The 91522-nt window shown below is 54.6% G+C and carries 80 protein-coding genes, 1 tRNA gene and 4 riboswitches; of the genes, 15 read left to right on the top strand and 66 right to left on the bottom strand.

Translation table 11 applies throughout. The annotated features are described in order from the left end of the window. The first annotated feature begins 349 nt into the window (after positions 1-349). Together ACK8P7_RS02245 and ACK8P7_RS02240 are read left to right on the top strand one after the other, a co-directional pair. Positions 350-631 (top strand): type II toxin-antitoxin system RelB/DinJ family antitoxin, encoded by a 282-nt coding sequence (locus ACK8P7_RS02245; protein WP_410042593.1) that lies wholly within the window; start codon positions 350-352, stop codon positions 629-631. 11 nt (positions 632-642) lie between these two features. After that, a complete protein-coding gene (locus ACK8P7_RS02240) occupies positions 643-945 on the top strand; it encodes a putative toxin-antitoxin system toxin component, PIN family (protein WP_410042592.1) in 303 nt (100 codons plus the stop codon). A gap of 46 nt (positions 946-991) precedes the next feature. On the opposite strand, the gene istB is transcribed toward ACK8P7_RS02240, so the two are convergent. The 8 genes from istB to ACK8P7_RS02200 all read right to left on the bottom strand — a co-directional run bounded on the left by istB (position 992) and on the right by ACK8P7_RS02200 (position 10228). Next, positions 992-1753, bottom strand: coding sequence for an IS21-like element helper ATPase IstB (gene istB / locus ACK8P7_RS02235; protein WP_410042591.1), 762 nt, complete (start codon positions 1751-1753; stop codon positions 992-994). Beyond that, a complete protein-coding gene (istA, locus tag ACK8P7_RS02230) occupies positions 1746-3029 on the bottom strand; it encodes an IS21 family transposase (protein WP_410042590.1) in 1284 nt (427 codons plus the stop codon). Before istA ends, istB begins: the two co-directional genes overlap by 8 nt. 707 nt (positions 3030-3736) lie before the next feature. Next, positions 3737-4228, bottom strand: coding sequence for a type IV pilin protein (locus tag ACK8P7_RS02225; RefSeq protein ID WP_410042589.1), 492 nt, complete (start codon positions 4226-4228; stop codon positions 3737-3739). A 471-nt stretch (positions 4229-4699) separates the two neighbouring features. Beyond that, positions 4700-5065, bottom strand: coding sequence for a hypothetical protein (locus ACK8P7_RS02220; RefSeq protein WP_410042588.1), 366 nt, complete (start codon positions 5063-5065; stop codon positions 4700-4702). 315 nt (positions 5066-5380) lie between these two features. Next, positions 5381-5872 carry a prepilin-type N-terminal cleavage/methylation domain-containing protein gene (locus tag ACK8P7_RS02215; RefSeq protein ID WP_410042587.1) on the bottom strand — a complete coding sequence of 164 codons (492 nt, stop codon included), beginning with the start codon at positions 5870-5872 and terminating at the stop codon, positions 5381-5383. Positions 5873-7039: 1167 nt separating this feature from the next. Beyond that, entirely contained in the window at positions 7040-7486 is a 447-nt protein-coding gene (locus ACK8P7_RS02210) for a type II secretion system protein (RefSeq protein ID WP_410042586.1), read from the bottom strand. Between the two features lie 173 nt (positions 7487-7659). After that, on the bottom strand, positions 7660-8877 hold the full coding sequence (locus ACK8P7_RS02205) for a type II secretion system F family protein (RefSeq protein WP_410042585.1): 1218 nt from the start codon (positions 8875-8877) through the stop codon (positions 7660-7662). A 295-nt stretch (positions 8878-9172) separates the two neighbouring features. Further along, positions 9173-10228 carry a type IV pilus twitching motility protein PilT gene (locus ACK8P7_RS02200; protein ID WP_410042584.1) on the bottom strand — a complete coding sequence of 352 codons (1056 nt, stop codon included), beginning with the start codon at positions 10226-10228 and terminating at the stop codon, positions 9173-9175. A 318-nt stretch (positions 10229-10546) separates the two neighbouring features. Between ACK8P7_RS02200 and ACK8P7_RS02195 the strand changes: the two genes are divergently transcribed. Next, positions 10547-11344 (top strand): TraX family protein, encoded by a 798-nt coding sequence (locus ACK8P7_RS02195; RefSeq protein ID WP_410042583.1) that lies wholly within the window; start codon positions 10547-10549, stop codon positions 11342-11344. A gap of 214 nt (positions 11345-11558) precedes the next feature. Here ACK8P7_RS02195 and ACK8P7_RS02190 read toward each other — a convergent pair whose 3' ends face one another. The 7 genes from ACK8P7_RS02190 to ACK8P7_RS02160 form a co-directional block, all read right to left on the bottom strand. Further along, the gene (locus tag ACK8P7_RS02190; protein WP_410042582.1) at positions 11559-13250 is read right to left on the bottom strand and encodes a GspE/PulE family protein; all 1692 of its coding nucleotides are present in this window, start codon (positions 13248-13250) and stop codon (positions 11559-11561) included. A gap of 69 nt (positions 13251-13319) precedes the next feature. After that, entirely contained in the window at positions 13320-15500 is a 2181-nt protein-coding gene (locus tag ACK8P7_RS02185; RefSeq protein WP_410042581.1) for an EAL domain-containing protein, read from the bottom strand. A gap of 190 nt (positions 15501-15690) precedes the next feature. Then, the gene (locus tag ACK8P7_RS02180) at positions 15691-16143 is read right to left on the bottom strand and encodes a hypothetical protein (protein WP_410042580.1); all 453 of its coding nucleotides are present in this window, start codon (positions 16141-16143) and stop codon (positions 15691-15693) included. 289 nt (positions 16144-16432) lie between these two features. Beyond that, a complete protein-coding gene (locus tag ACK8P7_RS02175; protein ID WP_410042579.1) occupies positions 16433-16630 on the bottom strand; it encodes a hypothetical protein in 198 nt (65 codons plus the stop codon). Positions 16631-17002: 372 nt separating this feature from the next. Continuing rightward, a complete protein-coding gene (locus ACK8P7_RS02170) occupies positions 17003-17440 on the bottom strand; it encodes a CAP domain-containing protein (protein ID WP_410042578.1) in 438 nt (145 codons plus the stop codon). Positions 17441-17451: 11 nt separating this feature from the next. Further along, a riboswitch (cyclic di-GMP riboswitch) is annotated at positions 17452-17526 on the bottom strand. Between the two features lie 107 nt (positions 17527-17633). Next, positions 17634-17710, bottom strand: a riboswitch (cyclic di-GMP riboswitch). Between the two features lie 384 nt (positions 17711-18094). Beyond that, positions 18095-18958 (bottom strand): class B sortase, encoded by an 864-nt coding sequence (locus tag ACK8P7_RS02165; protein ID WP_410042577.1) that lies wholly within the window; start codon positions 18956-18958, stop codon positions 18095-18097. 160 nt (positions 18959-19118) lie between these two features. Continuing rightward, positions 19119-19979, bottom strand: a complete 861-nt coding sequence (locus tag ACK8P7_RS02160) for a YitT family protein (protein WP_410042576.1) — start codon at positions 19977-19979, stop codon at positions 19119-19121. Between the two features lie 458 nt (positions 19980-20437). On the opposite strand from ACK8P7_RS02160, the gene ACK8P7_RS02155 reads away from it, so the two are divergent. Next, the gene (locus ACK8P7_RS02155; protein WP_410042575.1) at positions 20438-20608 is read left to right on the top strand and encodes a DUF362 domain-containing protein; all 171 of its coding nucleotides are present in this window, start codon (positions 20438-20440) and stop codon (positions 20606-20608) included. Positions 20609-20703: 95 nt separating this feature from the next. Here the strand turns inward: ACK8P7_RS02155 and ACK8P7_RS02150 are convergent, their stop codons facing one another. The 4 genes from ACK8P7_RS02150 to ACK8P7_RS02135 all read right to left on the bottom strand — a co-directional run bounded on the left by ACK8P7_RS02150 (position 20704) and on the right by ACK8P7_RS02135 (position 26325). Beyond that, the gene (locus ACK8P7_RS02150) at positions 20704-21639 is read right to left on the bottom strand and encodes a carbohydrate kinase family protein (RefSeq protein ID WP_410042574.1); all 936 of its coding nucleotides are present in this window, start codon (positions 21637-21639) and stop codon (positions 20704-20706) included. Positions 21640-21790: 151 nt separating this feature from the next. Next, on the bottom strand, positions 21791-23287 hold the full coding sequence (locus tag ACK8P7_RS02145; protein WP_410042573.1) for a class I SAM-dependent RNA methyltransferase: 1497 nt from the start codon (positions 23285-23287) through the stop codon (positions 21791-21793). A gap of 132 nt (positions 23288-23419) precedes the next feature. Further along, a complete protein-coding gene (locus tag ACK8P7_RS02140; protein ID WP_410042572.1) occupies positions 23420-23731 on the bottom strand; it encodes a DUF4366 domain-containing protein in 312 nt (103 codons plus the stop codon). Positions 23732-23799: 68 nt separating this feature from the next. Further along, positions 23800-26325 carry an ATP-dependent helicase gene (locus ACK8P7_RS02135; protein ID WP_410042571.1) on the bottom strand — a complete coding sequence of 842 codons (2526 nt, stop codon included), beginning with the start codon at positions 26323-26325 and terminating at the stop codon, positions 23800-23802. 319 nt (positions 26326-26644) lie between these two features. Between ACK8P7_RS02135 and ACK8P7_RS02130 the strand changes: the two genes are divergently transcribed. Further along, on the top strand, positions 26645-26953 hold the full coding sequence (locus ACK8P7_RS02130) for a YerC/YecD family TrpR-related protein (protein WP_410042570.1): 309 nt from the start codon (positions 26645-26647) through the stop codon (positions 26951-26953). Positions 26954-26996: 43 nt separating this feature from the next. On the opposite strand, the gene ACK8P7_RS02125 is transcribed toward ACK8P7_RS02130, so the two are convergent. After that, on the bottom strand, positions 26997-27617 hold the full coding sequence (locus ACK8P7_RS02125; RefSeq protein ID WP_410042569.1) for a DUF1836 domain-containing protein: 621 nt from the start codon (positions 27615-27617) through the stop codon (positions 26997-26999). Positions 27618-27842: 225 nt separating this feature from the next. Then, positions 27843-28880: an aldo/keto reductase gene (locus tag ACK8P7_RS02120; protein WP_410042568.1), complete on the bottom strand. Its 1038-nt coding sequence runs from the start codon at positions 28878-28880 to the stop codon at positions 27843-27845. 137 nt (positions 28881-29017) lie between these two features. On the opposite strand from ACK8P7_RS02120, the gene ACK8P7_RS02115 reads away from it, so the two are divergent. Beyond that, positions 29018-29965 carry a helix-turn-helix transcriptional regulator gene (locus tag ACK8P7_RS02115; RefSeq protein ID WP_410042567.1) on the top strand — a complete coding sequence of 316 codons (948 nt, stop codon included), beginning with the start codon at positions 29018-29020 and terminating at the stop codon, positions 29963-29965. A gap of 64 nt (positions 29966-30029) precedes the next feature. Here the strand turns inward: ACK8P7_RS02115 and ACK8P7_RS02110 are convergent, their stop codons facing one another. Beyond that, positions 30030-31694, bottom strand: coding sequence for a polysaccharide deacetylase family protein (locus ACK8P7_RS02110; protein ID WP_410042566.1), 1665 nt, complete (start codon positions 31692-31694; stop codon positions 30030-30032). 535 nt (positions 31695-32229) lie between these two features. Here ACK8P7_RS02110 and ACK8P7_RS02105 point away from each other — a divergent pair. Then, positions 32230-33084, top strand: a complete 855-nt coding sequence (locus ACK8P7_RS02105) for a DegV family protein (protein ID WP_410042565.1) — start codon at positions 32230-32232, stop codon at positions 33082-33084. 105 nt (positions 33085-33189) lie between these two features. On the opposite strand, the gene ACK8P7_RS02100 is transcribed toward ACK8P7_RS02105, so the two are convergent. The 14 genes from ACK8P7_RS02100 to ACK8P7_RS02035 form a co-directional block, all read right to left on the bottom strand. After that, entirely contained in the window at positions 33190-34170 is a 981-nt protein-coding gene (locus tag ACK8P7_RS02100) for a peptidylprolyl isomerase (RefSeq protein ID WP_410042564.1), read from the bottom strand. Positions 34171-34186: 16 nt separating this feature from the next. Further along, entirely contained in the window at positions 34187-34645 is a 459-nt protein-coding gene (locus tag ACK8P7_RS02095) for a divergent PAP2 family protein (RefSeq protein WP_410042563.1), read from the bottom strand. Positions 34646-34663: 18 nt separating this feature from the next. Further along, entirely contained in the window at positions 34664-36109 is a 1446-nt protein-coding gene (gene glgA, locus ACK8P7_RS02090; protein WP_410042562.1) for a glycogen synthase GlgA, read from the bottom strand. Between the two features lie 127 nt (positions 36110-36236). Next, positions 36237-37886, bottom strand: a complete 1650-nt coding sequence (recN, locus tag ACK8P7_RS02085; protein WP_410042561.1) for a DNA repair protein RecN — start codon at positions 37884-37886, stop codon at positions 36237-36239. A gap of 116 nt (positions 37887-38002) precedes the next feature. Continuing rightward, positions 38003-38461: an arginine repressor gene (gene argR / locus ACK8P7_RS02080; RefSeq protein WP_410042560.1), complete on the bottom strand. Its 459-nt coding sequence runs from the start codon at positions 38459-38461 to the stop codon at positions 38003-38005. A gap of 116 nt (positions 38462-38577) precedes the next feature. Next, positions 38578-39393 carry an NAD(+)/NADH kinase gene (locus ACK8P7_RS02075; RefSeq protein ID WP_410042559.1) on the bottom strand — a complete coding sequence of 272 codons (816 nt, stop codon included), beginning with the start codon at positions 39391-39393 and terminating at the stop codon, positions 38578-38580. A 49-nt stretch (positions 39394-39442) separates the two neighbouring features. Then, positions 39443-40393 carry a TlyA family RNA methyltransferase gene (locus tag ACK8P7_RS02070; RefSeq protein ID WP_410042558.1) on the bottom strand — a complete coding sequence of 317 codons (951 nt, stop codon included), beginning with the start codon at positions 40391-40393 and terminating at the stop codon, positions 39443-39445. Between the two features lie 100 nt (positions 40394-40493). After that, complete coding sequence (gene dxs / locus ACK8P7_RS02065) at positions 40494-42431, bottom strand: 1-deoxy-D-xylulose-5-phosphate synthase (protein WP_410042557.1); 1938 nt, start codon at positions 42429-42431, stop codon at positions 40494-40496. Between the two features lie 121 nt (positions 42432-42552). Then, positions 42553-43536 carry a polyprenyl synthetase family protein gene (locus ACK8P7_RS02060; RefSeq protein WP_410042556.1) on the bottom strand — a complete coding sequence of 328 codons (984 nt, stop codon included), beginning with the start codon at positions 43534-43536 and terminating at the stop codon, positions 42553-42555. Then, the gene (locus ACK8P7_RS02055) at positions 43514-43750 is read right to left on the bottom strand and encodes an exodeoxyribonuclease VII small subunit (protein WP_410042555.1); all 237 of its coding nucleotides are present in this window, start codon (positions 43748-43750) and stop codon (positions 43514-43516) included. The genes ACK8P7_RS02060 and ACK8P7_RS02055 overlap by 23 nt, the downstream gene beginning before the upstream one ends. A gap of 17 nt (positions 43751-43767) precedes the next feature. Then, entirely contained in the window at positions 43768-45168 is a 1401-nt protein-coding gene (xseA, locus tag ACK8P7_RS02050; protein WP_410042554.1) for an exodeoxyribonuclease VII large subunit, read from the bottom strand. A 15-nt stretch (positions 45169-45183) separates the two neighbouring features. Further along, positions 45184-45726 (bottom strand): transcription antitermination factor NusB, encoded by a 543-nt coding sequence (gene nusB, locus ACK8P7_RS02045; protein WP_410042553.1) that lies wholly within the window; start codon positions 45724-45726, stop codon positions 45184-45186. A 28-nt stretch (positions 45727-45754) separates the two neighbouring features. After that, entirely contained in the window at positions 45755-46141 is a 387-nt protein-coding gene (locus tag ACK8P7_RS02040) for an Asp23/Gls24 family envelope stress response protein (RefSeq protein WP_410042552.1), read from the bottom strand. A 153-nt stretch (positions 46142-46294) separates the two neighbouring features. After that, complete coding sequence (locus ACK8P7_RS02035) at positions 46295-46942, bottom strand: ComEA family DNA-binding protein (RefSeq protein WP_410042551.1); 648 nt, start codon at positions 46940-46942, stop codon at positions 46295-46297. A gap of 212 nt (positions 46943-47154) precedes the next feature. Then, positions 47155-47256, top strand: a riboswitch (TPP riboswitch). Positions 47257-47325: 69 nt separating this feature from the next. Between ACK8P7_RS02035 and thiT the strand changes: the two genes are divergently transcribed. Further along, on the top strand, positions 47326-47859 hold the full coding sequence (thiT, locus tag ACK8P7_RS02030; RefSeq protein ID WP_410042550.1) for an energy-coupled thiamine transporter ThiT: 534 nt from the start codon (positions 47326-47328) through the stop codon (positions 47857-47859). A 480-nt stretch (positions 47860-48339) separates the two neighbouring features. On the opposite strand, the gene thiM is transcribed toward thiT, so the two are convergent. The 4 genes from thiM to thiE form a co-directional block, all read right to left on the bottom strand. Beyond that, positions 48340-49182 (bottom strand): hydroxyethylthiazole kinase, encoded by an 843-nt coding sequence (gene thiM / locus ACK8P7_RS02025; protein ID WP_410042549.1) that lies wholly within the window; start codon positions 49180-49182, stop codon positions 48340-48342. Positions 49183-49322: 140 nt separating this feature from the next. Further along, complete coding sequence (gene thiW, locus ACK8P7_RS02020) at positions 49323-49868, bottom strand: energy coupling factor transporter S component ThiW (RefSeq protein ID WP_410042548.1); 546 nt, start codon at positions 49866-49868, stop codon at positions 49323-49325. Between the two features lie 145 nt (positions 49869-50013). After that, positions 50014-50817, bottom strand: a complete 804-nt coding sequence (gene thiD / locus ACK8P7_RS02015; protein WP_410042547.1) for a bifunctional hydroxymethylpyrimidine kinase/phosphomethylpyrimidine kinase — start codon at positions 50815-50817, stop codon at positions 50014-50016. 195 nt (positions 50818-51012) lie between these two features. Next, entirely contained in the window at positions 51013-51669 is a 657-nt protein-coding gene (gene thiE / locus ACK8P7_RS02010) for a thiamine phosphate synthase (RefSeq protein WP_410042546.1), read from the bottom strand. A gap of 60 nt (positions 51670-51729) precedes the next feature. After that, a riboswitch (TPP riboswitch) is annotated at positions 51730-51841 on the bottom strand. Positions 51842-52025: 184 nt separating this feature from the next. On the opposite strand from thiE, the gene ACK8P7_RS02005 reads away from it, so the two are divergent. Both ACK8P7_RS02005 and ACK8P7_RS02000 read left to right on the top strand, forming a co-directional pair. Beyond that, a complete protein-coding gene (locus ACK8P7_RS02005; protein WP_410042545.1) occupies positions 52026-52709 on the top strand; it encodes a cyclodeaminase/cyclohydrolase family protein in 684 nt (227 codons plus the stop codon). 121 nt (positions 52710-52830) lie between these two features. After that, on the top strand, positions 52831-53712 hold the full coding sequence (locus ACK8P7_RS02000) for a bifunctional 5,10-methylenetetrahydrofolate dehydrogenase/5,10-methenyltetrahydrofolate cyclohydrolase (protein ID WP_410042544.1): 882 nt from the start codon (positions 52831-52833) through the stop codon (positions 53710-53712). Positions 53713-53859: 147 nt separating this feature from the next. Here the strand turns inward: ACK8P7_RS02000 and ACK8P7_RS01995 are convergent, their stop codons facing one another. From ACK8P7_RS01995 to ACK8P7_RS01965, 7 genes are all read right to left on the bottom strand, one after another. Then, on the bottom strand, positions 53860-55065 hold the full coding sequence (locus ACK8P7_RS01995; protein ID WP_410042605.1) for an aspartate aminotransferase family protein: 1206 nt from the start codon (positions 55063-55065) through the stop codon (positions 53860-53862). A gap of 149 nt (positions 55066-55214) precedes the next feature. Further along, positions 55215-56099 (bottom strand): acetylglutamate kinase, encoded by an 885-nt coding sequence (gene argB, locus ACK8P7_RS01990; RefSeq protein ID WP_410042543.1) that lies wholly within the window; start codon positions 56097-56099, stop codon positions 55215-55217. 1 nt (position 56100) lies between these two features. Further along, positions 56101-57330, bottom strand: a complete 1230-nt coding sequence (gene argJ, locus ACK8P7_RS01985; protein ID WP_410042604.1) for a bifunctional glutamate N-acetyltransferase/amino-acid acetyltransferase ArgJ — start codon at positions 57328-57330, stop codon at positions 56101-56103. A gap of 131 nt (positions 57331-57461) precedes the next feature. Further along, positions 57462-58724 (bottom strand): argininosuccinate synthase, encoded by a 1263-nt coding sequence (locus ACK8P7_RS01980; protein ID WP_410042542.1) that lies wholly within the window; start codon positions 58722-58724, stop codon positions 57462-57464. Between the two features lie 441 nt (positions 58725-59165). Next, entirely contained in the window at positions 59166-60512 is a 1347-nt protein-coding gene (gene argH, locus ACK8P7_RS01975; protein WP_410042541.1) for an argininosuccinate lyase, read from the bottom strand. A 29-nt stretch (positions 60513-60541) separates the two neighbouring features. Continuing rightward, a complete protein-coding gene (locus ACK8P7_RS01970; protein ID WP_410042540.1) occupies positions 60542-63268 on the bottom strand; it encodes a YfhO family protein in 2727 nt (908 codons plus the stop codon). Between the two features lie 90 nt (positions 63269-63358). Continuing rightward, positions 63359-63793 carry a GtrA family protein gene (locus tag ACK8P7_RS01965; protein ID WP_410042539.1) on the bottom strand — a complete coding sequence of 145 codons (435 nt, stop codon included), beginning with the start codon at positions 63791-63793 and terminating at the stop codon, positions 63359-63361. 252 nt (positions 63794-64045) lie between these two features. Here ACK8P7_RS01965 and ACK8P7_RS01960 point away from each other — a divergent pair, with 252 nt between their 5' ends. Continuing rightward, positions 64046-64264, top strand: a complete 219-nt coding sequence (locus ACK8P7_RS01960; RefSeq protein ID WP_410042538.1) for a hypothetical protein — start codon at positions 64046-64048, stop codon at positions 64262-64264. 22 nt (positions 64265-64286) lie between these two features. On the opposite strand, the gene rlmH is transcribed toward ACK8P7_RS01960, so the two are convergent. The 6 genes from rlmH to ACK8P7_RS01930 form a co-directional block, all read right to left on the bottom strand. Then, positions 64287-64766, bottom strand: a complete 480-nt coding sequence (rlmH, locus tag ACK8P7_RS01955; RefSeq protein ID WP_410042537.1) for a 23S rRNA (pseudouridine(1915)-N(3))-methyltransferase RlmH — start codon at positions 64764-64766, stop codon at positions 64287-64289. A gap of 86 nt (positions 64767-64852) precedes the next feature. Beyond that, complete coding sequence (locus tag ACK8P7_RS01950) at positions 64853-65449, bottom strand: cell wall-binding protein (RefSeq protein ID WP_410042536.1); 597 nt, start codon at positions 65447-65449, stop codon at positions 64853-64855. 19 nt (positions 65450-65468) lie between these two features. Beyond that, positions 65469-68108: a valine--tRNA ligase gene (locus ACK8P7_RS01945; protein ID WP_410042535.1), complete on the bottom strand. Its 2640-nt coding sequence runs from the start codon at positions 68106-68108 to the stop codon at positions 65469-65471. A gap of 96 nt (positions 68109-68204) precedes the next feature. Then, on the bottom strand, positions 68205-68999 hold the full coding sequence (locus tag ACK8P7_RS01940) for a hypothetical protein (RefSeq protein ID WP_410042534.1): 795 nt from the start codon (positions 68997-68999) through the stop codon (positions 68205-68207). A 14-nt stretch (positions 69000-69013) separates the two neighbouring features. Next, a complete protein-coding gene (locus tag ACK8P7_RS01935) occupies positions 69014-70222 on the bottom strand; it encodes a DUF5716 family protein (RefSeq protein WP_410042533.1) in 1209 nt (402 codons plus the stop codon). Positions 70223-70259: 37 nt separating this feature from the next. Beyond that, the gene (locus ACK8P7_RS01930; RefSeq protein WP_410042532.1) at positions 70260-72929 is read right to left on the bottom strand and encodes a DUF5717 family protein; all 2670 of its coding nucleotides are present in this window, start codon (positions 72927-72929) and stop codon (positions 70260-70262) included. A gap of 126 nt (positions 72930-73055) precedes the next feature. Between ACK8P7_RS01930 and ACK8P7_RS01925 the strand changes: the two genes are divergently transcribed. After that, entirely contained in the window at positions 73056-73574 is a 519-nt protein-coding gene (locus ACK8P7_RS01925) for a DUF4364 family protein (RefSeq protein ID WP_410042531.1), read from the top strand. A 78-nt stretch (positions 73575-73652) separates the two neighbouring features. Here ACK8P7_RS01925 and ACK8P7_RS01920 read toward each other — a convergent pair whose 3' ends face one another. The 6 genes from ACK8P7_RS01920 to ACK8P7_RS01895 all read right to left on the bottom strand — a co-directional run bounded on the left by ACK8P7_RS01920 (position 73653) and on the right by ACK8P7_RS01895 (position 78860). Continuing rightward, on the bottom strand, positions 73653-74996 hold the full coding sequence (locus ACK8P7_RS01920; RefSeq protein ID WP_410042530.1) for an aminotransferase: 1344 nt from the start codon (positions 74994-74996) through the stop codon (positions 73653-73655). 211 nt (positions 74997-75207) lie between these two features. Beyond that, a complete protein-coding gene (locus tag ACK8P7_RS01915) occupies positions 75208-75840 on the bottom strand; it encodes a tetratricopeptide repeat protein (protein ID WP_410042529.1) in 633 nt (210 codons plus the stop codon). Between the two features lie 16 nt (positions 75841-75856). Further along, positions 75857-76294: a dUTP diphosphatase gene (locus ACK8P7_RS01910; RefSeq protein WP_410042603.1), complete on the bottom strand. Its 438-nt coding sequence runs from the start codon at positions 76292-76294 to the stop codon at positions 75857-75859. Between the two features lie 75 nt (positions 76295-76369). Beyond that, positions 76370-77185: an SMC-Scp complex subunit ScpB gene (gene scpB, locus ACK8P7_RS01905; protein WP_410042528.1), complete on the bottom strand. Its 816-nt coding sequence runs from the start codon at positions 77183-77185 to the stop codon at positions 76370-76372. Continuing rightward, a complete protein-coding gene (locus ACK8P7_RS01900; protein WP_410042527.1) occupies positions 77185-77991 on the bottom strand; it encodes a segregation and condensation protein A in 807 nt (268 codons plus the stop codon). The genes scpB and ACK8P7_RS01900 overlap by 1 nt, the downstream gene beginning before the upstream one ends. After that, a complete protein-coding gene (locus tag ACK8P7_RS01895) occupies positions 77976-78860 on the bottom strand; it encodes a metallophosphoesterase (RefSeq protein ID WP_410042526.1) in 885 nt (294 codons plus the stop codon). Before ACK8P7_RS01895 ends, ACK8P7_RS01900 begins: the two co-directional genes overlap by 16 nt. 265 nt (positions 78861-79125) lie before the next feature. Between ACK8P7_RS01895 and ACK8P7_RS01890 the strand changes: the two genes are divergently transcribed. After that, entirely contained in the window at positions 79126-79383 is a 258-nt protein-coding gene (locus ACK8P7_RS01890; protein ID WP_410042525.1) for a helix-turn-helix domain-containing protein, read from the top strand. A gap of 104 nt (positions 79384-79487) precedes the next feature. On the opposite strand, the gene ftsH is transcribed toward ACK8P7_RS01890, so the two are convergent. The 5 genes from ftsH to ACK8P7_RS01865 all read right to left on the bottom strand — a co-directional run bounded on the left by ftsH (position 79488) and on the right by ACK8P7_RS01865 (position 85680). Then, positions 79488-81416 carry an ATP-dependent zinc metalloprotease FtsH gene (ftsH, locus tag ACK8P7_RS01885; RefSeq protein WP_410042524.1) on the bottom strand — a complete coding sequence of 643 codons (1929 nt, stop codon included), beginning with the start codon at positions 81414-81416 and terminating at the stop codon, positions 79488-79490. A 215-nt stretch (positions 81417-81631) separates the two neighbouring features. Continuing rightward, entirely contained in the window at positions 81632-82921 is a 1290-nt protein-coding gene (locus tag ACK8P7_RS01880; protein WP_410042523.1) for a DUF1015 domain-containing protein, read from the bottom strand. Between the two features lie 40 nt (positions 82922-82961). Continuing rightward, positions 82962-84131, bottom strand: a complete 1170-nt coding sequence (locus ACK8P7_RS01875) for a phosphoglycerate dehydrogenase (RefSeq protein ID WP_410042522.1) — start codon at positions 84129-84131, stop codon at positions 82962-82964. A 110-nt stretch (positions 84132-84241) separates the two neighbouring features. After that, on the bottom strand, positions 84242-85324 hold the full coding sequence (serC, locus tag ACK8P7_RS01870) for a 3-phosphoserine/phosphohydroxythreonine transaminase (RefSeq protein WP_410042521.1): 1083 nt from the start codon (positions 85322-85324) through the stop codon (positions 84242-84244). A 283-nt stretch (positions 85325-85607) separates the two neighbouring features. Beyond that, positions 85608-85680 (bottom strand) — tRNA-Arg (locus tag ACK8P7_RS01865). A gap of 184 nt (positions 85681-85864) precedes the next feature. On the opposite strand from ACK8P7_RS01865, the gene ACK8P7_RS01860 reads away from it, so the two are divergent. After that, positions 85865-86722 carry a MurR/RpiR family transcriptional regulator gene (locus ACK8P7_RS01860; protein ID WP_410042520.1) on the top strand — a complete coding sequence of 286 codons (858 nt, stop codon included), beginning with the start codon at positions 85865-85867 and terminating at the stop codon, positions 86720-86722. A gap of 49 nt (positions 86723-86771) precedes the next feature. On the opposite strand, the gene uvrB is transcribed toward ACK8P7_RS01860, so the two are convergent. Beyond that, a complete protein-coding gene (gene uvrB / locus ACK8P7_RS01855; RefSeq protein ID WP_410042519.1) occupies positions 86772-88766 on the bottom strand; it encodes an excinuclease ABC subunit UvrB in 1995 nt (664 codons plus the stop codon). A gap of 319 nt (positions 88767-89085) precedes the next feature. On the opposite strand from uvrB, the gene leuB reads away from it, so the two are divergent. Then, positions 89086-90180, top strand: a complete 1095-nt coding sequence (gene leuB, locus ACK8P7_RS01850; protein WP_410042518.1) for a 3-isopropylmalate dehydrogenase — start codon at positions 89086-89088, stop codon at positions 90178-90180. 65 nt (positions 90181-90245) lie between these two features. Here leuB and ACK8P7_RS01845 read toward each other — a convergent pair whose 3' ends face one another. Next, positions 90246-91430 (bottom strand): hypothetical protein, encoded by a 1185-nt coding sequence (locus ACK8P7_RS01845; RefSeq protein WP_410042517.1) that lies wholly within the window; start codon positions 91428-91430, stop codon positions 90246-90248. Between the last annotated feature and the right edge of the window lie 92 nt (positions 91431-91522).

Here is a 91522-nt window from a genome sequence, read left to right as displayed (position 1 = left end):
GTTTTGCATCGGAAAGCGGCCGCTCAAAAACGGAACAGCGACCGCTGAGCTCTGTAAACTGCATTCAGAATTGCATATCGTCGTCAAACAGACTATATTGAGCGGTTTACCTCCAGTGTTTTCAAGGGGTTCAGAGGTTTTCGCCTTCAAAAATTATTTTGGTTTTTAGCAGCCCCTATTGGGCATAGCTCCATTTCACATCACGCGGCCAATGCCTCCGTCTTCACATCATCACACTACCTCTATCAGCAGAAACTGATCCAGTATATTGCTAATTGCTAATTTAAAATCATTTGTTTTCATCTGCATTCATTTGTGTTATATTCAACTTCAGAAGGAGGTGTTTAATATGGCAAATACACTTATTCAATTTCGTGCTGACGAAACAGAAAGAATGGAAGCTGTCAGTATTCTCCAGCAGCTCGGACTAGACATGCCATCCTACCTCAGAATGTGTGTGTCGAGACTAGTGTCCGCAAAGGGCATTCCTTTCAGCATGACCATTAATCAGTCATCATCGAACAGAGGTATCGAAGCAATGAAACGTGCCAGCCGCATTGCGGAAGAGAATGGCATATCTGACATGTCATTAGACGAAATCAATGCCGAAATCGCTGACGCCAGGAAGTGAGGTGTCCTATCGTGAAATACTATGCGGTAATCGACACCAATGTATTAGTTTCTGCTGTTCTTAAGTGGAATTCCGTTCCGGGAAATATCATTGATCTTACTTTTAACGATGTCATCATTCCTCTCGTGAATCAGGAAATTCTAAACGAATACAAAACCGTCCTTCTCCGCCCCAAGTTTCATCTGACAGAACTGATCGTAACGGATATTCTTGATGAAATGAAAGCACGCGCCATCGATGTTTCAGAAGAACATCTTGACGTTGAACTCCCCGATCCGAAGGATTGCGTATTCTACGAAGTCACCATGTGTTAACTGTCAAGTAAAAATGTACAAAAAATCCTAAATAAAAATGTACAGTTTACGGTGATGGTTCCTCCTGTTCAAAGTCCTTCAACCGATAGGATTTTCCTGTGATCGATATGACATGGGAATGATGTAGAACACGGTTCAGGATTGCATCTGCAACGACTGCATCATAAAAAATGCTGTCCCAATCTCCGAAATTGATATTCGTCGTCAGGATCGTACTTTTCTTCTCATAACGCATATCGATCAATTGGAAAAACAGGTTGGAATCCTCCTTGTCAATCGGAAGGTACCCGATCTCGTCAATAATCAAAAGTTTGTAGTGATTGAAATGCTTCAGCCTCGCTTCCAGACGGTTCTCCAGCTTTGCTTTTTTCAGTTGCTGCAGAAGATCGCTGCATTTGATGAAATAGGTAATGTTATGGTGTTTTGCTGCAGCAATCCCGATGGATGTTGCCAGATGGGTCTTACCGACTCCGCTTGATCCGAGAAAGACGATATTCTCCGCCTTCTCCATAAATCCAAGAGTGCAGAATTCCTGCATCTGGGCTTCGCTCACGGAAGGCTGGAAGCTGAAGTCAAAATCCGAAAGTGTCTTTACGAATGGAAACGCCGCCGCATGAATCGTACTCTGCGCTGCAGACTGTTCCTTGAAGTCTACTTCATAATTCGTTAGTTTCAAGAGTCCCTCCGTAAAAGAAAGATTCTTTGTTCCCACATCTCCGGCGACTTCTTCCAGATGAAGTTTCATCTGGTTCAGCCGGAGTGTTCCAAGGTTCTGTATCGTCTGTTTGTAGATGCTGCTGTTATTCATACACTGCTCCTAATGCCTTAAGATTTTCCTTTGCCCGTGCTGCGATATTTTCTTCTGCAAACGAATGCGTCCTGTAGATGAGATCCCGGTAATGGTCCTCTTGATAGTTGATCTTCTTTTCCGACAAGGGCTGCAGTGCGATGAGTTTCATGTTACAATACACATGGATGTAGTCATCGTAAACCTGCAGGGTAACGCTTTTTCCAATGTATTCCGGCGGTACGGAATACTGTTTTCCGCGATAGCGGAAGAGGCTGGCGTTGTCTATGCGGACTTTATGATCGACCAGCTGATAGGGATTCCGGATGGTCTGCTGTGGTAACGGGCTGAAGGAATCCCTTTCTTTTTTCAGATACATCAGCGGAATCTTCCCGGTCCCGGGGTGTACTTTCGAGTTTTCCCTGTCGTTGATCTTTGCCAGAAGTTCCACGAATCCAAGGTAAGTCAGTCGACCGTTGTATGCGCGGAGTTCATCGAGAATCCGCATCGGCGATTCCACTTTTCCTTTTGTCTTTGGCGTGGCGGCAATACATGGCTGGACTCGGAATCCATAATCATCGGCGAACTGCTGGAAGCGAATATTTATTTTTCCTTTCGATCCTCTTGTCCTTGGCTGATCCATGACCGTTTTCATGTTATCCGTCACAATCTCTTCCGGCACACCGCCAAACACCGTAAACGCGTCATCCAGGCAGAAGAAAAGTACATCCTGTGACTTTGTCGGTACCATCCGGTAAACGCGGTATCTGGAGAAGGATAGGATCAGGACGAAGATGTTCACCTCAACCCATCCGAGATCTGTCGTCAAAAGCCTTAAGGATTCCTTCCAGTCCAGCTGTGCCTGCTTTCCCGCCGGTGTCTCATAGCGGATATAGGCTTCTGATTTTGCCGGAAGTCTTTTACGAAAGTACGCGGCGAATTCCGGTTCCCTGGAAAGGTAATAGCAAAAGTTGCTGTAAGCGCCATGATAGCCATAGTTATCGCACAGATACTGCCAAAGAACGCGGCGGTAATAAAAGATCTGTTCGTTTTCATCCGAAAGAAGTTCTCGGATGATGTCCTTGTAAGGGGTCAGACAATTGCTCGATGCCCGATGCTCTGACTTATGAAATCCATTGATATATTTATCAACAGTTCTTCTGTCCACGTCCAGTTCTCGGGCAATCTGGCTTTTATTAATTTTCAGATTGGCTGATTCCATAAATGGTCTTAACTTGTATAAGTCCTCCAGTTTCTCAATTTTCAGATTCGTTGTAACAGGTGATTTGATAATCATCGAAAAGCCTCCTTTATCAGCTTTTACGATGATACCATTTGTACATTTTTATTCCGGAACTTTTGTACATATTTAATTATGACATAGCACCATGAAGGCTCGTGAAAGCGAAGACGCACATCTGATCACTGGCAATATCAAGCATTTTCCGACAAAGCCTTTTATTGTCACCCCAAGACAAATGCTGTATCTGATTCTGGAATCTTCGAACGAATAACCTGACACATCCAGCGATGACTCCATTTTTCAGGTATCGGTCCATAAGAAAATCATAAGCAGCCCAGCCAGTGATATCCATCAGTCACTCCGCTGAGCTGCTTATAAGTTTATAGATATTTTAGAATTTGTTTATTCTTTCTTCCCGGGGCCTGGCCCCACCACTTGTCTAAGCAGTACCATCGTCTGTCAGCGTAGCTGTAATGCATTCAGCATAAGCTGCACGAATATTAGCGAGGTCAGTTGCCTCTCTAGCCTTCTCCAGCTGAGTGGTAAAGATCGGAATGCTAATAGCCACCAGCACGGCCGCCTAACACCCATCCTACTCCAAGTAGTAATAGTATGCAGTATCTTATAAAGGGTGTCAAAACAGAAATGACACCCCAAGAATGAAAATGACACCCCTACTAAAAATCTGACACCCTTAACACCACATTTGAACATGATGGGGACAGAGAACCGTCCCCTTGTCTTAGCTCTCCTTTTGCGTTTCAGCTGTGGTATCCTATATGGAGCTGATTGGTCGCAGTGTCATAACGAACCCAAACATACATTCCTTTTTTATGTAATTTTGACATTGGTAATTCAATACAGGAATTTGAATCATCCCAAATAGTACAATCTGGACATGGAGAATCGTCGTCTCCTACCCCACTGTCCTTAAAGTTGTATGCATTTTCCCAATCTGTAACGGAAACCAGAGAGCTACAATCTTTGGACAGATAATACACCCACCCAAATCCGGCAGAGTCTGCTTTGATTTCATTAAACGAATAGGTCGTTCCGTCAATTTCTACTTCTTGCAGGTTATTGGCGATTTGCACCAAAGCATACGCATCACGAATTGCAGAATGGTCAACAGCCAGTCTAGCTTTTTTCAACTGGCTCGTAAAAATAGGGATGGAAACGGCAACAAGCACAGCTATTATCGCCACTACGATTAAAAGTTCTGCAAGTGTAAATCCCGCTTTTCTTTTTTTCATTTTATTCTTACAACCTCTCCCTGGATTTATTCCTTGATTGAAAAGAAACCGTCACACCAACGTTTCTATTGTTGATGTAACGGCTTCATGGTTTTTATTCGTCAATAAGTTTTCAATCAACTACCTTGCCGTTTGCGGGCGTTGACAGTTGAGGTATGTAACGGCAATCCGGACACAGAACCGTCCCCTTTCTCCTTCGGACAGAGGACCGTCCCCCTGGCCTTCTCGGACAGAGAATCGTCCCCTTGTCCTTACAGAACCGTCCCCCCTGTCCTACTATTATTGATGTAACGGCTTCATGGTTTTTATTCGTCAATAAGTTTTCAATCAATTACCTCGCCGTTCGCGGGCGTTGACAGTTGAGTTATGCAAGAGCAATCCGGACACTAGAACCGTCCCCCTGGCTTTCAAGGTCGGGACAGAGAACCGTCCCCTGTCCTTCCCCCTTTTTTTATACCCTTGTCCTTTTTATTAAGGCTCGGTTGCACCAAATGTTATTGTAGTTTTACCAGTAGACTGAGTATATGTAACCCATGCCTTTGTAGTGGTTCCTGTTGTATCAGCTGCAATAGAAACGCCTCCAATATCCTGTGCACCAGATTGCCATTTATCATTTTTCTGTTTCATGGTTACTGATGCTTTATATACTAAAGAACCTTCGGTACCACTAGTTGTATAAGTGATATCAGCTGTACTAATCTTTGTTAATTCATCCTGTGTATCCTGCATGAGTGCAGAAGCCTGAACTGTTGCGTAGGCACTTCTGATATTTGCAGCATCTGTAGCTTCTCTACTCTTCTCCAACTGTGTTGTGAAAATCGGAATACTAATAGCCACCAGCACCGCCGCCTAACACTCATCGTACTCCAAGTAGTAATGGTTTGCAGTCTCTCGTAAAGGGTGTCAAAACTGAAATGACACCCCCAAAATAAGAATGACACCCCTATTTAAAATCTGACACCCTTGACAGACACCACATTTAAACATTAGATTATCGGAACTCAGTCGCCATGTCCATTTGAAATTAATCATAAAGATTCATACAGAGAACAGTCCTCGGCCCTTTTCCCAGTCCTTCATCAGTCACCCGCCCTAACAGATACGTGAGCAGATGTGGTATGAAATGGTCATGGACTATGTAACTGTATCCCGTTACAAACCAAATATAATAAGATTTTGTACACTATCATAGTATAAGTTGATTCCATTGCCTTTGTAGTGAAATCCCTCAGCTCCCCAAAGGCCACAGGTTTCACATTTATAAGCATTGCTATCATCACATCCACTCTCTTTGAACGCATACGCACCCGCAGGCGCCACAAACAGCGGGGCATCATCTGGATTAAAAATAAGATGATTACAGTCTTCGGCTAAAACAAAATAAACTTTCATATTATTATTATTTATCTGCTTCAATTTCAAATCATCAAACGAATATGCCGTCCCTTCTATTTCAATTTCCTGCAAATTATTAGCAACTTGCGCTAGAGCATACGCATCGCGCATTGCTGAATGATCAACAGCCAGTCTGGCTTTTTTCAACTGGCTCGTAAAAACAGGGATGGAAATGGCAACCAGTACAGCTATTATCGCTACTACAACTAAAAGCTCTGCAAGCGTAAATCCCGCTTTTCTTTTTTTCATTTTATTCTTACAACCCCTCCCTGGATCTATTCCCTGATTGAAAAGAAACCGTCACACCAACGTTTCTATTGTTGATGTAACGGCTTCATGTTTTTTATTCGTCAATGAGTTTTCAATCAACTACCTTGCCGTTCTCAGGCGTTGACAGTTGAATTATGTAGGGGAAATCCGGACACAGAACCGTCCCCCTGGCCTTCTCACCTAATCGCCTCTTGGAATGAGGTAGGACAGAGGAGGTAGGACAGAGAACCGTCCCCTGTCCTTCGTAGTTGAATTATGTTGCGAGGATTCGGACACAAGAACCGTCCCCTTGTCCTTTCCAAACCTGTCCCCCTGGCCTTGAGCTGTGTTGTGCGGATTGGGACAGGGAACCGTCCCCCTGGCCTTACCCCTGTCCTACCGGGTGCTTGGTAGTTGGGATATGTTGTGAGGATCCGGACACAAGAACCGTCCCCTTTGTCCTTCCGGACAGAGAACCGTCCCCCTATCCTTTTAGTCCCCTTTGTCCTTTTCGTCAATGAGTTGCGGGCGTTGACAGTTGAGTTATGTAGGAGAAATCCGGACACAGAACCGTCCCCCTGGCCTTCCCAATCAACTGCCTTGCCGTTCGCGGGCGTTGACAGTTGAGTTATGTAGGGAAATACGGACAGAGAACCGTCCCCTTGTCCTTCTCCCCCTTTCGGACAGAGAACCGTCCCCTTGGCCTAGAGGTATGTAACGGCAATCCGGACACAGAACCGTCCCCATGACCTTCTAACAACCTCTCCCTGGATCTATTCCCTGATTGAAAAGAAACCGTCACACCAACATTTCTATTGTTGATGTAACGGCTTCATGTTTTTCTTCGTCAATGAGTTTTCAATCAACTACCTTGCCGTTCGCGGGCGTTGACAGTTGAGGTATGTAGGGGCAATCCGGACACAAGAACCGTCCCCCTGTCCTTCCCTACCCTTCAATCAACTACCTTGCCGTTCGCGGGTGTTGACAGTTGAGCAATGTAGGGGAAATCCGGACAGAGAACCGTCCCTCTGTCCTTTGATGTAACGGCTTCTCCCTTTTCATTCATGAATGATTGTTAATCAACTACCTTGCCTTCCCGGGTGCGTGGCAGTTGAAGATTTAAATTTAATGTATGGCAATTTACCTGTCTCTTAGTAGCTTTAGATATTACTCTGCTTCCCATTCAATAGTTACTGACCCATTAGTTCCAGCTGCTGCCGGAGTAATAGTAACCTTGATAAACTTTCCTGTTGCCGCAGCTCCATCCGTCCATGTTACACCAGCAGGAAGATCAGGTGTCGATCCTTGGAATCCAGCAATCTGGGACTTACCGCACGCTTTCTCCGGTTTACCCTTTTGAACATCGCCCGTTGAGACATTATAATATCCGACATTCGTCGTATATTTTGTAGCATCTTTATATCCCTCAGTCAGCAAATCAGCAGACGCAACTGCATATGCAGCACGCAGGTTGGATGCATCCACAGATTCACGGCTTGCCTCCAAACGGCTGTTGAAAATCGGAATGCTAATAGCAACCAACACCGCAATGATAGCAACGACGATAAGCAGTTCCGCAAGGGTGAATCCCTTTTTGTTTAACTTCTTGAACATGTTTTTTTCCTCCTAGATATGTTTGTTTCCCCTTGATAGGTATGTTCATTTATATAAAAGTGTCTCACACGGATCACTTTCATATCGTAGTGAATGATGTGCACCTGCTGCGCACATCTCGTTTTGCTCAGGCGGGCGCTCCGCGCCTTGCCTGTATGCCGAGCCCCTGTCCGTTAGAACAAGTTGTACATCGTAAACATCGGCAGATAGATCGAGATCACCAGGAATCCTGCGAAGATCGCCATCAGGATCAGCAGTGTCGGCTCGAGCATCGAGATCGCCTGCTGTATTCTCCGGTCCGTCTCGCCTGTGAAGTACTCGCCGATGACGTTCAGTGTCTGATCGAGTTCACCTGTCTGTTCGCCGACGGAGCACATTTCCTTCAGTGTGCCCGGGAAGTACGCGCAGTTTTTCATGCAGTCCCCGAGCTGTTTGCCCTGCTCGATCTGTGAGATCATCGCGGCGACATTCTCCTGCAGGAGGTAGTTGTCGAGCACCTTCGAGGTGACGGAGACGGCGTTGTTCAGCGTCAGTCCGGACGCGAGCATCGTCGACATCGTATTCGCAAATTCCGCTGCGCCGTTCATGATATTGATCTTCCCGATGACCGGGAGATGCAGCTGGATCTGCCCCTTCAGCTTCATACCGCGTTCCGTCTTCGTGAAGAGCTTCCACGCGACCACCTGCGCCAGCACGACGATGACGAGGAGCATCCACCACTTCGCGAAGAAGTTCGCCATCGCGATCATCATGCGTGTCATCAGCGGCAGCTCACCGCCGAGGCCCTCGAAGACCTGCGCGAGCGTCGGGATGACCTTCACCATGATGATGATCAGGACGACGACGGCGACGCACACGACGAAGATCGGATACGTCAGCGCGGCGCGCACCTTCTCACTGTTTTTCGCGCTGTTCTCGTAGTAGCGGTGCATCCGCGCGAAGGAGTTATCGAGTGTACCGGACAGCTCACCCGCCCGCACCGTCTCGAGGAAGGTCAGCGGAAACGCGTCCTTGTATTTTTCGAAGGCATGCGCGACGGTCGAACCGCCCTGCACGTCCTCAGCTGCATCCAGCAGGATCTTTCGAAGCTTCTTATCATCCGTCTGCCGGGCGATCATTTCCATCGCGCGGCCGATCGGCATGCCGGATTTCAGCGTAATCGCAAACTGTGAGCACATCAGCGCCAGCGACCGGGTCTTGACCCGCGGGCTTCCGATCTCCATGTTCAGGAGTCCGCTCGCCGCGCCGCCTGTTCTGACCGGGGTGATACTCGTGATGACCGGGCACTTCTGCCGGATCTGCGCCACCGCCGCATACTCATCCACGGCCTGCACGACGCCTTTGGTTTCGCTCCCGTCCGCGGTCAGTGCTTTGTATGAATATGTAACCAAGCAGCTCCCCTCTCTCACTGAAAAATCGTTTTTCCGCATGCACATTACGCTGCAGAAACCACGGTTTTTGATTGCTAACTAGATTCTATCATGCTTCAAACTAAAGTCAATATCGCTATTTGAAAAACTAATAATCGTTCTTGATATTCTTAAGCGCAGCGCGTACCGTGCAAATTCTAGCCGTATTTTAACACTTTGGGCAATGTCTACGCCACTACTCCGTCACGTTCCGCACCGTTACATCAGCCGTCATCCGGCTCATCCGCAGCATGTCTGCTGTAGGCATTGGCCTCACTTACCACGCGAGCTGCAGCTTTTTCCGGATGTAATCGCGGTCGACGCCGGCTTCCTCGGCGGTCTGCGGGAGGATTTTGCCGTCCATCGCCATCTGGATGAGGCAGTTGTCCATCGTGATGGCACCCTGGTCGGCGCTCGAGAGCATGAAGCTCTGCATCTGCGGCGTTTTGCCCTCGCGGATCAGGTTCTGAATCGCCTGGGTGACGATCATGACCTCCGCCGCTACGACGCGGCCGTGGCCGTTCGCGCGCACGAGGAGCTGCTGGCTGAGGACGGCCTTCAGGGTCGTCGAGAGCTGCAGTCGGATCTGGCCCTGCCGCGCCTCCGGGAACACGCTCACGATTCGGTCGATCGAGTCCACGGCGCTGTTTGTGTGCAGCGTCGCGAAGACGAGGTGGCCGGTCTCGGCAGCGGTCAGCGCGGTCTCGATCGTGGCGAGGTCACGCATCTCGCCGATCAGGATGATGTCCGGGTCCTCACGCAGGATGGCGCGCAGGCCTTCCGCGTAGGACTGCGTGTCGGTGCCGATCTCGCGCTGATTGATGATGCACTGGTCCGGCGTGTAGACGTACTCGATCGGATCCTCCAGCGTGATGATGTGCTCGTTCCGCGTATGATTGATCTGATCGAGGATCGCCGCCAGCGTCGTGGACTTACCGGAGCCGGTTTCACCGGTGACCAGCACGATGCCCTTCTGCAGTGACGGGAAGCTGCTCACCACCTTCGGCAGGCCGAGTGTGTCGAGCGCCGGGATGTGGTTACTGAGGATGCGCAGCGCCGCCGAGACGTGGCCCTGCTGCCGGAACAGATTGATACGCACACGCTCCCCCGCGATCGTCGCCGCGCAATCGAGCTCGCCGATCGACTCGATCTTCTCGTAGTCCACCCCGGCCATCTCCCGCGCGAGGCACTCACAGTCCTCCGGTGCCAGCACCTCCTCGCTCAGATTCACGATCTGGCCGTCGAGACGGCACTTCGCCGGCAGCCCTGCAATCAGATGGATATCCGACGCGCCACGCTCCGCCGCCAGTGAAACATACTCCGCTATCTTCATAAAGCCCCCTGTTATCAATCGTCTGTAATTGCTCAGTCCGGTGCCGTCAGACCAGCATCAGAAGCACAGTACTCCGATATCGGAATCCTGTGTTTTCCTGCTACTCTCCAAGCTCACTGACTAAACTGTCACGAAAAATCACTGACATTAATGGTACAACATTCAAGCCGAAACAACAATTAAAGAATTGAGTGAATCCGACACAGCAAGTATCTAAATGATAACAGCTCAGCTGGATTTCACCGCATATTTCCGGTACTCATGCATGGCTTCCAGGGAGTATAATGGTTTCTGATATTATTTTTGAGGATGAAGAATATGGGTGAAAATAAAACAGATATGCGGTTCATGACGCGTGATGCCATCAAATATCTGGCAATCGTGGCGATGACGCTGGATCATGTCGCATATATATTTCTGGAGCCGCAGTCGCTGCTCTACCGGCTGTTTCTCTGCATCGGGACGTTTACAGGGCCGGTGATGATCTACTTCCTGATCGAAGGCTACTTCTACACACATGATGTGCGGGGATATGCGAAACGTCTGCTGCTCTTTGCGCTGCTGTCGCAGCTGCCGTTTAGTCTGGCGATCGGTGGCTTCTTCGGGAATATGCTATTCACGTTGCTCATCTGCCTCGGCGTGTTGTATGTGCATGACCATGTGACCGACGGGGGACTTCGAAAGCTTCTGTATGTACTGCTGTTCTTCGCGAGTCTCTTCACGGACTGGAATTTCCTGTCCGTACCGCTCGTGCTGTTCCTGCGCCCGGCGTTTCATCCGGCGGCGCCTATAGTGGATCACTCTGCCAATCAGTATCAAAACGGAGAAACTATTCTGATGAAGAGTCAGGCAAAAGAGCAGCAGTTTTACATGGCCCCGACGGAGCAGCGGCTAGGCATGCTGAAGTGTGTCGCATACTTTCTTCTGGTATCCTGCCTCACGAATGGGATGTTCGAGGGCCTGACGGAGGCGCTCGGCATGGTGCTGGGCTTCGTGTGCATCGCATACTTCTATAACGGTCAGCAGGCGGCGACCCACCGGAAGTTTCATAAATATTTCTTCTATATCTACTATCCGGTTCACCTTTTGGTGCTGTGGGCGCTGCACGCGATGTAAAACTTCTGTGAAACAAAACCGTAACCGTTCAGGCAGGGGATCCCAGAGGGGTGGCAACGGAGGCCATGCGTAGAGACCGTATGAAATCAAGCCGTGTCCCCTGACTATGCTGTTATACCAACAAACGCCGCCGGCCATGCTTTTCGCACAGTCGGCGGCGTTCGTTTATCGATACCTGTAATCTCCTGATCTGTCGATTCCTTTCATCACCCGCTTAGTCGATCCCCGTAATCGTCCGCATGACTTCGTCGACGGTGGTGATGCCTTCGTCGACGAGCTTGTCGGCGTTTTCGAGCATGGTGATGTAGCCGGTCTCGTGCGCGAGGCGCTGGAACTCCTGCTTGTCCGCGCCGTCGGTGATGCACTTCCGGAGCGCGTCGTTCATGACGAGCACCTCGAAGTCACCGATTCGTCCACGGTAGCCGGTGTTGAAACAGTTGTCGCAGCCACGGCCGTGGTAGAAGATCCGCCCCGGGCGCGACGGAAGTCCCGCGGCCGCAAGCTTATCCGGCGTCATCTGCTCGACCACCTTACAGTTCGGGCAGATCCGGCGCAGCAGTCGCTGCGAGATGATGCCACGCACGCCCGCCGAAATCAGATACGGCGCGACACCCATATCCTTCAGTCGGTCGATGGCCGACACCGCGTCCTCGGTATGGATCGTCGTGATGACGAGGTGTCCGGTCATCGCGGCACGCATCGCGATCTCCGCGGTCTCACCGTCTCGGATCTCACCGACGCAGACGATGTCCGGGTCCTGACGCAGGATCGCACGCAGACCCGACGCGAAGGTCAGTCCCACCTTCTCGTTGATCTGCACCTGGGTCGCCCCCTGGATGTTGTACTCGACCGGATCCTCCAGCGTGATCAGGTTTGTCGTCTCGCTCAGCAGCTCGTTCACGAGCGCGTACATGGTCGAGGACTTACCGGAACCCGTCGGGCCCACGATCATGATCACGCCGGACGTGAGGCCCAGCAGCTTATCGATCTTCGCGTCCTCGCCCACCGGCAGTCCGATGCCGCGTCGGTTCAGCTGACTGCCGTCCCGTCGCAGGATTCGGATGACGATCTTCTCGCCGTAGATCGTCGGCAGCGTCGATACTCGCAGGTCAATGTCTTCGCCCTTCAGGCGTACTTTGGCACGGCCATCCTGTGGCACGCGCCGCTCGACGATATCGAGGTGCGACATGATCTTCACACGGGAGATGACCGACTCCTGCAGGTTCCGCGGGATCGTCAGAATCTTATGCAGTCGTCCATCGATACGCATGCGGATAATCATATCCTTCTCGGACGGCTCCCAGTGGATATCGGAGGCGTTCTCGATGAAGGCTCGCTCGATGATGGAGTTGACGAGCCGGATCGTCGGTGCCGCCACATCTCCGCTCTCGGTGATGGCAGACGCCTCACCGGACGTCACCTCATCCTCGCCGAGTCCGGCTTCTGCGCGCATCTGCGCCATCGCCTGCGCGGCGCCTTCATTGCCATACAGCGTACTGATCGCATGGTCGACAGCATTGCCCGCCGCGATCATCGGCACGATGTTTTTCTTGCTGACCATCTTCGCCTGCTCGATCGCCATGAAGTTCGTCGGATCGGCCATCGCGAGGAAGAGCATATCCTTCGATACGGACACCGGCACCATACGGTTCTCGCGGGCCAGCGCCTTCGGGATATACTGCGACATCTCCGGCTTGATATCCGTCTTCGTCAGGTCGATGTAGTCGATACCCAGCTGCAGTCGCAGCGCGTCGACCATCTGCGCCTCCGTGATGAAGCCGTGCTTCACCAGCGTCGCACCCAGTCGATCGTGCTCCTCCTTCTGTATCTTCAGGGCCTGCTGGAGCTGCTCCTCGGTGATGAGGCTCATCTCCACCAGCATATCGCCCAGTCGTTTCGTTCTCATATTTCATTCTCCTTCAGCGCGTCGCGCACAGATTCTGCCCTGTCCGCGTTCCGGCGCACGGCCGCCCGGTTACGACTTCCGCTTCGCCGACGCGACTGCACATCCCGGGCGCCCGGTTTCCCCCTGCCCGATTTCTGCCGTCACTTCTTTCCGTATTCTATCATAGAGTACGGTGAAATTTCGAAGACTTACGAAATATCTTCCGATCCCATCCGAGCTCTTCGATATGAAGAAGGCATGCGCATGAATCGTCATGATCTTCCCGTCCGCACGCTTATACAGGATGTCCGCCTGACTGCCGGTGAGTGCATCGACCTCCGCAGCCTCCAGGAGATGAACGATATCCTCCTTATTGATGACATAATCCGTGATGTGGTTGCGGTAGTTCTCATCCACCAGGGCTTCGCTGCCCACGATGCTGTAGTAGAGATCATTGACCCGCACGAGCTCCACATGCTTCTCGGGATCCATCTCATAGAACGCCACCGGTCCCAGGATATGATTGAGGAGCGTATCGCTGTAGACATTGTCATCAAACATCTCCACCATGTGGATACGGTTCGCCTGATGCAGACGGATCCCCTCCGTCTCGACGCGGCCGCCCTCCCGCAGGATCTCTTCCATGCGATCGTACGGGAACGGGCGGTAATAGTAGTAGCCCTGCACGTAGTAGATGCCGAGCGCCTTCACCATCCTAAGCTGGGCCTCTGTCTCCACGCCCTCACAGACCACCGGCAGATTCAGAAGATGCGCCATGTTGATGATGGACTCCATGATCTTGATCGTCTTCTGCTCATCCTTCCCCTGCACGAATTTCATGTCGAGCTTCAGGATGTCGAGCTTCATGTCGCTGAGGGAGTTCAGGTTCGAGTAGCCGGAGCCGAAATCGTCGAGATAGATCCGGAAGCCGAGCTCGTGCAGGCGCGAGACGGTCTTCTGCACGCGGTCATAGTTATCCACATAGGCAGACTCCGTCACCTCGATCCCGATCATCTGCGGATCGATACGGTACTTCTCCTTCAGTGACGCGAAAAGCTGTGCTACGTCGATGAGCTCGAAGTCGATTCTCGAAACATTGACCGAGCAGGTGATGGTTTCGACACCCTGATCGAGCATCGCGCGCTGCCGCTCGAAGACCCGCTCCCAGATGTACTGGTCAAGCATAACCACGTAGCCGCTGCGCTCGAGGAGCGGGATGTACTCGCCCGGCGAGATCACGTGACCGTCCTTCACCCAGCGTACGAGCGCCTCCATGCTGACCGGCTTACCGCAGCTGATATCCACGACCGGCTGCGTATAGAAGGTGAATTCGCCGGCCTGGATGCCGCGCTGGATATCCCGGATCATCTCCGCCTCCCGGTCCTTCGACATAAACATGTTCGGGCGGAATACCGCGATGTTTTCCTTATGGTTATAGCGCACGGTGTTCAGCGCGAGCAGCGACTTATCGTACATATTTTCGATATGCTCGCTGCGGTCGGTGATTTCATAGATGCCGACGGACTCGGAGAAGCCCATAGTCGCATCCGCGAGCTGCTGAATCGTCTTCTGTACGATCTCTACGACTTCCCGCGTGTCCCGCTCCGTCGCGAACATGCAGCAGAAGTAATCATCCCCGAGGTAGCCCGCGGTGCCGAGCGTCGTCTGAAGCTGCTTCTTCAGCTCGTCCGCTGCCATCATAAGCAGCGCCTCGCTCTTTTCCTCGCCATAGATCGCCTCATAGAGCTTGAAATTATTGATATCCGTGGTAAACAGGAGGAATTTCTTCTCCGGATACTGTGCGAGCAGTGCTTCTGCGTTCTGATAGAAGGTAAAAATATCCGGGAGGCCAACCTTCTCTCGCTGCAACCGATCCTTTTCATTGAGCGCATCCATCCGCTCACCCTTCGCATCCGTGATATCGCGAAGCAGGACCATGAGTCCGCCCTGCCGTCCCTCGTCAGACGCAAAGAACGCGACCTGCTCTACCCAGCGGAGCCCCTTCTTCGTGTGCATGCGGAACTCGATTTTCTGCATCGCCGGGCGGCTTCCGTTGCCGAGGAAGGTCCGCACCTTGTCCCCGTTCCAGAAGTTCTCGACACGATCCGCATCCTCGCCATACACCTCCTGCCGCAGGAAGTGCTCCCGTGCCTCATAGTAGCCGAACGGCGTGGTCGGGAAAGCAAAAAGCGCCGGATTCTGGTAGGTGATCTGCGCAAATCCCTCACGAATATGAAGTTCTGTGATCATGTCATAAAACAGCTTCTCCACGTTTCTCCTCCCTGACTGCAGGTTCTTCTTACCGCCCGCCATTTCTTTCTTCACGGGCCGGCGTCTCCGCTGCACCATCGCAGTCGGTCTCTTCTATCCTGTGCCAATGCAATCGATCTCTACATCGTCACTGCGCGTCTGCTGCACATCCTGCCTGTATTCACTGCGGATGTGTTCGATCTCTACATCGTCACTGTGCGCTCACGCTCTGATCGATCGCCCGGAACAGCTCCAGTGTGCTCGAAAAAGCGAAGCTGCGATCGCCCTCGATCCAGGCAGCGACACCCTGCCAGCTCGCATGCTGCCGCATCTCCGTCCGCACGAAAATGCTCGCGAGACGGCCACGCTCTCCCCAGATATCCCGCGGCGTCTGTTCCTTCGACAGCTCCGTCAGCCGTTTCTCTGAAACAAACGCCCGTGGTGCCGCATCACTCCGATGACGGATAAACACCCGCATGCCCTGTGCCGCCTCCGGATAGTCCCACGCATCGTAGAGCGCCTCCATCTTCGTCATCAGCTCCATGCAGGACGCAAATGGAATCGCCTCCGCACTCCACGGATGTATGAGACGCCCGCTGAACTCCTGGTTCTCATACGCATCGATGAGCACCGCGATTAGATTGATGCCATACAGTCTGTCCATTTATCCACACCTCTTCTGTCGCGCCCACGCTGGTAAACCAATTTACAAAGTCACTTGTATTCTACTTGTTCCGGCCAAAAAAGTAAATCTGCGATATTTAAATATCTTCGCGCTTCTTACGAAATCGTTCTCGAAACACAATCAAAAAAATCCAGAAGCTGGACTTCCGGATGTTTGTACTATATGAAGATTCCTGGTCTGCTTTTCGAAGCCCCGGTGAAATGCCTAACATCCACCCTGTCTGCAAACCGCTCTTGAAAAAGAGAGAAGAGGCATCCTGCGAAGCAGCTCACATCTCTTCGTCGTCTTTTGGATCGCTCTCATCCAGCGCCTGGTCCATCATCTTGAGAAGCTCCAGCGCCGATCGGAAGTGCTGTGACCGTCCCTTATCTGCCCAGGTCACCTTTCCCTGCCAGCTCGCATTCTCGCGACAGCAGACCTCGACGATAAATGTCCCCCTGTGTTTCTTTGCTCCGTTCTCTTCCATGCTGCATCCACCTGTTCGATCGTCATCTGCGAAACCATCTGTGCCTATCCCATAAACCAGGATTCATATCCCCCGAAAAGGATCGCTTACGCCCGGCACATCCTTAATATGATTAGTATAACTTATCTTCTCTTAAAAAATCCATTAAATCATGCTCAATCTTTGCAAATTTATGGGGTCTGACCCCATAAACTTCTGTTTAGATTCTGTTTAGAAAAAATTAATGGGGTCAGACCCCATTAATTTTTTCTTAAGATGGCGGTCCGGCACGCAAGACGGATACGCAGACATGAAGAAAGCGCCCATGGCTTTTATCAGCCATGGGCGCTACAGTTCGTTTTTTTTCACTTGTCATGCGACTCGTACCGGCGATCAGTCCATGCCGAACTCCTGTGCCCAGTAGGTCTTGCCGTTCTTTACGGCTGTGCTGACAGCGACGGTTGTAAAATCCGGCTTTAAGATGTTCGCCTTATGCTCTGGAGATGCCATCCACGCGTTTACGACTGCGTCTGCGGTGTTATAACCATCTGCGAGGTTCTCACCATACATGAGATCCGGATTTGCAGTGTACCAGTCAGATCCATCTGGTCTTGTGTGAGAGAAACGGACGGTAAGCTCGTCTGCTCTTACATCTGCAGATGCTTCGAGAGAAGCATCATAGCGAAGTGTGTTTAAACCGTTTGCTACGCGGATTTCGTTGACCTTTGCAATCACCTCGGCTTCGGTGTTGTTCTGTGCGAAACCGGTCATGCTCATCATAATGCCTAAAAATGCAACAACGAATAAAGTTCTAAGAAGCTTCTTCATCATTTTGTCCTTCCAAGTGCAACTGGCTACCCGCGTGGGGCCCTGTAGCTTTGCGTCGCCGGATTGCTCCGGTTTTGCTATTTAAATGAATCAGGCACAAAAATCGGCACCGGGAACTCTCCCGCTGCCAATTAACCTAGAACCTTCTTTGAATTAATTCTTGATTCGAGAACTAACCTTCGGATTTCTCCATGAAGATTGCAACTGGCTGCCCCCCTGTGGGGCCCTTTAGCTTTGCGTCGCCGAATTACTTCGGTTTTGCTCAAATGAGAACCTAGGTCGGATTCTCACCGTTAAAGAGACGCGAGCACGAAGCTCCTTTTTTTCCTCTTCACCTCTTTACAATATTTATTCTACCATTGTTTTGATTTATAGCAAGACTTTTTCGTAATTTTCGGAAGTTTTTCTGGCAGGAGCCCAGGAGGGCCGACAACAGAGGCCATACGAAGAGGTCGTGAAGAATCAAAATTGTCCCCCTTAGAACCAGTTGGAGTAATTTTTCCTTAGCACTCTCTGCAACACTGAGTTTTCATAAAGAAAACTCAGTCGTTTGCAGAGAGCCTACTGGTTCTTAGGGGGACAATTTTAGAGTCTTCCGAGCTCGCAGTACTGTGCCTCTGTTGCCGGCCCTCCGGGGTTCCTGTCAGAGAATTCAGATTAATCCATCTTATACGCGCCCTCGAGTGCCGCATGCACGACGAAGCGCTGATTCCCGCCGGAGCGTCCGATACAGGTCGACAGGGTGAGCAGTGCCGGGCGCTTCGCGAAGTCGATGGTATGTTCATCGATGGCGAGTGTCGACTTCGAAAGACAGCGCTTCACATACTGATCATAGCCATCCGTACCCTCGAAATCATCGTAGGTCGCACTCCCCTCCGTCGTCTCATAGAAGGAAAAGATCCGGTACTTTCGCACATATCCCTTCGTATAGACATAGATATACGGATTCGAAGCGCAGAGCCCCGGTTCCTTCTCAAACTTTTTCAGCGTACCGAACATCGAGCCGTTTTTCATATTGTGACCGAAGAAAAAAGTATTCTTCGCGCGGAAATCATGCGGACTCAGACAGTCATAGAAAATCGTACCGGCGAAGTTCTGCTTTCCCTCGAAGGTCTTATGGAGATAGTCGACATTGTCACTGGAGTATACGACCGGATACCTGAGCTCCAGCACCGGGATGTACAGAACACAGGCAAAATCCGCATTTGTGTTCAGCAGCGCATCGTAGTCGATCTGAAGAGACGGATACGGCAGTGACTTCACGCCCACACTCTCTCCCGCAGCGCCATCTGCGTTTCCGGCGACTGCATTGGCCTCATCCGCATCCCCGCCACGGATATAGTCCGCCGCGAGATCCGCGTACTCATCCCCCGCCGCCTTATACTCCATGTAATCACGCAGGAACAGCCCGCCGAAAATCAGCATCGCCGCCACCGCAACCACCGGCACCATATAGAACAGAAGTCCCCCGATCCCGGACGATTTCTTCTTTCCTCCCTCACTCATCTCACCCGAAGCCATCACACATCCCTCCTGGTTTTCAAGGCATAAATCGATAACATAAGAATACGTCTATCTCCAGTTTTACGTCAAGCCAGCCATTTATGCACGACCTCACATCCAACGACGAATTACTGTTCAAACGCAGTTAAGTCAAGACGTAGCGAAACATGGTAACCGCTCAGAACTTCGGCTTCGGCTGATAATGAATCTCATTCACGTTATACACCGTCACGAACGCCTTCGGATCGACTTTCATCACGAAATCCATCAGTCGACGGAACTCATGCTTCGTCACGATCGCGATGATCTCCGTGTGCTTCTCGAGATTGTAGGCGCCGACCGCCTCATAGAGCGTCGCACCGCCGATCTCGCGGATGATGAACTGCCGGATCTCCTCGCAGTGGTTCTGCGACACGATGCAGACGCGCTTTTTGATCGTCTGACCGAAGATGAAGTAGTCGAGGATGATCCCGTTGAAGTAGGTGCCGAGCAGACTGAGCACCACCGTCTTCGAGTCATAGGCGAGCGCACTGGAGAGGGCAATGATGACGCCCGCAGCGGTCATGGCCTTCCCGAGCTCGATATGAAAATACTTATTCAGCAGCTTCGCGACGACATCGAGCCCTCCGGAGGAAGCATTGTCGTTAAACAGGATACTGCAGCCGACCGACACGACGATGCAGTACGCTACGACGTCGAGTGTTGCATCGCCGGTGAGCGAAGTGTAGTGCGGGAACAGCAGCTCGAACAGACCGAGAATCAGCGGCAGGATGATCGAGGTATAGGCGGTTTTGAAGCCAAATTCCTTTCCGAACACCGCATAGCCGACGATCAGCAGGATGCCGTTCATGATCATCGTGAGCTGCGAGATGCTGAGCGGCACGAAGTGCTGCAGCACGATGGCAAGACCCGAGATGCTCGACACCGCCGCATGGCTCGGAACCAGGAAGAAAAAGACCGCAGCGGCGATGATCGTGCACGCAACGGTCATCAGCAGGAGATCCTTCAGGATCAGACGATAAGAGAGATTCTGTTTCATACATTTCCCTTTCATGATTCAGGCCGCACCTGCGCTTCGCATCCGCAGGCAGCCTGAAGAGGTTTATATAGTAGATAAGCGCGACATCCAGACCCCCGAGTCCGACTCAAACGGGGCGCACCCGCACTTGTCTCTGCATCCCATAGCACGCATCAGTATAGCATCCGTCCGCCCGGCGTGCCCACAGGTATTTTATCATAACTCCAGAGAAATGCATCCATAACCGTATCCGTTTTCTCGACGTCAGACCACAATATATAGTGATGTGCCGTCTCAAATATCCCCTATTTACTAGGTATGATATGGTTAGTCTTGGCTAAAAGAATTTTTCAAAAAAATACATTTTTTGAAATTTTTCAGGTTGTAGTTTTCGAAAATCTATATTAATATACAGGCATAGGTCGTACGGAAGTACGAAAACCATTCAATTAAATTTTTATTCTAGGAGGAATTTTATCATGGCACATGTTATTTCTGATGAGTGCGTTAGCTGCGGTGCTTGTGCATCTACCTGCCCGGTTGAGGCTATTTCTGCTGGCGACAGCAAGTATGTTGTAGACGCTGGTACCTGCATCGATTGTGGTGCTTGCGAGGAAGCTTGCCCAACAGGCGCTATCCACGCTGAATAATTAGAAGCGATACGTAAAAGTAAAAGAGCGATGGTTCGATGAACCATCGCTCTTTTTAGTTCAGTGAAACGCCCCGGAGGGCCCCTTCACCGAGCTTAAAATCTATCCACCTTCAGCTCAAACTCCTCCGGCATGAAACGCGGGCATACATTATCCCTCGTGGAAATCACCGAGCTTGCGAGACGCGCACCGATATGGCAGGCCTCGCCGAGGGTCTTTCCGTAGGTGAGACCGATGGTCACACCGGAGAAGAATGCATCCCCGGCACCCGTCGTATCGACGACGGCGACATTGATCGGCGGACAGATGCCGAAGCTTCCATCGATTTCCGCATAGACCGCGCCCTGCTCGCCCATGGTCACGACCATACGTGGATACTGCGCAGATTTCACCTTGCGACCGATGATCGGCGCCAGCTCCTCCGGTGACAGCTTCTCATAGTCATCAGAGAACAGCAGCCCGGCCTCCTGCGCATTGCACACGAGACATGCGGTTCGCTTCATAAGGTCACGACGCTCCATTGCGATGGACATATTCGACACCACCGCATAGACCTGCTTATGGTACTTCTCCGCGAGGTCCAGGATCTGCTTCAGAATATAGGACTCCATATCGATGTCGACCGTCACGGCATCTGCATCTGCGATGATCTCATCGCCCTGCTCCTTCAGAATCGTCGAGATCTCTGAGAGATCCGGACGCTTCGAGATCGACGCGACCACATCCCCGTTATGTGAAAACACCGCGAGCCACGTACCGAGCCCATCCTCGGTGCGACGGATGTAGCTGGTATCCACCTTATGCCGGTTCAGCTTGTTGATGACATCCGTACTGATCCCGGAGTTATCCACCACACTGACGAAGGTCGGCCGCAGCTCCACATTCGCGATATCCTCCGCCACATTCCGGCTCACACCACCATGCACCTCGCAGACCGTGCCTGCATTTCGCCCAGCCGGCACGTACTTCCCCTCCGGATACCCCTTGATATCCACGAACGTAGCCCCGATCACGACGATTCCCTTACTCATGCTTACCTCTCCCATACTTCTTTACTGAATATTGACTCGAAAATTATACGATATATACGGAAAAACACAAGTGGGGAATTCCCGTCGCGAGTTTATAAAAATTTAATGGGGTCAGACCCCCTTACGTAAGAGGCTGGCCCCATGATTGGAATCACGCGTTTCTGCGCTTGAGCAGACAGATACACTCGCAGTTGTTCGTGCGCGGGAACATGTCGACCGGGCAGAGCTTCTCGACCTCGTAGCCGGCGTCCTGAAGCGGCACGAGGTCACGGGCGAGGCTCTTCGGCTTGCACGCCACGTAGATCAGGCGGTCGACGCCGTAGTCGATGATCTTTGCGAGCGCCTTCGCATGGATGCCGTCCCGCGGCGGGTCGAGGATGATCATATCCGGGCGCGGTGCGTCCTCGTAGCTGCCGTCCTCACGGATGAGGCGACCGCCCTCCTCGATAACCTTCAGCACATCGCCGGCGATGAAATCGCAGTTCTCGATGCCGTTCAGCTTCGCATTCTCGTGCGCAGCCGCCACAGCCTCCGGGACGATCTCGACACCGACCGCCATGCTCGCCACGGAGCTCATCAGCTGTGTGATCGTACCGGTGCCGGAGTAGAGGTCGTAAATCACCGGCTTTTTCACCGAAGCTCGCGCCGGATCGGCCGGGCCCGGCTGACCAGCGTCCACACCTTTCTGCGCAGTGTCTGCCCCCGCGTCGCCTGCATTGACTGCGGCCTGCTGCGCCGCCTGCAGCTCCGTAAATCCGGCATACTCGCGCACCTTCGTGTAGAGCTTCTCCGCACCGAGGGAGTTCGTCTGGAAGAAGCTGAACGGGGTGATGCGGAAGCGAAGTCCCAGGATCTCCTCATAGAAGAAGCGTTCGCCGTAGAGTACCTCGGTGCCCTGGTCCTCGACGATATCCGCCAGGGTGTCGTTCTTTGTATGCAGGATACCGGCGAAGGTACCCTCGATCTTTCCCTCGGCCTTCAGCTGCAGCAGTCGATCGCGCCAGCCGGCGAGCACCTCCTCTTCGGAGAGCTCCGGCTGCACCCGCACGAAGCGGTCTGCGGTCGGACGGGTATGCTTCTGCTGGGCCTTCGGGCTGTAGCGTCGCTCGAACCACTCGTCGAGTCCCTTCTGACGCTCCGCGATCAGCTCCTCGGATGCCGGCACACGCTTCGCACTCGCCCAGTTCGTCGAGGTCACGAGATCCACGAGGATCTCGCCGGTCTTCACTGCACGGCGGTAGAGCAGATGACGGAGGTAGCCCTCCCGTGTCTTCTTATGAAGGTAGGTGATGTCCAGCTCCGCGAAGTATGCCCGCGTCGCCTGCACGATCACGCCCGCATCCGGATGCGTCAGCTGGCAGACATCCGCATCGATGATGTTAAAGAAACTCCGCTTCTGGTGGAGTCCCAGCGTCAGCTCCCCGCCCATCCGGCAGTCGCCGAAGGAAAACTCCATCTTATTCCGGTAGCCCTCAGAGACCGGTGACGGCACGATCGGCTCGAAGGTATACGCATTCGAGCGTACCACCGGCTCAAACAGTGCATGTAGCGTCTCCTCCTTCGTCTTCAGCTCTTCCTCGTAGCTCGTGCCCTGATAGAAGCAGCCGCCACAGATTTCCGCATTATCACATACTCTCATACTCTTCATCCTTCTCCATCGCGGTGCGGCCCATGCCTGCATCCGCGTTCCTGACTCTTTTTTGTGATCACACTCTACCACATCTCACGACAGAAAAACAGGGCCGGCCAGCGCCGACCCTTTTGTAAATCGTATAAATCTTCAGTCCTCGTCCTCGAAATCATCCGCATCATCCTCGAAGTCATCATAGTCCTCGAGGTAATCCGGCATCATGAAACGATAAACGGCATACGCGATCCCTGCGACGGTCGCGACACATCCGATGATGGCGAGCACGGTGAGGATCGTCTTCTTCAGACGCTCATCCTCCTTCTTCTCCTGGATGTACTCCTGCAGCTTCAGCTTCTGAAGCAGAAGCTCCGCGTGATCTCTGGCATCATCCTTATATGTTCTGACACTGTCCGCGAACTCTCTTGCATTTGTTCTCAATGCATTCATATCCAGCTTCTCCATATGGCACCTCCTGCGCTGTTTTTCTATTAAGAAAAGTATACCATCGCCGACCCCGTTTGACTACGTTTTCACAGCTTTTTCAGCTTCGCGAAGCTCGCGAGCATCTTCTTCTGGCCAGCGGTATCGAAGTTTACCGTCACGGTATAATCCTTCTTTCCGTCCTCGATGGCCTCGACGGTACCTTCTCCGAACTTGATGTGCTTCACACGATCACCGACCGCATAGTCGAGGGTCTCGAGCTTCTGGATGCCGGTCTGAACTAGACTCTTCGGAATGCCTGCGCCCTTCTTCCGGGCTGCACCTGCCCCGCTCTTCGCGAGATAGCCGACTGAACCCATGCCCTGCAGACCATGGCTGTTCGCCCCGAAGCTGCCGGCACCAGCCCCGAAGCTGCTGCCACTGCCCGATCCATACGCGCCCGATCGTCCGACGTAGCTGCCGGAGCCTGATCCACCGCCGTAGCTGCTCGAACTGCCTCCACGGCTGCCATAACTGCTGCCGGAACCATATCCGCCGGAGCGTCCGCCCTTCGCACCGAAGCGTCGTGCGCCCCCGCCGAAGATATCCGAGTCGCCATAGTCGTCATCCTGGAACATATCGTCGTAGCTCTTCAGCAGCTTCTTATCGCAGAGCTCATCCGGGATCTCATCGATGAACTTCGACGGCTTCATCCGCTCATACGCGCCGTTCAGCATACGGCTCCGCGCAGAGGTCATCACCAGCTCCTCCTGGGCACGGGTGATGCCGACGTAGCAGAGACGACGCTCCTCCTCGAGATCCTCCGGATTTCCGATAGACGCGAAGCCGGGGAAGAGTCCGTCGTTCATCCCGACGAGGTACACCTTCGGGAACTCGAGTCCCTTCGCACCATGCAGCGTCATCAGCGTCAGAAGATCCTGTCCCTCGTCCTTCCGGTCGATATCCGCCACCAGCGACACATCCTCCAGGAACTCACCGAGCTTCGGCGCGTCGCTCTGTGCCTGATAGTCCGCTGCCTTACTGATGATCTCCTCGATGTTCTGAAAGCGGGTCTCGGCTTCGATCGTTCCTTCCGCCCGGATCTCCATACCGTAACCGGTATCATCCCGCACCGACTCGATCAGTGCCTGAATCGAGAAGCTGTCCTCCTCACCCGGCTCCGCCTCGGTCTCGAGGTAACCGGCTCTTCGGAGCTTCTCCCGCCAGTCGTCCATGCGCTCGACGAACTCCGTCAGCTTCGTGCCCGCCTTTCCGCCGATCCCGATCATCGGTGCACGCTCCGCCGCCTCGAGCAGGGTGATGCGATGCTCCGCAGTCGATGTATCTGCCGCATAGCTCCGGAGCTTCTGCAGGGTCGCCTCGCCGATGCCGCGCTTCGGCACGTTGATGATACGCTCGAAGGCGACATCATCCGCACCGTTCGCGATCAGCTTCATGTACGCGAGGACATCCTTGATCTCCCGGCGCTGGTAGAAGTTGACACCCCCGATGATCTGATACGGCACGCTCATCTTGATGCACTGCTCCTCGAGCAGTCGCGACTGCGCGTTCGTCCGGTAGAGCACCGCCTGGTCATGATACGCCCTGCCGCAGTTCCGGGCCTCCCGGATCACCGCCTGTGCTTCATCATTGGCTCCCTCAAACTCCTGGAAGCGGACATCCGGACCGCCCTTTTTCTCGGTCCACAGCTTCTTCTGCTTCCGGCCATGATTGTGGCGGATGACCGCATTGGCACAGTCGAGGATCTTCTCGGTGGAGCGATAGTTCTGCTCGAGCTTGATCACGCGTGCACCTGGGAAGCTCTTCTCGAAGCTCAGGATGTTCTCGAGGTTCGCACCACGGAAGGCATAGATGCTCTGGTCGTCATCGCCGACGACACAGAGATTCCGGTACTTCTTCGCGAGCGCATGCACGAGACGGAACTGAATATCGTTCGTATCCTGGTACTCGTCGACCATGATGTAGCGGAAGCGCTCCTGATAGTACTGAAGCACCTCCGGCTCCGTCTCGAACAGCTCCACGGTCTTCAGCAGAAGATCGTCGAAGTCGAGCGCGTCGTTCTGATGCAGCTTCTTTTCATAAAGCTCGAAGCAGTCCGCCATCTTCCGCATGCGCAGGTCCCCGCCGCTGGCCTCCTCCTTTCGGAACTCGAGCGGGCTCACGCCCCGGTTTTTCGCACCGGAAATCACCGACAGCACCACGCGCTCCTTAAACATCTTCGGGTCGATGCTGAGCTCCTTCAGCACCTGCTTCATCAGCGTCCTCTGATCATCCGTATCATAGATGGAGAAATCCGATTTGTAGCCGAGACGATCGATATAGCGCCGGAGGATGCGAACACACATCGAGTGGAAGGTCGATACCCAGACCTCACGCGCCTGCGTTCCGATCAGCCGGTCGACACGCTCCCGCATCTCCCCCGCCGCCTTATTCGTGAACGTGATCGCAAGGATGTTCCACGGCGCGACACCACAGTTCTCGATGAGGTAGGCCACACGATGCGTCAGCACACGCGTCTTCCCGGAACCCGCACCCGCCAGCACCAGCAGCGGCCCCTCCGTGCAGCGCACCGCCTCACACTGCTCCTTATTCAGAATCTTCTCCAGATTTTCCATAACTCTCCTAAATCTCAGATTATTTATCAAAACGAATGTGCGGAAATTATAGCACACAAGTTCATCCGAGTTCAAGCGAGGAAGCCAGTGTATCCTGCGTATCCTGTTATCATGATACGTTACAGTCCCCGCCCGCCTGAACAGTAACCATGGCAGTGTCTCCTTTCACAGATTACGTGTAATTTGCTTGAAAGTCCGGGGCGGCGGTGTTATACTACTTTTGCGAATTAAAGCATGAAAACTCACGCGTTGAAACTGAGAACTGGTAAAGCGACGTGCGGATTTCGTGCTTAAGTAATATACAGGAGTTGTTAACAGGATGAATAGTAAGTTAAAAACAAAGGAAGTTGATCATTTATTTGATGCAGTGCTGACACTGGAGTCGAAGGAGGAGTGCTACAAGTTCTTCGAGGATGTATGCACGATCAACGAGCTGCTGTCCATGGCACAGCGCTATGAGGTGGCGAAGATGCTGCGTGAGGGGGAGACCTATCTCAACATCGCGAAGGCGACCGGCGCGTCGACGGCGACGATCTCCCGCGTGAATCGTTCGCTGAACTATGGTGCAGACGGCTATGATATGGTTTTCAGCCGCCTCGGACTCGAGGATAACATGAAGAAGAAATAGGATGAGGCAGGAAACCCCCGTTCCGAAAGGAGCGGGGGGTTCTTTACTTCTTCATCTTCGATGCGCGTTCGGCGGCCTGGCGCTCGAGGTCGATGTCGTGGAGCTGATCTGCGATCTTCTCCATGAGGAGCTTCTTCAGGTAGATGTCGGTACCGATCTCACAGAGGAAGAGGAAGAGCTGGAGCTCCTTCCGGTCCTCGTCGGAGAGCTGCTGGAAGCGAGGGTCGCTTTCCTTAAAGGTTTCCTGCGCATTGACGCCCATCTCGCTGACATCGCGGAGCGTTTTCGCCTTCACGGCCGGCTCGAGCTCGAAGATCTCATCGTAGATGTCCTTCAGCTTCGCATCACCGTGACCGTCGAAGTACTTCTCCTTCAGCGGGCGGAGGATCGCCTCGATATCGTTCAGCTGCAGGATGCTCTTATAATAGTAGATAAACAGCAGGATCAGTATATGCTCGCGACTGTAACGCTTCTTATCCGGTGGCGGCAGAAGCTTGTTCTTCGCATAGTTGTTGATCATCGTCTTCGTCAGCACCTTATCCTCCGGATGCCGCTTGATGGTCGTGAGGTGGCTGTCCATGAAGCCGGTCAGCTGATCCATGTAGAGCTCGAGGTTCGGGATGTCATCGGAGGCGATGTGCCCGATCGACTGAAGATATTCCATTAAATTCTGAAAAAAATGTTCGTCCATAGTAGCGATTATAACACATTCACACCCGAGCAACAAGACATGGTTTTCTAAACCATGTGGGTCGTGTGCATCATGGTGGATATCGTTTCGGCCTGAAAAACGTTTTAGCGGGGGGTGGTAGAAAGTGACGGATTATAAAAAAAGGAAGTCAATACACATAAAATCTGTACACTGACTTCCTCTTCATATGATTAAATATTACTTCTTTTTCTTGATACCGAGAACCTTTTCGGCGTCGTAGCCTTCCTTCTTCAATGCATCCTTCAGCATGAAAATGGCTGATTCATCCCATTTGCCATAAACTGTGACCTTGGAAATTGCATCGTCGAAGTCTTCCATTTCTTCTTTTGTAAACTGAATCTTCGGTACGTCCATATTTGCTCTCAGGAACTCTTCCTTCATAGCACCTGCAATCGGAACGATCACCTCATCCTGGTACAGAAGCCATGCAAGTGCAGCCTGCGCATACGAGCAATTCTTTGCCTTTGAAACCTTGTCCAGAACCTCAAGGATCGGCTGGTTCTTCTTGATCGATTCATCTGAGAAACGATCCGAGAAACGCTTTGCATCATCACCGGTAAATGTCATACCCGGCTTGATCATACCAGTGAGGAACCCTGCTGCAAGAGGCATGAATGGTGTATAACCAACTCCAAGCTCATGACATGCCTTGATGACGCCATTCTGGAGATCACTTCTCTCCATTAGAGACATTTCATTCTGCACTACGCCGAGTGGTGTCACTGCATTGGCTCTGCGGATCTGGTCTGCATCTACACGGGACATGCCCCATGTACGGATCTTGCCCTTCTTGATGAATTCGCCCATATAACCAGCAACTTCTTCAAGCGGCACATCATCTGTAACACGGTGCATCATATACACATCTACATAATCTGTATCAAGTCTGTCCAAAGAAGCATCAAGTCTTGCTTCGATCTGCTCTTTTACAGTTCCCTTTGAAGAATCTGTAACCGGCAGAATTTCCGGATTGTACTTGGTAATGATCGTCACTTCGTGTCGGATGGGCTTAAGCGCTTCACCAACAAGAATTTCATTCAAGCCATCTGCATATGCATCTGCCGTATCATAAAGTGTGCAGCCAAGCTCATGTGCAAGACGCATCAAACGGATGCTCTCCTCCTTCTTTGGTGGTATACCATGACCATGGGAATAATCCATGCAGCCAAGTCCCATTTCACCGACTTCCAGAGGTCCTAATTTTCTTTTGTTCATTTGTATCACCGTTCCTTTCAAGTTTTAACTGATACTTGAATTTAACCATATTGCTTTGACTTTTACAGCGCTGAACCTTAATATTAATGGTGTCGTTATTTAATATTTTGAGATTAATATAACAAAGAGGTTTTACAGTGATCGCTACTTTTGATGATGAGATTCTTGAAGCCATGGATAAGCTCGGAAGGAATTTTCCTATATTGAAATGGGACTTTCGTCCGGATGAACGCTTTGGTACGAGCGATCTGGTCTCTCACTTTCTTGGTGACAGAAATGAAGATGTCATGGTAAATCTGTTTAAGGGAAAATCACTGAATGAGGATTTTCACCGTCAGGATTTTTTCTTTCTTCATTTTGCTTTCCACGGAGACTATGAAACCCGCAATGAAAAGAACAACCGTAGTATCCTGGTACATGAAGGAGATTGTTATATCGGGCAGCCGTATAGCGGATATGCGGCAAAAGTAGCTTCTGATGAAGATACGATCATCATCGGTATCTTGATCCGACAGGAAGCATTCCTGAAACAATTTCTGAGTATCTTTTCTTCTGATACAACTATGCTCACATTTTTCCTTGAACCGGAAAAGAACAAATTCTCGGATGAATTTCTTCATTTTCCCATCCCCAAGGAATCTCTGATTTGGCGACTTTTGGGTATTCTGATCCTGGAATATGCAAGAAAAACAGCTGATACGCAGAAAATCATCAAACCTTTGGTTACTTCACTATGCATGGCTGTCTCTTCTGAATACACACGGCAAAAGTTTCCGGAAAAGCTATCGCTTGCTGAATCAATCGAAGCGTATATCGATGCGAATTCAGACTCCGCATCCTTATCTTCGACGGCAGCTCATTTTGGTTATCATCCTGTATATATATCAAAGCTGCTTCCAGAAAAAACCGGTCTGACTTTTTCTCAGATATTAACTAGATCCCGCATGAATCGTGCGGAGATCCTGCTTTCACGAACTGATTTTTCGAATGAAATCATCGCTTCTATGCTGGGGTATGGTAGTAACAGCAATTTCTATAAAGCGTATAAGAAATATTACGGACACTCCCCAAGGAAAAGATCATAAAGGACTACTAGCAGCTATCTCTTTCTTGAGAGATGTGATCAGAGCCTTCTGCGGTGTTTAGCGATTAGCTCCACTCTATCGGTGTCGGCCGTCTGGTGTCGAAGACGCTCTGCACATCCATGAGATCGCTGAGCTTCGCGTCTTCGCCGCAGTAGTCCTTCCAGAGGCGATAACCGTCAAGATTCCGGCGGCCCTGGCGCATAGCGTCGCCGCTGATCTGCGTCCATGCCTGCGTGGAGTCGACGTTACAGAAGTAGCGGAAGCCCGCCTTTTCGAGCATCTGGAACTTCTCATTGTCTGCACTGTACGGGCGCCAGTCACCGATATCCGCACCGAACGGATAGAGGATGATGTCACACGGCTCCGGCATCAGCGTCTCGACATTCCGCTCCCAGCGATCCGTGTCCCGTGTGAGATCCGCGAGGCTCCGGTTCGTGAAGTTGATGTGGCCCCAGCTGTGGGAGGCGAGCTCGTAGCCATCCTCCACCAGCGCCTTCATCAGCGTCTTCACCGTCTCCCGATCCGCCTCGATGTTCGGGTTCGCTGTATTCTTCGGATCATAGTTCGGTGAGCTCGCATCATAGGTCTCATCCGTGCGATAGCCGAGCACTCCGTTGTAGCCCGTGAATGCCATGATCGCCTTCGCGCCGCGATAAGAGAAGTCCGGATGCTCGTCGATGAAATTATCGAGGATCGGAACGATGTCATAATCCCCGATAGAGACATTGCCCGCAGCATCCGTATACTGCAGCTTCAGCTTCCCGTTCTCATCGAGCACCATCTTATCCGCAAAGCCGCGGCCCTCCATGTACTCATAGTAGCAGACATCGTCCTCCGACATCACGAACGGCTTCTTCCCCTCCGGCAGCATGATCTTCTTCGACACCATCTTCTCCGTGCCGTCGTCCTGCTTCTGCACCTCCGCGATGTCGTGAAGCCCCACGAGCACGTAGCCGCGCTCATACATCTGCTGCAGGATCTTCTCGAACTCCGGGATGGTCGTCATGACCTGATTGAAGTCCTTCCCCTGCCTGTCATCGGTAAACGCGCGCTCCGTATCCACCGTCAGGATATGGAAGAACACATGCGTGATCTCACTGTTGTCCGCCGCCACCATCGTCGCTGCGGTCGCCTGATAGCGCTCGATCCGGCTCAGCGCCTCCGGGTCCTCCTTATAGTCGGAGTTCGCCAATGTCTCTGCCGCGGCATCATAGTCATACATCGCAGCGAGTCGATCTGCCTTCGCAAAGAGTGCTGTCCGCGCATCCTGTGGCGCAGCAGCGGTCTCTGTTTCGCCGCCGTTCTCTCCCGAAGTCACCACCACCGTCCCGTCGCCTGCATTGGCTTCATCCGACGCATCGCTGCCCGGGTTCAGCACACTCTCCTGCGTCTCGCCCTGCTTCCCGAAGTGAAGCTTCCCACCGAGCGCACGCACACCGACGACGAGCAGCAGGATCACATCGATCAGAATAAACAGCGCCAGGATACGGTAGAACCACGCCTTCCGCACCCGCGCACGGTACCGCGCCTGACGCTCCGCCCGACGCGCCGCGAGCCGCTCCTCATACAGCCGCTCCATCTCCTCCGGATCCCCGTCTTCCGAATCCGCGTCATCCTCGCCCTCATACGTATCATACACCGGCTCACCCGTCGCGACATCATACGCATCATCTATATCCTGAATATCAAGATCCGGATCCGAACCCTGCCCCACATTTTTCTCTCTCATACCATTTTCCTCATATATCGCTTCATAAAGTGATGTTGAAACAGCACATCACCGCTGTCAATATTTAGTATTTTTCATAAAAGTGCAAACGCCCACAAATACTGTTTTGTCAATTATAGCCATCATATCGCAGATACATTACTCAGGCAACAAACACTTCCTTAATTTTCCGAGTCAAGTGAGAAGCAGTGAAATGTCAGGCAAAGCCCCGGAGGGACGGCAACGGAGGCCATACGTAGAGACCGTGTGAAATCAAGCCGGGTCCCCTTAGCGGCACTTGGTACTTTTTTCCTTAGCACCCTCTGCAACGCTGAGTTTTCATCAAGAAAACTCAGTGATTGCAGAGGGCCTAGTGCCGCTTAGGGTCCCCGGCTTAGATTGAACCGGTCTCGGAGTACTGTGCCTCCGTTGCCGTCCCTCCGGGGCTCCCTGCCTTTTCTGAAACCCATTCACACCTAGACTCCCGATTGACATGTCATGCCCGTCTGCTATAATATCTAGTATTGAAAACTATGTGTTGTTAAAGAGGCGAAGCATGAACTATAAGGTTATAGGTGACAGCTGTTGTGATTATACCCCGGCACTGAAGGCGGATCCGCATTTTACGCTCGTTCCGCTCACGCTGGAAATCGGAGATTATTCCGTCGTGGATGACGACCACTTCGATCAGCTCGATTTTCTGAAGCGTGTACACGCCTCACTGATCGGACCGAAAACCGCCTGCCCGTCTCCGGAAGCCTATATGAAGGCGATGGAGGAAAGTGATGCCGATGAAGTATATGTCATCACCCTCTCCGAGCATCTCTCCGGCTCCTATCAGGCCGCCGTCATCGGAAAGCAGATGTACGAGGAGGAGCACCCGGACGACGGACGAAAGATCTATGTATTCAGCTCCGATACCGCATCGGCCGGTCAGCTAAATTTCTGCCTTACAATTAAGGAATTAAAGGAAGCCGGAAAAAGCTTCGACGAGGTCGTCACCCTCGTAAACGAAAAGATCCAGACGATGAAGACCTATTTCGTGATTGAATCCCTCGACACCCTCCGGAAGAATGGACGTCTGTCTGCCGTGAAGTCCTTCCTCGCATCCGCCCTCAACATCAAGCCGATCATGAGTGCCAACGGCGGTGTCATCATCCAGCTCGAGAACCAGCGCGGCATCAACAAGGCACTGAAGCGTATGTGCCAAATCGCGGTTGAAAAGGCCGGCGGTCCAGAGAAGACCGCGCTTCTCCGTCTCTGCATCACGCACGTGAACAACCCGGCCCGTGCCGAGCTCGTAAAAGAAGAGTTTCTGAAGCTCGCATCATTCCGCGAGATCGTAATCACCGACGCCATGGGCGTCGCCACCGTCTACGCAGAGGACGGCGGGATCGTGATCGGACTTTGATGTTTTTCAAAAAAACGAACCCCTGGAGATTTCCAGGGGTTCGTTTTTATTTTTTCAACGGCTCGGACCTAAGCTTCTGCGCCCGTCTCAGCAAGCGTTGTTTCATCAGAACGTGATGTTCTCATCAAACAGCGAAAAGAAATTATCGGCGTCGCTCTCCGGATGTGCCGTGAGATCGATTTCCTTCCAGAACGGTTCACGGAAACGGACGATATGTTCATCCGCGTACGCCGTATACTGCTTGAGAAGTGCATTCGAGCGGATCGTTTCCTCTAGCTTTTTCTTCCGCTCGAGGGTCGCCGCCTCATCATAGGCGTCGATACATTTCAGGATATAGTACTTGCCATCCTGCTCGATGATATCCGAGATCTGTCCCTCCTCGAGGGCGAAGGCCGCCTGGTAGATGGCGTCCTCCTTCTCAGACTTCGCGAGCGTCTTCTCGATGTTCGGGTCCTCGCTGTTCTGACGCGCGTAGTAGGAGAAGTTCGCGCCCGAAACATTCACCTGCTGCAGAAGCTGCTCTGCGAGAAGCTCATCCGAGACCACGATTTCCTGCACACGGATGATCTTCGCATCCGCATCCGAGACCTCGGAATCCACATCCGAGATCAGGTACTCGGCGGTCTTGCAGGCCACGAAATACTCGGTATAGATCGAGATGACATCCTCGAGCGTACAGTCACCCATGAAGGCCATATCCTCTGCGCTCAGGCCGTCGTAGAAGTCGTGTGCGACGGTACGGATCTTCTCCATATCCGTCGAGGTCGCGATGATCCCCTTCTCGGTCGCCAGCAGATTCAGCGTCTTGATGTCCTGAAGAAACTCCTTCATCTTCGCAACGAAGTATGGACCGTAGGTACTCTCCTGCTGGTTTTCCACCGGCAGATCCCAGATTTCCGCACCGAGCTGATTCTGATAGCGGTTTCGCTCGGAGCCGATCACGATCATCGCCTGTGCCTCCGTATAGCCGTCGACATCCTCAGTTTTACCCGTGATTTCGATACCCTTACACGAAATGAAGCTGCATGCCATCAGCACGCAGCTCAGTACAAGCACTGTTTTCTTGAAAAGTCGTTTAAACGTCATTCAGTAGTTCTTTCTTTTAATAAAAGCCGCGCATCCAGAAGGCCGTCGCGATGCCGAGGATCGCCCCCATCAGCACCTGCAGCGGTGTGTGGCCGACATACTCTTTCAGCTTCATCTGAAACTCCTCCGGCTTCCAGTTAAACGGGTTATCCTCGAGGATCTTATTGAGAAGCACCGCCTGCTTTCCGGTCTCCATGCGTACGCCGGTCGCATCGTACATGACGACGCTGGCCAGGATGAAGCTGACCGCGAAGGCCGGCGACTGGAGTCCATACTGGAGTGCGGCAGCGGTCGTCAGTGCCACAACCGTAGAGGTGTGGCTCGACGGCATCCCACCGGATCCGGTGAGACGCTCCCAGCTGATGCCGTGGTTAAGATAGGCATCCAGCGCAGTTTTGATCACCTGCGCGAGAAACCAGGAAACCACCGCCGAAACCAGCATATAGTTCTGTAATAAGTCATCCAAAAAATTCATCTAGTATGTTCTTTCTGATTAGTACCCTATGAGCCAGTCATACAGCTCCTGGTACTTCATAGCGCTGGTCTTCCAGGAATAGTCCGCAGCCATCGCACGGTCCACGAGCTTGTTCCACTCACGCTTATGGTCGTAGTATACGCTCTCGGCATAGCGGATCGTGCCGAGCATCTCATGCGCGTTGTAGTTCGAGAAGGAGAAGCCGTTTCCGCTATCCTCGTACTCGTTATATGGCTGTACGGTATCGCGCAGACCACCGGTCTCACGTACGATCGGAACCGTTCCGTAGCGGAGGGCGATCAGCTGGCTGAGTCCGCACGGCTCGAAGAGGGACGGCATCAGATATGCATCGCAGGAAGCATAAATCTTATGGCTGATTTCATTGGAATAGTAAATCTGTGCGGATACCTTATCATGGTACTTCCAGTCATAGTGACGGAACATGTTCTCATACTTCTCATCCCCGGTACCGAGCACCACGAACTGGATATCATCCTGGCAAAGCTCATCCATGATGCACTCGACGAGATCGAGACCCTTCTGGTCGGTGAGACGGGATACGATACCGATCATCATCTTGCCCGGATCCACGTTCATGCCGAACTGCTCCTGGAGTGCCTTCTTGTTCTTCGCCTTCTCCTTCCGGAAGTTGCGTGCGTTGAACGGCTTTACGAGGTACTTATCCGTCTCCGGATTCCAGTCATCATAGTCGATGCCGTTAACGATGCCGCGGAGATCATGCGCACGTGCACGAAGCAGTCCATCGAGGCCCTCTCCGTAGAACGGCATCTTGATCTCCTCCGCATAGGTATCGGAAACCGTCGTGATCGCGTCGGCATACACGATACCACCCTTCAGGAGGTTACCATCCTTCTTACACTCGAGCTTATCCGGTGTGAAGTAGTAGTCGGACAGCTGGGTGAAGCGCTGGATCGTCTTCACATCCCATACACCCTGGAACTTGAGGTTATGAATCGTCATCACCGACTTGATGGAGCGGTAGTACTCTCCGCCGGCGAAGCGGTCATGCAGCAGTACCGGAACGAGACCGGTCTGCCAGTCGTGACAGTGGATCACATCCGGATGCCAGTCGAGCAGCGGCAGCGCAGACAGCGCTGCATAGCAGAAGAAGCAGAACTTCTCGAGATCCCAGTACCAGTCACCGTATGGACGGTCACCGGAGAAATACGACTCGTTGTCGATGAAGTAGTAGGTCACGCCCTGGTGCTCATACTTCAGGACACCGACATAGCGGTCCTGTCCGAGATAATTCATATAGAAGTGGGTCACGTACTCCATCTTCTGGCGCCACTCCCACGGGATGCACATATACTTCGGAATCATGACACGACAGTCATAGTACTGCTTGTCGATGGTCTTCGGAAGCGAGCCGACGACGTCCGCGAGTCCGCCCGTCTTGATGAAAGGCACGGCCTCCGATGCGAGCATGAGTATGTTTTTCATTATAGTCCTCCGGTCCATATTTCTTAAATAGAAATATAAATTATAGATAGCATCTATTTTAATCCTTCATCAAGCGCTACGCAAGGCTTTTAGCTTCGTTCGGCCAATGCCGTCGACCGGCACGCACTCACCGTCGCGCCAGCTTCTTCAGCTCCCGCGCGTTCGCGAGCACTGCGTCCGTGATCTGGCCACCCGCAAGCAGTCGCGCAAGCTCAAGAACGGATTCTTCTTCCGAGAGCGCATGGATCCTGGTATGTGTATGGCCGTCGGACACCGACTTCTCGATGCAGAAATGCTGATCGGCCTTCGCTGCGATCTGCGGCAGATGCGTGATCAGGATGACCTGGTGAAGCTGTGCAATCTTCCGGAGCTTCTCTGAGACTTTCTCTGCCGTCCGACCGGAGATACCGGTATCGATCTCGTCGAAGATCAGGGTCGGGATCTCATCGCTGTCGGCCAGCACAGTCTTGATGGACAGCATGATACGGCTGAGCTCACCACCGGACGCCACCTCACTGAGCGGTCGCAGCGGTTCACCTGGGTTCAGGCTCACGACAAAATGGGCCTCATCCATACCATTCGCCCCCGGCTCCTTCAGTGCGCTGAGCGGAAGCTCGAAGCGGATATCCAGGAAGCCCATCTCCGACAGCTCCTGACGGATGCGCTCACTCAGCTGCTTCGCGCCCTTTTCACGGGCCTTCGTGAGCTCTGCACAGCGTGCCCGAAGCACGGACTCCGCCTTTGCCACGGCCTTCTCGCAGCGTGATCGTGCCGCATCATAGTCCTCGAGCTCAGCGAGGCGCTGCTTCTTCGCCACGAGGGTGTCCTCCACCTTCGCGACAGTTCCGCCATACTTCATCATGATCGAGCGGATATAGTCGAGCCGCTCCGTCACCAGCTGGAAATCCTCTTCGTCGTACTCGTTGTCCTCCATATAGTGGTCGAGCGCACGCACGGTATCCTCGGAGATCGAGGAGAGGTCATACAGGCTGTCGCTGACGTTCTGAAGCGCGCTGTCGTACTGAAGCGCATCCTGCATCTCGTGGATCGCCGACGAGAAATCAACGCCGTCGAGGATTTCCCGCGTCCGTGCGACCGAACCGTAGATGCGCTGCGCATTCTGGTACTTCCGGTACTTCTGGGCGAGTTCTTCCTCCTCACCCTCGCGCAGTGCCGCCTTCTCGATATCGTCGATCTCAAACTGCAGGAAATCAAGCTCCCGCTGACGCTGCGCCTCATCCATGTCGAAGCCGGCGAGCTTCTCCCGGAGCGCCGTCCAGTCATGGTACTTCTCTGCGATCTCCGCACGCAGTGCCCCGGTCTCCTTCTGCTGGAAATCGTCGAGGATCTTCAGATGGTAGCCGTCCCGGAGGAGCGACTGATGCTCATGCTGCCCGTGGATGTCGATGAGGAGCTCTGTTACCTTCCGGAGCTTCGCGAGTGTCACGGTCTCATCATTGATCTTGATTTCCGAACGCGTAGCGGAGATCTTCCGGCGGATGATGAGCTGCCCGTCCTCCGGCTCGATGTCGAGCGCCCGCAGCTTCCCGACGAGTTCCTCGCTGAAATCACCGAAGACAAGCTCCACGAGTCCATACGGTTGTCCGCTGCGGATCATGTCCCGGCTGGCCTTCGAGCCCAGCGCAAGATTGATGGAGCCGATCAGGATCGACTTTCCGGCACCCGTCTCACCGGTCAGAATATTGAGCCCTGGCTCGAACTCCACCTCGGCGGAGTCGATCAGGGCGAGATCCTTTACATGAAGATGATATAACATATGCGTTTCCTCCGAAACTTCCGTTATATGTAGTAAGACCGGACGCCGTAGCGCCCAGTCTGCATGATTCTTCCACCTGCGTACGCTGCGGAGATTCTCTGTACCTGGATGCTCCGTCAGCTCTTCTCTCCGAGGAGTCCTCTGACCTTATGCATGATACGCTCCGCATCGTCACCATTTTTCGTTGCACACATGATGGTATCATCGCCGGCCAGCGTGCCGACGATTTCTTCGAAGCGGAAGTGATCGAGCGCCGCCGCGACCGCGTTCGCCATACCGGACATGGTGCGGATCACCAGCAGGTTTCCTGCCGTATCCATACTCATCAGCGCCTCGCGCAGTACACGGATATACTTATCAGCGTACGCCTGCTCCTCCGGCTCCAGCAGCTGGTAGTACTGTACGCCACCCGGTCCCGGGACCTTGCTTAGCTTGAGCTCCTTGATATCACGAGAAACGGTCGCCTGCGTCACCTTATAACCTTCCTGGTTCAGGATATCCGCCAGCTCCTCCTGCGTTGCAATACGTGTATGCTGCACGAGATCGATGATTTTCTGGTGTCTGGATTTCTTCATTTGTAAACCTCTTCATGGATGCTGCCGCTCCCGGCAGCGCTCGTATCACCGGTGTCCCCACGTCCCTCGGACGCACCCGTGGTCTTTCAGCCGGGCATCTTCGACGCCCGCGTACATCAGTCTTCGTCGTCCATCTTCTCGCGCAGGGTCTCCAGGAAGCTGGACGCGCGAAGCTTCACGAAGGTGGTCATCTCATTCGCACGCCGCACCTTCACGACGTCGCCCGGCTGCAGACGCACGATCCGCTCACCGTCGAAGGCCACGATTTCATTTTCCGATTCGATGCGCACCTCGATATGGCTGGTATCCGGCAGGATCACCGGTCGGCTGTTCGTCGAGTGGGCGCAGATCGGCGTCATGATGATGACCCTGGTCTCCGGTGCCGCGATCGGTCCGCCCGCCGACAGATTATAGGCCGTCGAGCCGGTCGGCGTCGCGAAAAGGATGCCATCCGCTGTATAGTGACTGAGCTCCTCGCCATCACAGAGTACCGTGAAGCGCAGCACGCTGATGCCCTCACAGCGTGAGATCAGGATCTCATTCAGCGCGGTTCCGCGGCGGATCACCTCGCCATTTCGACGCACACTGCCATGCAGCATGGCGCGCACATCGCGTGTATAGTCATGGGCGAGGAGCCGATCAAGCGCACCCGGGATCTGGTCCGCCTGCGAGACCTGGGTCAGATACCCCAGGTGGCCTGCATTGACCCCGAGCAGCGGTGTATCCTGTCCGCGCAGCACGCCCGCGAGACGAAGCATCGTGCCATCACCTCCGATGGAAATGATGGCGTCCGCATCCGAGAAGTCGTCCCGTGTATACTCACCGTACAGCGCCTTCACCTGCACATCCCGCGCCTCGAGGTACTGCCGGATGCTCTCTGCATAGCGGCAGGAGTCCGGCTTTTTCGCATTTACTACCAGTGTGATATTCATGTCTCATCATCTCCCGAACCAGAGGATCCTCTATCCGCGCGCATCGCCCTCACTTGATGTCGAGCATCGCGTGGGATGCCTTTACGACCTCCACCGCACGCGCATGCAGCCACGCCGGTGCCGGGCTTTCCTCCCCCTCGGTCGGCCAATGCTTCGGATCCGCTGCATCGTCACCGCCGGCCGCGTTTTCTTCGTGCTCCGCTGCGTCCGGCTTCTCCACCGTCGCGTCGGAAACGGTCATATCATCGTTCTCCGTTGCGGTATCCGGCCGGAGCATCAGCTCTGCGAGGTACTCGATATTCCCCTCCGGTCCCTTGATCGGACTGAAGGTCAGCTCCTTCAGCATGAAGCCGAGGGCATAGGCGGCGGTGATGGTCTTCTCGATGACCTCGACATGGACCGCCTTATCACGGACCACGCCCTTCTTGCCGACCTGCTCTCTACCCGCTTCGAACTGCGGCTTGATGAGGCAGACGACCTGACAGTCCTCGGCGATCAGGGTCTTCACCACCGGCAGCACGAGCTGCAGACTGATAAAGCTGACATCGATAGACACGAGCCGTGCCTTCTCTCCGATATCCTCCGGCTTCACATAGCGGATGTTTGTCTTCTCCATGCAGACCACACGCGGATCGTTTCGGAGTTTCCAGTCGAGCTGGCCGTGGCCGACATCGATAGCGAAGACCCTGACCGCACCGTTCTGCAGCATGCAGTCGGTGAAGCCGCCAGTGCTGGCACCGATATCGAGGCAGACCTTGCCTTCACAGGATACGCCGAACTCGCGGATCGCCTTCTCGAGCTTCAGACCGCCACGGGAGACGTACGGAAGCACGTTACCGCGGACCTCGATCTCGGATTCCGGATCGAAGGTAGAGCCGGCCTTATCTTCCTTCTGGCCATCGACATACACGATGCCGGCCATAATGGTGCGCTTCGCTTTTTCTCTGGATTCTGCCAGCCCTCGATTGACCAGCAGCACGTCAAGTCGTTCTTTCTTCACTGATGACTCTTTCCGGGCTGTGTTCTGCCCTTTGTATTCTTCTACGCCCGGGTCGGCGATGCACATATTCTGGCGCATCTGTCCCCGTTCCGGCGCGTTTTCACTTCGTTTCGTCCGCCGGTTCAGCGCCCGCGGAGCTCTCTTCGTTCCGCTCGTCTGCATTGGCCGGATCCCCCGCCGGAACCACGCCCTCCTGGCGGAGCCGCTCGATGATCGAGTCGCTGTCGATGCCGAGGTAGGCGCGGAGCTTCGTCACATCGCCGTGCTCCACGTACTTGTCCGGGAGGGTGATCGTCACGACCTTCACCTCCGGATGATGCTCATGGATATACGCCTCGACCTGGATACCGAAGCCACCCTGCTTCACGTTCTCCTCGAGGGTCACGATCGTGGTATGGTTTTCTGCGAGACGATCCAGCATATCCGTATCGATCGGCTTCACGAAGCGCGCGTTCACGAGCGTCAGTTGATGGCCGTAGGATACGGCCTTTTCACGTATGTGCTCCGCCGTGGAGACCATCGAACCGACGGCCACGAGGGCGATATCACTGCCCTGATAGAGAAGCTCGGCGCGGCCATGCTCGATCGGTGCCGCAAATTCACGAAGCCCCTGGTAAGCCGCACCACGCGGATAGCGGATGCTGATCGGCAGCGGATACTTCATCGCAAATGCCAGCATCGCTGTGAGCTCATCGGCGTTTTTCGGTGCCATCACCGTCATGTGCGGGATGTGCGTGAGATAGCTGTAGTCGAAGATCCCCTGGTGCGTCTCACCGTCGGAGCCCACGAGGCCGGCACGGTCGATGCAGAACACGACCGGCAGCTTCTGGAGGCAGACGTCATGCACGATCTGGTCGTAGGCACGCTGCAGGAAGCTCGAGTAGACCGCAAACACCGGCTTCAGGCCGTTGCTTGCCATACCGGCGGCACAGGTGACGGCGTGCTGCTCCGCGATGCCCACATCGAAGAAACGATCCGGGAATTCCTTTGCGAACGCACTGAGCCCGGTACCGTCCGGCATCGCGGCGGTGATGCCGACGATTTTTTTATTTTCGCGGGCGAGACGGCACAGCGTCTTCGAAAAAACAGAGGTGTAGCTCTCCTTCGATGGCGAGAGCGCCTTTCCGGTTTTCTGATCGAACGGAGAAACCCCGTGATAGTGCGCGGGATTCTGCTCTGCCGGTGCATAGCCCTTGCCCTTCGTGGTCAGGACGTGCACGAGCACCGCGTGGTCGATCTTCTTCGCCCCCTCGATGGTCCGCTCCACCTCACGGATGTTGTGACCGTCGATCGGCCCGAGGTAGGTGATGCCCATATCCTCGAACAGCATGCCCGGAATGAGGAGCTGCTTCAGCGAGTTCTTCGCCCGCTGCACCCGCTTTACGAGCTGTGGTCCGACGCCCGGTACGCGCATCAGCGTACTGCCGACATCGATCTTCAGCTGATTATAGCCACGGTTCGAACGCAGTCCGTTCAGGTACTTCGACATACCGCCGACGTTTCGGGAGATCGACATCTTGTTGTCGTTCAGCACGATGATGAAGTTTTTCTTCATCTGGGCTGCGTTATTGAGTCCCTCATACGCGAGGCCACCGGTCAGCGCGCCATCGCCGATGACGGACACGACGGTATAGTGCTCGCCCTTGATATCGCGGGCCGCGGCGATGCCGAGCCCGGCGGAAATCGAGGTGGAGCTGTGGCCCGTACCGAAGCAGTCAAACGGACTCTCCGCCCGCTTCGGGAAGCCGCTCATGCCATGATACTGCCGGAGTCCGTCGAAGTTTTCCTTTCGACCGGACAGGATCTTATGAGTATAGGCCTGATGGCCTACATCCCACACGATCTTATCCTCTGGCAGATCGAGGGCCAGATACAGCCCGATGGTCAGCTCCACCACCCCGAGATTCGAGGCGAGGTGGCCTCCGTACTCGGAGGTTTTCTCTATGATAAATTGTCTGATTTCGGACGCGAGTTTTCTGAGCTGATGATCATTCAGTTTCTTCAGATCCTCCGGTCCATGTATATCATCCAGTAGCATACTTTTCACTTATCCCGGTGCACGTTTCGCCGCTGTCTCTGCTCCACGTTCCGGTACAGCGTCACGAGCATCCGCCTGCAGCGTCCTGCTGCCACGTCCGCCTGTGAACGCATTCTCCTTTTTACTTTTTCCGATGAATCAGCTCTTCGGTGAGTGCGATGAGGAACTGACGGGCGTCTTCATCGACCTCCAAAAGGCTCTTCAGTCCCTCGATGGCTTCCTCCGAGAGACGCTGCACCTCGGCCTGGGCCGCCTCGAGTCCGTGAATCGACACCCAGGTCGTCTTGTTGTTTTCCTCGTCCGAGTGGATCGGCTTCCCCAGCACCTCCTGTGTGCTCGTCTCGTCGAGGATATCATCCTCGATCTGAAAGGCCACACCGATGCTGCGGGCGATGCCTTCAAGCCGCCGAAGCTCCATCTGCGATGCATCTCCGAGAACCGCACCCATCATCATGGAGGCCTCAAGCAGTGCCCCGGTCTTCAGCTCATACACAAACTGAAGCTGCGGCTCACTGAGCGGCTTTCCGGTCATCTCGACGTCGACGGTCTGACCGCCGAGCATGCCATCGACACCGGACTTTCCGGCGAGGATAGCCGTCGCCTTCAGTACGGCGTTGGCAAACTTCGATGATTCATCTGGACTGTCTATGTCACCGGTCACGGCCGCACGGGAAAGCTGGCGGAGATACACCTCCGTCACCCGCTGAAAAGCATAGAGGGAGAGTGCATCCCCTGCAAGGGTGCCCATGTCCTCGCCGAACCTATACCAGGTCGATTTCTGACCGCGACGATACTGGTCCCCGTCCATACACGGAAGGTCATCATGGCAGAGCGAGAAGGTATGGATCATCTCGATCGCACCCATGAAGGCCTCAACGATCGGCTGCATAAAGCGGTCCCAGTCAGCGCCCTTCCGGTTCTTATAGAGCGCATAGCACTTCTGCACGAGGATCGGGCGGATCCGCTTTCCGCCGGCGGCCACGGAATACTGCATCGCCTCCAGCACGGTTTTCTGCTGTCCCTCTACCTTCGGGAGCTGCGCGAGGACGATCGCGTCGACCTCCGCGACTGTAGTTTTCAGTTCAAGAGAGAAATCCTTCATCATCCAGCACCTTTACCTGTTTTTCGATTCGATCGATACTGTCATTTGCACTCCGGAGAAGCGTCACACCCTTCTGATACATATCAAAGGTCTTCTCGAGACTCTCCTCACGGCTCATCTTCTCGACGAGCTCGTCAAGCTCTGCAAACACCTCCTGGAGAGGCTTCTGTTCCTTTTCTTTTTCTGCGGCGGCTGCCGCACTCTTTTTCACCGGCATAACTATCCTTTCCGAATTTACTTCGTCGTCGTGATCTGCTCCACCCGACTCCGGAAGCTTCCGTCCTGAAGCTGCGTCGTAATCAGCTCACCGATCGCCAGCTTTCCGACCGAGTCCACGCGATGTCCCTCGGCATCCTGCACATAGCCGTAGCCACTGCTCAGCTTCCGAAGCGGACTCACGGCCTCGAGCTTTTCGGTCCGGAGCGCAAGCCCATGACGGGCGCGGTCCAGTGTCTGCGTCATCCACATCGGCAGCGCATCGTAGCGGTGCAGCTGCTCCTTCGCGTCGTGCAGTCGCTGAAGCATCTGCTCCCGGAGGCCGCTGTAGCCCGCCAGCCGGTCCTTCGCCTGCTGCAGCTGTGTCTTCATCTCTGTGCGTAAGCCGTCATAGCGGCGTGCACGGTCCTTCGCGTCCTGCAGCTTCTCCCGCATCGCATCGCGGAGCTGCGTCTCGTACTGAAGGCTCCGCTTCTGGTACTCCTTCAGGATGCTGCCAGGGCTCAACTGGTTGAGCCGCAGCTTCTCCATCGCGAGCCGCTGACGCTCATCCTGTATGCGCTCGTTCATCACGCTCCCAAGGGTCGCATGCCAGCCTGCCATCTCCTCCATCAGCTTCTGATAGTCGAAGACCGCAAGCTCCGCGCCTGCACTCGGGGTCGGTGCACGGAGATCCGCGACATAATCTGCGATGGTCGTATCCGTTTCATGGCCGACCGCGCTGATGATCGGGGTATCCGCCTCGAAGATCGCCCGGGCCACGGGCTCTTCGTTAAACGCCCACAGGTCCTCGATGGAGCCACCGCCACGTCCGACGATCAGCACGTCGAGGCCCAGCTGGTCCAGTGTCCGTATCCCATGTACGATAGACGGAACCGCCCCCTCCCCCTGCACCAGTGCCGGGTAGAGGACGATCTCCACATATGGATTCCGTCGTTTCGAGATCTGGATGATATCGCGGACAGCTGCGCCGGTTTTCGCGGTCACGACACCGATCCGCTGCGCATACTTCGGGATCGGCTTCTTATACATCGGATCGAAGAGTCCCATCTCCTCGAGCTCCTTTTTCAGCTGCTCGAAACGGATGTAGAGATCTCCGATCCCATCCGCCATGAAGCGCTTCGCGTAGATCTGGTAGCTGCCGCCACGCTCATAGACGCCGGCACTGCCCGTACAGAGTACGCGCATGCCATTCTCCAATTTAAACGGAAGCCCCGCACGGTCACCGGCAAACATGATACCGGAGATCTGCGAAGCTGCGTCCTTCAGTGTAAAGTAAATATGCCCGGTCGGATGGTATTTCAGGTTTGAAATCTCACCCTGGATCGTGATATTTTTCAGTGCGAAATCCGATGAAAACATGTTTGCGATATATCGGTTCACCTGGGACACAGTATATGCACGACTGTCTTTATTCATAGGAATCCTTTATTCTTATCTGTTGCGGTTCACGATGATCTGAACGCCCTTACCGGCAGTCTTCTTCTCCGTGAGCTCGCCCTGCTGCTTACGTGGTGCCTTCACGCTTCGCGTCGATACGCGGTCGCTGTTCACAAGACGTGCCAGGACACCATTGACGAAGGAGCCGGACTCGTCGCCACCATACTTCTTCGCGAGCTCGACCGCCTCGTTGATGGCTACCCTGTCCGGGACCGTCTCGTCATACTCGATCTCATAAAGTGCGAGACGAATCGCCGTCAGGTCGGTCTTCGTCATACGATCGGTCTTCCAGCCCTCGGCAGCGGAATCGATACGCGCATCCAGCTCCGGGAGCTTCGCGGTGATCTTCTCCACCTCCGCCTCCAGACGCTGCTGGTCCTCCTCGCTCAGATTCTCGATGTGCACGACGCCATCGCCATCCTCGTAATCCGGGGACTCGAAATAGCGTGCGAGCTGCTCCGGAATCTCCTGCCCAGGGTAGAACTGTGTGCAGAACAGGAGCTTAAACTTATGATCTCTTTCTTCTCGTTTATTCATGATTTCCTTACCTATACTTTATTTCAACTCACTCGTTCTCAGCATTGACCACACCGGCGATGCGGATGTTGACATCCAGCACACTGAGACCGGTCATGGACTCGATGGCCGAAGCGACCTTATCCTGTACGTTTCTCGATACATCCGGGATGGAGTAACCGTACCTTACGTTCAGGCTCAGCTTCACGGAAACGTGCCCATCCTCGATGCTGATGCTTACACCCTTACTGAGGTCGCGGATACCCATTCTGGAGATGATCTCGCCGGACCAGCCGCCATACATGGAATCGACACCCTTTACCTCGGTCGCTGCGATGCCTGCGATGATCGCGACGACCTCATCCGCGATGACGATCTGACCATGCTCATCCTTCTCATATACAACATGTGTTGCTCTCTCTTCATTCTGTTCCATATAGAACCTCCGTATGTACTGCACCCGGGCATAATCCGAGAATTAAGACTAAACTATGGGAACATGATACCACAAAACATGCATAAAACCAATGTAAAAACATATTTTATGCATCCTGTCAACTTATCTCGATTGTAGCAGTTTTATATGATTTTAAACAGTAATATGTGCCTTCAGCTTATCAAAGGTCTTCTCGCCGATCCGTTTCACGTTCATGATTTCTTCCGGAGCGGCGAAACCGCCGTGGGTTTCGCGGTAAGCGATGATGTTTTTGGCAGTGGAGGGGCCGACGCCGGGGAGTGCGTCGAGTTCTTCCAGAGTGGCGGTGTTCAGGTTCACGCGTTTGTCTTCAACCGGCACCACCGTTGGATCAGCGGCCGATTCCGTCTGCGTTACCATCATCGAAGCATCTGTTACGTTCACAGCAGTGCTCGGTATGATCTGCGTGATCTGGTTTGCATCAGGCAAAGTTTTTTCTGTCGATTCCACCTGGCTTTCCATCGGCGTTTCAATTTCCTGTAGGATGGTCTGGCATGTTTCATCGTCTGTCGTCTCCGGCTGTAGATAGCTCTCGATTTTGAACTTCGTTTCCTGTACTTCTTTATCTTGATTTCTATTTGTTTTCACTGTTGATTCGTCCACGTTCGTCATGATCGCTGCATTCGTCACCTGGCCACGCTCAACGGTCATATAATAGAGGCCGGCGATTGCCATAAGGATGATCATCACGGTCTGGCGGATTTTTGCCAGTTTTTCTTTTCGTTTATGCTGCTCTTTCGCAGTCAGCGGATAATTTCCCATCTCTGTTCCTTTCTGTTTTCCACATTTCAAAGACACGCTGTCCTCCTCCCACAACGTCCTTTCGTTAATCCCACTGTCTGGGCAATGTTGCCGAAATCTTCATGTTGCCGTCCCTCCGGCCCCCTGCCGGAACTGTTACAAACTTCTACATCTTCGTCGTTTGATCGTGCATATCCGCTATTGACATGACTTTCCTCTGTTTTATAATGGTGCTTGATTGCTAGGGGCGCTTATGCTGAGAGGATTCTTCATAGAACCAACCCTTCTCACCTGATCAGGTCAGTACCTGCGTAGGGAAGCATGACAGCATTTTTCTGCTGTCTATATTCTGCCCCTCCTGGCCAAGTCACGGATGATCCGTGCGATTCAAAGGAGGTTTTTTTATGTCAAAAAATGTCAAGGTTCTGGTTTACTGTGCGGTATGCATCGCACTTGCGACGGTCACCTCGATGATCAAGGTGTTTGAGTTCCCGACCGGTGGCTCCATCACCCTGTGCTCGATGCTCTTCGCGATGCTGCCTGGCTTCTTTTTCGGTCCGGCGATCGGCATCGCGGCGGGTGTAGCCTATGGTATCCTGCAGTTCATCATTGACCCATACGTACTGACACCGGTACAGGCGATCCTCGATTATGTGTTCGCCTTCGGTGCATTCGGTATTTCCGGTTTCTTCGCAAGCCATAAGAACGGTCTTCGCCTCGGCTACATCGCTGCCTGCATCGGAAGATACGTCTTCGCCTTTCTGAGCGGCTGGGTATTCTTCGGTGAGTATGCCTGGGAGGGCTGGAATCCGGCAGCCTACTCTGCGGTCTATAATCTCATCTACATCGGTGCAGAGGCGGTCATCACCCTGATCATCCTTTCGATCCCGGCGATGTCCACTGCCATCCAGCGCACGAAGCGCAGTGCACTGCAGTGACACGATATCCTGTTCTGCTTATCCACCATCGGTTCACCCGACTTCATGCAGCGTAGAAATGCCTCTGCGGGATATCTTTAAAGACCTTTACACCGTACAAAGTACGGATCGACCGGCCGACGGATGTGCTGTTCTATCCAAGGCCTTTACGCCGTATATATAGTCCACGATAAAGAGTGTCGCATACCGCGGCGCTCTTTTTTCTTTGCAGTTTTATCCAGCCGAAGACGCAGCTTCTGCACGCATGGTGATGCCATGCGTGCATTATGAAGTTTTAAATTTTGAGAACCGGACAGAAGAAATCTGCCCGTGATCGACACCTATTTGTCAGATACACTGATTCTACACGAACCGCCGAAGAAATACAAGAAGCCATCAAAAATCGGCGCCTGTCCATGCTTTTAATAAATCTCAGATATGCATTCCGTCACAAAAAAACTCGCCCGAAGGCGAGTTTTTTCTTTATCACTCGGGGCCAGATCAGGCTTCTCCGACTGAAATCCTGCCAGCAATATCCTCTGCGGTCATGGTCGACAGTGCGTCGATGAGTGCGATGTGGTAGCTTCCACTGCCGCGTGGGGCCGTCTCCTCTGCGATTTCACCGGCGATGCCCATAAATGCGGTAGCGACTACCGCTGCGTGGAAGGCCGCCTCGCCAGATGCCACCGCCAGGAAGGCAGCGAGCAGCTCGGTCGCCATGCAGCCGGTGCCGGTCACGCGCGACATGCGCGGACTGCCATTCCTCACGAAGCAGAGTGCATCCCGTGAAGCGACGATGTCCTCCCGGCCGGATGCCACGAGGATCATCGGAAACGCAAGCGTACGGAGGTAGTTCTGCATCCCCTGTGCCAGTGCGTCCCTGGAAAGTGCCGGATGCGCTGCATCAACGACCGCATCCACGCCCGTGCCGGTGTCTGTACCGGCGAGGAGTGCGTGGATCTCCGAGTAGTTTCCGCGGATAGCCGTCGGCTGCAGCTCAGAGAGCATACGGTGGAGCGCTTCGCGTCGGAAGGTCGAGCCGGAGATCCCCACGGGATCGATGACCCGCGGGATGCCCTTTTCCCGCGCCGCCTGTCCGCTCAGGAACATCGCGTCGAGGTATTCTGTGGCACCGAGGTTCAGCTCCAGCGCCTGACTGCCACGGGTGATTTCCGCCGCCTCCCGCGGATCATGCGACATGACCGGGCGCGCACCGATCGCAAGCAGGACGTTCGCGCAGTCGTTGACCGTCACATAATTCGTGATGGAGTGCACGAGGGGCGCGGTGCGCTGAATCGCGTCCATCCATGTATATATCTGATTTCTGAAGTTTTCGTCGATCATTCGTGGCTCCTCACTCCCGCCGGCTCCTGCCTGTCACTCGGCCTGCCGGCTTTTCCGTCATCCGCCGTACTGCTTCCGAGGCCAATGTCTCCATCCGGCGCCGCCCGGAAAGGGCCGCACGACGGGTGTCCATGGCACGCTCACTTCAGCATTTCCTTCGCACGCTCGAGGAAGCCGGTCTGGCTCAGCGCTACGGTGATGATCACCGCGATCAGGGTACCGCCGCAGGTGCTCACCAGGAACGGAACGACGAAGGTGAAGACGGCCGCCTTCGTGTTGCCCATGATGAAGGCTGCGATCGGGTAGGACAGGATGCCACCGATGATGCCGGTGCCGAAGATCTCGCCGACATAGGCTGCCGGAAGCTTCCGAAGCTTCTTATAAAGATAGCCAGACAGGAAGGCACCGCACATGGAGCCCGGGAACGCAAGCAACGAGCCGAGGCCCATCAGATTTCGGATGACACTGGCGATGAACGCCGCTGCCACGCCGTAGGCCGGGCCGAGAAATACCGCGCACAGCACATTGACGAGGTGCTGTACCGGCGCACACTTCGAGCCGAAAACCGGCACAGAAAAGGTCGAGCCAACCACCGCGATGGCGGCAAATACAGCCGCGAGGGCCAGCTTCTTCGTGTTTACACTTGTGGTTGCTACGCTTGCCGCAGCAGAATTTTCGTTACGCATCATGAATCTCCTTTTACAATCTAAGCATCGCCGAAGGAAGGTTCACCTCACCGCCTTACGAGGCCGTGTTCTTAACTGCCTGAGATCTGACCGCCTGCAGCCGGACCTCCACCGAGGTCGTTTTGCTGCTTCGCGGGTCAGCGGCTCAGACAGATGCCGAATAATCGCCCTGGATCCTGAAGCCGTGGTCCATCGGACCGCTGCCCTTTCCGAGATCCAGCATCGCATTCAGTGCGCCGGAGATATAGTTCTTCGCGTACTGTACGGATGTTTCGAGATCATATCCCTTGGCCAGATTCGACGCGATCGCTGAGGACAGCGTGCAACCGGTTCCGTGCGTGTTCGAATTCTCGATTCGTCTGCCGTGGAACCAGGTCACCTGCTCTCCATGCACGAGCACATCATTCGCATCGTCCAGGCTGTGGCCGCCCTTCGTAAGCACGGCACAGCCGAACGCTGCGTGGATCCGCTTCGCCGCTTCCACCATATCCGCGGAACTGCGAATCGTCATCCCGGACAGCACCTCACTCTCCGGAATGTTCGGTGTGATCACCGTCGCAAGCGGCAGCAGCTTCGACTTCAGTGTATCGACCGCGTCGTCACTGATCAGCTTCGCCCCGCTGGTGGCGATCATCACCGGGTCCACCACGATGTTTCTGGCCTTGTAGAATGTGAGTCTTTCTGCGATTACCTCGATGAGGCTACCAGAGGAAACCATTCCCGTTTTCACTGCATCCGGATAGATATCCGTAAAAATCATATCGAGCTGATCCTTCAGGAAATCAGGCGTCGACTCCATGATACTCTTTACACCGGTCGTATTCTGGGCAGTCAATGCCGTAATCGCGCTCATCGCATACACATGATTTGCGAGCATTGTCTTGATATCTGCCTGGATGCCGGCGCCTCCACAGGAGTCACTTCCTGCGATTGTTAATGCTGTATACATAGTACTCCTCCACACGCATTAATTTTGTATAGCGACCTGAGGTGGTGCCCCCAACCTGCCGCTGTGATGTATTTGAACGCTTAGCGCGGTCAAACCGTTAAAAGTGTCCGTCGGAACGTCTGCCACTGTCCATGCAGAGATCAGACATTCTTCCAGTCAGAAAGCGAAACCGCTGCTCTTCTGTCGGACGCCTCGTCACCGGTCGGTGACGATGTCATCTGCGATCGCCCGCAGCGTCCGCGCCGCTTCTGTGATGTCCGCTGCACCGAAGAGACTGCTGACGACGGCGAGTCCCGCAGCGCCATGGGCTTTCAGGGCGCCTGCATTGGCCGCACTGATCCCGCCGATGGCCACGACCGGAATCTGAACCGACGCTGTGATGGCCCGGAAGGTCTCGAGCGGCATCGTCTTCGCATCGAGCTTCGTGCTCGTGCCGAACACCGCGCCGGAGCCGAGGTAATCCGCGCCGGCCGCTTCCGCTGCCTGCGCCTCCGCCACCGTCCGCGCGGTTACGCCGATGATCTTCGCCGGACCGAGGCGACGACGGGCTTCCGCCGCCGGCAGATCACTCTGCCCGACATGCACGCCGTCGGCGTCCAGCTTCTGCGCGAGGTCGACATCGTTGTTCATGATGAACGGTACCCCATGCTTCCGGCAGACCGCCTGTACGGCCCGCGCGTCCTGCTCGAGCCGCGCGCCCGTAAGTTCCTTTTCACGGAACTGCACCATGGTCGCACCACCGAGGATCGCCTGCTCGACAGCCATGGTCAGTGCCTCTGTTTCGGAGGTCGAAGACTGCTTCAGGCAGTGCCGATCGGTGATCGCATATAATCGAAGTAAATCTCTATTCATAATTGTGTTTCTTTCAAATCACAAACAAAAAAGGCTGCCCGATCGGACAGCCTGGAATACGCGTGCAAAAAGCCCATCTCCCTACGTTGGCATGATCCAAATCAGGTTTCCAGGGTCCGGAACGCACAGTTCCTATCTCAGCCGGTTCTGACCGACACCCCCGTGTACTTTTATTAAACTTCGTCATTATAGCACGGGACAGGACGCTCAGCAAGGGCCCGACGGGCGGCAACATATGCCATACGGAGAGATCGTGTAAAATCAAGCCGGGGCCCCTTGCTGAATCACAGGGTTTTCTTTTGCGAAAAAATCGAGTATTATGACATCGAAGAATCACGAGAAAGAAGGAACATACGATGACATCAGGGGAGACGACGATTCGGACATATCTGGAGCGATTAGGTGCGCGGGAATCCGTGCCGGGCGGTGGAGGCGCGAGTGCGCTGGCCGGTGCCTATGGTGTAAGCCTCGGCATGATGGTCTGTGCATTCACCATCGGGAAGAAAACATATGCGGAGGTTGAGCCGCGCATCCGGGACATCGAGGCGCGGCTCGCGAAGCTGCGTGAGGCCTTCCTGGCGCTCTCCGACGAGGATGAGAAGGTGTTCCTGCCGCTCAGTCAGGCCTATGGCCTCCCGGACAGTACGCCGGAGGAGAAGGACTTCAAGGAGACGACCCTGGAAACCTGCCTGAGCACCGCATCCATGACACCGATCAAGGTGATGGAGCGGGTCTGTGAAGCGCTCGACTATCTCGGCGAGCTGGAGGCGCATGGCTCGAATCTCATGCAGAGTGACGTCGGTGTGGCCGCTGCTTATCTCGGCACCGCCCTCGAGGGCGCGGTGATGAATGTCTACATCAACACGAAGATGATGAAGAATCAGAACCGTATGATCGAGCTCAATGAATACGCCCGAAAGCTGCTCATGGATGGTCGCGCGAAGAGTCGTCTGATCTACGAGGCGGTCGAGGATAAGGTGAAGCCGCAGTACGATCCGGAGCTGGACCGCATCGACCGGAACAAGGTGGACTTCTCGTAAGAGAGATGGCCCGGAGCCCTGCAGGCTGTTTCATAGCAGACAGCTGCATGCCCCGCGTAGAAGTCCCGAGCTACTCTATAGAAGAAAATCAAACAGATAAAACGAGAGAAAGTGTGAATATATGCAGGAATTAAGAGGAAAAATCATCGCAGATCAGATCAAGGGCGAGTGCCTGGACTTCGTCGGACAGTACAACGGCATCCTGCCGGCGCTGGCGATTCTACGTGTCGGCCACAAGGAGGCCGATCTCAGCTATGAGCGCAGCATCAAGAAGCGCTTCATGGATTTCGGCCTGGAGGCGAAGGACTATGAGCTTCCGGAAAACGTATCGAACGAAGAGTTTCAGCAGGTCTTCGACTTCATCAACCAGGATCCGGAGATCCACGGCATTCTCGTGATGCGTCCGCTCCCGAAGCAGATCGACGAGGCAGCGATGCTTCGCAAGATGAATCCGCTGAAGGATCTCGACGGTATCACCGACACAAACGTCGCCGGCGTCATGCGTGGCGATGCGGATGCCTTCGCACCATGTACGGCCCAGGCCGTCGTGGAGATCCTGAAGGGCCATCAGATTGAGATGGCCGGCAAGGAGGTCTGCATCATCGGCCGCTCCATGGTGGTCGGGAAGCCGCTCAGCATGCTGCTGCTCCAGGAGAATGCGACTGTGACCGTCTGCCACAGTAAGACCGAAGACCTGAAGGCCGTGGCCAGCCGTGCGGATATTCTGGTAGCGGCCATCGGTAAGGCGAAGTTCATCAGCAGCGGCTATGTGAAGGAGGATGCAACCGTCATCGACGTCGGTATCAATGTCGACGAGGCCGGCAATCTCTGCGGCGACTGTGACTGGGATCAGATCATCCTGAAGGCCGGAGCCGCTACCCCGGTACCAGGTGGTGTCGGCACCGTCACTACTGCTGTCCTTGCGAAGCACCTCGTCCAGGCCGCGAAGCTTCAGATGAAGCTCGCACCGATCGACGACAGCGCAGATGAATACCTCTCCTGATGCTATACAGGACACGATTTCCGTAGACACGTTGCATGATTCGAACCGAATTCATGCCTGCAATACCAAAAATAAACCCCGGCGGACTGCTCCGCCGGGGCTTTCTATTCCTATCTTCTTCGATATGCCATTTCGATCGTCGATGCCTCATGCCAGCTCTGCCAGCACGGCTTCCAGTTTTTCCTTCATCGCGTCGATGTGCTCATGCTCGATGACGAGTGGCGGCACGAAACGAATCGTGTTGTGCTCCGCCGCGATCAGGATGACCTGCTGCTCGAGCAGCATCTTCCGGACGATCTCCCCAGCCGGTACGGATGGGGAGAACTCGAGGCCCTGAATCAGGCCCATGCCACGGTGATCCTTCACCATCTCCGGGAAAGCGGCCTTCACTTCATCGAGGGCCTTCCAGAGGTACGCACCCTGTGCCTTCGCGTGGCCCGGGATATCTGCTTCCTTGAAGACATCCAGCACTGCGGATGCCGCGGCGCAGACAAACGGATTTCCACCGTAGGTGGAGCCGTGGTCACCCGGCTGCATCGCATGCGCAGCCTCGCCACAGGCGAGGAAGGCACCGATCGGCACGCCGTTTCCGAGGGCCTTCGCCACCGTCAGGACATCCGGCTTCACGCCGTAGGCCTGCCATGCAAACATGGCGCCGGAGCGGCCCATGCCACACTGGATCTCATCGAGGATCAGCAGCAGATCATGCTCATCGCAGAGCTGCCGTACGCCCCGGAGAAAGTCCTCCGTCGCCGGATAGATACCGCCCTCACCCTGGATCGTCTCCATGATGATCGCACCGGTGTTTTCATTGATCTGCGCCTTTACGGAATCGAGATCGTTGAAGGTTGCGAAGCGCACACCTCCGATCAGCGGCTCAAACGGCGCACGGTAGTGATCCTTGCCGGTCACGCTGAGCGCGCCCATGGAACGACCGTGGAAGGAGCCCTGCATCGCGATGATCTCGCAGCCGGCCCGGCCCTTATTATAGTGGTAGCGACGCGCGATCTTCAGCGCGCCCTCGATCGCCTCGGTACCGGAGTTCGTGAAGAACACACGGTCCATTCCGCTCGCCGCAAGCAGCTTCTCCGCCGCCTCGATGGACGGCTCATTGTAGAAGAGATTCGACGTGTGCAGCAGCCCCCGGTCGATCTGCTCCTTCATCGCCTGGTCCACCAGCGTGTTGCCATAGCCGAGCCCTGCCACCGCGATGCCCGCACCGAAATCGAGGTACGCATGTCCGCCCGCATCGTAGAGCTCGACACCCTTTGCGTGATCGAACGCCACCGGAAAACGATTGTAGGTCTTATACAGTACCTGCTCGCCTTCCGCTACGAGGCGGTCATTCACGATATTTCCCTTCACGATGGAATCATCCATAAATTTCATTTCTTTCACCCCTCATCTGTCTATCCGCCGCATGTTTCGGCCAATGCACTCTCACAGCACCCGCCCGCACGGGCACTTCCGCCACGATGCGCAGCACCTCTTCCCTGAAATTTTCAGAACCACGCGTCGATCGACTTCTCGATCATCGTGCCGATGCCCTGGTTCGTGAATATCTCGAGGAGCAGACAGTGCGGCACACGTCCGTCGAGGATATGCACACGGTTTACACCCTTCTTCATCGCATCGATACAGTTCTGGATCTTCGGCAGCATGCCGCCGACCAGCTCACCGGCATCCATCATCTCCTGTGCCTGCTCGATGGAAAGCGTCGTGATGAGGGAGCTCTTATCGTTGAAATCCTTATATACACCCTCGACATCCGTAAGGAAGGCGAGCTTTTCGGCGTGCATCGCTGCCGCGATCGCGCAGGCCGCGTCATCCGCGTTGATGTTGTAGCTCTGGCCACGCTCATCGAAACCGATCGGACAGATCACCGGGATGAAGCCGTCGCTCAGAAGATCATCGATGATGGTGGTATCCACACCGACGATGTCGCCGACGAAGCCGATATCCTCTCCCTTTGAGTACTTCTTCACGCACTTCAGGAGATTTCCATCCTTACCGGAGATACCGACGGCCTTGCCACCGAGGTTGTTGATGAGCTGCACCAGGGACTTGTTGACCTTGTTCAGCACCATCTCGGCGATCTCCATGGTATCCTCATCCGTCACGCGGAGTCCGTTCACGAAGTGCGGCTCCATGCCGACCCTGCTGATCCACTTCGAGATTTCCTTGCCGCCGCCATGAACGATGATCGGCTTCAGGCCGACCAGTTTCAGGATCGCCACATCCTGCATGACATGCTTCTTCAGATTCTCATCCGTCATCGCGGATCCGCCGTACTTTACGACGACGACCTTATCCTGAAATTTCTGAATATATGGCAGTGCCTCGACAAGGGTCGCCGCCTTATCCATGATCCTGTTCTCGATTTCCATGTCAGCTCCTATAATCCGCGTTGATGTTTACGTACTCGTGGGTGAGGTCACAGCCCCAGGCCGTGGCCTCCTCTGTGCCCTCGTGCATCTCGATGAGCGCGGTGACCTCCTGGTAGCCGAGGATCTCGGATGCGTAATCCTCATCGAAATCGACCGGTACACCCTGGTGGAAGACCTCGATCTTTCCGATGTCGTTGACGAAATACAGGTTCACCTTATTCGGATCGAAGCTCGCGCCACTGTAGCCCATCGCGCAGAGCACACGGCCCCAGTTCGCGTCGCGACCATAGATCGCCGCCTTCGTGAGCGTCGAGGAAACGACAGAACGTGCGATTGTCCGGGCCTCCTGCTTGTCCTTTGCCTGGGTGACATGAACCGTGAAGAGGTGGGATGCACCCTCCCCATCGGCCGCCATCTCACGTGCCAGGGTCTTCGACACCTGGAGGAGCGCGGTCTTGAAGGTCTCATAGTCCTCGCCCTCCGTATCGATGATCGGATTCTCCGCAGCACCGTTTGCGAGGATCACGCAGGTATCATTCGTCGAGGTATCGCCATCGACGGAGATCATGTTGAAGGTATCAACGACGTTCTCGCTGAGGGCCTTCTGCAGCAGCTCCTTCGTGATCGAGAGATCGGTCGTCAGGAAGCAGATCATCGTGCACATCTGCGGATGGATCATGCCGGAGCCCTTCGTCATACCGCCGAGGTGGACCTTCTTCCCGCCGATCGTGAATTCGAGTGCGAACTCCTTATTCGTCGTATCGGTCGTCATGATGGCCTTGCTGGCTGCGGTAGCGGCTGCCTCGCTCGCCTCGAGCTTCGGTACCATCTCGGAAATCGCATTCTTCATCTTTTCGATCGGAAGCTGCAGACCGATGATACCGGTGGATGCCAGCAGCACGGAATCCGCAGAAATCACCTGACCGAAGGCCTCCGCGGTCGCGTCGGCCTCCTCCTTGCAGATATCCAGTCCCATCTGACCGGTGCAGGCATTGGCGATACCAGAGTTGATGACGGCGGCATGGACCGGACGGCCACTGTCGACCAGTTCACGATCCCAGAGGACCGGTGCCGCCTTCACCACGTTGCTCGTGAAGGTACCGGCCACGACGCATGGCTTCTCGGAAAAAATCATCGCCATATCATCCCGACGCTTCGACTTGATCTTCGCAGCGGTCGCCGCTGCCATAAACCCCTCGGCAGCACAGATGCCACCCTTGACTGCTATCATTCCCATGACTACTCCCTTTTCATATCTGTTTTATATCCATCGATATCCTGCGCGGACAGGTGGTGGATGTCCTTCCGTCATCAGGTCAATGCTTCCGGAATCTCATCCTCACCTGTCCACCGAATGGATGATTACTTGTTATTTGTAAGATTCTGTACCTCGAGCAGCTTCATCGCACGTACCTTCTCTGGAAGACCGAAGAGGGTGATGAAGCCGGAGGCATCGTGGTGATCATACATGCTGCCCGTCGTGAAGGACGCCAGTGACTCGTTGTAGAGTGAGTACGGTGAGGTCGTGCCGGCCTTGATGATGTTGCCCTTGTACAGCTTCATCTTCGTCGTACCAGTCACATACTTCTGAGTGCTCTGGACGAAGGCCTCGAGTGCCTCACGAAGCGGATCGAACCACTTGCCCTCGTAGACGACCTGCGAGAACTTCACATCCACCATGTTCTTGAACTCCATGGTCTGACGGTCGAGGATCAGCTCCTCGATCTGCTTGTGTGCCTCCATGAGGATCGTAAGACCCGGGGTCTCATAGACGCCACGGCTCTTCATGCCGACGACACGGTTCTCGACGATGTCGATGATACCGATCCCGTTCTCACCACCGAGCTTGTTGAGCTCGAGGATGATCTCCTTCACGGTCATCTTCTGTCCATTCAGCTCGACCGGAACACCGTTCTCCCACTTGATCTCGACATCCGTATCATGATCCGGTGCCTTCTCCGGTGTCACCGACAGCATCAGCATATGATCGTAGTTCGGCTCCTGAGACGGATCCTCCAGCTCGAGGCCCTCATGCGAGATATGCACGAGGTTCCGGTCACGGCTGTAGGAATTATCCTCGGAGAAGGTGAGCGGGATGCCCTTCGACTTGATGTAGTTGTACTCATCCTCACGGGACTGGAAGGTCCAGATATCCGTCATACGCCACGGAGCGATGATATCAAGATCCGGGGCCAGTGCCTTGATGGCCAGCTCGAAACGAATCTGATCATTTCCCTTACCGGTTGCACCATGGCAGATCGCCTTCGCGCCCTCCTTCCGTGCGATCTCGACCAGCTTCTTCGCGATCGCTGGACGCGCCATCGAGGTACCGAGCAGGTACTTGTTCTCGTAGGTCGCATTGGCCTCGAGACACGGAAGCACATAGTTGTCGCAGAAGTCGTCAGTGATATCCTCGATGTACAGCTTCGACGCACCCGAGATCTTCGCACGCTCTGCCAGACCATCCAGCTCGTTGCCCTGCCCTACATCGACACAGCAGCAGATCACCTCATAGCCGAAGGTCTCCTTCAGCCACGGCACGATACAGGTCGTATCGAGACCACCGGAATAAGCCAGAACGACCTTCTCACCCTGCGTGTTATTCTTTGGTACCAGATTACTCATAATCACTTCTCCTCTATAAAACGCCCCCGACGCATAAACGCATCCACGGAAGCACCCCTCATTTACGATGCCGTTATCATACGCCATCAAAAAACAGATTGCAAGCGCAAATTTGTATATTTATGCATTAAAAAATGTATTAATTTCCGTTTTTATGCATATCAAATGTATATTATGGCCGATATAACTCATTAATATACACCTTGCAAATGAATATGGCCCGGAGGACCGGCAACAGAAGCCATACGAAGAGGTCGTGAAAAATCAAAATTCCACCCCTTAGAAGTACTTGGAGTGATTTTCCTTAGCACCCTCTGCAACGCTGAGTTTTCATAAAGAAAACTCAGTGATTGCAGAGGGCCTAGTACTTCTTAGGGGTGGAATTTTAGATTTTTCCGAGCTCGCAGTACTGTGCTTCTGTTGCCGGCCCTCCGGGCTCTTTCATTCATTCGTAGTTTCGAGCAGTGCCCCCGGCGCGCCCAGCGTCTTCCGGTTCCGCACACAGGTCTCCAGCGAAATCGCCTCATAAATATCCGGATCGATCTCGTCACATACTGTATGATACTCATCGATCGTCAGATCATCTAGCGCACAGCCCTTCTGCTCACAGAGCAGCACCAGCTCCCCGACGATGCCATGCGCCGTACGGAACGGCACACCCTTCCGCACGAGATAATCCGCCACATCCGTCGCATTCGTGAAGCCGAGCTTCGCCGACTCCTCCATCCGCGCCCGGTTCCAGCTCATGGTCGCCAGCATATCCTTCATGAGAATCACCGAATTCTGCACGGTATCCATCGCGTCGAACGCGAGCTCCTTATCCTCCTGCATATCCTTATTGTAGGCGAGCGGCAGCCCCTTCATCACCGTCAGGAGACTCATCAGCGCACCATATACCCGACCGGACTTGCCACGGATCAGCTCCGCGATATCCGGATTCTTCTTCTGCGGCATGATGCTCGAGCCCGTCGAATACTTGTCCGAGATCTTCACGAACTTATACTCGTTCGAGTTCCAGATGCAGATTTCCTCGCTGAGACGGCTGAGGTGCATCTGGATCGTCGCGAGATCGAAGAGGTACTCGAGGAGATAGTCACGATCCGACACCGAATCCATCGAGTTCTCGGTCGGCTTCCGGAAGCCGAGCTTCCGCGCAGTGAAGTCGCGGTCGAGCGGGTAGGTCGTCCCGGCGAAGGCACCGGCACCGAGCGGACACTCATTGAGTCGGTCCCTGGTATCCCCGAGCCGGCTGACATCGCGCAGGAACATCGCACGGTACGCGCCCATGTGGTGCGCCAGCGTCGTCGGCTGGGCCTTCTGGAGATGCGTGAAGCCCGGCATATAGCTCGCCCGGTTCTCCGCCATGATCCCCTCGACCGTATCAAGCAGCGCCTGCATATGCCCAATCAGTTCATCGATGTGGTCCCGCGTATACATCTTCATGTCGAGCGCCACCTGGTCATTCCGGCTCCGTCCGGTATGCAGACGCTTGCCCGGCTCCCCGATGCGCTCCGTCAGCTCCGCCTCGACGAAGCTGTGGATATCCTCGGCGTCACCCTCGATGACGAGCTTCCCGTCCTCGATATCCTGCAGGATCCCCTTGAGACCTGCGATGATCGCCGCACTGTCCTCCTGCGAGATGATCCCCTGCCGTCCGAGCATCTCCGCATGTGCGATCGAGCCCGTGATATCCTGCCGGTACATCCGCTTGTCGAAGCTCAGCGACTCGTTAAATTCCTCCGTCCGCTGATCCTCCGCCTCTGTAAATCGTCCACCCCAAAGCTTCATAATTTCCCCCTCCGGACGTTTCCCGTCCTTTATTCTTCATGAATTGCGATGATCTCGAGATCCGCATCGTCTTCGTTTCCGTTCGTATCCTCTGCCAATGCTTCCGGCGTCGCATCGTCACCATCCGCAGGCGCCGCTGTATTCAGGTCATCCTCCGCCTGAAGTTCCTCCTCGAACACAGCTGCTTCGTCGTCCTCTACGACCGCATGTTCCGTGGTCGCAGACGGATCAGCATCTTCATCCTCCTGCGTCAGCTCCTCATATTCCCGGAGCCCGTCGCTCAGCAGTCCGAAGCGCCGTGTGATCAGCCAGATCGCCAGCAGCATCACGAGGCTGAGCACCGTGATGAGGCCGCCGAGGACGAGGCCCTGCGGCATGAAGCGCAGCTCGATCGTATGCGTGCCCGGCGTGAGCTCTACCCCGAGGAAGGTATCCTTCACCTCGGTGATGTCGGTCTCCACACCGTCCACGAAGATCTTCCAGCCCGGATCATACGGGATGCTCGTCATCATGACGCCACCCTTCTCCGTCGTGATCGTCCCGGAAAGCTTCGTATCCTTCCAGCTCGTGAGCTCCAGGCTCTCGTCCTGCAGCACATCCTGCAGCGCGCGCAGCGCGTTGTAATCGAAACGATATACATCCGCCGACACGCTCTGCCCCTCGGTCTTACTGTGCAGGGTCACGGTATCGCCAGCCTCAAGATAGCCGAGCTCCAGAAGATACCCGCGGTCGACATTGTTGAAGCTCTTCTCGGTGTAGCCGTAATTCGCGCTTACCTGCTTCACCGCCGCGTTGTTCACGTAGGCATAGTACTCCCCTGCCTGATCAGCCGTGAAGCTGTAGTCCGCGTCATAGAACTCACCCAGCACACTGTCCATGACCGGTGCACAGTCGAGGGCCTCGCACAGACTGTTCTGCGCCAGTGCCGGCGTGCCGGCATGGGTATCCCAGGCATCCAGCGCCGACCCAGGCAGCATATAGCCGAGCGGCAGTGCGAACTCTGTCTGGTAGATACTGGTCATACCGGAGCTCGCGATATAGCTCAGTCCCATCTCTCCCAGTGCCTGCGGTTCCTCGGAGTAGATGTCGTATTTCACAGACATCAGCATATTCATGAGCGGCGTGGAGCCGGTGATCGAGTAGGCGTTCGTCGAGGACTCCATGCCCATACGCTTGAAGAAATCCGAGCAGTGAGCGTACGCCGTCGATGAAAAGAGCGATACACTCGGGAAGTTCATCCAGGCACCGTCGTCCTTCGTCTTCCGCGTGATCTTCTCGAAGCGGTAGAAGCCGTCATCCTCTGCACGAACGGCCTGCACGAGCTTTTCGACATCCTGATTGTCACTGACATACGCCGTACGTGAGGTCGTCGTCACCGAGGTCACGGCCATGTTGAGGGTTGCCTCCACGGAAACGACCACCAGCATCGCGATGGCCGTCCAGCGATGTGTCCTCTTCGTGCGTGTCCGCTCGGTATAGAGGAAGCCGTAGTACAGAAGCACGAACAGACCGCTCAGATAGAACACACTGAAGTGGATCGCATCATCCGTCACGACCTTCTGCGTGACGAGGAGAAACGCGATGGCCATCCCGAAGGAAGCATTGACCTCCCTCGCAGAGGAGGCTGCCCGATCGAGCCAGGCCTCGTAGCAGAGCACGAGGATAAGGAAAATATATATGAAACTCTGGCGACATGGAAGTGAATTCGGGTAATGGAAGCCATGCCAGATGAAATTCAGGATGTTGACGCTGAAGCTCAGATAGAAGAAAACGAGCAGGAGGCCGTTTACGATCTTCTCCCGAAGCCCGATTTTCCGGTTCATGAAGTACAGCGGCAGCAGCAGGAACACGAGTGCGCCGGCGTAGATGTTCGGCCAGTGATCGAGGCCCTGCTCCGTCTCAACGAATGGCATATGCCGCGCGAACATATCGATGATCGTGAAGTACTGCGTTGCGGTCTGCGGGAAGTTCACGTCACTCGACGCCGTCATCTGCAGCGCATAGATCTCCGGCAGCAGTGTCACCGCTGCCAGTCCGCCCGCGATCAGAGAGTAGATCCCGAAGCGCAGGACACGAAGTCCCACGACACGTGCATCTCCGATCCCCTCGAGAACATTGAGACAGATGAAGTAGATGACCATGAAGATGCAGGTCATGATGGAAATATAGTAATTCGAAAGAATCGAGAGTCCCAGTGCGATCACATAAAGCATCGCGCTCTCCCCCCGCACGAGACGTTCGAACCCCAGCATGATCAGTGGAAACAGGATGATGCAGTCGAGCCACATGAGATTCCAGCTGTACGCAGAGATATAGCCGGACAGCGCATACAGAATCGCGATGAAGCTGCAGCCGAGTGTCTGCTGCGGAAAGCGGCGACGCAGGTACCAGCACATCGCAACACCTGCGAGCCCGATCTTCACGACGATCATATAGGTCATGAACTCGAGGATCAGTCCCTTCGGGCAGAGGAGCAGCAGCCAGTTCAGCGGGCTCGCGAGATAGTAGGCGTAGAGCGCGCTGAAATTGATGCCGAGACCGACATCCCAGCTGTACAGCAGTGAACCGCCATGATGGAGCTTATACTGAAACTCCGAGAAAAACGGCGCATACTGATGATACATATCGGTACGCAGAAAGGTTTCCTGTCCGAACGGAAAGATCCCCCGGAAAATAAAAATCAGAATCATCGCCACGACCGGGACGACAAACGCGATCAGGCAGGCTCTCCTGCCCTGCTTACTGTGCTTTTCCATCTTACAGCTCCTTTATGCATGTCTTTTTCCGGCGCCATGCAGACCTCAATATCCTCATATCCACAGTATGAACGAACAGGCTTCCGGCCATCACGGCGCTTCATCCTTCGCCTTCCCAAACACGAGAAACTTACTGAAAATATAATTCAGCACCGTCACGACCACCTGCACCAGCAGCTTCGCCAGCTTGTCATTCATGCCGAGCAGTGTCACCGTCACAAACATGATCAGCATATCGAGCAGCAGTGTGCCCACACGTGACATGTAAAAGCGGGCCGCCTCCGCACGCATCTTCGTACTGTGACTCTCAAACACGAATTTCCGGCTCATAAAATACGCGAAGGTCACCGCCGCGACCCAGGACAGAATATTCGCCAGCTGCAGCAGCAGCGGATTCCCCGGATCCAGCACCGTCAGCACGAGCCCATAGTAGACCCCGAGACTCACCACGGTCGTCAGCACCCCGACGATCAGGTAGTGCACGATTTCCTTGTAACGCGCATATAAACTCTGAAGCAGGTTCATAATAATCTCCTTTATGATCATCAACAGGGTAGAGTATACATAAATCCCCCATTCTTCGCAAGAAGACGGCATCACGGCTTCGGCAGGCAGGGGCCACGGCTTAGAGTTCACCGATCTCGGAGTACTGTGACTCCGTTGCCGCCCCTCCGGGTCCCCAGCCTAAACTGTCACCACCATCACAACGAAATGCAATTAAATTGTGTGAAACTGACTTTTCGAAAAGGAATTTTTGATATAAACTATATGTAAATTATGGTTAACTGCAAATGCGCACCGCCCCGAAGGCGTGCGTCTCATTCGCTGGAAAGGACGAATGGAGAAGAATTTGAAAAGAAGGAGGACCTAGATATTCATTACCTCGAGCAGGCTGAAAACATCCTCTATATGGAGCTCTCCATCATCTTCGACGTGCCGAAGGACGAAGTTCCAAAGCTTATCCACCAGACGCTCGTACAGGAAAATGCCATTTAAAAAGGACCCTCATGGGTCCTTTTTATTTATGATATGGCTCGTGCGCATTGATCTTAAACGCACGGTACACCTGCTCGAGCAGGATCACCCGCATCAGCTGGTGCGGAAAGGTCATGCGGCTGAAGCTGAGCTTTCTGTCCGCACGCTTCAGCACGGCCGGACTAAGTCCCAGTGAACCGCCGATGATGAAGCTGATGTCCGAGCGTCCGCGCAGCATCAGCTCCTGCACCCGCTCCGCCAGCTGCTCGGAGCTCAGCATATCCCCCTCGATGGCGAGCGCGACCACATAGCTCCGATCACTGATCTTCGCGAGGATACGCTCCCCCTCGGTCTCCTTGATCCGGGCCTCCACCGTCTCCGGCGCATGCTCCGGTGTCTTCTCATCCGCAACCTCGATGATGCTGAGATCACAGTATGCAGACAGCCGCTTCGCATACTCCTGGATCGCATCCCGGAGGTACTTCTCCTTCACCTTTCCCACAACAATCAGATTAATCTTCATATATCCTGCCTGTCCCGATACCGAAAAGGCAGGGAGCCTCGAGCGCTCCGGATTTTCGGAGCCTCATCCGCTTCCTGCCTTCATCCTTATAAATCACTTACTTCCGTTCGATTGCGTCCGTAGGTTTTCGCCATGCCTATCATCGTCTGTACGCAGTGACCGTTCGAGTCAAACTGGTACTCCTGACCGTCGATGATATAGCTCTTATAGTAGCCTGCCGTATCACTTCCATACATACCGCTCGGAATGCCGGTCGTCGGATCGCTTCCGAAGTAGTAGTACTGCATACTTCCGTTCGTCGCCCGGATCTGTGCCCAGCCGCTGATGACCTTTCCGGCATCCGGGTTGTTCCGGGCCATGTTATCATACTGTGCGAAGAACCAGCGGCCGCTCGCATCCTGGAACCAGCCCTCGACCATATCGCCCTGCTCGTCGAAATAGTAGAAGCTCGCACCGATCTGTACCCACTTATGGGCGTAGGTCCACTGTGTGCTGGACGGTGTCAGATACAGAAGACGCCAGCTCGTCCCGGTATTCTCCCAGGCGAACTTGCTCTTCTGTGTCGCAGCTACCTCCTGAAGCTCGACCGCGCTTGCAGGGTGCTCGGCCGCCATAGCTGCCACTGGCGCAGTCATCGAAAGGGCCAGTGCCAGAGCGACACCCACTATATGTGTACGTTTCATGATCTGTTTCCTCCCACGTTTACTTTCTGAGGGCAGCGAGACGCTCGGTCACCTGCTGAAGAAGCTGAGTATTCCGCTGAAGCTTTTCACGCTCCTCCTCTACCTTTTCTGCCGGTGCCTTCGAAGTGAAGCGCTCGTTGTTCAGCATACCGGTGGAACGACGGATCTCTGCTTCCCACTTCTGCTTCTCCTTCTCGAGACGCTCAATCTCCTTTGCGATGTCAACGAGATCCGCAAACGGGATATGGATCACCGCATCCGGAATCGCTACCGTTACGGCATCGTCTGCGATGCCTGTTTTATCACTCTGAATTATAACATCCGATGCATAGGCGAGGGTAGCGAAGAATACCTTACTATGTTCGAACGTTTTTCTTACGCGCTCGTTCTCGGTCACAACGTAGGTCATCGCCTTTCTGGACGGTGCAACGTTCATATTCGTACGAACATTACGGATCGAACGTACGGCTTCCTTGATGGTCTCGATCTCCGCCTCATCCTCCTGGAAGTTCAGTGTCTCACTGAACTCCGGCCACGACTGACACATCAGCGGTGTCTCCGGGTTCTCGAGGGTATCGAAGATCTCCTCGGTGATGAACGGGCAGAACGGATGCAGAAGCTTCAGCGACGTGATCAGCACATGCTTCAGTGTCCAGAGAGCGGCTGCCTTCGTCTCATCCTCTTCGTTCCAGAGACGTGGCTTCACCATCTCGATGTACCAGTCACAGAACTCCTCCCAGATGAAGTTCTGTACCTTATCGAGGGCGATTCCGAGGTCAAAGGCTTCCAGATTACGGGTCACATCGGCAGCGAGGCTGTTCACCTTGCTGAGGATCCACTTATCCGCCATGGTCAGGTTCGCCGGCATCGTCTCCGGAAGATCTGCCTTATCGAGGTTCATCATGATAAAGCGGGACGCATTCCATACCTTATTCATGAAGTTTCTGGAGGCCTCGACTCTCGACCAGTAGAAACGCATGTCGTTACCCGGTGCATTACCGGTGAGGAGGGTCATACGAAGGGCGTCGGCGCCATACTTCCGGATGACCTCGAGCGGATCGATACCGTTGCCGAGCGACTTACTCATCTTCCGTCCCTGATCATCACGTACGAGTCCGTGGATCAGGACCTTATGGAACGGAACCTTACCGGTCTGCTCGAGCCCAGAGAATACCATACGAACTACCCAGAAGAAGATGATATCGTAGCCGGTCACGAGTACATCCGTCGGATAGAAGTATCTGTACTCCGGGGTATCCTCCGGCCAGCCAAGGGTCTCAAATGGCCAGAGTGCACTGGAGAACCAGGTATCGAGGGTGTCCTCATCCTGTCGGAAGTGATGTCCACCGCACTTCGGGCAGCTCTCCGGTGCCTCGGTCCCGACCACCATCTCACCGCAGTCCTCACAGTAGTAAGCCGGGATACGGTGTCCCCACCAGAGCTGACGGGAGATACACCAGTCCTTGATATTCTCAAGCCAGTGAAGATAGGTCTTACTGTAGTTCTCCGGAACGAACTGGAGCTCGCCGGTCTCGATGGCCTTGATCGCCGGCTTCGCCATCTCCTCCATACGTACGAACCACTGCGGCTTGATCATCGGCTCGACCGTGGTACCACAGCGGTCGTGGGTACCGACATTATGCTTCGTCGGAACGACCTTCACCAGCAGACCGAGATCGGTCAGATCCTGTACCATGGCCTTTCGTGCCTCATAACGGTCCATGCCATCATACTTCGATCCCGGGCAGTGGATGGTCGCATCATCGTTCAGGATCGTGATCTCCGGCAGATTGTGACGCTTGCCGACCTCGAAGTCGTTCGGGTCGTGTGCCGGTGTGATCTTTACAGCACCGGTTCCGAAGGTCATATCCGCATGCTCATCACCGACGATCGGGATCTCACGATCCGTAAGCGGAAGCTTCACCATCTTGCCGATCATGTCCTTATAGCGCGGATCCTCCGGATTGACGGCGACGGCGGTATCACCGAGCAGAGTCTCCGGACGGGTGGTTGCGATCTCGATCTGACCAGAACCATCCGCCAGCGGATAGAGGATATGCCAGAAGTGACCTTCCTGCTCCTCGTGGTTTACCTCTGCATCACTGAGGGAAGTGTGGCAGACCGGACACCAGTTGATGATTCTGGAGCCCTTATAGATATAGCCCTTCTTATACAGATTGATGAAGGTAGTCTGAACGGCGTGTGTGCAGCCCTCGTCCATGGTAAAACGAAGTCTGTCCCAGTCGGCGCTGGAGCCGATCTTGTGGAGCTGGTTGACGATTCTGGACTCGTACTCCTCCTTCCACTTCCAGGCCTCCTTCAGGAAGCCCTCACGACCGAGCGCATGCTTATCGATGCCTCTCTCCTTCAGCTGATTGGTGACCTTCACCTCCGTTGCGATCGCCGCATGATCACTGCCCGGCTGCCACAGTGCTTCATAGCCCTGCATACGCTTCCAGCGGATCAGGGAATCCTGCAGTGTGTTATCGAGGGCATGGCCCATGTGCAGCTGACCGGTAACGTTTGGTGGCGGCATCATGATGGTAAACGGCTTCTTGTTCGGGTTGACCTCCGCATGGAAATAGTGGCCCTTCAGCCACATGTCATAGATGCGGTCCTCAACCTCCTCCGGGTTGTACTGCTTTGCAAGTTCTTTCATAATCATTTCCTTCTTCTATCTATATTCTGAGATGGGTGATGGTGTTCCGGTCGTCTGCACTACCTGATCTTCCGCAGGGCGGAGACGCCACTTCTTTTATACCTTCTCGCGGTATTCCTTTTTCCACTTAACCAGCCAGAGCTTCGCTTCCTTCCGGAATTCGCTGCGATCCCGCTGGTAGACGTCGTCGATCTGGCGGACATGCTCGGAATCCTCTGCCTGTGTCAGTACATTATCATACTGAAGCTCCCAATCTGCAAGCATTTCCGTATCGATATGGTCGATATACTTTTCGATCGTCTTGACGGACGGTTCGAGCTTCGAGATGAAGTAGAGCTTACGCAGCGGTTCCATCGCCGCGGTCTCGACGAAGACCTGCTCGAAGATATCCGATGCACGGCGGAACTGCATGACCGTCACGCAGGCACTGCCGAGCTTCATCTTGACGAGCATGCTGTCCTGATAGTGCAGCGACTCGGTATAGGCCTCGATCGCCCGGCCATAGCGGCCCATGTGAAAGTATGCATCGCCGAGCAGATCATAGAACTGGTCACGATCGATGTGACGAAGACGCCTGTACTCGGTCTCGAAGTAACTGATCTCCTGCTGCGTGTAGTAGTTGCTCTCACGGAGAATCATGAGCAGCAGACGTTCCTGGAGCTCTCCACCTTCACCGGAGCCCATGTACTGCTCGAGCTTCGCGGCGAGGATACCCATGTGCAGCTCATCACGGATCCAGCCACTCAGCTTCCGGTCCACGAGATCGGTCGGCAGCATGATCGGATAGTGGTAGATCACATAGGAAAGCTCCTGGATCGACCAGAGATTGATATCCAGTTTTTCATAGTAGAACGGGTGCTGTGCACACCTTGTACATAGTAATAAGCCCATATTTCCCGCCTTATTTAAACCTTGTCCGCGAGGTCGATCTCCTCGGTGATTTCCTGTCCGCTGGATGGGAAGAGGTCACCGAAGCCGAGATCCTGTACGGTGACGCGGAGGGTCTCCGCATCCACAAACTCCGTCGACATGCGTATCCTCGTCGTACGGTTCTCCCGCTTCGGGAAGAGGTCGAGCATCATGCGAAGACGGATCGGACGACGTGGATGGGCGAGGGAGGTGACCTGAAAATCGATGTAGTCCTGGTCGTCCTCGATCAGCTCATAGGAGGTTCTCGAGTCCATCCAGTTCGTACCGGCCTTGACGATCGGCAGATTTTCTTCCTTCTCGTTGATCACGACACGTGCAGAGATATCCGCACGCACGCGTGTATCGCAGAGAATCGTGTACTCCTCGCTCTTTCCCTCATCGATGTTCCGGGCATGAATCTCTGCACCGATACAGAAGAGTCCCGGCTCGATCAGCACACGGCGACGATTGCAGATGAAATTCATGAAGTTCGTCGCGAAATTCGTATCCCGGAAGCCGCGCCCGCAGAGAAAGACCGCAGAGTAGGCGTCCTTCCCCAGTGTCCGCTCCGCAACGGTCGTCAGTATCCGGTCGGCGATCTTCCCGCCGGAGGTCGTCTTCAGGATATCGAGGTTGAAGGCCTCCGTTTCTGCCTCCGAACCAAGCAGCGCGAAGCGACGGGTTCCGCGGGATACATGCATCTCATAGTAGCAGAGACACTGATTATTTAATTCAAACATGCCCACCTTACGATTGTAAAGGCTGGAATCCTGGTGCAGCACGAAATGCGCGAAGCTTTCCGTATGGCTGATGATGTGCAGGTTCTCCTCCCGGACACCGGTCCGGAGGATGGCCTCCTGCAGCTTCTCCACCATGTCGCGGCTTGCCTTTCGGATCGTGACGACGACGATGTCTCCGCTTCGATCCTCCTCGCTCGGATCCTCCTCTGTCCGGAGGAGCTCCTGAAAGTAATGATAGACGATATCGATCGCCGTATACTTCACGCGCGAGATGGTGGCCGTCCCGTTTTTTTCGAGCAGGCTGACCAGTTTATCGACGATCACACCATAGCCGGCGAGGGTTTCCTTATAGGCCTCCTCTCCGACCGTCCAGCGATCGTCCTTTTTATGTTTGGCGATGACTGTCGGCAGCGGTTTCGTTACCGTCTCATCATTGATACAGACATTCGTATAGTCATCGTCCAATGAAATTCCTATATATCGACTCACAGAACTGCTCTCCTTACTCCACACTCTTCGCTTCCGTCATCTCCTTCGTGAAAAGGGCCTCGATGACGGCTTCATTCCGAACATAACGGTGCATGGCCTCGTATAACTCCTGATCCTGGTCCTTTCCGATCAGTCCAGACATCTCGCTCAGAATATCGTAGGTGTCCCCCTTCAGGCGCACGGTACCGTCCCAGGCGATGCTGCCACTGGTCGCCGGCACCTGGTCCTTCGTAGATTCATAGATCTGGTACTCTGCGCGCTCTCCGGCAAACAGTGTCACCGGACGCACATAGATATTCTGATAGATTCTCACGATCTCTTCCTCCTCGAAATCCCCCTGATCCGGGAGGATACGGAGATACAGAGACGGGCGGATATCCTTATGACCATGGTACTCGATATAGTACCGGTCCATCACGCTGTCCGGAATCCGCACGAAACGGTACAGCGTTCTCGTATATGCAAAAATCAGCTTCTTCCGGATCAGATAGTCCATCGTATCCTGAAGCACGAGCTTTTCTTCTCCGTTCAGATCCTTCTGCTCGGACATGTGCTTCGACATCGCCAGCAGATAGATCACCGGGACACGCTCCTTATAGCGCTCATCCCGCACGATGCCATAGATATCCGAGAACACCTTCTCCCGGATCACCCGACCATCGATGAAGTAATCCACCGCGCGCTTCGTGATATAGGCACGCAGCAGCACATTTTCCGCATCCGGGAAGCTCCGGTAGAGCTCGAATACATCGTCGAGCCCCTGCTCGGTCCGGCTGAACAGCATCTGCGCCAGCAGACGTTCCGCCATCTCCCGCTGCCCGTCCGCCTTCAGCTTCTGTCCACGCAGCAGAATCGCCAGCATATCCCCGGACAGACCGTTGTAGTACTCCATCAGATAACGCAGGATCGTCCTATCCTTCGTGCCGAGCGTAAACAGATCGTAGCCGAGATCCATGAGCTCCGCTGAACGCGTATGACGCTCCGAGGCGACAAGGCTTCGTACCAGCTTCTCGAGGTACGGACGATCCAGATCACGCTCACCGCTCGACAGCATCCGGCGATAGGCTTCCTCAAACATATTCTGTCGGATCAGTATCTGAAGCAGCATCTTCTGCTCACTGTGGTCGAGCTCCTGCTGAGGAATCTCCGCAAGGAACTGCTTCTCCTCCTCACTAAGCTCCGTGGCCGAGTCCCGCAGCTTATCAAGATATCTCAGAATCACATTCAGAAGATAGGCGCGGTATGGTCCGGCGAGTGGCATCTCGTGTATCACTGATTCGAGAAGCTGCAGCTCCTCCGCACTCTGGATACCATTTCGTGCGATGCGCCGTGCCCGGGCAAGCTTCAGCATCGGCTGCTCCGGCACCACCTGGAAGCAGCGCTTCTCGAGCTCCGGCTTCTCCATGATCCGGGTCTTCTCATAGCTGATATCCGTGTAACGGTCTCCGTACGCATCCTGGAACAGCAGCACACTGTTCTCGAAGAACAGCGGAATATACGCACTCCCCTCCTTCAGCGGATAGAGCTCCTCCCGCTGAAGCTCCAGGTAGCGCACGACGACATAGCGCATCCGCGGGTCGCTGGTCGACACGCGATAGGCGCGAAGAATCGCCGGCAGTACCGTACCGATCCGTTCGTCCACCATATCCACGAGGACCATACGCTCATACAGCACACTCAGACGCTGGTCGAAGGCCGACTTCAGCAGCTGGTCGATCGTGAACTTCTGGATCTTCTTCTCGAAGCGCTGATAGATATCCTCCTCCGCGCCGAAGTTCATCACGACGTTATAGAACAGCGGCAGCTTCATGTTCTCCGGGATATCGTACTCATAGGCGAAGTAGAGATAGACCTCGCGTGGCAGACGCCCCTGGTAGCCCTTCGGCATCGCATACATATAGTACTCGTACAGCCGGGTGATCTGTGACTGCATCTCGATCGCCCGCTGATAGATCCGAAACGCCAGCTCCGTCGTCGCACCTGCACGTATACAGCAGCCGGCCGCCTCCTCGATGAGCTCCGCGTCCTCCAGCGCTTCCACCGGTACGTCTGCTCTGTTCAATGTCTCCTTCGTGCACCCACTCTCTGCACGAGGCATCCGTGTCGTCGTCTCCTGCTTCGGATACCGGATGGCATACAGAAAGGCCTCGAGTGCATGTACCCTGTCCGGCCCCTTCCGGAGGCCATCATAGAGCGCACGAAAACGTGCATCGTTCATAAACGGTGCACGGACGAAATCATCATATTCAAATACACGGAGAGCCGCGCCCCCGTTTGTCTGATACAGCTTTACAAAGTCTTCCGGCGTACGTAAGCCCGGAATCACCTCGGCCGATGCGTAGGAACGAACCTCGAAGGCAAACGGAATCCGTGTTTCTCCACCGTTTGATACGATGCACAGTCCCCCCTCGATATGATCGCCATCCTCCAGCGCACGTGCGTCGACGAGCGCACTGATGCGGGTACGCAGTCCGAGAAAGGTATTCTTCTGAATCGTCACATATGGACTGTCCGAGTAGATCAGGCCCTTCAGAAGGATGCCATTCTCAGATGTCAGGGTCAGATCCAGTTTTAAGGTCTCGCCCGCGCAGACCATGCCGTGGAAGGCCGTATCGCTGAGACGAAGCTCGGGGCAGGCCAGATCGACGATGCCCCTGGCCAGCTTATTTATGCGTTCTTTCATAATCAAAAATCTCCATGAACGTATATTTTAACACAGAAAAGCCATGTGTAAAAGGGTCCGTCACATTGAAATACCCCCTCTTTCCTGTTATTATAATGAAATATAGAACGATAGAAAGGGCATTTTATGATTACCGAGCCTTTAACCCTGTATAAGCTGATGATTCTCTATCTGCTGAAGTCCATCAACTACCCGCTGACGAACAATCAGCTGAGTGCTTTCTTTCTGGATTATGAGTACACGACCTACTTCACCCTGCAGCAGGCGATATCCGCACTGGAGGACGCGCACCTGATCACCGCCCATACGACGCGAAATGCGACGCGCTATGAGATCACACGGGAGGGCTCCGAGACGCTGGAGCTCTTCGGCAGCGATATCTCGTCGGGTGCGATCGAGGATATGAACAAGTTTCTGAAGGCCAACAAGATCAAGCTGCGTCAGGAGTCCTCAAACTATACAGACTATGAGCAGGATGATAACGGGAACTATATCGTGCATATGGAGGTCCGGGAGGAAAGCTCCATCCTGTTCTCTGTCGATATCAATGTTCCGGATCAGGATTTCGCCGAGCGCATGTGTGCGAAGTGGGCCGCCAACAATCAGGAGATCTACGCATATATCATGAAGCAGCTCCTGAACTGATGTACAGGGTATAATCAAATAATTCCGCCGAGGGCCGTCTCAGAATACCTCTGAGACGGCCCTCGGCGGAATTTTAATTTATGCCTGTGCCGGTGCCTCGGACTCCGGTGCATCCAGAACCTCTACGGCCTGGTGTGTCTTCTCGGAGAGAAGCTTCTCTACGGAGCAGAGCTTTACACAGAGGCAGAACAGATTCGCCGCGATCTTCAGATCATCGACTGGCGGATAGGTCGGCGCGATACGGATATTCGTATCCTCCGGATCGTGATGATACGGGAAGGTTGCGCCGGCATCGGTCAGCTTTACACCGGCCTTCTTGCAGTGGTCTACGACCGCTTTCGCACAGCCCGGCATGGTATCGAAGCTGATGAAATATCCACCGTTCGGCTTCGTCCACTCACCGATACCGAGACCCCCGAGCTCCTTCTCGAAGATGCCCTCTACGGTCTCGAACTTCGGACGGATGATATCCGCATGCTTGCGCATATGCTCGATCATGCCATGGATATCCTTGAAGAAACGCACATGACGAAGCTGATTTACCTTATCATATCCGATGGTCTGGTGCTTCATCTGGTTACGGATATCATCCAGGTTGTTCGAGCTCGTCGCCAGCGCTGCGAGGCCGGAACCCGGGAAGGTGATCTTCGAGGTCGAGGCAAACTTATAGACCATATCCGGATTACCCGCGCGCTTACACTCGGCGAGGATCTCGATGAGGTAATCCTGGTTCTTATCATAGAGGTGATGTACACCGTAAGCGTTATCCCAGTAGATACGGAAGTCACGTGCAGCCGGCTGGAGACGTGCGAACCGGCGCACGGTCTCATCGCTGTAGCTGTAGCCCTGCGGGTTGGAGTACTTCGGAACGCACCAGATGCCCTTGATGGCGTCGTCTTCCTTCACGAGCTTCTCGACGATATCCATATCCGGGCCGGTCGGTGTCATCGGGACGTTGATCATCTCGATGCCGAAATACTCGGTGATACTGAAGTGACGGTCGTAGCCTGGTACCGGACAGAGCCACTTCACCTTATCGAGCTTACACCATGGCGTGGAACCCATAACGCCGTGGGTCATCGATCTCGAAATGGAATCATACATGACATTCAGTGAAGAGTTTCCATAGATGATGATGTTGTCCGGGTTGTTCTCCATCATATCCGAGAGCAGTTCCTTCGCCTCTTCGATACCGCCGAGTACACCGTAGTTACGGCAGTCGGTACCGTCCGCACAGTACATATCACAGCCGCTGGTCAGTGCATCCATCAGGCCCATGCTGAGATCCAGCTGCTCCTTACATGGCTTACCACGGCTCATATCGAGGCTCATCTCCATCGCCTGATACTTCTCGTATTGCTTCTTCAGCTCGTGAAGCTCCTTCTCGAGCTCGTCCTTCGTCATCTTCGTGTATGATTTCATAGCGAGATCCTCCTAACGGTGTGAACACAAACAAAACAAAAAAAGTATAATCAAAAAGCCTGATGCATGCAAGCATCAGGCTGTCAAACATCGATATATGTTCTGCGTCCGTATTCGGTAAAATTACAGCAAATCCGCCCGAAAACAGCAGATACCGACACGGGAAGTGCCGACAGAGGTTTGTCACATCCGTAGTCGGACCGCGTGCTTCTCAGCCGGTCGTCGACGGGACACCGGTGCCGCCGGCAGCCGTGTTCGCCGAGAGCTCATCGATCCGGGTCCGCAGAAACGCGAGCTCGCGGGTCGCATCCGCATCCCCCGGATAGTTTTCGAGGAAGGTCTGGACCGCCTCGTAGGCCTCCGTCCACTGTGCCGTTTTCTCGAGGTACACGAGCTCATCGAACTGGTAGTCCTTATCATTCGTGAGGCCGGCGGCCTTCGCCTGGTCGAGGCTTTCGCGGGCCACGTCCATATCACCGTCATTCAGCGCCTTCGTCGCACTTTCGATGTACTGTCGCGCGTCGAGCTGTGTCTGGAACTGGAGATATACCTCCTGATCTCCATTCACCTCACGCAGGGTTTCGATGATTTTCCGGGCCGCATCATAGTCACCGAGCATGTACTCGGCTTCCGCCTTATACAGCAGGATGTCATACTGTTCGGCACCGACCCGGCCCTTGCTTCGCTCCATCGCCTCATCGAGGGTCGTGATCGCCTCTTCATATTTTCCTTTTTCCACGAGATCGATGCCCTGCAGGCGGAGCTCCTCCACCCTGTTTCCGCAGCCGGTCAGCAGCAGGGCCACGCATCCGACCCATGCGGCCGTCTTCATTGGCTTAAGCATATGCATCACCTGCACCTCAGTTCTTCCCGGTGGAGCCGAAGCCGCCACGGTCCTGGTTACCGAGGGCGTCCACCTCTTCAAATACGATGTGCGGCTGATGCTCGAGGATGCGGAACTGGCAGATCCGGTCGTTCACATGCAGCTCGGTATCGCGGGTCGCATACACCGGCATCCGGATGATGTCGTGATCACCGCAGTAGCTCTCGTCGATGATACCGAGAGAGTTCGTCTGAATCAGGCCGAAGTTCTTAAAGGTCGAGCTGCGCGGTGCGAGCAGCATCTCGTAGCCGTCCGGCACCTGTACGGAGATGCCCATGCTGATGAGGCGGAACTCGCCCTTCTGCAGGGTGACGTTCTCTGCGACACGGAGGTCGATCCAGTCGCTCTTTCCGGCGATGTACTCGAGCTTCTCGATCTCATCGGAATGATATTTGATACGCATTGTTTTTTCCATCATGCTGTCCTTCCTGTGAAGCCGCCTTCATCTGATCTGAGGCGGAGCTGTACGCTGTATACATGCGAGGTTCAATCACTGTGATCCTCCGCCGGCATCTGCCGGCGGATCGTCCCCGCTGTCTGCCGTTCCTTCTTCCGGCGCTGCCTCCTCGGCATGGCCCATGATATCCACGACCTCGTCATGGACCTCCTGCTTGATCTCTGCCTCGACCTCCGGATTCAGGTCCGGAAGCTCCTGGATGGAGCTCACGCCGAAGCGACGGAGAAACTCCTCCGTGGTCGCAAAGAGCGCCGGTCGTCCCGGTGCATTGAGGCGTCCGACCTCATACGCGAGCCCATACTCGACGAGACGGTTGACCGCATGGTCCGAGCTGACGCCACGGATACGCTCGATCTCCGCCTTCGTGACCGGCTGCTTATAGGCGATGATGGACAGGGTTTCCATCACGACGTCGGTCAGTACCGGCTTCTTCGGCTGCTTCGCCACACGGATGAGTGCCGGATAGCAGTCCGGATCCGCGGCCATCTGGTAGCGCTTCTCGAGCCGCCTGATCACCATGCCGCCCTTGCGTTCCTCATACTTGGCGATGAGCCGCTCGACCGCATCCTGCGCGATCTTCTTTCCTGCATTGAGGGCCGTCGCGATCTCATCGAGGCCGACGGAGCGTCCCATCGTAAACAGCAGCGCTTCGACGATGCGCTCCTCCTCGAGAAGATCTGCGGAGAACTCCTGATCGATTTCCTCGGCCAGCTTCTGTGTTTCCGCATCGAGTCCGACGGAGGCATTGTCCTCCTGTGCTGCTGCGGTGCCGGTATCTGCCGTGGTGGCCGGCGTCGCCGTTTCCACCGTCGTATCCTCCGCCCTCGTCTTCTGCTCTTCCTTTTCCATCAGTCAAAATCCTCCAGTCCCTTCATGTCGAGCTCGTCATCCGAGCCCTCCGGGCGTTCCACCTCTGCGATATCGAGGTCACCGAACGGCTGCTCCTGTACGGCCGTGATGCGACCCATCTTCATCAGCTCCAGGATCGCCAGAAAGCTGACGACGACCTCCATCTTATCCTTTTTCTCCGCCACCATGTGCCGGAAGGAGACGCGATGATGACCGCGGACATACTTCAGCACATCGCGGATGCGGCCTTCCAGCGAGATTTTTTCCCGCTTGATCACACCGAAGCGCGAGCGTACCTGATCGACCGACTCGTCTCTCCGCTTCATGACATCCTCGAAGATCTTCCGCATACGTTCGAGGGTCACATCCTTCAGCAGTGCATCGAGATCGATCGGCGGTACATATTTCTCAACCTCCTTCGGGATCGTCGGCGGCTTATAGAAGTAAAGCTCTGCCTGATCCTCCTGGTTTTCGAGCTGCTCTGCCATGTACTTATACTTCCGGTACTCGAGCAGACGCGCAACGAGCTCTGCACGCGGATCGACCTCCTCACCGGTCTCCTCATCCACCTCCTTCGGAAGCAGCATGCGCGACTTGATTTCGAGAAGCGTCGCCGCCATCACGAGGAAATCCGAGACGAGATCGAGATCTTCCTCCTCCATCGTCGTGATGTAGTCCATATATTCTGCCGTGATCTGCACGATCGGGATATCGAAGATATCGATCTTATCGCGCTCGATCAGATGCAGCAGCAGGTCCAGCGGACCCTCAAATTTTTCCAGTTTAAATCTTAATTCCTGTGCCATTCTTTTTCCTGTGCAGGGCCGGTGCCTTCCGGCAGCAGTGTGATCACGGAGATCTCCGGCTTATCGTTGATGCGGATGTTGATCGAGTGTGTACCGAGTCCGCGATTGATGAGCAGTATGCCCTCTCCCTCCCGGAAGATGCCGGCGCACTCCCGGACGAAAAACTGAAACTGTGGCGTCATCAGCGCGCCGATCCCTGGAATCCGGATCGTACCTCCATGGTAGTGACCGCTGAGGACCAGATCCTCTCCATGTCGCAGTGCCTCATGCCCATACATCGGCGTATGCAGCAGCATGATCGAAAACTTCGATCGGTCCGGCGTACCGACCTTCGCGCGGATCTCCTCTTCCCGAAGCGGCTTCCGCGGGTGCGTCAGCATGTTCCGGAAGTAGCTGAGATCCAGGGTCAGTCCACTGAGTTCGAGCTCATCGAGCACCACACAGTCATCATCCAGTACATGGACGCCCTTCAGCGCTTCCTCGAGTCGTGCATAGTCTGCCCGGGCCATATCCTGTATATATGTATCATATTTCGCCCCACTCGTGCAACGCACGATTCCGGCTTTCTCCCGCAACCGTGCCTCATGGTTTCCGATGGCATAGTAGGTCGGATAGCGCTTCCGGATGGCCTCCAGAAAGCGGCAGCTCACCTCGACACTGTCCTGGTGTCGATGGCCTGTCCATGGCCGGACCTTATGACAACGGATGAAGTCACCGCCGATCAGTATGAACTCCGGATGCTCTGCGTCGATCGCTTCCAGCAGGCGCTGATTATCCTTTCCGAACTCAACCTCATGAAGATCCGAGAGGAAAACGAAGCGATGCGGCCGTCGGATACGACTGGAACAGAAGCTGTATCTTTCCGGCATCAGTATACTTCTTTCGTGCTTTGATATAGTTGCAAAAATGGCTGGTATAATCAGCAGTAATAATATAATGAGCATTCTCAGCATTCTCTCCCACCCTCGTTATATATAATAAATTTAAAGAACATTATTTATCTGTTTGATATCCTCTCCTCAGCCAAATCCTATTTCTGAAAACCACGCTCGCTGGCTGTTTCAAACCGGTTCGATGTGCCTTTTATTTTCCGATACAATCCCAGGAAAAAATAAAAGAAGGACGGTATCCACCATGAGCTCCAAGCGAAAGCGTTCATATGACAAAATGATTTCCTACGCGCCTTTCTGGCGTACACTGCACAGAAAAAATCTGACACAGTATGATCTCGTCGCACATATGAGCATCTCCAGCAGCATGATGCAGCGTCTGCGTTCGGACGCACCGATTTCACTGAAATCCGTCGCCATGCTCTGCGACTATCTCGACGTCGTTCCGTCGGAGATTTTCACCTTCCTGCCAGAAGAGGTTCCTACCCTGCAGGATCTATAGAGCGTCCGGGACTCGAGGCGACGACACGACCGGCTGACGAAAGTCAGAAGACATGCATGAGAAAAGAGCTGTCTGCGGAGATCATCCAGCAGACAGCTCTGCATTTATACGCATTCGGTATCGGCCGACTCCGCCGGATGCTGGATCCGGTGCAGGATATCCATGAACTCCTTACCGGTGATGGTCTCCCGCTCGATCAGGAACGCAGCGATCTGGTCCAGTGCCTCACGGTTCTCACTGAGGATCCGCTTCGCCTCCTCATAGCAGGACTTCAGCACCTGCATCACCTCCTGGTCGACGGCTGTCGCGGTATCATCACCACAGTTCATCACTGTCCGTCCGGTATTGAGATACAGGGACTCTTGACTCTCGAGACCCATCAGTCCGAAGCGCTCCGACATACCGTACTGCGTTACCATCGCACGTGCCAGCTTCGTCGCCTTCTCGATATCGTTGGCAGCGCCGGTCGTCACCGTATCAAATACGATTTCCTCTGCTGCACGACCCGCCAGGAAGGTCACCAGCATCGCATGAAGCTCTGCCTTCGTGTTCAGATACTTCTCTTCCTCCGGCACCTGCATCACATAGCCGAGTGCACCCATGGTACGTGGTACGATGGTGATCTTCTGTACCGGCTCCGCATCCTTCTGAATCGCGGAAACCAGCGCATGTCCGACCTCATGGTAGGAAACGATACGACGCTCCTCCTGACTGAGGATACGGTCCTTCTTCTCCTTACCGACGAGCACGACCTCGACCGCCTCGAAGAGGTCCGCCTGGGATACCTTCTTACGGCCATGCTTAACTGCCGTGATGGCTGCCTCGTTCATCATGTTTGCGAGATCTGCACCGACCGCACCGGAGGTCGCCAGTGCGATCTCGTTGAAATCGACGGAATCATCCAGCTGCACATCCTGTGCATGCACCTTCAGAATATTGACACGTCCCTTGAGGTCCGGCTTCTCCACGACGATACGACGGTCGAAACGGCCCGGACGCAGCAGTGCCGGGTCGAGGATTTCCGGACGGTTCGTCGCACCCATGACCATGATCCCCTTCGAGGCATCGAAGCCATCCATCTCCGACAGCAGCTGGTTCAGGGTCTGCTCGCGCTCCTCGTTTCCACCGAAGCGGGTATCTCTCGTCTTACCGATGGCATCGATCTCATCGATGAAGATGATGCACGGTGCCGACTGCGTCGCCTGCTTAAACAGATCACGCACACGACTCGCACCGACGCCGACGAACATCTCGACGAAATCCGAACCGGACAAACTGTAGAACGGCACCTGTGCCTCACCGGCCACGGCCTTCGCAAGTAAGGTCTTGCCGGTTCCAGGAGGGCCCACCAGCAGGGCACCCTTCGGAAGCTTCGCACCGATGGCCGTATACTTCGTCGGATTATGCAGGAAGTCGACGATCTCGATCAGCGACTCCTTCGCCTCGTCTTCACCGGCCACATCCTTGAAGGTGACACCGGTCTCCTTCTGCATATACATCTTCGCGGTCGACTTGCCGACACCCATGATGCCGCCGTTTCCGTTTCCCATGCGACGCATGGTCATATTCATGACGACGAAGATCAGAACAAACGGGAGGACGATGCTGATGAGGGCCTCCATGATAAATCCGGAATTGTCTGGTTTCTTCTTATAGATGACGACCCCATGCTCGAGCATACGGTCCACGAGCTTCTGCGCGTCTGCACCGACCGGCACGACATAGTAGCGGACATCCACCTGATTCAGGTACGGACTGTATTCACCGGTGCTGTCCGACGGCATCGACGCACCCTCCTTCGGGATGATCGTGATATCACTGTCGCCCCACTCCACCTTCTCGACCTGATCACTGTCGACCATCGTCACGAACTCTGTATAGCTGATCTCCTGCGTCACGCCCGTAACAAACGCGCCACGAATCAGCGTATATACGAAAAAGGTGATGACCGCAGCGATGATCAGAATCATAAATGTCTGACCCGAATGCCGGAAGCCTCGGTCGTCGTTCCCCTGGTTGTTATTATTCTCCATCTGTTCTCCATTTCTTTCACCCGCCGGAATCCTGTCCACCGGATGGCCCGCTGCATCTTTCCTCGGAATCCTCAGCACATATCATGCGCAGAAAACTTCCATTTTTGCAGTAAACATAATTATACGGAAGCCCACCCCTAAAATCAAGATTCCCCGCATGTTCCGTTCACAAAACATAAAGACATAAAGAGGAGCCCGTGGGCCCCTCTCTCAGCTTATCGTTCGATTTCGTGAATGAAAATACCGGAGCGAAGCTTCGGCTCAAACCAGGTGGACTTCGGCGGCATCAGCAGATGATGATCCGCGACATCAAGGAGTTCCGTAATCGCCGTCGGATGCATCGCGAAGGCGACCGCCGGACCGAGCTCTTCGAGGCTGCCATCCATCGCGTGTGCATAGGTATGCTGATTCACGCGCTTCTCCAGCTCTCGAAGTCCCCGGATCCCACCGACGAACTCGATACGCTTATCGGTACGCGGATCCCCGATCCCCAGCAGCGGTCCGAGAACCGTATCCTGCAGAAGCGATACATCCAGTGCCTTGACCGGATCGATAGACCGCGCCGACAGCAGTTCCGCGCGTGCACGAAGCAGGAACCACTCACCGCCGAGGTACATGCAGATCTCGCCCTTCACCTTCGGAGAAATCGGCTGTGTCAGATGGAACACCTGATAATCCTCCTCGATGGAGAACATGAAATCCTCCGGATCCATCCCATGAAGATCCTTGACGACACGGTTGTAGTCCATGATCTTCAGCTCCTTATCCGGGAACAGCACCGACAGGAAGTAGTTAAACTCCTCCGTGCCATCATAGTCCGGATGCGCCTCCCGACGTCGGAGACCGACCTTGACCGCGCTCGCTGCGCGATGATGGCCATCCGCGATATAGGTCGCCGGCACCTTCTCGAAAAGTGCCTCCAGCGTCGCTACCCGCTCGCTGTCTGCGATTCTCCATACCCGATGAGTGACGCCATCATCCGTCACGAACGCATAGAGCGCCGTTTCCTTCTTTACCTCCTCCACGATCGCCTGGATACCGGCATGTGCACGATAGGCGAGGAAGATCGGGCCCGTCTGCGCCGAGCAGGTATCCACATGGCGGATACGATCCTGCTCCTTCTCTTCCACCGTGTTCTCATGCTTCTTACAGATCCCGTTCAGATAATCATCGATCGAGCTGAGCGCGACGATACCGGTCTGTGCCCGTCCCTCCATCGTCAGCTCATAGACGTAGTAGCATGCGCTCGTTTCACGCACGAAGGTCCCATCTGCGATCTCTGCCTGCAGCATATCCGACGCCTTCTGGTACACCTCCGGCGCATACATATCCTGCGTCTCCGGGAACTGGGTTTCCGGTCGGTCAATGTTTAAGAAGGAAAGCGGATGGCCGGCCACCGCTTCACGTGCCTCCGCACGGGAATATACATCATATGGAAGTGCTGCTACCTCCCGAACACACGCGGCATCCGGACGGATCGCTCTGAAAGGTTTAACGGTTGCCATAAACTCCTCCTTTATCTCATGATAAATCCTCGGATAGCACTTACATCACCTTTCGTACACGGAGGATGCCATCGATGAGACCGAGATTGTGGAAGCCCTCCTCGGTCAGGTGCTGGTTGATGTCCATCAGCGTATACGCATAGTCACCGCGGGACTTGTTCTGTAGACCGTCGATGTTGATGTTCGCATCGCCGAGGGCCTTCGTGATCTGTCCAAGCATGTTCGGGATGTTCCGGTGCAGGATAGCGATACGTCCGCCGCTGCTGCAGACACCCATATCGGTATCCGGGAAGTTCACGGAGTGATGGATGTTGCCGTTGTCGAGGTAATCCTGTACCTCCTCGACTGCCATCACCGCACAGTTGTCCTCGGCCTCTTCGGTAGACGCGCCGAGATGCGGCAGGACGACGGCTCCCGGCATCTCCGCCGACTTCGGATTCGGGAAGTCGGTTACGTAGGCCTTTACCTTGCCCCTGGTCAATGCTTCTGCCATGTCATCGTCATTCACCAGCACATCGCGGGCGAAATTCAGGATGCGGACACCGTCCTTCATGCGTGCGATGGCCTCCTGGTTGATCATGCCCTTCGTACTGTCGACGGCGGGTACATGGATCGTGATATAGTCACACTTATCGTAGATTTCATCGAGGATCGCCGCGTGATGCACCTTCTGAGAGAGATCCCAGGCAGACTTCACGGAGAGGTACGGATCATAGCCATAGACCTCCATCCCGAGATCGACGGCGGCATTCGCGACGAGTACGCCGATCGCACCGAGGCCGATGACGCCGAGGGTCTTGCCCTTGATCTCACAGCCGGCGAAGTTCTTTTTTGCCTTCTCGGCATCCTTCTGGATGGTCGGGACATCGGCATGCTCCCGGATCCACTGATTGCCGCCGATGATGTCACGGCTCGCCAGCATCAGACCCGCGATCACCAGCTCCTTCACGGCATTTGCATTAGCACCCGGGGTGTTGAATACGACGATGCCCTGCTCGGCACAGCGGTCGAGCGGGATGTTGTTGACGCCGGCACCGGCACGTCCGATGGCACGGAGCGTCGGCGGAAAGTCCATCGCCTTCATATCGGCGGAGCGCACCAGCACACCGGCGGCGTGGTCGATCTCGTCCACCAGGGTATAGCCCTTCCGGAAACGTCCGGTTCCGACACGGCTGATATTGTTTAAGCAGTAAATTTCACGATTCTTCATGATGTTCGTCCTTTCCGTATGGGCACCAGCGTCATGGCCGGTCCGCGTGTTCCTCCGGTATGGTACCGCATCGCCGGCAGAAGCATTCGCCGCTGCCTTCAACGCGTTTCTTATCGGTTATTCTTCTCAAATGCATCCATGAACTCGACGAGCTTAACGACGCCCTCCTGTGGCATCGCGTTATAGAGCGATGCACGCATACCGCCGACGGTACGGTGACCCTTCAGGTTCTTGAAGCCGGCTGCGGATGCCTCTGCGATGAACTTCGCATCGAGGTCAGCATCGCCGGTAATGAACGGGATATTCATGAGGGAACGATCCTTCGGCGCGACGGTGCCGCGGAACATCGTCGACTGATCGAGGTAATCATACAGGATCTTCGCCTTCTGCTCGTTCCGCTCCTTCATCACGCCGAGGCCGCCCATCTCCTTCAGCCACTTGAATACAAGGCCGCATACATAGATGTTGTAGCATGGCGGCGTGTTGTACAGAGACTTCGCATCGGCATGGGTCTTATAACGGAGCATGGTCGGGGTGCCCGGAAGCACGTCCTCACGGATGAGGTCGTCACGGATCACGACGATGGTCACACCGGCCGGACCCACGTTCTTCTGCACGCCACCCCAGAGGACACCGTACTTCGAAACATCCATCGGCTCGCTCAGGAACATGGAGGAGACGTCGGATACAAGGTCCTTGCCCTTCGTGTTCGGAAGCTCACGGATCGTGGTTCCGTAGATCGTGTTGTTCTGGCAGATGTATACATAATCTGCGTCGTCATCGATGGCGAGGTTCTGAAGATCCGGGATGTAGCTGAAGGTCTTGTCGGCTGAGCTGGCGACTACGTTCACCTTACCGTACATCTCCGCTTCCTTTGCGGCCTTCTTCGCCCACTGGCCCGTCACGATGTAATCGGCCACGCCGTGGCGCATCAGGTTCATCGGCACCATCGCAAACTGCGTGTTTCCTCCGCCCTGCAGGAACAGTACCTTATAATTCTCCGGTACCCCGAGCAGCTCTCTGAAATCTGCCTCGGCTGTATCGATGATCGCCTGAAAGTCCTTCGAGCGATGAGACATCTCCATCACGGACATCCCGCATCCATGATAATCCAGCATCTCCGCTGCCGCTGTCCGAAGAACCTCTTCCGGTAAAACTGCTGGTCCCGCACTGAAATTATAGACTCTGCTCATCGCTATCTCCTTTGAATCGTGTATTTGAAGGTTTCCCTTGATTAGGCATATGATAGCACCGTTGCACTTTATATAGTATATAAATAATTTTTATGTATCGGCTTTTGTACAATTCTCAACAGGACAGGCAGACAAAATTCTGCATCTTCCGGAAGTTTCCGGGGTCAGACCCTCTTCTGGAATGCGGTAAGAGAAGGCCAAATCCAGGCGAGGGTCTGACCCCTCGGCTCCGCGGAAGTCTCCGGGCATGAAAAAGCCCGGTGCAGATGCACCGGGCAAAAGATGTTCCTACGCGGACTCGAACCGCGACCACCGGCGTCGGAGGCCGGTACTCTATCCAGTTAAGCTATAAGAACCTATTCGGTTTTACGAACTTGTATATTATAAGGCATTGGCCCGAAAAATACAAGGAAAGAATGCGGAGGCGAGATTTTGAAAATTATTTTTGTTGAAACAAATTTCCGATAATGCTATGATAATGCCGTATGTACTACTGTGATTTTGTTTCGGTGGACTACTGCTTGAGAGGAGAAAACGAGTATGCAGGACGATTACATTACCAAAATACGCTCCGCCTATAATCAGTTTACGAAGGCGGAGAAAAAAGTAGCGGATTACATTCTGGAAAACCCGAAGAAGGTACTTTTCATGTCGATTTCCGACCTGGCCGGTGCCTGCGACGTCGGCGACACCTCCGTCTTCCGATTCTGTAAGACGATGAATGTGAAGGGCTATCAGGAGTTTAAGATGATGCTCTCGCTCAGTATGCGCGCGAGTGAGTCCCCGCTGACGGATACCGAGGATACGACCATCACCCTCGAGGATAACATCTCTGAGCTCGCGAAGAAGGTGCTGTCGGAGAATGTTTCCGCGATTCAGGAAACCTATTCCCTCATCGATGTGAAGCAGATGACGGCAGCGATGGATGCCCTCAGCAGCGCGAAGCGCATCGTCTTCTTCGGTGTCGGCACCTCGATGCTGACCGCGATGAAGGCCATGAACAAGTTCCTTCGCATCGAGCCGAAGGTCATCTGTAACATGGATGCGAACATGCAGCTGATCACCGCGTCGACGCTGACCGATCAGGATGTCGCTCTCATCTTCTCCTATTCCGGTTCGACGAAGGATACGGTCGAGATCGCCCGTTCCGCGAAGGCCGCCGGTGCGAAGACGATCGTGATCACCCGCTTTACGAAGTCCCCGCTCACCGAGTTTGCGGACATCATACTGCTCTGCGGAGCCAATGAAGGCACCCTCCAGAACGGCTCCACCTCGGCAGAGATCTCGCAGCTCTTCCTCGTGGATGTGATGTACAGCGAGTACTTCCGTCGCCACTATAAGCGCTGCAAGCCGAACTGGGACAAGACGGCCCACTCCATCGCTGATAAAAACTACTGATCTATAACCACCGAAGAAGGGCAGCCTCACGAGGCTGCCCTTCTTCGATTCACTCCTCGCCTTTTGACTTTTTCCGGATTTCTTCGATCTTATCGCGGTATTTCATCGCATCCTCGAAGTTGAGCTCCGCAGCAGCGGCACGCATCTTCTTCGACAGCTCACGGATCAGCTTCTCGATCTCCTGATGCGTCATCGACTCCACATCCTTCTCTATGCCATGCGGATCATCCACATCGACGGCCTTTCCGATCGCGATCAGATCAGCGACCGCCTTATGGATCGTGGTCGGTGTGATACCGTGTGCTTCATTATACGCCATCTGGATCTTCCGGCGTCGCTCGGTCTCATCGATCGTATGGCGCATGGAATCCGTGATGGTATCCGCGTACATGATGACATGGCCATCCGCATTACGCGCAGCACGGCCGACCGTCTGGATGAGCGAGGTCTCCGAACGGAGGAAGCCCTCCTTATCCGCGTCGAGGATGGCGACGAGCGCGACCTCCGGGATATCGAGGCCCTCACGGAGCAGGTTGATGCCGACCAGCACATCGAACTTATCGAGACGCATGTCACGGATGATGGACGCGCGCTCCAGGGTGTCGATGTCCGAGTGGAGGTAGCGTACGCGGATATCGGCGTCCTTCAGGTACTTCGTCAGGTCCTCCGCCATGCGCTTCGTCAGGGTCGTGACGAGAATCTTATGCTTTCCCTCGATCTCACGATGGATCTGGGCGATCAGATCATCGATCTGTCCCTTCGTCGGACGCACCTCGATCTCCGGATCCAGCAGGCCGGTCGGACGGATGATCTGATCCGCCCGGAGAAGCTCATGCTCCGCCTCATACTCGCCCGGCGTCGCCGACACGAAGAGCATCTGATCGATCTTCTGCTCGAACTCCGTGAAATTCAGCGGACGGTTATCGAGGGCCGATGGCAGACGGAAGCCGAAATCCACGAGCGTCTCCTTCCGGGAGAGGTTTCCGTTATACATGCCACGTACCTGCGGCAGTGTGACATGCGACTCATCCACGATGACGAGATAATCATCCGGGAAGTAGTCCATGAGGGTATATGGCGGATCTCCCGGCTTTCCGAAGCTTAAGTGCCGGGTGTAGTTCTCGATGCCGGAGCAGAAGCCGGTCTCCTTCAGCATCTCGACATCATAGTTCGTCCGTTCCGCGATGCGCTGTGCCTCGATCAGCTTATCGTTATCCTTAAAGTAACGGACCTGCGCCTCCATCTCCTGCAGGATATTCTCGCACGCACGGTTCAGCTTCTCCTGCGGGATGACATACGGGCTCGCCGGATAGATGACGATGTGGTCCATGACCGCCGTCGCCTTCGCGGTGAGTGAATTGATCCTCGTGATGCGATCGACCTCATCACCGAAAAACTCGACGCGGTACGCCTCCTCGCCCTCCGACGCCGGGAACACGTCCACGACATCGCCCATCACGCGGAAGGTACCACGCTTGAAGTCGATGTCGTTCCGGTTATACTGGATATCGATCAGCTGACGGATGAAGTGATCCCGGTCCTTCCGGGCACCGTTCCAGACGGAGATCGCCATGTTCGCATATTCCTTCGGCTCACCGAGACCGTAGATGCAGGAAACCGAGGATACGACGATGACATCATCACGCTCGTTCAGGGAAGCCATCGCCGAGCAGCGCAGCTTATCGATCTCGTCATTGATATCCGAATCCTTCTCGATGTAGGTATCGGTCGATGGCAGATACGCCTCCGGCTGATAATAATCATAGTAGGAAACGAAATACTCGACCGCGTTCTCCGGGAAGAACTCCTTCATCTCGGAATACAGCTGTGCCGCCAGGGTCTTGTTATGTGAGATGATCAGTGTCGGCTTCTGCAGTCGCTGGATGATGTTCGCCATCGTAAAGGTCTTGCCGGAGCCGGTAACACCAAGCAGGGTCTCGAACTGATTTCCCTGCTTGAAGCCGAGCGTCAGCTTTTCGATGGCCTGCGGCTGGTCACCGGTCGGTGCATAGTCAGAATGAAGCTTGAATTCGTTGTGTTCCATAGCGCCCTCCAAATCGTTTTTTCAGTATAGCACAGAAGCGCTGCATTGAACACTTGTTTGGCGTGCTTTCAAGATTTTCTGTCATGGACAGCAGAGGCCGGAGGGGCGGCAGCAGAAACACAGTACTCCGAGCTCGGAAGACTCTAAGTCGGGACCCCTAAGCGGCACTAGGCCCTCTGCTGCGTTCATGTCTTGCATAACCGATCGGTATTGGAACTCGGCAGATAATAATGTAGAGTTATGGGTGTAGAATTCTGATGTAGGCATTGGCCTGCGATTTAAATACAGAGAGCCGCAAAGGATGCGGGGAGGAATGTCGATGAATGCAAAGATTGTGACGATACCGGGAGATGGCATCGGTCCGGAGATCGTGGCCGAGGCCCAGAAGGTGCTCGAGAAGGTAGCCGAGGTCTATGGTCACCAGTTTACGTTTGAGAAGGTGTTGATGGGCGGCTGCTCCATCGATGCATATGGTGAGCCGCTGACGGATGCGACGGTCGCGGCCTGCCAGTCCGCAGATGCCGTGCTCATGGGTTCGATCGGCGGCAAGGTGGGCCAGTCCCACTGGTATGAGCTGCCACCGGAGAAGCGTCCGGAGGCCGGGCTTCTGAAGCTTCGGAAGTCCCTCGGACTGTTCTGCAATCTCCGCCCGGCGCATCTCTATCCGGAGCTTCGGAGGGCGTGTCCGCTGCGCGAGTCGATCGCGGAGCAGGGCTTCGACGTGATGATGGTGCGTGAGCTCACCGGTGGTCTCTACTTCGGCGCACGGAAAACCGAAACCGTCGATGGTGAGGAGGTCGCAACCGATACACTCGTGTACCACGACTATGAAATCCGCCGGATCGCAAAGAAGGCCTGCGAGATCGCGGAGAAGCGTCACGGTCACGTGACCTCCGTGGATAAGGCCAATGTTCTCGATTCGTCCAGACTGTGGCGGAAGGTCGTTACGGAAGTGGCGACGGCGCATCCGGGTGTACAGCTCGAGCATGCACTCGTGGATTCCACGGCGATGCAGCTCGTCCGGAATCCGGGTCAGTTCGATGTTGTCGTGACCGAGAACATGTTCGGTGACATCCTCTCCGACGAAATGGCAGAGATCGCCGGCTCCCTCGGCATGCTGCCATCCGCTTCCCTCCGCGAGGACAGCTTCGGTCTCTATGAGCCGTCCGGCGGATCGGCACCGGATATCGCCGGTCAGAACATCGCGAATCCGCTTGCGACGATTCTGAGCGCAGCGATGCTGCTCCGCTACTCACTGAATCTCACGAAGGAAGCCGACGCCATCGAGGATGCGGTTGCCGAAGCACTTCGCACCGGCTTCCGCACCGGTGATATCATGGAAGATGACGTAGAGGGTCTCACCTGCCTGCACACCGACGAGATGGGGGATAAGATCGCCTCGCTCATCAGATAACGAAGCTTCCGAGCCCGAGTATAAAAAGAGGACTACCGCCGGCAGTCCTCTTTTCGTATACGTTTTTAATCCCCAAGCAGATAATACAGGAGCATGATGATCGCGATCACGGCGATCGTGGTCAGCGCTACCTTGATCCAGCTGATCGGCGTCTTGCCGGATACCTTTCCGGTCTGTCCGTTGACCATGAAACGATAGATCTTATCCTGGTAACGGAAGCAGGAGATCCATACCGGAAGCAGCAGATACTTATACGTTACATCGGCATACTTCGCCTCGATGCTGACTGAACGAACATCATCCGGGTTATGCTGATCACGGATATCATCTTCTGCAAGCTCATGCATCTCTTCATCCATGATGCTCTGCGCCTTCGGCCAGGCATCCGTCAGCTTCAGCGTATAACGCTCGGCCATAAAGCCGGCCAGATACTGCGGCTTGTATGGCTTCACATCATCTGTACGATACGGCTCCACCGACTGAAGTATATTCTGATCATAGCGATCCGAAGCGGTCACCAGCACATCATCGAAGAAGTGCTCGATCTCGCCGCTGCAGCCATACCAGTCCGTGACGATCTCGGTTTTCCCATCGTCCTTTTTCACGGTACGGTTGATACCATACTCACCGGTATAGTCACCGCTTGCCTCTGCATCGAAGGTCCAGTACGGCACATACACGCCATGGAATTTATCCGGCTCCGCACTCTCCTTCGCCAGCTTCGGGCAGAAAAACTTATGCCCGATCCAGGTCTTAAAGAGCTCTGCCGCACGCCTTTGATCGACATCGAAGGTCACCACCCCACCCGGTGCCATGATCTTCTCTTTCTGATCGCCGGCTTCCATCACCTGGGTCGATCCGCAGTACGGACAGACGTTTGCGATGGCGTTTGCGTCGTACATGATTTCCGCGCCACAGGACTTACAGATGACCGTCTTCGTCGCCGTACCCCAGTCGGTCGTCGCGGTGTCCTCCTTTCCGGTATAGGCATGCTCTGTCGCGACGAATCTGCCCTCATCATCGATCGTGCCGCTCTCCTTCGCTTCCTCCTCATGCTGGATCGCTTCGGTATAATCACAGTATGGGCACTTCAGCCCACCGGTCGATGGATCAAATTCGAGCGTTCCACCACACTGCGGGCACTTTCGATCCGTCTCCTGCAGGGTGTTCGTCATCGTGGTCTCGCGATCCTCGGCAGCGGATCCACTCGCGCAGTTCGTTACATTGGTATTCGCCTGTGCCGTCTGCATCTCTGTCCCTCCTTCCATTCTCATATGTATCTTCGATCTCACATTCGTCTCTCAAAGAGAAGACTTCGGAGACGCTGTCGCAGAATCCACCC

Origin of the sequence: Oribacterium sp. P9, assembly GCF_046365365.1 — a bacterium.
In the GTDB taxonomy this organism is placed as follows: Bacteria; Bacillota; Clostridia; order Lachnospirales; family Lachnospiraceae; genus Oribacterium.
The sequence above is the reverse complement of the archived record's forward strand: the minus strand, read 5'-3'. Positions and strand labels throughout refer to the sequence as shown.

Excerpts from the sequence above, each read along its gene's own strand:
- argH (WP_410042541.1), bottom strand. The coding sequence starts at position 60,512 with ATGAAGCTTTGGGGTGGACGATTTACAGAGGCGGAGGATCAGCGGACG.
- ACK8P7_RS01960 (WP_410042538.1), top strand. The coding sequence starts at position 64,046 with ATGGTTAACTGCAAATGCGCACCGCCCCGAAGGCGTGCGTCTCATTCG.
- glgA (WP_410042562.1), bottom strand. The coding sequence starts at position 36,109 with ATGAAAAACATACTCATGCTCGCATCGGAGGCCGTGCCTTTCATCAAG.
- ACK8P7_RS02035 (WP_410042551.1), bottom strand. The coding sequence starts at position 46,942 with ATGGGAAATTATCCGCTGACTGCGAAAGAGCAGCATAAACGAAAAGAA.
- thiW (WP_410042548.1), bottom strand. The coding sequence starts at position 49,868 with ATGCGTAACGAAAATTCTGCTGCGGCAAGCGTAGCAACCACAAGTGTA.
- ACK8P7_RS02005 (WP_410042545.1), top strand. The coding sequence starts at position 52,026 with ATGACATCAGGGGAGACGACGATTCGGACATATCTGGAGCGATTAGGT.
- rlmH (WP_410042537.1), bottom strand. The coding sequence starts at position 64,766 with ATGAAGATTAATCTGATTGTTGTGGGAAAGGTGAAGGAGAAGTACCTC.
- ACK8P7_RS01945 (WP_410042535.1), bottom strand. The coding sequence starts at position 68,108 with ATGAAAGAACTTGCAAAGCAGTACAACCCGGAGGAGGTTGAGGACCGC.
- ACK8P7_RS02095 (WP_410042563.1), bottom strand. The coding sequence starts at position 34,645 with ATGAATTTTTTGGATGACTTATTACAGAACTATATGCTGGTTTCGGCG.
- ACK8P7_RS02040 (WP_410042552.1), bottom strand. The coding sequence starts at position 46,141 with ATGGAACAGAATGAAGAGAGAGCAACACATGTTGTATATGAGAAGGAT.
- ACK8P7_RS02130 (WP_410042570.1), top strand. The coding sequence starts at position 26,645 with ATGAATAGTAAGTTAAAAACAAAGGAAGTTGATCATTTATTTGATGCA.
- argR (WP_410042560.1), bottom strand. The coding sequence starts at position 38,461 with ATGAAGAAATCCAGACACCAGAAAATCATCGATCTCGTGCAGCATACA.
- ACK8P7_RS01970 (WP_410042540.1), bottom strand. The coding sequence starts at position 63,268 with ATGGAAAAGCACAGTAAGCAGGGCAGGAGAGCCTGCCTGATCGCGTTT.
- ACK8P7_RS02155 (WP_410042575.1), top strand. The coding sequence starts at position 20,438 with ATGGCACATGTTATTTCTGATGAGTGCGTTAGCTGCGGTGCTTGTGCA.
- ACK8P7_RS02175 (WP_410042579.1), bottom strand. The coding sequence starts at position 16,630 with ATGGAAGAGAACGGAGCAAAGAAACACAGGGGGACATTTATCGTCGAG.
- ACK8P7_RS01965 (WP_410042539.1), bottom strand. The coding sequence starts at position 63,793 with ATGAACCTGCTTCAGAGTTTATATGCGCGTTACAAGGAAATCGTGCAC.
- thiD (WP_410042547.1), bottom strand. The coding sequence starts at position 50,817 with ATGTATACAGCATTAACAATCGCAGGAAGTGACTCCTGTGGAGGCGCC.
- ACK8P7_RS01930 (WP_410042532.1), bottom strand. The coding sequence starts at position 72,929 with ATGAAAGAACGCATAAATAAGCTGGCCAGGGGCATCGTCGATCTGGCC.
- ACK8P7_RS02150 (WP_410042574.1), bottom strand. The coding sequence starts at position 21,639 with ATGAGTAAGGGAATCGTCGTGATCGGGGCTACGTTCGTGGATATCAAG.
- ACK8P7_RS02055 (WP_410042555.1), bottom strand. The coding sequence starts at position 43,750 with ATGCCGGTGAAAAAGAGTGCGGCAGCCGCCGCAGAAAAAGAAAAGGAA.
- ACK8P7_RS01845 (WP_410042517.1), bottom strand. The coding sequence starts at position 91,430 with ATGCAGACGGCACAGGCGAATACCAATGTAACGAACTGCGCGAGTGGA.
- ACK8P7_RS01860 (WP_410042520.1), top strand. The coding sequence starts at position 85,865 with ATGCAGGACGATTACATTACCAAAATACGCTCCGCCTATAATCAGTTT.
- ACK8P7_RS02135 (WP_410042571.1), bottom strand. The coding sequence starts at position 26,325 with ATGGAAAATCTGGAGAAGATTCTGAATAAGGAGCAGTGTGAGGCGGTG.
- ACK8P7_RS02145 (WP_410042573.1), bottom strand. The coding sequence starts at position 23,287 with ATGAAGAGTATGAGAGTATGTGATAATGCGGAAATCTGTGGCGGCTGC.
- ACK8P7_RS01940 (WP_410042534.1), bottom strand. The coding sequence starts at position 68,999 with ATGGGCTTATTACTATGTACAAGGTGTGCACAGCACCCGTTCTACTAT.
- leuB (WP_410042518.1), top strand. The coding sequence starts at position 89,086 with ATGAATGCAAAGATTGTGACGATACCGGGAGATGGCATCGGTCCGGAG.
- ACK8P7_RS02110 (WP_410042566.1), bottom strand. The coding sequence starts at position 31,694 with ATGAGAGAGAAAAATGTGGGGCAGGGTTCGGATCCGGATCTTGATATT.
- ACK8P7_RS02105 (WP_410042565.1), top strand. The coding sequence starts at position 32,230 with ATGAACTATAAGGTTATAGGTGACAGCTGTTGTGATTATACCCCGGCA.
- ACK8P7_RS01900 (WP_410042527.1), bottom strand. The coding sequence starts at position 77,991 with ATGGCACAGGAATTAAGATTTAAACTGGAAAAATTTGAGGGTCCGCTG.
- scpB (WP_410042528.1), bottom strand. The coding sequence starts at position 77,185 with ATGGAAAAGGAAGAGCAGAAGACGAGGGCGGAGGATACGACGGTGGAA.
- ACK8P7_RS02225 (WP_410042589.1), bottom strand. The coding sequence starts at position 4,228 with ATGAAAAAAAGAAAAGCGGGATTTACACTTGCAGAACTTTTAATCGTA.
- ACK8P7_RS02195 (WP_410042583.1), top strand. The coding sequence starts at position 10,547 with ATGGGTGAAAATAAAACAGATATGCGGTTCATGACGCGTGATGCCATC.
- ACK8P7_RS02210 (WP_410042586.1), bottom strand. The coding sequence starts at position 7,486 with ATGTTCAAGAAGTTAAACAAAAAGGGATTCACCCTTGCGGAACTGCTT.
- ACK8P7_RS02140 (WP_410042572.1), bottom strand. The coding sequence starts at position 23,731 with ATGGAGAAGCTGGATATGAATGCATTGAGAACAAATGCAAGAGAGTTC.
- ACK8P7_RS02125 (WP_410042569.1), bottom strand. The coding sequence starts at position 27,617 with ATGGAATATCTTCAGTCGATCGGGCACATCGCCTCCGATGACATCCCG.
- thiT (WP_410042550.1), top strand. The coding sequence starts at position 47,326 with ATGTCAAAAAATGTCAAGGTTCTGGTTTACTGTGCGGTATGCATCGCA.
- ACK8P7_RS02120 (WP_410042568.1), bottom strand. The coding sequence starts at position 28,880 with ATGAACAAAAGAAAATTAGGACCTCTGGAAGTCGGTGAAATGGGACTT.
- ACK8P7_RS02165 (WP_410042577.1), bottom strand. The coding sequence starts at position 18,958 with ATGGCTTCGGGTGAGATGAGTGAGGGAGGAAAGAAGAAATCGTCCGGG.
- ACK8P7_RS01980 (WP_410042542.1), bottom strand. The coding sequence starts at position 58,724 with ATGAGTAATCTGGTACCAAAGAATAACACGCAGGGTGAGAAGGTCGTT.
- ACK8P7_RS02180 (WP_410042580.1), bottom strand. The coding sequence starts at position 16,143 with ATGGACAGACTGTATGGCATCAATCTAATCGCGGTGCTCATCGATGCG.
- serC (WP_410042521.1), bottom strand. The coding sequence starts at position 85,324 with ATGAGCAGAGTCTATAATTTCAGTGCGGGACCAGCAGTTTTACCGGAA.
- ACK8P7_RS01875 (WP_410042522.1), bottom strand. The coding sequence starts at position 84,131 with ATGAAGAATCGTGAAATTTACTGCTTAAACAATATCAGCCGTGTCGGA.
- ACK8P7_RS01925 (WP_410042531.1), top strand. The coding sequence starts at position 73,056 with ATGATTACCGAGCCTTTAACCCTGTATAAGCTGATGATTCTCTATCTG.
- thiE (WP_410042546.1), bottom strand. The coding sequence starts at position 51,669 with ATGAATAGAGATTTACTTCGATTATATGCGATCACCGATCGGCACTGC.
- ACK8P7_RS02215 (WP_410042587.1), bottom strand. The coding sequence starts at position 5,872 with ATGAAAAAAAGAAAAGCGGGATTTACGCTTGCAGAGCTTTTAGTTGTA.
- ACK8P7_RS01920 (WP_410042530.1), bottom strand. The coding sequence starts at position 74,996 with ATGAAATCATACACGAAGATGACGAAGGACGAGCTCGAGAAGGAGCTT.
- dxs (WP_410042557.1), bottom strand. The coding sequence starts at position 42,431 with ATGCTACTGGATGATATACATGGACCGGAGGATCTGAAGAAACTGAAT.
- thiM (WP_410042549.1), bottom strand. The coding sequence starts at position 49,182 with ATGATCGACGAAAACTTCAGAAATCAGATATATACATGGATGGACGCG.
- ACK8P7_RS02000 (WP_410042544.1), top strand. The coding sequence starts at position 52,831 with ATGCAGGAATTAAGAGGAAAAATCATCGCAGATCAGATCAAGGGCGAG.
- xseA (WP_410042554.1), bottom strand. The coding sequence starts at position 45,168 with ATGAATAAAGACAGTCGTGCATATACTGTGTCCCAGGTGAACCGATAT.
- ACK8P7_RS01880 (WP_410042523.1), bottom strand. The coding sequence starts at position 82,921 with ATGGCAACCGTTAAACCTTTCAGAGCGATCCGTCCGGATGCCGCGTGT.
- argJ (WP_410042604.1), bottom strand. The coding sequence starts at position 57,330 with ATGATAGCAGTCAAGGGTGGCATCTGTGCTGCCGAGGGGTTTATGGCA.
- ACK8P7_RS02160 (WP_410042576.1), bottom strand. The coding sequence starts at position 19,979 with ATGAAACAGAATCTCTCTTATCGTCTGATCCTGAAGGATCTCCTGCTG.
- uvrB (WP_410042519.1), bottom strand. The coding sequence starts at position 88,766 with ATGGAACACAACGAATTCAAGCTTCATTCTGACTATGCACCGACCGGT.
- ACK8P7_RS02170 (WP_410042578.1), bottom strand. The coding sequence starts at position 17,440 with ATGATGAAGAAGCTTCTTAGAACTTTATTCGTTGTTGCATTTTTAGGC.
- ACK8P7_RS02245 (WP_410042593.1), top strand. The coding sequence starts at position 350 with ATGGCAAATACACTTATTCAATTTCGTGCTGACGAAACAGAAAGAATG.
- ACK8P7_RS01895 (WP_410042526.1), bottom strand. The coding sequence starts at position 78,860 with ATGCCGGAAAGATACAGCTTCTGTTCCAGTCGTATCCGACGGCCGCAT.
- ACK8P7_RS01910 (WP_410042603.1), bottom strand. The coding sequence starts at position 76,294 with ATGGAAAAAACAATGCGTATCAAATATCATTCCGATGAGATCGAGAAG.
- ACK8P7_RS02075 (WP_410042559.1), bottom strand. The coding sequence starts at position 39,393 with ATGAATATCACACTGGTAGTAAATGCGAAAAAGCCGGACTCCTGCCGC.
- ACK8P7_RS02200 (WP_410042584.1), bottom strand. The coding sequence starts at position 10,228 with ATGAAGATAGCGGAGTATGTTTCACTGGCGGCGGAGCGTGGCGCGTCG.
- istA (WP_410042590.1), bottom strand. The coding sequence starts at position 3,029 with ATGATTATCAAATCACCTGTTACAACGAATCTGAAAATTGAGAAACTG.
- nusB (WP_410042553.1), bottom strand. The coding sequence starts at position 45,726 with ATGAATAAACGAGAAGAAAGAGATCATAAGTTTAAGCTCCTGTTCTGC.
- ACK8P7_RS02190 (WP_410042582.1), bottom strand. The coding sequence starts at position 13,250 with ATGAGAACGAAACGACTGGGCGATATGCTGGTGGAGATGAGCCTCATC.
- ACK8P7_RS02060 (WP_410042556.1), bottom strand. The coding sequence starts at position 43,536 with ATGATGAAGGATTTCTCTCTTGAACTGAAAACTACAGTCGCGGAGGTC.
- ACK8P7_RS01950 (WP_410042536.1), bottom strand. The coding sequence starts at position 65,449 with ATGAAACGTACACATATAGTGGGTGTCGCTCTGGCACTGGCCCTTTCG.
- istB (WP_410042591.1), bottom strand. The coding sequence starts at position 1,753 with ATGAATAACAGCAGCATCTACAAACAGACGATACAGAACCTTGGAACA.
- ACK8P7_RS01915 (WP_410042529.1), bottom strand. The coding sequence starts at position 75,840 with ATGCTTAAGCCAATGAAGACGGCCGCATGGGTCGGATGCGTGGCCCTG.
- ACK8P7_RS02100 (WP_410042564.1), bottom strand. The coding sequence starts at position 34,170 with ATGACGTTTAAACGACTTTTCAAGAAAACAGTGCTTGTACTGAGCTGC.
- ftsH (WP_410042524.1), bottom strand. The coding sequence starts at position 81,416 with ATGGAGAATAATAACAACCAGGGGAACGACGACCGAGGCTTCCGGCAT.
- recN (WP_410042561.1), bottom strand. The coding sequence starts at position 37,886 with ATGTTATATCATCTTCATGTAAAGGATCTCGCCCTGATCGACTCCGCC.
- argB (WP_410042543.1), bottom strand. The coding sequence starts at position 56,099 with ATGGAAATCGAGAACAGGATCATGGATAAGGCGGCGACCCTTGTCGAG.
- ACK8P7_RS01890 (WP_410042525.1), top strand. The coding sequence starts at position 79,126 with ATGAGCTCCAAGCGAAAGCGTTCATATGACAAAATGATTTCCTACGCG.